At 63.9% G+C, this 111,830-nt stretch carries 119 protein-coding genes (2 of these 119 cut by a window edge); 64 read left to right on the top strand and 55 right to left on the bottom strand.

The annotated features are described in order from the left end of the window. The 5 genes from RR_RS15830 to RR_RS15815 all read left to right on the top strand — a co-directional run. On the top strand, positions 1-534 hold the 3' portion of the coding sequence (locus tag RR_RS15830; protein ID WP_049919138.1) for a rhomboid family intramembrane serine protease. 99 nt of this gene lie to the left of the window's left edge; 534 of the gene's 633 nt are visible here — the last part of the coding sequence; the start codon falls outside the window, past its left edge; the stop codon is at positions 532-534. Positions 535-632: 98 nt separating this feature from the next. Beyond that, positions 633-2,069, top strand: a complete 1,437-nt coding sequence (locus tag RR_RS15825; RefSeq protein WP_011224347.1) for a lamin tail domain-containing protein — start codon at positions 633-635, stop codon at positions 2,067-2,069. Further along, positions 2,069-2,353 carry a DUF3006 domain-containing protein gene (locus tag RR_RS15820; protein ID WP_007189536.1) on the top strand — a complete coding sequence of 95 codons (285 nt, stop codon included), beginning with the start codon at positions 2,069-2,071 and terminating at the stop codon, positions 2,351-2,353. The genes RR_RS15825 and RR_RS15820 overlap by 1 nt, the downstream gene beginning before the upstream one ends. A 60-nt stretch (positions 2,354-2,413) precedes the next feature. Then, the gene (locus RR_RS22510; protein ID WP_004959785.1) at positions 2,414-2,581 is read left to right on the top strand and encodes a hypothetical protein; all 168 of its coding nucleotides are present in this window, start codon (positions 2,414-2,416) and stop codon (positions 2,579-2,581) included. Positions 2,582-2,726: 145 nt separating this feature from the next. Beyond that, positions 2,727-3,032, top strand: a complete 306-nt coding sequence (locus RR_RS15815) for a hypothetical protein (RefSeq protein ID WP_079890998.1) — start codon at positions 2,727-2,729, stop codon at positions 3,030-3,032. A gap of 96 nt (positions 3,033-3,128) precedes the next feature. Here the strand turns inward: RR_RS15815 and RR_RS15810 are convergent, their stop codons facing one another. Then, the gene (locus RR_RS15810) at positions 3,129-3,866 is read right to left on the bottom strand and encodes a ribonuclease H-like domain-containing protein (protein WP_007189534.1); all 738 of its coding nucleotides are present in this window, start codon (positions 3,864-3,866) and stop codon (positions 3,129-3,131) included. An 85-nt stretch (positions 3,867-3,951) separates the two neighbouring features. Continuing rightward, positions 3,952-4,122, bottom strand: a complete 171-nt coding sequence (locus RR_RS22505) for a hypothetical protein (RefSeq protein ID WP_171814234.1) — start codon at positions 4,120-4,122, stop codon at positions 3,952-3,954. 141 nt (positions 4,123-4,263) lie between these two features. Here RR_RS22505 and RR_RS15805 point away from each other — a divergent pair, with 141 nt between their 5' ends. Beyond that, positions 4,264-4,638 carry a universal stress protein gene (locus RR_RS15805; protein WP_049939031.1) on the top strand — a complete coding sequence of 125 codons (375 nt, stop codon included), beginning with the start codon at positions 4,264-4,266 and terminating at the stop codon, positions 4,636-4,638. Here the strand turns inward: RR_RS15805 and RR_RS15800 are convergent. From RR_RS15800 to RR_RS15790, 3 genes are read right to left on the bottom strand one after another with little or no spacing between them, the layout of a single operon-like run. Further along, a complete protein-coding gene (locus RR_RS15800) occupies positions 4,635-5,363 on the bottom strand; it encodes a ParA family protein (protein WP_004959778.1) in 729 nt (242 codons plus the stop codon). The two genes, RR_RS15805 and RR_RS15800, sit on opposite strands and share 4 nt — an antisense overlap. Positions 5,364-5,405: 42 nt before the next feature. Next, entirely contained in the window at positions 5,406-5,834 is a 429-nt protein-coding gene (locus RR_RS15795) for an HIT family protein (protein WP_004959776.1), read from the bottom strand. A gap of 34 nt (positions 5,835-5,868) precedes the next feature. After that, positions 5,869-6,492: a uracil-DNA glycosylase gene (locus tag RR_RS15790; protein ID WP_049939030.1), complete on the bottom strand. Its 624-nt coding sequence runs from the start codon at positions 6,490-6,492 to the stop codon at positions 5,869-5,871. Between the two features lie 100 nt (positions 6,493-6,592). Between RR_RS15790 and RR_RS15785 the strand changes: the two genes are divergently transcribed. The 3 genes from RR_RS15785 (at position 6,593) to RR_RS15775 (ending at position 11,729) form a co-directional block, all read left to right on the top strand. Beyond that, entirely contained in the window at positions 6,593-6,784 is a 192-nt protein-coding gene (locus RR_RS15785; RefSeq protein WP_049919134.1) for a hypothetical protein, read from the top strand. 52 nt (positions 6,785-6,836) lie between these two features. Continuing rightward, entirely contained in the window at positions 6,837-10,061 is a 3,225-nt protein-coding gene (ileS, locus tag RR_RS15780) for an isoleucine--tRNA ligase (RefSeq protein WP_011224343.1), read from the top strand. 312 nt (positions 10,062-10,373) lie between these two features. Continuing rightward, on the top strand, positions 10,374-11,729 hold the full coding sequence (locus tag RR_RS15775) for a methyl-accepting chemotaxis protein (protein WP_049939029.1): 1,356 nt from the start codon (positions 10,374-10,376) through the stop codon (positions 11,727-11,729). 45 nt (positions 11,730-11,774) lie between these two features. On the opposite strand, the gene RR_RS15770 is transcribed toward RR_RS15775, so the two are convergent. From RR_RS15770 to RR_RS15750, 5 genes are all read right to left on the bottom strand, one after another. Continuing rightward, positions 11,775-13,184 carry an SLC13 family permease gene (locus RR_RS15770; RefSeq protein ID WP_004959766.1) on the bottom strand — a complete coding sequence of 470 codons (1,410 nt, stop codon included), beginning with the start codon at positions 13,182-13,184 and terminating at the stop codon, positions 11,775-11,777. Positions 13,185-13,320: 136 nt separating this feature from the next. After that, positions 13,321-14,820: an aldehyde dehydrogenase family protein gene (locus RR_RS15765; RefSeq protein WP_011224341.1), complete on the bottom strand. Its 1,500-nt coding sequence runs from the start codon at positions 14,818-14,820 to the stop codon at positions 13,321-13,323. 172 nt (positions 14,821-14,992) lie between these two features. Further along, positions 14,993-15,850 carry a ribose-phosphate diphosphokinase gene (gene prs, locus RR_RS15760; protein ID WP_049939028.1) on the bottom strand — a complete coding sequence of 286 codons (858 nt, stop codon included), beginning with the start codon at positions 15,848-15,850 and terminating at the stop codon, positions 14,993-14,995. Between the two features lie 109 nt (positions 15,851-15,959). Then, on the bottom strand, positions 15,960-16,763 hold the full coding sequence (locus RR_RS15755) for an HVO_0234 family beta-propeller protein (RefSeq protein ID WP_049939027.1): 804 nt from the start codon (positions 16,761-16,763) through the stop codon (positions 15,960-15,962). 1 nt (position 16,764) lies between these two features. Next, a complete protein-coding gene (locus RR_RS15750) occupies positions 16,765-18,102 on the bottom strand; it encodes a glutamate-1-semialdehyde 2,1-aminomutase (RefSeq protein ID WP_007189527.1) in 1,338 nt (445 codons plus the stop codon). 177 nt (positions 18,103-18,279) lie between these two features. Here RR_RS15750 and nasA point away from each other — a divergent pair, with 177 nt between their 5' ends. From nasA to RR_RS15735, 3 genes are all read left to right on the top strand, one after another. Continuing rightward, complete coding sequence (gene nasA / locus RR_RS15745) at positions 18,280-20,385, top strand: assimilatory nitrate reductase NasA (protein WP_011224338.1); 2,106 nt, start codon at positions 18,280-18,282, stop codon at positions 20,383-20,385. 391 nt (positions 20,386-20,776) lie between these two features. After that, positions 20,777-22,099, top strand: a complete 1,323-nt coding sequence (locus RR_RS15740; RefSeq protein ID WP_011224337.1) for an MFS transporter — start codon at positions 20,777-20,779, stop codon at positions 22,097-22,099. Positions 22,100-22,527: 428 nt separating this feature from the next. Continuing rightward, a complete protein-coding gene (locus RR_RS15735) occupies positions 22,528-24,294 on the top strand; it encodes a nitrite/sulfite reductase (RefSeq protein WP_011224336.1) in 1,767 nt (588 codons plus the stop codon). Between the two features lie 262 nt (positions 24,295-24,556). Here the strand turns inward: RR_RS15735 and RR_RS15730 are convergent, their stop codons facing one another. From RR_RS15730 to RR_RS15710, 5 genes are all read right to left on the bottom strand, one after another. Continuing rightward, the gene (locus tag RR_RS15730; RefSeq protein ID WP_011224335.1) at positions 24,557-25,912 is read right to left on the bottom strand and encodes a substrate-binding protein; all 1,356 of its coding nucleotides are present in this window, start codon (positions 25,910-25,912) and stop codon (positions 24,557-24,559) included. 171 nt (positions 25,913-26,083) lie between these two features. After that, positions 26,084-26,728: a chemotaxis protein CheC gene (locus RR_RS15725; protein ID WP_007189522.1), complete on the bottom strand. Its 645-nt coding sequence runs from the start codon at positions 26,726-26,728 to the stop codon at positions 26,084-26,086. Between the two features lie 208 nt (positions 26,729-26,936). Further along, positions 26,937-27,395 carry an HTH-type transcriptional regulator Lrp gene (gene lrp / locus RR_RS15720; RefSeq protein WP_004959742.1) on the bottom strand — a complete coding sequence of 153 codons (459 nt, stop codon included), beginning with the start codon at positions 27,393-27,395 and terminating at the stop codon, positions 26,937-26,939. 9 nt (positions 27,396-27,404) lie between these two features. Then, entirely contained in the window at positions 27,405-27,770 is a 366-nt protein-coding gene (locus RR_RS15715) for a P-II family nitrogen regulator (RefSeq protein WP_004517663.1), read from the bottom strand. Beyond that, positions 27,763-29,091, bottom strand: coding sequence for an ammonium transporter (locus tag RR_RS15710; RefSeq protein WP_004959739.1), 1,329 nt, complete (start codon positions 29,089-29,091; stop codon positions 27,763-27,765). Before RR_RS15710 ends, RR_RS15715 begins: the two co-directional genes overlap by 8 nt. Positions 29,092-29,555: 464 nt before the next feature. Here RR_RS15710 and RR_RS15705 point away from each other — a divergent pair, with 464 nt between their 5' ends. After that, the gene (locus RR_RS15705) at positions 29,556-31,166 is read left to right on the top strand and encodes a methyl-accepting chemotaxis protein (protein WP_011224334.1); all 1,611 of its coding nucleotides are present in this window, start codon (positions 29,556-29,558) and stop codon (positions 31,164-31,166) included. Next, positions 31,166-32,509, top strand: coding sequence for an ATP-binding protein (locus tag RR_RS15700; RefSeq protein ID WP_011224333.1), 1,344 nt, complete (start codon positions 31,166-31,168; stop codon positions 32,507-32,509). Before RR_RS15705 ends, RR_RS15700 begins: the two co-directional genes overlap by 1 nt. Positions 32,510-32,579: 70 nt before the next feature. On the opposite strand, the gene RR_RS15695 is transcribed toward RR_RS15700, so the two are convergent. The 6 genes from RR_RS15695 to RR_RS15670 form a co-directional block, all read right to left on the bottom strand. After that, positions 32,580-33,062 (bottom strand): DUF7519 family protein, encoded by a 483-nt coding sequence (locus RR_RS15695; protein WP_011224332.1) that lies wholly within the window; start codon positions 33,060-33,062, stop codon positions 32,580-32,582. Continuing rightward, complete coding sequence (locus RR_RS15690; RefSeq protein ID WP_049939026.1) at positions 33,059-34,315, bottom strand: DUF58 domain-containing protein; 1,257 nt, start codon at positions 34,313-34,315, stop codon at positions 33,059-33,061. The genes RR_RS15695 and RR_RS15690 overlap by 4 nt, the downstream gene beginning before the upstream one ends. Further along, positions 34,312-34,839: a DUF7269 family protein gene (locus RR_RS15685; protein WP_049939025.1), complete on the bottom strand. Its 528-nt coding sequence runs from the start codon at positions 34,837-34,839 to the stop codon at positions 34,312-34,314. The genes RR_RS15690 and RR_RS15685 overlap by 4 nt, the downstream gene beginning before the upstream one ends. Continuing rightward, positions 34,836-35,549, bottom strand: coding sequence for a DUF4129 domain-containing protein (locus RR_RS15680; RefSeq protein WP_049939024.1), 714 nt, complete (start codon positions 35,547-35,549; stop codon positions 34,836-34,838). Before RR_RS15680 ends, RR_RS15685 begins: the two co-directional genes overlap by 4 nt. A 103-nt stretch (positions 35,550-35,652) precedes the next feature. Next, positions 35,653-36,633: a porphobilinogen synthase gene (gene hemB / locus RR_RS15675; RefSeq protein WP_011224329.1), complete on the bottom strand. Its 981-nt coding sequence runs from the start codon at positions 36,631-36,633 to the stop codon at positions 35,653-35,655. A 46-nt stretch (positions 36,634-36,679) separates the two neighbouring features. Further along, entirely contained in the window at positions 36,680-37,408 is a 729-nt protein-coding gene (locus RR_RS15670; RefSeq protein WP_011224328.1) for a competence/damage-inducible protein A, read from the bottom strand. A gap of 179 nt (positions 37,409-37,587) precedes the next feature. On the opposite strand from RR_RS15670, the gene RR_RS22500 reads away from it, so the two are divergent. Continuing rightward, entirely contained in the window at positions 37,588-37,725 is a 138-nt protein-coding gene (locus tag RR_RS22500) for a hypothetical protein (RefSeq protein ID WP_007189516.1), read from the top strand. A gap of 72 nt (positions 37,726-37,797) precedes the next feature. Further along, positions 37,798-38,547: a potassium channel family protein gene (locus RR_RS15665; RefSeq protein ID WP_004959708.1), complete on the top strand. Its 750-nt coding sequence runs from the start codon at positions 37,798-37,800 to the stop codon at positions 38,545-38,547. A gap of 1 nt (position 38,548) precedes the next feature. Here RR_RS15665 and RR_RS15660 read toward each other — a convergent pair whose 3' ends face one another. Continuing rightward, positions 38,549-40,630, bottom strand: coding sequence for a (Fe-S)-binding protein (locus RR_RS15660; protein WP_011224327.1), 2,082 nt, complete (start codon positions 40,628-40,630; stop codon positions 38,549-38,551). Between the two features lie 144 nt (positions 40,631-40,774). Here RR_RS15660 and RR_RS15655 point away from each other — a divergent pair, with 144 nt between their 5' ends. Further along, positions 40,775-41,395 carry a hypothetical protein gene (locus tag RR_RS15655; protein ID WP_011224326.1) on the top strand — a complete coding sequence of 207 codons (621 nt, stop codon included), beginning with the start codon at positions 40,775-40,777 and terminating at the stop codon, positions 41,393-41,395. 116 nt (positions 41,396-41,511) lie between these two features. Continuing rightward, entirely contained in the window at positions 41,512-42,174 is a 663-nt protein-coding gene (locus RR_RS15650) for a CRISPR-associated protein Cas4 (protein WP_011224325.1), read from the top strand. A 34-nt stretch (positions 42,175-42,208) separates the two neighbouring features. Here the strand turns inward: RR_RS15650 and RR_RS15645 are convergent, their stop codons facing one another. Genes RR_RS15645 through RR_RS15635 form a run of 3 tightly spaced genes read right to left on the bottom strand, consistent with a single transcriptional unit; the run spans position 42,209 to position 43,583 of the window. Continuing rightward, the gene (locus RR_RS15645) at positions 42,209-42,793 is read right to left on the bottom strand and encodes an L-threonylcarbamoyladenylate synthase (protein WP_049939023.1); all 585 of its coding nucleotides are present in this window, start codon (positions 42,791-42,793) and stop codon (positions 42,209-42,211) included. A gap of 2 nt (positions 42,794-42,795) precedes the next feature. Continuing rightward, positions 42,796-43,305 carry a redoxin domain-containing protein gene (locus RR_RS15640; protein WP_007189511.1) on the bottom strand — a complete coding sequence of 170 codons (510 nt, stop codon included), beginning with the start codon at positions 43,303-43,305 and terminating at the stop codon, positions 42,796-42,798. Then, positions 43,305-43,583 (bottom strand): glutaredoxin family protein, encoded by a 279-nt coding sequence (locus RR_RS15635; protein WP_004959692.1) that lies wholly within the window; start codon positions 43,581-43,583, stop codon positions 43,305-43,307. The genes RR_RS15640 and RR_RS15635 overlap by 1 nt, the downstream gene beginning before the upstream one ends. Positions 43,584-43,682: 99 nt before the next feature. Here RR_RS15635 and RR_RS15630 point away from each other — a divergent pair, with 99 nt between their 5' ends. Both RR_RS15630 and RR_RS15625 read left to right on the top strand, forming a co-directional pair. After that, a complete protein-coding gene (locus tag RR_RS15630; protein ID WP_049939022.1) occupies positions 43,683-45,068 on the top strand; it encodes a hemolysin family protein in 1,386 nt (461 codons plus the stop codon). Positions 45,069-45,118: 50 nt separating this feature from the next. Further along, entirely contained in the window at positions 45,119-45,490 is a 372-nt protein-coding gene (locus tag RR_RS15625) for a cupin domain-containing protein (RefSeq protein WP_011224322.1), read from the top strand. A gap of 54 nt (positions 45,491-45,544) precedes the next feature. On the opposite strand, the gene RR_RS15620 is transcribed toward RR_RS15625, so the two are convergent. Continuing rightward, positions 45,545-45,757 carry a hypothetical protein gene (locus RR_RS15620; protein ID WP_004959683.1) on the bottom strand — a complete coding sequence of 71 codons (213 nt, stop codon included), beginning with the start codon at positions 45,755-45,757 and terminating at the stop codon, positions 45,545-45,547. A gap of 115 nt (positions 45,758-45,872) precedes the next feature. Here RR_RS15620 and RR_RS15615 point away from each other — a divergent pair, with 115 nt between their 5' ends. The 3 genes from RR_RS15615 (at position 45,873) to RR_RS15605 (ending at position 46,938) form a co-directional block, all read left to right on the top strand. Then, positions 45,873-46,187: a hypothetical protein gene (locus RR_RS15615; protein ID WP_004959681.1), complete on the top strand. Its 315-nt coding sequence runs from the start codon at positions 45,873-45,875 to the stop codon at positions 46,185-46,187. A gap of 30 nt (positions 46,188-46,217) precedes the next feature. Beyond that, positions 46,218-46,631, top strand: coding sequence for a hypothetical protein (locus RR_RS15610; protein WP_004959678.1), 414 nt, complete (start codon positions 46,218-46,220; stop codon positions 46,629-46,631). Between the two features lie 100 nt (positions 46,632-46,731). Then, positions 46,732-46,938, top strand: coding sequence for a hypothetical protein (locus RR_RS15605; protein WP_004959675.1), 207 nt, complete (start codon positions 46,732-46,734; stop codon positions 46,936-46,938). On the opposite strand, the gene RR_RS15600 is transcribed toward RR_RS15605, so the two are convergent. Beyond that, entirely contained in the window at positions 46,935-48,236 is a 1,302-nt protein-coding gene (locus RR_RS15600) for a CobW family GTP-binding protein (protein WP_011224319.1), read from the bottom strand. The genes RR_RS15605 and RR_RS15600 overlap by 4 nt on opposite strands. Positions 48,237-48,381: 145 nt before the next feature. On the opposite strand from RR_RS15600, the gene RR_RS15595 reads away from it, so the two are divergent. From RR_RS15595 to RR_RS15585, 3 genes are all read left to right on the top strand, one after another. Then, positions 48,382-48,678: a hypothetical protein gene (locus tag RR_RS15595; RefSeq protein ID WP_004959670.1), complete on the top strand. Its 297-nt coding sequence runs from the start codon at positions 48,382-48,384 to the stop codon at positions 48,676-48,678. Further along, entirely contained in the window at positions 48,678-49,652 is a 975-nt protein-coding gene (locus RR_RS15590) for an ArsA family ATPase (protein WP_049939021.1), read from the top strand. The genes RR_RS15595 and RR_RS15590 overlap by 1 nt, the downstream gene beginning before the upstream one ends. A 173-nt stretch (positions 49,653-49,825) precedes the next feature. Next, entirely contained in the window at positions 49,826-51,721 is a 1,896-nt protein-coding gene (locus tag RR_RS15585; RefSeq protein WP_011224317.1) for a carbon starvation CstA family protein, read from the top strand. 42 nt (positions 51,722-51,763) lie between these two features. Here RR_RS15585 and RR_RS15580 read toward each other — a convergent pair whose 3' ends face one another. Continuing rightward, entirely contained in the window at positions 51,764-52,363 is a 600-nt protein-coding gene (locus RR_RS15580; protein WP_011224316.1) for a DUF6517 family protein, read from the bottom strand. Further along, positions 52,360-53,043: a hypothetical protein gene (locus RR_RS15575; protein WP_011224315.1), complete on the bottom strand. Its 684-nt coding sequence runs from the start codon at positions 53,041-53,043 to the stop codon at positions 52,360-52,362. Before RR_RS15575 ends, RR_RS15580 begins: the two co-directional genes overlap by 4 nt. 176 nt (positions 53,044-53,219) lie before the next feature. Here RR_RS15575 and RR_RS15570 point away from each other — a divergent pair, with 176 nt between their 5' ends. After that, complete coding sequence (locus tag RR_RS15570) at positions 53,220-53,435, top strand: hypothetical protein (RefSeq protein WP_007189501.1); 216 nt, start codon at positions 53,220-53,222, stop codon at positions 53,433-53,435. A 5-nt stretch (positions 53,436-53,440) separates the two neighbouring features. Here RR_RS15570 and RR_RS15565 read toward each other — a convergent pair whose 3' ends face one another. Further along, entirely contained in the window at positions 53,441-54,640 is a 1,200-nt protein-coding gene (locus RR_RS15565; RefSeq protein ID WP_004959653.1) for an inorganic phosphate transporter, read from the bottom strand. 126 nt (positions 54,641-54,766) lie between these two features. Here RR_RS15565 and RR_RS15560 point away from each other — a divergent pair, with 126 nt between their 5' ends. Next, complete coding sequence (locus tag RR_RS15560; protein WP_004959649.1) at positions 54,767-55,048, top strand: hypothetical protein; 282 nt, start codon at positions 54,767-54,769, stop codon at positions 55,046-55,048. An 82-nt stretch (positions 55,049-55,130) separates the two neighbouring features. On the opposite strand, the gene RR_RS15555 is transcribed toward RR_RS15560, so the two are convergent. Next, complete coding sequence (locus RR_RS15555) at positions 55,131-55,829, bottom strand: DUF5828 family protein (RefSeq protein WP_007189499.1); 699 nt, start codon at positions 55,827-55,829, stop codon at positions 55,131-55,133. Between the two features lie 258 nt (positions 55,830-56,087). Here RR_RS15555 and RR_RS15550 point away from each other — a divergent pair, with 258 nt between their 5' ends. The 7 genes from RR_RS15550 (at position 56,088) to RR_RS15520 (ending at position 63,310) form a co-directional block, all read left to right on the top strand. After that, positions 56,088-56,780: a type 1 glutamine amidotransferase domain-containing protein gene (locus RR_RS15550; protein WP_011224312.1), complete on the top strand. Its 693-nt coding sequence runs from the start codon at positions 56,088-56,090 to the stop codon at positions 56,778-56,780. Between the two features lie 201 nt (positions 56,781-56,981). Further along, entirely contained in the window at positions 56,982-58,019 is a 1,038-nt protein-coding gene (locus RR_RS15545; protein WP_011224311.1) for a TAXI family TRAP transporter solute-binding subunit, read from the top strand. A gap of 61 nt (positions 58,020-58,080) precedes the next feature. Continuing rightward, entirely contained in the window at positions 58,081-58,569 is a 489-nt protein-coding gene (locus RR_RS15540; RefSeq protein WP_011224310.1) for a DUF1850 domain-containing protein, read from the top strand. Next, the gene (locus RR_RS15535; RefSeq protein WP_011224309.1) at positions 58,566-61,259 is read left to right on the top strand and encodes a TRAP transporter permease; all 2,694 of its coding nucleotides are present in this window, start codon (positions 58,566-58,568) and stop codon (positions 61,257-61,259) included. Before RR_RS15540 ends, RR_RS15535 begins: the two co-directional genes overlap by 4 nt. Before the next feature lie 40 nt (positions 61,260-61,299). Next, positions 61,300-61,977: a uracil phosphoribosyltransferase gene (upp, locus tag RR_RS15530; RefSeq protein WP_011224308.1), complete on the top strand. Its 678-nt coding sequence runs from the start codon at positions 61,300-61,302 to the stop codon at positions 61,975-61,977. 264 nt (positions 61,978-62,241) lie between these two features. Further along, on the top strand, positions 62,242-62,679 hold the full coding sequence (locus RR_RS15525; RefSeq protein ID WP_007189495.1) for a DUF2391 family protein: 438 nt from the start codon (positions 62,242-62,244) through the stop codon (positions 62,677-62,679). 46 nt (positions 62,680-62,725) lie between these two features. Then, positions 62,726-63,310 (top strand): DUF7090 family protein, encoded by a 585-nt coding sequence (locus RR_RS15520; protein ID WP_011224307.1) that lies wholly within the window; start codon positions 62,726-62,728, stop codon positions 63,308-63,310. A gap of 472 nt (positions 63,311-63,782) precedes the next feature. On the opposite strand, the gene glmM (RR_RS15515) is transcribed toward RR_RS15520, so the two are convergent. After that, complete coding sequence (gene glmM, locus RR_RS15515; RefSeq protein WP_049939020.1) at positions 63,783-65,099, bottom strand: phosphoglucosamine mutase; 1,317 nt, start codon at positions 65,097-65,099, stop codon at positions 63,783-63,785. 118 nt (positions 65,100-65,217) lie between these two features. Next, positions 65,218-65,394, bottom strand: a complete 177-nt coding sequence (locus RR_RS15510; RefSeq protein ID WP_394297569.1) for a hypothetical protein — start codon at positions 65,392-65,394, stop codon at positions 65,218-65,220. A gap of 58 nt (positions 65,395-65,452) precedes the next feature. On the opposite strand from RR_RS15510, the gene rpiA reads away from it, so the two are divergent. Next, entirely contained in the window at positions 65,453-66,139 is a 687-nt protein-coding gene (gene rpiA, locus RR_RS15505; protein ID WP_011224305.1) for a ribose-5-phosphate isomerase RpiA, read from the top strand. Positions 66,140-66,187: 48 nt separating this feature from the next. Here the strand turns inward: rpiA and RR_RS15500 are convergent, their stop codons facing one another. Continuing rightward, on the bottom strand, positions 66,188-66,355 hold the full coding sequence (locus tag RR_RS15500; RefSeq protein ID WP_004517708.1) for a hypothetical protein: 168 nt from the start codon (positions 66,353-66,355) through the stop codon (positions 66,188-66,190). Between the two features lie 289 nt (positions 66,356-66,644). On the opposite strand from RR_RS15500, the gene larB reads away from it, so the two are divergent. From larB to RR_RS15480, 4 genes are all read left to right on the top strand, one after another. Continuing rightward, positions 66,645-67,409 carry a nickel pincer cofactor biosynthesis protein LarB gene (larB, locus tag RR_RS15495; RefSeq protein WP_007189491.1) on the top strand — a complete coding sequence of 255 codons (765 nt, stop codon included), beginning with the start codon at positions 66,645-66,647 and terminating at the stop codon, positions 67,407-67,409. A 279-nt stretch (positions 67,410-67,688) separates the two neighbouring features. Further along, complete coding sequence (locus RR_RS15490) at positions 67,689-67,973, top strand: GIY-YIG nuclease family protein (RefSeq protein ID WP_011224303.1); 285 nt, start codon at positions 67,689-67,691, stop codon at positions 67,971-67,973. A 92-nt stretch (positions 67,974-68,065) separates the two neighbouring features. Beyond that, on the top strand, positions 68,066-69,463 hold the full coding sequence (locus tag RR_RS15485) for a phosphoglucomutase/phosphomannomutase family protein (protein ID WP_049939019.1): 1,398 nt from the start codon (positions 68,066-68,068) through the stop codon (positions 69,461-69,463). Between the two features lie 24 nt (positions 69,464-69,487). Next, on the top strand, positions 69,488-69,940 hold the full coding sequence (locus tag RR_RS15480; RefSeq protein ID WP_011224301.1) for a pyridoxamine 5'-phosphate oxidase family protein: 453 nt from the start codon (positions 69,488-69,490) through the stop codon (positions 69,938-69,940). 14 nt (positions 69,941-69,954) lie between these two features. Here the strand turns inward: RR_RS15480 and RR_RS15475 are convergent, their stop codons facing one another. Then, positions 69,955-70,353, bottom strand: coding sequence for a GNAT family N-acetyltransferase (locus RR_RS15475; RefSeq protein ID WP_004959596.1), 399 nt, complete (start codon positions 70,351-70,353; stop codon positions 69,955-69,957). 7 nt (positions 70,354-70,360) lie between these two features. After that, positions 70,361-70,561 carry a ubiquitin-like small modifier protein SAMP2 gene (locus RR_RS15470; protein WP_004959591.1) on the bottom strand — a complete coding sequence of 67 codons (201 nt, stop codon included), beginning with the start codon at positions 70,559-70,561 and terminating at the stop codon, positions 70,361-70,363. 79 nt (positions 70,562-70,640) lie between these two features. Between RR_RS15470 and RR_RS15465 the strand changes: the two genes are divergently transcribed. The 3 genes from RR_RS15465 (at position 70,641) to RR_RS15455 (ending at position 75,054) form a co-directional block, all read left to right on the top strand. Next, positions 70,641-71,618: a replication factor C small subunit gene (locus RR_RS15465; RefSeq protein ID WP_049939018.1), complete on the top strand. Its 978-nt coding sequence runs from the start codon at positions 70,641-70,643 to the stop codon at positions 71,616-71,618. 111 nt (positions 71,619-71,729) lie between these two features. Further along, positions 71,730-74,513, top strand: coding sequence for an alanine--tRNA ligase (alaS, locus tag RR_RS15460; protein ID WP_011224298.1), 2,784 nt, complete (start codon positions 71,730-71,732; stop codon positions 74,511-74,513). A 349-nt stretch (positions 74,514-74,862) separates the two neighbouring features. Beyond that, complete coding sequence (locus RR_RS15455) at positions 74,863-75,054, top strand: DUF7511 domain-containing protein (protein ID WP_007189487.1); 192 nt, start codon at positions 74,863-74,865, stop codon at positions 75,052-75,054. Positions 75,055-75,072: 18 nt separating this feature from the next. Here the strand turns inward: RR_RS15455 and RR_RS15450 are convergent, their stop codons facing one another. Further along, positions 75,073-76,935 (bottom strand): cation:proton antiporter, encoded by a 1,863-nt coding sequence (locus tag RR_RS15450; RefSeq protein ID WP_049939017.1) that lies wholly within the window; start codon positions 76,933-76,935, stop codon positions 75,073-75,075. Positions 76,936-77,017: 82 nt separating this feature from the next. Between RR_RS15450 and RR_RS15445 the strand changes: the two genes are divergently transcribed. The 5 genes from RR_RS15445 to RR_RS15425 all read left to right on the top strand — a co-directional run bounded on the left by RR_RS15445 (position 77,018) and on the right by RR_RS15425 (position 80,005). Next, a complete protein-coding gene (locus tag RR_RS15445; RefSeq protein ID WP_011224296.1) occupies positions 77,018-77,779 on the top strand; it encodes an alpha/beta fold hydrolase in 762 nt (253 codons plus the stop codon). A 58-nt stretch (positions 77,780-77,837) separates the two neighbouring features. Next, positions 77,838-78,425, top strand: a complete 588-nt coding sequence (gene hisB, locus RR_RS15440; protein ID WP_004959567.1) for an imidazoleglycerol-phosphate dehydratase HisB — start codon at positions 77,838-77,840, stop codon at positions 78,423-78,425. 75 nt (positions 78,426-78,500) lie between these two features. Further along, on the top strand, positions 78,501-79,004 hold the full coding sequence (locus RR_RS15435; RefSeq protein ID WP_004959564.1) for an ACT domain-containing protein: 504 nt from the start codon (positions 78,501-78,503) through the stop codon (positions 79,002-79,004). Further along, positions 79,004-79,339: a 2Fe-2S iron-sulfur cluster binding domain-containing protein gene (locus RR_RS15430; RefSeq protein ID WP_004959561.1), complete on the top strand. Its 336-nt coding sequence runs from the start codon at positions 79,004-79,006 to the stop codon at positions 79,337-79,339. The genes RR_RS15435 and RR_RS15430 overlap by 1 nt, the downstream gene beginning before the upstream one ends. 63 nt (positions 79,340-79,402) lie before the next feature. Next, positions 79,403-80,005 carry an IMPACT family protein gene (locus RR_RS15425; protein WP_004959559.1) on the top strand — a complete coding sequence of 201 codons (603 nt, stop codon included), beginning with the start codon at positions 79,403-79,405 and terminating at the stop codon, positions 80,003-80,005. 6 nt (positions 80,006-80,011) lie between these two features. Here RR_RS15425 and RR_RS15420 read toward each other — a convergent pair whose 3' ends face one another. From RR_RS15420 to mutL, 3 genes are all read right to left on the bottom strand, one after another. Beyond that, entirely contained in the window at positions 80,012-81,097 is a 1,086-nt protein-coding gene (locus RR_RS15420; RefSeq protein ID WP_011224295.1) for an aminomethyltransferase family protein, read from the bottom strand. A gap of 220 nt (positions 81,098-81,317) precedes the next feature. Next, the gene (locus RR_RS15415) at positions 81,318-82,262 is read right to left on the bottom strand and encodes a PfkB family carbohydrate kinase (RefSeq protein WP_011224294.1); all 945 of its coding nucleotides are present in this window, start codon (positions 82,260-82,262) and stop codon (positions 81,318-81,320) included. Positions 82,263-82,342: 80 nt separating this feature from the next. Further along, positions 82,343-84,496 (bottom strand): DNA mismatch repair endonuclease MutL, encoded by a 2,154-nt coding sequence (gene mutL / locus RR_RS15410; RefSeq protein WP_049939016.1) that lies wholly within the window; start codon positions 84,494-84,496, stop codon positions 82,343-82,345. Between the two features lie 135 nt (positions 84,497-84,631). Between mutL and RR_RS22495 the strand changes: the two genes are divergently transcribed. Next, positions 84,632-84,775 carry a hypothetical protein gene (locus RR_RS22495; RefSeq protein ID WP_004590504.1) on the top strand — a complete coding sequence of 48 codons (144 nt, stop codon included), beginning with the start codon at positions 84,632-84,634 and terminating at the stop codon, positions 84,773-84,775. Between the two features lie 109 nt (positions 84,776-84,884). Further along, the gene (locus RR_RS15405) at positions 84,885-86,153 is read left to right on the top strand and encodes an HAD family hydrolase (RefSeq protein WP_079890997.1); all 1,269 of its coding nucleotides are present in this window, start codon (positions 84,885-84,887) and stop codon (positions 86,151-86,153) included. A 9-nt stretch (positions 86,154-86,162) separates the two neighbouring features. On the opposite strand, the gene RR_RS15400 is transcribed toward RR_RS15405, so the two are convergent. Further along, positions 86,163-87,020: a hypothetical protein gene (locus RR_RS15400; RefSeq protein ID WP_004959547.1), complete on the bottom strand. Its 858-nt coding sequence runs from the start codon at positions 87,018-87,020 to the stop codon at positions 86,163-86,165. A 214-nt stretch (positions 87,021-87,234) separates the two neighbouring features. Between RR_RS15400 and RR_RS15395 the strand changes: the two genes are divergently transcribed. Both RR_RS15395 and RR_RS15390 read left to right on the top strand, forming a co-directional pair. Then, complete coding sequence (locus RR_RS15395; RefSeq protein ID WP_004959544.1) at positions 87,235-87,741, top strand: hypothetical protein; 507 nt, start codon at positions 87,235-87,237, stop codon at positions 87,739-87,741. A gap of 62 nt (positions 87,742-87,803) precedes the next feature. Beyond that, positions 87,804-88,004: a hypothetical protein gene (locus RR_RS15390; RefSeq protein ID WP_004959541.1), complete on the top strand. Its 201-nt coding sequence runs from the start codon at positions 87,804-87,806 to the stop codon at positions 88,002-88,004. Here RR_RS15390 and RR_RS15385 read toward each other — a convergent pair whose 3' ends face one another. From RR_RS15385 to mutS, 9 genes are all read right to left on the bottom strand, one after another. Next, positions 88,005-88,454 carry a hypothetical protein gene (locus RR_RS15385; RefSeq protein WP_011224291.1) on the bottom strand — a complete coding sequence of 150 codons (450 nt, stop codon included), beginning with the start codon at positions 88,452-88,454 and terminating at the stop codon, positions 88,005-88,007. A 78-nt stretch (positions 88,455-88,532) separates the two neighbouring features. Continuing rightward, positions 88,533-88,844: a DUF7521 family protein gene (locus RR_RS15380; protein ID WP_004959533.1), complete on the bottom strand. Its 312-nt coding sequence runs from the start codon at positions 88,842-88,844 to the stop codon at positions 88,533-88,535. 1 nt (position 88,845) lies between these two features. Beyond that, the gene (locus RR_RS15375) at positions 88,846-89,217 is read right to left on the bottom strand and encodes an ArsR/SmtB family transcription factor (RefSeq protein ID WP_049919129.1); all 372 of its coding nucleotides are present in this window, start codon (positions 89,215-89,217) and stop codon (positions 88,846-88,848) included. Positions 89,218-89,579: 362 nt separating this feature from the next. Further along, the gene (locus RR_RS15370) at positions 89,580-90,764 is read right to left on the bottom strand and encodes a LolA family protein (RefSeq protein WP_011224289.1); all 1,185 of its coding nucleotides are present in this window, start codon (positions 90,762-90,764) and stop codon (positions 89,580-89,582) included. Positions 90,765-90,825: 61 nt separating this feature from the next. Continuing rightward, positions 90,826-91,665 carry a LolA family protein gene (locus tag RR_RS15365; RefSeq protein WP_011224288.1) on the bottom strand — a complete coding sequence of 280 codons (840 nt, stop codon included), beginning with the start codon at positions 91,663-91,665 and terminating at the stop codon, positions 90,826-90,828. A 107-nt stretch (positions 91,666-91,772) separates the two neighbouring features. Further along, positions 91,773-92,618, bottom strand: coding sequence for an ABC transporter permease (locus RR_RS15360; protein WP_011224287.1), 846 nt, complete (start codon positions 92,616-92,618; stop codon positions 91,773-91,775). Positions 92,619-92,637: 19 nt separating this feature from the next. Beyond that, a complete protein-coding gene (locus RR_RS15355) occupies positions 92,638-93,654 on the bottom strand; it encodes an ABC transporter ATP-binding protein (RefSeq protein ID WP_004959515.1) in 1,017 nt (338 codons plus the stop codon). Positions 93,655-93,748: 94 nt separating this feature from the next. Continuing rightward, on the bottom strand, positions 93,749-95,689 hold the full coding sequence (locus RR_RS15350; RefSeq protein WP_011224286.1) for an ATP-binding protein: 1,941 nt from the start codon (positions 95,687-95,689) through the stop codon (positions 93,749-93,751). Between the two features lie 74 nt (positions 95,690-95,763). Then, complete coding sequence (gene mutS / locus RR_RS15345) at positions 95,764-98,529, bottom strand: DNA mismatch repair protein MutS (protein ID WP_049939015.1); 2,766 nt, start codon at positions 98,527-98,529, stop codon at positions 95,764-95,766. 105 nt (positions 98,530-98,634) lie between these two features. On the opposite strand from mutS, the gene RR_RS15340 reads away from it, so the two are divergent. Further along, on the top strand, positions 98,635-99,027 hold the full coding sequence (locus RR_RS15340; RefSeq protein ID WP_049939014.1) for a nuclear transport factor 2 family protein: 393 nt from the start codon (positions 98,635-98,637) through the stop codon (positions 99,025-99,027). Between the two features lie 7 nt (positions 99,028-99,034). On the opposite strand, the gene RR_RS15335 is transcribed toward RR_RS15340, so the two are convergent. Together RR_RS15335 and hisA are read right to left on the bottom strand one after the other, a co-directional pair. Next, positions 99,035-99,637 (bottom strand): class I SAM-dependent methyltransferase, encoded by a 603-nt coding sequence (locus RR_RS15335; RefSeq protein ID WP_011224284.1) that lies wholly within the window; start codon positions 99,635-99,637, stop codon positions 99,035-99,037. A 46-nt stretch (positions 99,638-99,683) separates the two neighbouring features. Further along, positions 99,684-100,424 carry a 1-(5-phosphoribosyl)-5-[(5-phosphoribosylamino)methylideneamino]imidazole-4-carboxamide isomerase gene (hisA, locus tag RR_RS15330; protein ID WP_011224283.1) on the bottom strand — a complete coding sequence of 247 codons (741 nt, stop codon included), beginning with the start codon at positions 100,422-100,424 and terminating at the stop codon, positions 99,684-99,686. A gap of 109 nt (positions 100,425-100,533) precedes the next feature. On the opposite strand from hisA, the gene RR_RS15325 reads away from it, so the two are divergent. From RR_RS15325 to RR_RS15300, 6 genes are all read left to right on the top strand, one after another. Beyond that, positions 100,534-101,454 carry a hypothetical protein gene (locus RR_RS15325; protein ID WP_011224282.1) on the top strand — a complete coding sequence of 307 codons (921 nt, stop codon included), beginning with the start codon at positions 100,534-100,536 and terminating at the stop codon, positions 101,452-101,454. 69 nt (positions 101,455-101,523) lie between these two features. Next, positions 101,524-102,732 (top strand): inorganic phosphate transporter, encoded by a 1,209-nt coding sequence (locus RR_RS15320; RefSeq protein ID WP_011224281.1) that lies wholly within the window; start codon positions 101,524-101,526, stop codon positions 102,730-102,732. A gap of 124 nt (positions 102,733-102,856) precedes the next feature. Continuing rightward, positions 102,857-103,246, top strand: coding sequence for a ferredoxin Fer1 (fer1, locus tag RR_RS15315; RefSeq protein ID WP_004959486.1), 390 nt, complete (start codon positions 102,857-102,859; stop codon positions 103,244-103,246). Positions 103,247-103,348: 102 nt separating this feature from the next. Further along, complete coding sequence (locus RR_RS15310) at positions 103,349-104,374, top strand: A24 family peptidase (RefSeq protein ID WP_049939013.1); 1,026 nt, start codon at positions 103,349-103,351, stop codon at positions 104,372-104,374. A gap of 47 nt (positions 104,375-104,421) precedes the next feature. Continuing rightward, entirely contained in the window at positions 104,422-104,784 is a 363-nt protein-coding gene (gene hisI / locus RR_RS15305; RefSeq protein WP_011224278.1) for a phosphoribosyl-AMP cyclohydrolase, read from the top strand. Continuing rightward, a complete protein-coding gene (locus RR_RS15300) occupies positions 104,784-105,935 on the top strand; it encodes a DUF7118 family protein (protein WP_011224277.1) in 1,152 nt (383 codons plus the stop codon). The genes hisI and RR_RS15300 overlap by 1 nt, the downstream gene beginning before the upstream one ends. On the opposite strand, the gene glmM (RR_RS15295) is transcribed toward RR_RS15300, so the two are convergent. Beyond that, positions 105,920-107,299 (bottom strand): phosphoglucosamine mutase, encoded by a 1,380-nt coding sequence (gene glmM, locus RR_RS15295; protein WP_011224276.1) that lies wholly within the window; start codon positions 107,297-107,299, stop codon positions 105,920-105,922. The genes RR_RS15300 and glmM (RR_RS15295) overlap by 16 nt on opposite strands. Positions 107,300-107,385: 86 nt before the next feature. Here glmM (RR_RS15295) and pyrE point away from each other — a divergent pair, with 86 nt between their 5' ends. Then, positions 107,386-107,937 carry an orotate phosphoribosyltransferase gene (gene pyrE, locus RR_RS15290; RefSeq protein WP_011224275.1) on the top strand — a complete coding sequence of 184 codons (552 nt, stop codon included), beginning with the start codon at positions 107,386-107,388 and terminating at the stop codon, positions 107,935-107,937. An 85-nt stretch (positions 107,938-108,022) separates the two neighbouring features. Then, positions 108,023-108,271 carry a glutathione S-transferase N-terminal domain-containing protein gene (locus tag RR_RS15285; RefSeq protein WP_011224274.1) on the top strand — a complete coding sequence of 83 codons (249 nt, stop codon included), beginning with the start codon at positions 108,023-108,025 and terminating at the stop codon, positions 108,269-108,271. 58 nt (positions 108,272-108,329) lie between these two features. On the opposite strand, the gene RR_RS15280 is transcribed toward RR_RS15285, so the two are convergent. Beyond that, positions 108,330-109,298 (bottom strand): transcriptional regulator, encoded by a 969-nt coding sequence (locus RR_RS15280; protein WP_011224273.1) that lies wholly within the window; start codon positions 109,296-109,298, stop codon positions 108,330-108,332. Between the two features lie 128 nt (positions 109,299-109,426). On the opposite strand from RR_RS15280, the gene RR_RS15275 reads away from it, so the two are divergent. From RR_RS15275 to RR_RS15265, 3 genes are all read left to right on the top strand, one after another. After that, on the top strand, positions 109,427-110,692 hold the full coding sequence (locus RR_RS15275; RefSeq protein ID WP_049939012.1) for a tRNA(Ile)(2)-agmatinylcytidine synthase: 1,266 nt from the start codon (positions 109,427-109,429) through the stop codon (positions 110,690-110,692). Positions 110,693-110,951: 259 nt separating this feature from the next. Further along, positions 110,952-111,158 carry a hypothetical protein gene (locus RR_RS15270; protein WP_004959459.1) on the top strand — a complete coding sequence of 69 codons (207 nt, stop codon included), beginning with the start codon at positions 110,952-110,954 and terminating at the stop codon, positions 111,156-111,158. Between the two features lie 56 nt (positions 111,159-111,214). Further along, positions 111,215-111,418, top strand: coding sequence for a hypothetical protein (locus RR_RS15265; protein WP_004959455.1), 204 nt, complete (start codon positions 111,215-111,217; stop codon positions 111,416-111,418). Here the strand turns inward: RR_RS15265 and RR_RS15260 are convergent. Beyond that, positions 111,415-111,830: the final stretch of a pyridoxal-phosphate dependent enzyme gene (locus RR_RS15260; protein ID WP_011224271.1), read on the bottom strand. The gene runs 655 nt beyond the window's last position; only the last 416 of its 1,071 coding nucleotides appear in the window; its start codon lies off the right edge, out of view; it ends in the stop codon at positions 111,415-111,417. The genes RR_RS15265 and RR_RS15260 overlap by 4 nt on opposite strands.

Genomic DNA, 111,830 nt, shown 5'->3' with positions numbered 1-111,830 from the left:
AGCCTGTTCGCCCTCTCGCCCCCGCTGTTCAGTCGTCCCTGGACACTCGTCACCAGCGTGTACGCACATGCTGGCCTGTCGCATCTCATCGCAAACGCCGTCGGAGTGGCGCTCGCCGGTGTCGTCCTCGAACGCCGGACGTCGCCGCTCCGATTCCACGCCTTCTTCCTCTCGACCGGCGCACTCGCCGGCGTCTCGCAGGTCTCGATTGCCAGCCTTGTCGGCCCGCTCGTTCCTGGGATGGTCAGCCACGTCTCCGTCCTCGGGGCCAGCGGCGCGGTGTTTGCGCTCTTTGGCTATCTGCTTGCCGCAAACCGCCTGACTGACACTGTCATCGGTGGGTTCGAACTCGCGCCGCGCGTCCAGTTGGCGCTGGCCGGCGGCGTCGCCGCGGCGATCACGCTCGCGACCGCGAACCCCGGCGTCGCGCTCATCGCACACTTCACCGGCCTTTTGTTGGGGTTCCTCGCCGGGCGCGTCCACCTGTTGCGACCGACGGACTCGCCACAGACGCCCGAGACCGCGAACTACTGACCGGCGTGCCGTCGTTCTGAGCTAGCGACGATATGCCCTGTCCCGTGGCACGTAGTTGGTAAGTGGTACCAAATAACTCGGCCACGTAGACAGACGGAATGGTACGGAGTCCCCGTGTCGAGTCCTTGGCAGTCGCGGCGCTACTGGTGCTTGCCGGCTGTGGCGGGTTCGTGGCAAACGGGGTAGACAGCAGCGCGGATCAGTCGACCGCGACCGAGACGACGACGCCGGACGCACCCTCACCGGCCGCGGCGAACGGGACGTTAGAGGTCCACTTCATCAACGTCGGCCAGTCGGTGGCGACCCTGCTGGTCAGCCCAGACAACGAGACGATGCTCATCGACTCCGGGGACTTCACCGACGACGGCGAGTACGTCCTCCAGTACCTCGACCGGCAGGGCATCGACCGCATAGACCACTTCGTCGTCTCGCACAACGACGCCGACCACATTGGTGGTAATGCGGCCGTCATCAGGCACTACGAGACCGAGAAAAGCGGCGTCGGTGCGGTGTACGACCCCGGTATCGCCGCGAGCACGCAGACCTACGAGCGGTACCTCGACGCCGTCGAAGCCCACAACGTGACGCTGTACGAAACGCGCGAGGGCGACCGGATTCCGTTTTCCGGCGTCGAGACGACCGTGCTCGGCCCGCCGGAGCCGTATCTGGAAAACGCGGCGCGAAACGAGAACAACATCGTCCTCCGAATCGAGCACGGTGAGACGAGCTTTCTCTTTACCGGCGATGCGGAGGACGACCAGGAGGCGTATCTCGTCGATACCTACGGAGCGGCGCTCAGGGCCACCGTACTGAAAGCCGGCCACCACGGCAGCGCGTTAAGCACGAGCGGGCCGCTACTCGACGCCGTCGACCCCCGGACCGTGGTGGTCTCGAGCGCCTACGATTCGCAGTACGGCCATCCGAACAACGAGACGCTCCAGCGCCTTACGGCGCGTTCGGTTCCGGCATACTGGACCGCAACCCACGGGGACACCGTCTTGACTAGCAACGGGACCGCTGTGACCGTCAGCACGCAGCGGGCAGCGCCGACCGACCCGCTGTCACTCCGCACTGGGGACCCGATTGCGCCGGGTGCGACCGAATCGGTTACGCCGCGAGCGACCTACCTGCCCCGCTCGTCCCCGCGGACTGATACACCGGGCCCAACCGCAACTGACGGGGGAACGCCCGCCGAGAACACAAGTGGCGACCTGATTATCGACCGGGTGCGCGCCGATGCGGCGGGCGACGACCGGGACAACCTCAACGACGAGTACGTCGTGTTCCGGAACGCGGGCGCGGAGCCGCTGGAAATGGGCGGCTGGACGGTCAGCGATGACGCCGGCCACAGCTACACCGTCCCCGACGGATTCACTCTCGGCCCGGACGAAACCGTGACGCTGCACACCGGCAGCGGCACCGACACGGACACCGACCTTTACTGGGGGTCGGGGCGTCCGATATGGAACAACGGCGGCGACACAGTCACTGTGACCGACGCCGACAACGAGACCATACTGAAACGGAGCTACTAATGCTACCTGACGGAACCTACACCGCCGTCGTCGACCGGATCGAAGACGGGATCGCCACGCTGGAAGTGGACACCGAGGACGGACTGTCTGCCCTCGATATTGCGGCGACCGAACTGCCGACCGAGGCGCGGACGGCCGACGTGGTTCTGGAAATCACTGTTGCAGACGCGGCGCTTGTGGATGTAATCCATGAGCCCGACGAAACCGATAACCGGGCGAGCGAGACACAGCGTCGGTTCGACCGATTATCCGAGCGGCCGCCACAGGACAGCGACGACACGTAAACGTGCCGCACACTCCGTAGGAGCCTGATAACAATATGTATTGAGTGCGTAGCTCGATGCATGTGGGACAGTGACACAGAAACGGTTGACCCACCGCTCGGGCAGTGTCCTGCCTGTGACGTGACGATTCCCGCAGCGAATCTCGTCATCGCGTACGACAGGGCCGGCGACTGGCCGCGGATGCTCGCCGCGTGCCCGGATTGTGGGGACGCCGTGAATCCAGTGTAATTCCTGTCACAAAATGACAGTACCTGTGGACGTGAATACACATAGACGCGCTGGCGCGGTCGTCTATCTGTGTAGTGACCATCGATTAGGTGCGGTATACTGTTGATTCGATTAATGATACCGAGGCCAGACAGGGGGAGTGAGGGTGGGGTCATCAAGCGGTGATAGCCCTCCGCTCCCGCACCGGAGCGACGCCGACAGACTGCGACTGACAGACCTCGGTCAATACCTCGATACGCTCGTGTTTGCGGCTCGCGGGGTCTGGACCGTGACACTCGTCGGTGTCCGACCGTTTGCGTTCTGGGGTGCGGTATTGCTGCCGCTGCTGTATCTCCCGTCGCTCTACGGCATCGGTACGGGGCAGAATACGGCGCTGTTCCTCGACCTCGTTGTCTGGCACGTGGCTTCTATCATCCTCGGCCACGGCCACACGCCGTTTTGGAGTCGATAGCTCGGTAATACTCCCGCTAACACTCCACGGCTGCCAGCCACCGCCTCCGCTCCACCTGAAACAATGGGGGTGTGGTGACGATTCTCGTCCCTAGAGTCAGCCAACAAAAATCTGCTCATCAAGCCGCTCGGTGGCGGTTTCGGCCAGCGTCTTGAGATTCACCGTATCCTCACGGTTGTATGACACCAGTGTTTCGAGTGCACCGTCGCGGCCCTGCTCGTGTTCCCGCCAGAGTCGCACCGCGTCTTGGCCCGAGATGTCCGGCCGGTCCCGCTCGATACCGATGTCCTGCTCGACCTGTTTGAGCCCGCCGGAGAGTCCGATTTTCTTGCAGGTGTACATCAGGTCTAGATGCGGGCGGTCAAGGTCGACATCGAAGTTCGCTTCGAGGAAGGGCACGTCGAAGCGCTTGCCGTTGAACGTCACCAGTAAGTCCGCACCGTCGAACGCGGCCCGGAGGTTCCCGGCGGTCAGGTCGTCACCGGCGATGAGCGTCTGTGTGTCCCCGTCCTGATGGAGGCTCACCGTCGTCACCTGGTTGCGGTCCTGGTCGAGTCCGGTCGTCTCGATGTCGAAGAAGCAGGCCCGTTCACGGAAGGTCTCGTACAGCCGCCAGCGCTCGCTGCTGGGAAACGCGTGGTCAAAATAGGTAACGTCGGTCTCGGCCACCCGGTCCCGTCCCTCGTCGATGAACTGCTGGATGCGGTCGCCGCGCTGGCCGCCGACGACGGACGGTTCGAACTCGTCCCAGTGGGTGACGCCCTGCTCCCAGATGGACCGCTCGGTCTTCTCCCCGACGCCGTCGGTTCCGATGAAACTGTTCTCGACGCGCACGCTCTCGGGTACAGGTTGGGCTGTATGTAAGCCCGTCGGTGCGACTGGAGTCGTGAAGGGCCTGCAACGCGTTCGACTGGCCGGCCTACGTCCCGCACATCGAGAGGATATCGCGATACACGAACTGGTTTTCCAGCGGGACGACGACGGTGCTATCGCAGTTTGCACACGTCGATTGCGGCTGGTCGAACGTCTGCTCGCAAAACGGACAGACGAACACCGACACACCGGTTGGATGGGCGTTGGACATATTCATCGGTGGGGTGCCGTGAACGAGTGTTCGCTCGCTATACGCATGCGGTGGCTACGAGCCCCTGACTATGTGTATAACACTCCCCGCTGTGCGCAGCTACTGACGAGCGAAAGCACGAAGCCGAATGGAACCCATGGACACACAATGACGACGTTCCTGCTCGCCACCAGCTCTGTCCACGTCACCGCAGCCGCCGCTGACTACCTCCAGCACCGCCTCGACTCGGCAGCCGATCACGATATCGTCGTGGTCGCGGTCCACGACCCCGATGCACCGTCGCGCGACGCTGGTGACGCCGTCAACGTCGCCCGCTCGCGGCTCGCAGCCTTCATGCCCGCGACGGAGACGCGAGACGGAGCGCCCGTAACGGAGATACTGGCGGCGGTTGACGAGCACGACCCGGACGAACTCCTCATCGGCCCCCACCGTGGGACCGACGACAGCGACGGCGTCGGGTCGATGGCTCGGGACCTCCTGACCAACGTCGACCGCCCCGTTATCGTCCTCCCATTGCCCTAGCGGGAGAACAGGCCGTCGTCCTCGAAAGTCAGACCGAGGTCGACATCGAGCAGGTCCTCGGCCATCGCGGCGACAGTTGGAGCGACATCCGACTCGGGGTCCGTCGCAAGCGGTCTGGGTGCGCCCGGTCCGATGTGTGGAACGGTGTGTGCCGCGTCTTCGACGGATTCACCGCCATCGCCGTGCACGCGGGTGGCGACAATGGCCGATGCCGGTGCGCCGATGTCACGGAGTCGGCCTCGTTGCCTCGGAAACAGGTCGCTGCCGCGCTGGCTGGCCGGCACTACAAGCGCCCGCCGCTGTGCGGTCGTGGCAGCGGCGACGGCCTGATTCGATGCGATCGGCGGCACATCGAGCAGGACGTGGTCGAACCGGCCGGCTACCTCTTCGATAGCCTGTTCGAGCGCCTGTGCGCTTTCGGCTGACTTCGCTCGCGCGAGGCGCTCAAACGGCGCGTGGGCCGGACAGAGCGCGACCCGCCCGTCGGCGTCGATATCCCACTCGAACAGTGCCTCATCGACTGACGCGTCGCCGACGGCTACCGCGGTCACGTCGGCATCGAGCCGCCCGTCGACGTACGTCGCCAGCCCCTGTGTGCCGAAGGCTGCGTCGACGACAGCGACGGACCGCCCACCCCGGGCCAGTGTCGCCGCTGTCTCGACTGTCAGCCTTGTTGTTCCAGCCCCACCAGTACACCCGACGAACGCAAGCGTCGAAACCCCCATGCGTTGCTGTTGGCGTATCTTTCGGTAAAAAGATGCGGAATTTTACGCTTGCTCAGCGACGATGTCGTTCTCGATGTCGTCCAGTTCGTCGTCAGAAATGTCGGGACGGTCGTTGACCAGCACGTGAATCGGGCGGCCGCCGTCGTCCTCGAACCGCGGGATAATGTGGCCGTGGACGTGGGGGACCTCCTGACCGGCCACCTCACCGTTGTTGAACGCAACCGTGCTGGCGGGGGCGTCGACGGCCGACTCGACGGCGGGGACGAGTTCGTGCAACGTCGACATGACTGCACTCGCCACATCGGCGGGCGTGTCGTTCAGCCGCTCGTGGTGGGCCTTCGGAATGACGAGCGTGTGGCCTGGCGAGAGCGGATTGGCGTCCAGAAACGCCAGCACGGTGTCGTCCTCGTAGACGGTGCGGCCGGGGATGTCGCCGGCAACGATCTGACAGAAGATGCAGTCCTCGCTCATGGTCGTCCCTGCGTCCGGCGGTCACAAGAAGGTTCTAGGTGTCGGCGACACCGGCGACCGCGTCCGTGAGAGCGTCGACATACGTCTCGCGGTCGTAGCCCAGCCGCGAGAGCCAGACTTCCTGATACGACGGGTGGAGCAGCGGAACCACGGGCACGCCCAGCGCCTCGCTTCGGCGGGGGTCGAGCACGCTGTCGAGGAAGCCGTCAAGCGACTCGCCGTCCAGCGCCAGTACTGTCTTCGTCGCGTGTTTCCCGGTCGCCACGACCGCAGTCGGCTCGATCGCCTCGACTTCTTCGACGAGGTAGGGCCGGCAGTTCGCCAGTTCCGCATCGGTCGGGTCGCGGTTCCCCGGCGGGTGGCACTTCACGGCGTTGGTGTAGTAGCAGTCGTCGTGACTGAACCCGGCGTCGGTGAGCAGGTCGCGGACCTTCCGGCCGGAACGCCGTGACGTGTAGGCCATCCCGGTCAGATTGCCGCCCTGCCAGTGCTCGGCCTCGGAGTCGCCCTCGGCTGGGGCCTCGCCGACTACCACGAGGTCGGCGTCCAGCGGACCGTTGCCCCACGAGATGCAGGTCCGGCTCTCGGCGAGTTCAGGGCAACGCCGACAGTCCGCTGTGAGGGTGTTTCGCTCCGCTCCGTCCGGAAACGTTGGCACATCTGTGGTAAGGGCTGTGCGTGGCAAGTCGGTGGCGGTACCGACGTACTGTCTGGGCCACCACAAGACGTTTATCGCCGGTGGCCGCTCCAGCATCTGTATGCCCTCCTACGAGTACCGCACTATCGAGGTTGACAGTGATGTCATGATCGCCGGACTCGGCGGCGAGGTCACGCCGCCGATCGAGCAACTGAACGAACTCGGAGCCGAGGGGTGGCATGTCGCCGCTCCGCTCACGGACAAGACCGGCGAGACGGTCAGCTTGCTCCTTCAGCGTGAGCGCGAGCGCTGAACGGTACACATACAACCGATTGTCCTTTATTGGAGGCGGCGAATGTGGCGGTATGGAACGTTTCGCCGCTGTCGATGACCAGTACGACCCCGACGCCGTCGAGGACGGCGTCTTCGAGTACTGGGACGACGTCGACGCCTACGAGCAGACGAAGGCCCACCGGGCCGACGGCGAGGACTACTTCTTCGTTGATGGACCGCCCTACACCTCCGGCGCGGCCCACATGGGCACGACGTGGAACAAGACCCTGAAGGACTGTTACATCCGCTACCTGCGGATGCAGGGCTACAACGTCACTGACCGGCCGGGCTATGACATGCACGGCCTCCCCATCGAGACGAAAGTCGAGGAGCGCCTCGACTTCGAGAACAAGAAAGACATCGAGCAGTTCGGTGAGGAGAACTTCATCGAGGAGTGCAAAGACTTCGCCGAGGAGCAACTCGAAGGCCTCCAGACGGACTTTCAGGACTTCGGCGTCTGGATGGACTGGGACGACCCGTACAAGACGGTCAACCCGGAGTATATGGAGGCCGCCTGGTGGGGCTTCCAGCAGGCTCACGAGCGCGACCTCGTCGAACAGGGCCAGCGCTCCATCAACCAGTGCCCGCGCTGTGAGACCGGCATCGCCAACAACGAGGTCGAGTACCACGACGTGGGCAAGCCGTCGATTTACGTGAAGTTCCCGCTGGCGGAACAGGATGGCAGTCTGGTCATCTGGACGACGACGCCCTGGACAATCGTCGCCAACACCTTCGTCGCCGCCGACGGTGACCTCGAATACGTGGGCGTCGACGCCGAGAAAGACGGCGACACCGAACGCCTCTATCTCGCCGAGGCCTGTGTCGAGGATGTACTGAAGGCCGGCCGGTACGACGACTACGAGGTCGTCGAGGAACTGTCCGGCGAGGAGATGGTCGGCTGGGCGTACGAGCACCCGCTGGCCGAGGAAGTGCCGGACCACGCCCAAGGCGAGGGCTCTGGGCAGGTGTACACCGCCGACTACGTCGAGGCCGACCGCACGGGCCTCGTCCACTCCGCGCCCGGCCACGGTGAGGAGGACTTCGAGCGCGGACAGGAACTCGACCTCGAAATCTTCTGTCCGGTCGGGAGCGACGGCGTTTACACCGACGACGCGGGCAAGTACGCCGGGACGTTCGTCCGCGACGCCAACGACGAGGTCATCGACGACCTCGACGAGAACGGCGTCCTGCTCTCCAGTGAACCTGGCCACACCGTCCGCGAAGGGCAGTGCTGGCGCTGTGACACCGACATCGTCCGTATCGTTACCGACCAGTGGTTCATCACGGTGACCGACATCAAGGACGAACTGCTTGCGAACATCGAGGACAGCGAGTGGTACCCGCAGTGGGCCCGCGATAACCGCTTCCGGGACTTCGTTGAGGACGCGCCGGACTGGAACGTCTCGCGGCAGCGCTACTGGGGCATCCCGATCCCCATCTGGCTCCCTGAAGACTGGTCCGGTGACATGGACGACGCCATCGTCGTCGGCGACCGCGAGGAACTCGCCGAGCGGGTCGACCAGGACATCGACCCCGAAAATGTCGACCTCCACAAGGGCACGGTCGACGACCTCACCATCACCGAGGACAGCACGACCTACACCCGTGTCGGCGACGTGTTCGACGTGTGGCTCGACTCTTCCGTCGCGACATGGGGGACCGTCAACTACCCCGAGCAGACGGAGGACTTCGAGGAGCTGTGGCCCGCCGACCTCATCATGGAGGCCCACGACCAGACCCGCGGCTGGTTCTGGTCTCAGCTGGGCATGAGCACCGCCGCGACCGGCGAAATACCGTACAAGCAGGTGCTGATGCACGGTTACGCCAACATGCCCGACGGCCGTGGGATGTCCAAGTCCAAAGGCGTCCTCATCGACCCCCACGAAGTCATCGAGAAGCACGGCCGCGACCCGATGCGGCTGTTCCTGCTATCGGTGACTGCTCAGGGCGAGGACATGAACTTCTCCTGGGAGGAAACCGCCGAGATGCAACGGCGGCTGAACATCCTCTGGAACGTCGCCCGGTTCCCGCTGCCGTACATGCGGGCCGACGACTTCGACCCCGAGGAAACGACGGTCGAGGACCTCCGCGACGACCTCGAACTCGTCGACGAGTGGGTGCTCTCCCGGCTCCAGAGCGTCACCGAGGCGATGACCGACTCGATGGACGACTTCGAGAACGACAAGGCGGTCGACGAACTGCTCGAATTCGTCGTCGAAGACGTCTCTCGCTTCTACATTCAGGTCGTCCGCGAGCGGATGTGGGAGGAGGAAGACAGCGCCTCGAAGCAGGCGGCCTACGCCACCCTCTATCGCGTGCTCGAATCCGTGGCCGCGCTGTTTGCTCCGTTCACGCCGTTCGTCGCCGAGCAGGTGTACGGCGCACTCACCGGCGACGCCGGCCACCCGACGGTCCACATGTGCGACTGGCCCGAGGTCGACGCCGACCTGCACGACCCCGCACTCGAACGCGAAATCGAGGTCGTCCGCGAGGTCGAGGAGGCGGGCTCGAATGCCCGCCAGCAGGCCGAACGCAAGCTCCGCTGGCCCGTCACCCGCGTCGTCGTCGACGTGGACAGCGACGACGTGGCCGATGCGGTCCGCGCACAGGAAGCCATCATCGCCGACCGGCTCAACGCCCGCGCCGTCGAGGTTGTCGGCGCTGACGACGAGTGGGGCGAACTCCAGTACTCCGCCGAGGCCGACATGAGCGAACTCGGCCCGGCCTTCGGCGACGACGCCGGCCGCGTGATGAACGCGCTCAACGAGGCCCGCGTCACCGAGCAATCACTCGATACCCTCGAAGGTACAGTACGCGAGGCGCTCGGTGAGGACGTCGACCTCACCGAGGAAATGGTCGAATTCCGCCGCGAGACGCCCGAGGGCGTCACCGGAACGGAGTTCACCGCGCTGGACGGCGGCGGCGTCGTCTATGTCGACACCGCGCTCACCGAGGACATCGAGAGCGAGGGGTACGCCCGCGAGGTCATCCGCCGAATCCAGGAGATGCGCAAAGACCTCGAACTGGACATCGAGGAACGCATCGCCGTGGACCTGACAATCGACGACGAGCGCGTGGATTCGCTGGTCCGCGAGCACGAGGCCCTCATCAAAGAGGAGGTTCGCGCTGACGAGCTAGACGGCGTCGAAGATGGCCATCGCAAGACCTGGGAGGTCGAAGGAACTGATATGGAGATTGCGATTGCGCCGTGCGAGGCCGACCAGCGGGAGGCCTCGGAACAGGCGAGCGGCGACTAAGAGGAGCCGCGAGCCGTGGCGGCTGCGGAAGCGTCGGACTGACGGCCGGTAGCTGCCACTTTCGGCGAGCGATCACGCAGTATCGGTTGTGCTGTACAGCGGAGCGATCCGAATAGTTCTTGATTCAGGTCTGTACCTACACTTGCTTGTACAGAACGCTATACTTACTGAGAATTGGGGACACCGTCGAAGCGAAAACTGTCTACAGTAACCTGAAGCAACGGCCAGCGGGTTTTTTGAGGTTCTCATAAAATATCGTTTGTTGAAATCCCACGCCGTAATTTATGTAAATGAGTACACTATGGACAGACAGTGCAGAGTAATACGTCAGACTCAGGCGATTACACGCTTGGACCGTCAATTTCTGAAGCTGTCACGGAAGAAGAGCGGTTACGCGCGGAACGCGACCACTGGAAACACCTGTTCGATCAGCTTGTCGAACAGTTCCCGGAGCCGGCTCTCGCTGTCGATAATGACGGGCTGCTGACTCACTGGAATGACGTCCAAGCTGAATTTCACGGCGTTGATTCCGAGGTAGCGAAAGGAGAAGTCGCACACGAGATTATCGGAACCGACGACGTGACTGAAACGCTTGCTGAGGAAGTCACACGAACCGGCGAACCGGTACGGGAAACAGATGTTCGGTCCGGGACCCATGACGACGGAACGAACTGGCACGTCAGGGCAACCGCTGTCCCGCTTGTTTCACCGACCGGCGACGTCGTCGGTGCCTTCGAGTATGTAAGCCGTGTGACGGATCTCGTCGAGCAGCGGAAATCGATGCGGACGGTACAGAAGCAGGTTCAGGGCGAACTCGAAACGACGGTGACGGACCTGGAGTCGGCGGCTGAACAGGTCACGACGAACGCAGAGGAGATCGCAGACATTGCCGACGAAGAAGCAGCGCACATCGACGATGTCGATGACGAAATACAGACGCTCAGTGCGACGACTGAAGAAGTGGCCTCTAGCGTCGAAACGATCAGCACACAGGGCGAGGAAGCGGAGACGCTCGCCGAAGAGTCGGAGGATGCGACCGAAGAACTTCTAGAGACACTGAACACAGTCACCGCAGCCAGCGAGCAGATGGCGGCGGACGCGGATAGCCTCGCGTCCCGTGTCGATGAAATCGATGCGGTCGTCACGACGATCAACGACTTGGCTGAGCAGACAAATATGCTGGCGCTAAACGCGTCAATAGAGGCCGCTAGGGCGGGTGAAGAGGGCGATGGGTTTGCGGTCGTTGCAGATGAGGTAAAAACGCTTGCCACAGAATCGCAGGCCGAAGCAGAACGTATTGATGAGCTGGTTTCTGATATCGCGGAGATCGCGTCGCAAACCGTCGACAGTGTTCAGCAAACCACGGGGCGTATTGCTGAAATAGAACGGCAGACGCGAAACGTCTCCGAGAACCAGCAACGCATACAGTCGTCGATCTCTGACATTGCTGGCCAACTGAACCAAATCGCTGATGCGACGGACGACCAGGCCGCAAGCGCCGAGGAAATCGCCGCGGTACTGGACACGACTGTCGACGGTGTCCAACAGGTAGCCACTGAAGTTGCGGAGCTTGCAAAAGCGAACAAGCGACAGACTACACAGGTCACACAGATCCGGGAAAGCGTCGCATCTCTAGAGGAAAATCTTAGTACTGTTGTCGACGACTAGCGAGACTGTTTCTTTCGCTGTCGTTGTGACAGCGTCAGAGACCGCTCACATCAGGAGTGTGAACACGGCCACCTGTATCGGAACGAGGATCCCAAGCGTTGCGATCGAACAAATACTCGCCATTCGTGTGAGTTCCACAGAATTGACCATCCCACTGCCAAGGATAGCGACAAGGACTGCCGACTGGTACGGGAAAAAGTAGGTGTTGAGTGCGACCGCTTCCATCATTGCGATGGGAACAAGCGGAAGTCCGGCGTTTCCGGCGAACGTAACTAATACTGGCGTCAGGACGCTGGCGACCGCGAGCCCCTCCATAAGCAGGGTGAGCGCGAGCGCAGACACGACGACCGCGGCGAGCACCAGCGGGAGCGACGGGTCGGATGGAAGCACGGATAACAAGGTGGTCGCTGCGGCGTCGGTGAATCCGGTCTGCCGGAGCCCCTCGGCGATAGCGAAGATCGCACCGAGGAAAAACATGATCGAGAAATCGGCGTCGCCGACACTCTCCGGGGCGGCAACACCGATTCGCGGCATAAACGCCAGTAACACCACGACAACTGCACCGAACAGCGGATGCAAGCCGTGGACGAAGTCCGTCGCCCAGATCACGGCTCCGACTGCGAGAAAGACGAGCATACGCCGCTCGCGTGCGCTGACGGATAGCCCGTCCGCTTGTTCGGGTGTCTCAACGCGCTGCTGACTTGTTGGCCGATACAGAACGTATGCGATGCCAATAACGAGAATCGTTCGCCCGAGACTCATCGATGGCCCGAGCCACAGCAGCCACTCTCCCCACGCGATAGTTGGGCCGCCGCTGGACTCGATCAGTCCAGTGATAATGATGTTCGCTAGCGAGCCTGTGAGTATCCCTGACGCCCCGTAAAACGTGACAAACAGCGGCCCGAGAAAAATACCGACCTTCGCCCGTCGTTCGCTGAAGAGGTCGCCGAGTGACGCGAGGATCGGCGCGAGGATGAGCACGCGAACCAGCGCCGATGGAATGAGCACTGCAAGCAACAGGCTCCCGAGCGAAAGCGTGACAAGCAGGTATCGATACACCACCACAGCATCCTCTACTGCAGTTGTCGGGAGCAGATAGAGCGCCGCTCGCTCAACGAGGTCGGCGAGGCCGCTTTTCCGGGCCGCCTCGCCAATAAGAATGCCAGCGACAACTAACCACGTCGCGGGGGACTGGAACCCGGTCAGGGCCAACTCCGTGGAAAAGCTGCCACCGATGAGTCCAATACACAGCAATGCAGTAAACCACGGCTCGACAGGCGACCCGACCCACAGTGCGACACAGAACAGTGTAATCGCTAACATCCGGGTTGCGTCGGCTGAGAGCGGTGCCACCTGAAGTACGACTCCCGCGGCTATCAGTCCAACTGGCACCACCAACCATGACGCATCGATATCGCTGAACGGCAGCGATGTACCGACACTCCTCTCCGACATCGTGATCAGTTACCTCCGAGGTGTGTGCGCGTTTTAGCTTATCGATATCCCGGGTATCGGATGAGATCGGTGATAGATATCCCGGGGCAACACTGCCAAGCCGGCTTTTGAGGAATAAATCCCGCGACCAGGGCAGTCAGAAGGGGAACTCGCGTGCCTCGTGTTGCAGCGATATCCACTTCTTTTCGGTGACCTCTGCGAGGAAGTCATCGCTGTTGTACCCGCCGACGCCTGACGCGCCGGTCCCACTGAACGGGACGTGTGCCTCGTCGTTAATCGGCTGGTCGTTGACGTGGACCATTCCGGTCTCCATCCGCTGTGCGATGCGCTTGCCTGCACCAACGTCACCGGCGTGGACTGACCCGGAGAGCCCGAGTGGCGTATCGTTTGCGAGCGCGACAGCCTCGTCGACATCCGCCGCTTGAATGATCGGAACGACCGGCCCGAAGTGTTCGTTGCAGGCGGCAGCCATCTCGTTTGTCACGTCTGAAAGCACCGTCGGTGCCACCACCAGCGAGTCATCGACGCCATTGAGCTCGACAACGTCGCCACCTGTTTCGAGCGTGGCACCCGCCTCGATGGTCTGCTGTATATACGTCAGTATCTCGTCACGCTGTGACTCGTCGATAATCGGCCCGACAACGACCTCGTCGTGTGCGCTCCCCGCGGGCAGGTCCGCAACGCGCGCCGTCAGCTTCTCGACGTACTCGTCGTACACGTCCGCTTCCACGATATGGCGATTGATCGAGATACACACCTGGCCCTGGTGAGTGAAGGAACCGAACAACCCGGCATCGACAGCCGCGTCGATGTCTGCGTCGGCTGTCACGATATGAGCGTTGTTGCCGCCCAGTTCCATGGCAGCCTCCGAAAGGTTCTCACCGGCTGTCGCGGCGACCCGACGACCGACTTCGCTCGACCCGGTGAACGCCACTACGTCGCTGTGCTCGTGGCCCGCCACAGCATCACCGATTTCGGAGCCCCGCCCGGTCACAATGTTCAAGACGCCGTCCGGGAACCCGACGTCTTCGAACAGACGAGCAAACAGGAGGCCGCCAGTGATCGGCGTGTTCGTCGCGGGTTTCAGTACAACCGTGTTCCCGGCGGCAATAGCCGGTGCCAGCGCCCGGACAGAGAGGTTCAGTGGGAAGTTCCACGGTGAGATTACTGTCACCACGCCCTGCGGTTCACGCTCGACGATGTGCTCCTTACCGGGGATGTTCGAGACGGCGTGTTCGCCCTTCATCCGCCGAGGCATGGTCGCGGCCTCGGCGACTTGGTCGGTTGTGAGGTCGACTGACGTGTGCCCCACTGGCGGGACCTGTCCGGCCTCGGCTGCAAGGAGCGAGACAATCTCCTCTCGGCGCTGTTCAATCGCCTGGAGCAGGTCCTGTGTCAGCTCCTCGCGGTGCGCGGGCGGCGTCTGCCTCCATTCCTCCTGAGCGCGTTCGGCCGCTTCATAGGCTGCGTCGACGTCTGCTTCGTTCCCGCGGGGAACCTGTGCAACCGTCTCCCGCGTCGATGGGTTCTCAACGGCGAGACTGTCGCCCGAGTCGGGCTCACACCAGTCTCCGTTGATATAGAGCTCCTCCCAGTTCCCCTCAATACCGTAGCGCGGTCTGCTGTCCTGTGCCATGTTCCTGCACAACGCTTGCCTAGAAATCAACCTTGCGACACGTTATCAGAATTGGTACTGAGGGCTGTCTGCGACAGACACGGCTCTGCGCTCCGTGTTCACTATCGGATTGCCCGCCGCGTGATTCGACTGCTGGCTGCCAGCCGTACAAACGGACAGCGCTGTGCTCCAATCATTCCAGCCTCTCCGAGAGGACCGGCGCGGCGCTGACCTCGCTGACGGCGCGTTCGAGCGTGTCCGTCCCGTAGACGGCTTCGACGCCGGCACTGTTGAGCTTCGTCAGGGCATTGCTGGCGAGCATGGGGTGGACGCAACTGACGAACACACGCTGGGCGTCGCGGTCGTCAAGGACGCTGACGGACTCGCTCATCGTCGACCCGGTGGCGATGATGTCGTCGACAAGCACCACATCCCGGCCCTCGACCGGTGCGTCGCTGGGGCTGATTTCGATGTCGCCGGTGTTGTAGTCCCGGTCCTTCTCGAAGAAGTCCGTCTCGCCCTCACCGTATGCGTCCCGGACCGTTGTCGCGAGAGCGATTGCGCCTTCGTCGGGCGAGAGAAAGAGCGGGTCCTGCAGGTCCGCAGGCAGTGGGTCGGCGAGAACACTCGCCGCGTCAACGTTGGTAGCTGGCACGTCGAAAAAGTCACAGACGGCCGGCTCGTGTGGATTTACCGTCAGCACGCGGTCGGTTCCCGTTGAAATAGCGCGGGCCATTGCCCGCGAGGAGACCGGCTCGCCGGGCTTGAACGCCTCGTCCTGACGGGCGTAGCCCATGTATGGAATGACGGTGATAACCTCACTTGCACCGCTTTCGCGGGCCGCGTCCTGCAACTGGAGCAACTGGAGGTGTGCGTCGCTGTCGACGGTTGAGGCGACGACGACGGCACGCTCGCCGGAGACTGCTTTTGGGACCTGAACGACGTGTTCTCCGTCGGGGAACCGTTCGTACTCGACCCGTCCCAGCCGCTCGCCGGTCGCCTCGGCGAGGGTCGCCGCGAACGCCTGTGTGTCCGCCCCGGGGATAATCATATCCGGTGGGTGGCTGCCCGGGCTAAACCCTGTTTCGGTTCCGTAAGCGGATGTGGCGCGTGAGACAGGCACGCGACTGATTGGTGCTGCCGGGGTGGGCCGTGTTCGGTCAGGCGACGGCGACGCCGACGACATCGGGGACGCCCAGTGAGCGCTGTCGCCAGCCGCCCTGTCCGTCGGCTGTCGCCTCGGCCGCAGTCGCAACGAGGAAGGTCCCGTTCTCGGTGATAGCGTAGGTGTCGTCGCCGTGGGTCACGTCGACCACGCGCTCGTCGACGGGGAGCGTACACGGCTCCCACGACCCGTCGGTTAGCTCGTACAGCCCGTCCGCCGCGGCAGCGTGCACCTGCTCGCCGTCGCTTGCGACCGCCACGTGCCGGCCAGACCGCACCTCGGTCCACTCGCCGTTCTCGCCTCCGTAGCGGTACAGCCCGCTCTCGGTCGCGGCGTAGTCGCCGGACACGTCGGCCACGTCCACGAGCCCGAGTCGGTCGAGCGACGGAAGCGCGTACACGCCCTCGGCCGCAGCGAGGCGGTCGCCGTCGATGGCCTGGACGTCCGCGACCTCGCCGATACCTTGCCACTCCCCGGTGTACCGAGCGACGCGGCTGTCGCCGGCTGCGAGCAGTCCGTCGCCGTCGTAGCCGACGGCGGTGGCCGGCCCGAACCCGGTCGGGACGAAGCCGTCGTCGGTCAACACGAGCACGTCCTCGTCGGTGGCGACCGCGACTTCGCCGCTCGCCCCGGCCACATCACGGGCATTGCACCGCTCGCTCAGACTGAACCGCCCGATCTGGCCACCGGCCGTCTCGACACGGGTGACGCCCAGTCCTGACGCGACGTACGCGTGGGTCTCCGGGCGCTTCGCCCCGTACATCCGCTTCTCCGAAAGTGCGATGTCGTCGTCGCTCACCTCATATCGCCTCTTTGTATGCTTCGAGCGCATTCTCAATGTCTTCACCTGTGTGGGCATCACAGATGAACTGTGACTCGAACTGGTTCGCCGTGAGGAACACGCCCTGGTCTTTCATCGCGGGCCAGAACAGCCGCTCCCACCGCTCGGTCTCGGCCTGTGTCACATCGTGGCCGGTCTTCGGACAGTACTCGAAGCGCGGACAGGACTCCTGTTGCTGGCAGCCAGCCTCACATTGCCCCTCGAGCGAATCCGGACCATCACGGGTGAAGATGACCTTGAACATCGAATCCCGGCCGACGACGGTATACTCGGGAGCTTGGTCTTCGAGGATGTCCTGCAAGCCTGCTCGGAGTCGTTCACCGAGGTCGTTGACGTGGCCGTATACGTCGTGTTCAGCCGCATACCGCAACGTCTCCAGGCCGGCCGCCATCGTCACGGGGTGGCCGGAGAAGGTCCCGGACTGGAACACGTCGCCGGCAGGGGTGAACTGCTCGATGATCTCGCTTTTGCCGCCGATTGCCCCGACCGGGAAGCCGCCACCGACGATCTTCCCAAAGGTGGTGATGTCGGGGTCGATGTCGAACGCGCCCTGGGCACACTGGAGACCGCCGACGCGGAAGCCGGTAATGACCTCGTCGAAGATGAGCAGGGAGCCGTGGTCGTCACACAACTGCCGGAGCGTGTCGTGATAGCCCTCGACCGGGTGGACGATGCCGTAGTTCCCGAGGATGGGTTCGGTGAGGACAGCCGCGATGTCGTCGCCGTGTTCCTCGAACACCTCGTGGGCGGCTTCCTCGTCGTTGAACGGCACGGTCAGGGTGTGCTCGGCGAAGCTCTCGGGGATACCGGGGCTGGACGGGGCCGTGTGGTCGCCCTCGCCCTCGACCAGCGTGGACTCCTGTGCGCCGTGGTAGCCGCTCTGCATCACGACGATTTTGTCCCGCCCCGTGTAGCCACGAGCCAGTCGGACCGCCGAGACCGTCGCTTCGGTCCCGCTGTTGACGAACCGGAGCATCTCGACGCTTGGGACGTGTCGGGTGACGAACTCGGCCAGTTCGACCTCGACTTCGGTGGGCGCGCCGTACATCGGCCCCTCAGCGGCGTGTTGCTGGATGGCCGACTGGACCTGTTCGGGCAGGCTGTGGCCCAACAGGAGCGGGCCATAGCCCATGACGAAGTCGATGTAGCGGTTGCCGTCGGCGTCGATGACGTGCCCGCCGTCCCCCTTCTCGACGAAGAACGGATAGGGCCGCGTCGCTCGCACGGAGGAGTTGACGCCGCCCGACAGCACCGACAGGGCGCGGTCGTACAGCGCTCGTGACTGCTCGTGGTTCATACGCTGCCGTTTGACCGCTGTCAGAAAGAAACTGTTGTTACTTCGCGGTGCCTCCAATCTAGTGGACGGATGTCACACGCTTGCCGTTGAAATAAGTATTTCGTAAAGAGTCACTGTTATACAGTGTGTGTTCATCTATGGAAATACGATAATGGCATCCGAACGTACTGTAATATCATGCCAAACTGGACAAATGGGCGTCGAGACGGCGCGTGGGCGGCTGTGAGCGACTGGGTGCCGACGACGTGTATGCGGTGTGCCGTTGGCTGTGGCCACATGCATCAGGGCGCTGACGAGGGGTATGGTATCGACGCTGTTCGCGGCGACGCCGCGCATCCAGTCAGCCAGGGTCTCGCCTGTGCACGCGGCCTCCGAGAGAGCAAAGACCCCGACGGGGAGTGGCTCACCCGGCCGATGGTCCGCAGTGACGGCGAACTCCGCCAGACCCAGTGGGACGTGGCGCTGGCTCGCGCCGTCGAGGGCCTTCAGGCCGTCCACCAGCAGGACCCCGACGCTGTCGCCGTCCTCGGCAGCGGCCAGCAGACCAACGAGGCCGCTTACGCGCTGGGGAAGGTCGCCCGCGGCGGCTTCGGCACGACGAACTACGACGCCAACACGACGCTGTGTATGGCCAGTGCCGTCACCGCCTACTACCAGTCCTTCGGTAGCGACGCGCCGCCGTGTACCTACGCCGACATCAGCGACGCCGACCGCCACGTCGTCTGGGGGGCGAACCCGGCGGTCGCCCACCCCGTGCTGTTCCGCTGGGTTCAGCAGTCCGCTGACGAAGACGGCGTCGAAATCATCGTCGTCGACCCTGTCCGCTCCGAGACTGCAGAGAACGCCGAACATCACGTCGCACCTGACCCGGGGAAGGACCTCGCACTGGCTCGCGCCGTCCTTGCCCGTATCGTCGAAACAGGGCGGGTCGACCGCGAGTTCGTCGATGAAGCGACCGACGGGTTCGAGGACCTGCTTGCGACGCTGCCCGATGCCGATGACGCGGCCGACGAGGCCGGCATCGAGATGGCCGAGGTGGACCTGCTTGCCGACGCGATGGACCAGCAGGCGCTCATCTACTGGGGCATGGGCATCAATCAGCACGTTCAGGGGACCGAGACCGCACGGGCGCTCATCGACCTGACGCTGGCGACGGGGAACCTTCGACCCGGCGGCGGCCCGTTCTCGCTGACCGGCCAGGCCAACTCCATGGGGACCCGCATCTGCTCCTCGAAAGGAACTTGGCCTGGCCAGCGGGCCTTCGAGGACCCGGACCACCGCCGCCTCGTCGCCGACCACTGGGACGTGCCGGTGGACCGCCTCCCCGACGACACCGGTCCCGGCCCGGTCGGGATGCTCGAAGGCGAACCCGAGGCCGTCTGGGCTGTCGCCACCAATCCCGTTGCCGGGATGCCCGAGTCCGAGAGCGTCCGCGAGACACTGGAAGACGCCTTCGTCGTCGTACAGGACGCCTTCCACACCGAAACGACGGAGATTGCCGACGTGGTCTTGCCGGCCGCGACGTGGGGCGAAAGCGACGGCACGACAACGAACATGGAGCGGACCATCTCCCGCGTCCGGTCGGCGACCGACGTGCCAAGCGGTGTCAGATCGGACCTTGACATCATCGCTACCATCGGTTCGCGGCTGTTTCCCGGGCTGTTCGAGTCCACGTCGCCGAACCCGTCGGCTGTGTTCGATGAGTTCACCGCCCTCACAGAGGGGACGGTCGCTGATTGCTCGGGCATCACCTACGAGCGCCTCGACGACAGCCACGCCGTGCGGTGGCCCGCGCCCGACGACGACAGCGCCGGCGGCTACCGCTACTACGACGACGAGTCGTGGTCGTTCCCGACCTCCTCGGGCCGCGCGCAGTTCTCGACCGGCCGCCAGGGGACGCTTCCGGAGCCGACCGACGACGACTACCCGCTGACGCTGACCACCGCCCGCGAGGCCGACGGATACAACACCGGTGTCCGCTCCCGCGGCGGCGAGGCCGGGGCCCTGGTGGCCCGCATCCACCCCGAGACGGTTGCGGAACACAGCGAACTCGTCACCGACGAGACACTGACCGTCGAGACCCGTCGCGGCTCTGCGACAGTCGACATCGACCGCGATGCGGGCGTTCCCCGCGGGATGGTCTGGCTGCCGATCCACCATCCGGCGACGAACCGGCTGACGCTTTCAGACCGGGACCCCCAGTCCGACGAGCCGAACTTCAAACAGTGTGCTGCCCGCCTCGTTGCAGCCGAGGCGGAACTGTCGCCGGCGACGGCTGACTGATACTGTTGGCTGTAGCTGAGACCTGATACTCGCGGTGGCGAAAGTCCCGAAAGCCGTACAGCTGACAGGCGTCCAGCTACCACGCAGCCCAGTTAGTTCGTCTGCATGATGACATCTCACTCAGTGTGAAATAACCCAATGTATGTCCAACTATACACTCGTGTGGTGGGCGTTCAATGGCCTTAAACAGGTGATATCCGATGATATATTTGCTACCTTTCCACTCAGGCGCTTTAGAATAGCCGTTATGTAAAGGGGTACTGTTATTAAATGACGAGTCTTTTGCCTATCATGTACTGATGTGGTCACACATCCAAAATATAATAGAATTGGTGGACAAAAAACCGGTAATAATCGTAAATGGCGTGCAGTCCGTAACTGAGGTGTCGGCATGGGACTGATCAAGATGACGAAGTACCGGACGCTGCTGCTGGCGACCATCGGCTTCAATTTCTCGTTCCTTATTTGGTTCTCGTTCGCGCCGTTTACTGGCCCGATGGCCGAGGAGTTCGGACTGTCGACGGCGGAGATCGGGATTCTGGCGAGTTCGGCCATCTGGATGGCTCCGTTTGGCCGAATGCTCACCGGCTGGCTCTCGGATAAGTTCGGTGCACCGGCCATCTTTGCCATCGTGCTGGCCTACGTTGGTGTGTTCTCGATCGGGAGCGCCTTCGCACAGGACTACTCCGTGTTCTTCGTGCTCCGACTCATCGTGGCGACGGCCGGCATCACGTTCGTCATCGGCATCCAGCACGTCGCCGAGTGGTTCGAGGAGGAGAACCTCGGTCTGGCGGAGGGCATCTACGCCGGTGTCGGGAACGCCGGCGCCGCCGGCGGCGCGCTGATTCTCCCTCGCGTGTTCGGGTCCGGGTGGAACGGGCCGCTGTTCTCGACCAACTGGCGAGCCGCGTTCTTCTACACCGGCATCGTCTCCATCCTCCTCGCAATCGCCTACTACACACTCGGCGAGGCCGCCAAGACCGAGGCGAAACGCCAGGCGACCAAAGAGAACACCAACTTCAAAGGCTGGCTGCACACGGCCACGCGGTACGGCACTGTCGTCCTTGCCGCCGCGTACATCATGTCTTTTGGCCTCGAACTGTCGATGAACGGGTGGCTCGCCACCTACTACCGCGAGGCGTTCAACCAGGACAACCTCGTCATCGCGAGCACCTTCGCTGCGACGTTCTCGATTGCTGCGGGACTGCTCCGGCCCTTTGGCGGCTACGGCAGTGACCTGCTGGCCCGCAAGGAGAAGAACCTCCTGCCGTTCTTCAAGGGCCAGTACCGCGAGCAGTGGACGTTCCTCGGGCTCTGCTTTATTGTGGTGATGATGTTCGCCATGACGCTGGCCGGCCTCTCCGGGGTCCTGCTGAACGCGGTCGTCATCGGCTTCCTCGTGGGCACGGGCTGTGCCTGGGCTGAGGGCGCTATCTTCGCGCAGGTGCCTGCGATGTTCCCCAACGACTCTGGCTCGGTCGCCGGTGTCGTCGGCGGCGTCGGCACTGTCGGTGGGATTGTCTACCCGCTGTTTTACTCCGCGCCGTGGTTGGCGAACCTCCACCTGGGGTATTCCGTGGCCGCCGTTACCATGATTCCGATTGTGTTGCTGTCTGCATGGGTGTTCCAGCCGGAAATCGCGAAAGTCGCTAACACGGCTGGGTTCGTCGGAAGCACGCAGGAAGGCACCACCGTCGCCTCCGGCGACGACTGACGCTCATCGCTCTCGAACGAGCCGTTCTTTCTCTTTTCCGCACGCGTGACGCACTGAACAGGCCGGTGTGTCGCGTCCCTCGTCGGTTCGGCTCGCGCGCGACCGACACCTCAGTTCTACGGGGTCGCGCCCCGGTCGGGCGAATCACGCCCGCGGAGCGTCCCCGACGCACAGTCCCGAACTCGACCGGACAACCGATTGCCGTCCTGCGGTTTCACCTCTGTCGCCGGGGCAGTGTATAACCTCTTTAAACACCTCTCAGACGGTATAATTCTGGACGGCCGTTTCCTAACGATCTCTTACTCTTTATTTCTTTAACGAATAGCGTTATAAGGAATCAAACTCAGTACTTAGACGTGAATTAGCGGACATTCAGATACCTATGGGAGATAAAAAACCACATCTATCAAGAGCGAGGGTGCGCGAAGATGGCACATAAAAAAGAGGAGTACAAGGCGGAGCTGTACGGTGATGAGGTACGGGAGAAACTAGAGGAGTTCGCCGAGAAAGGCTGGGACTCGATTCCCGAGGACGAACGCGAGAAGTGGTTCTCGCGGTTCAAGTTCTGGGGTGTCTTCCACCACCGCGGCGGACAAGAGTCGTATTTCATGATGCGGCTGACAAATTGCGGCGGCGTTCTGGAGCCCGACCAGCTCCGGGCTATCGGCGAAGTCGCCCGCGACTACGCGAAGGGGCCAGCGGAGAACCCTGAGTTCGGAAACGGCTGGATTGATTTCACGACACGACAGTCCATCCAACTGCACTGGCTCAAACTCGAAGACATCCCGGAAATCTGGGAGAAACTCGAAGCCGTCGGCGTTTCCTCGCGCTCTGCGGGCGGGGACACGATGCGGAACATCTCCGGTTGTCCGGTCGCCGGCAAGGCCGAGGAGTACGTCGCGTCTCGCCCGATTCTCGACGAGATTCAGGAGACCATCCGCGACGACAACGACCTCTCCAATATGCCCCGGAAGTTCAACATCTCGGTGACGGGGTGCAAGCAGGGGTGTGCCCAGGACAGCATCAACGACATCGGGCTGGAGCCGGCCCACAAGTTCATTGACGGCGAGGAAATCGAGGGGTTCAACGTCCGCGTCGGCGGCGGCCTCGGTGGTCGCGAACCCCGCGAGGCCCGTCCGCTGGACCTGTTCATCCGGCCCGAACACGCCGTCGAGACGGTCCGTGCTTTTGTCGAGTACTACCACGAGGCGGGCAACCGTCAGAACCGCTCGAAGAACCGCGCCCGGTTTTTCGTCGACGAACATGGGACCGACGCCATCCGCGAGGAACTTGACGAGCGGCTGGATTTCGAGTTTGAAACCGCTGGCACTGACTTCCGCGGGGAGTATACGTACAACGCCGGCAAGTCTGCTGAACACGGTGCCCACGACCACGTCGGCGTCTACGACCAGCAAGACGGGAAGAACTACGTCGGGCTCTCGGTGCCCGTGGGCCGACTCTCCGCAGAGGACACCATCGAACTCGCGGACCTCGCCGACGCCTACGGCTCCGGCGAAGTGCGCCTGACCCGCCGACAGAACCCAGTCATCATGGACGTCCCCGACGGGAACATTTCGAATCTCCTCAACGAGCCGCTACTGGACAAACACTCGCCCGAGCCGAACCCGTTTGTTCAGGGGGCGATGGCCTGTACCGGAACGGAGTTCTGTTCACTCGCGCTCACCGAGACAAAGGCGCGGATGGCTCGCCTGCTCCGCTGGCTCGGTGACAACGTCGATGTGCCCGATGATGTTGACCGCATCAAAATGCACTTCTCGGGCTGTACGGCTGACTGCGGTCAAGCGATGACAGCCGACATCGGCTTACAGGGGATGCGCGCCCGCAAGGACGGCCAGATGGTCGAAGCCGTCGATATCGGTGTCGGCGGCGGTATCGGCGCGGAGCCGACGTTCATCGAGTGGGTCCGCCAGCGCGTCCCTGCTGACGAGGTGCCGGGCATGATTGCCAACATCGTTGAGGCATACGCCGCGCTTCGCTCGGAGGGGCAGACCTTCCGGGAGTGGGTCGACGCCACCGGCCACGAAACAATCGTCGAGCTGGCCGAACCGGAGGAAGTCGAGGGGTACACCGACCCATGTCTGGCCGACGGCAAGCAATCGTGGTATCCCTTCGACGACGGCGAAAGCCCGGCCCCGACCGACGCCGAGGGCCAGCCGATTTCGGCGGACGACTGACCATGGCTGAGACAGACTGCCCGACCGACAACGACGGTGACGACCCGTCGGAATCCGCGGTCAAGGGGGTGGCATACGACGCGGCACCGGAGCTACTGGAGTAACGCGGCCCCGGCTCCGAACAGCCGGATGTGCCGACGTGACGTGTCCGTTTCAGGGCGCGTCCGTCTGCCTCTGACAGTTGGGGACTGCTTGTGTCCAGTCCCCGCTCGGTTCTCCGTTTCCGTATTTTCCGTTTCGCAGTAGTCGCTGTGCGCTGGCTCTAGTCCCCGTAGTCTCCGAGTTCGCACTCGGCGGCCGGGCCGCCGTCACAGTCGTACCCGACCGCTTTCGTAACCCTGAGCAGGTCGTAGAACCGACCGAGGGACTGCTCGGACTCGGGAAGCCCTTCGACCACTGGCACGCCACGCTGGGCCTGATGGTCACAGCGCCGCATCGTCTGGCTGCCCAGCCCGACCGAGTATTCCTGGTCTTCTAGCTCTCGGATAACCGCCGGCGGATAGAACGTACCGGCCTGCTCGACGGCCGCGGCGTACTGGAGCGTCTGTGCGTAGGCCAGATGGGCCACGCCGGAGGGTCGCTGTGCGTTCCCGTGCTCCGCGGTGAAGGCGTTCTTGAACGCATTGGAAAGGTCAGACGAGACGCTGGTGTCCCACGCGACCGTCCCGACGACACCGCCGAGCGCCGTCGAGGCGTTCTGTGCCACGATGCGGTTGTACAGCGGCACCACAATCCCCACCTCGTCAGGGAGAATTTCCTGGGCCGTTGTCAGCGAGTTCGCGGCGTCGAGTCCGTAGTGGTCGAGGAAGACGACCTCCGCACCGGCGTCCCGGGCCTGTTTGAGCGGTTCCTCGTAGTTCGTCGTCCCGAGGCGCGTCGGGATGCTCGTGAGTTCGACCCAGCCACTCGAGGTGAAGAAATCACGGATCGACGACTCCATCGTTTGCCCCCAGTTGTAGTCCGCGTAGATCTGGACGTACTGGGCCTCCCGGCCGAACCGTTCCTTGAGTACCGGAAGCAGCGCCTGTGCGGTCATGTACGCGTTGAACATCTCCCGAAAGCTGTAGCGGACACAGTCCGTCCCCGTCGTGTCGTTCGAGTGGGTCAGACAGCACATGTACGGGACTTTCTCGGCCTGTGCGACCTCCTGTTGGGCGATGGCGACGGAACTGGACGAGCCACCGGAAAACATGATGACGTCGTCCTGCTCGACCATCTCCGTGGCGTTGGCTGTCGCAACATCCGGCTTCGTTTCCGTGTCTGCAGTGACGTACTCGACGGTCTTTCCGAGCACGCCGTCGCCGCTGAGTACGTCAAAGGAGCGCTGTCCAACCCAGCCGCCACCCTCGTTGAGGTGTGTGACAGCGAGCTCATATCCCCGGAGTTCGTCGCGCCCTTCGGCGGCGTACGTCCCTGACTGTGGCACGTTGAAGCCGAGTGTGACCGCATCGCCGTCGATCGGATAGTTCCCGAGCGGTGGGTGCTCCGGTGTGTTTTCGGCTCTCGACCCCCCGCCCTGGCACCCTGCCAGCCCGGCGAGCCCCGCGCTGCCGACCCCACCGGCAATCTGTAGTACGGACCGCCTGTCAACTGCCGCTCCCCCGTTTTCCAATCCCATACCAGCTGTTTTGATGATAAATATATATAATACTTATTTCAATAGAAATGGGTGAACAATTAGCATAGTCGGAGCTGGTGTCGGGTATTGAGGGACCGCAGGCTGTTTTCTCGGCGATTAGACTTACTCTGGCCACGCGGTGGACAGGGGTGCAGAAATAGCGTGCCGCTGTCAGTCAAGAATGTCGCTGGCTTCGGTGTCTTTCGCCACGTCAGTGTCGAGGTCGATATCCTGAATCAGTGCGACGAGGTCCTCCAGTTCGGGGAACGTGTACACGGTCATCCCGAGGTCGCCGTCGTCGACGGTGATACGCGAGTCGACGACGAACACCAGATCGGAGTCCGGCCAGCCGCCCATCTCGTCGATGATGCCGTCAGCCGGCCCGAACACGAAGTTCGGGGTCCCCATATCGATGGTCGTCTCCAACACGTTGGCCCACCCGTCGATGAACGCGGAGGTCATGATGTTGCCGATCTCCTGCATCGCCGACCGTTCCATGTCGGAGAACCCTTCACCCTCGCTCGGTTCGCCCATCCCGCCCATCATCGCGCTGGCCATCTGCTTGCTGTCGGCCGGTTCGAGCAGAAATAGGACGTAACCGTAGGGCGGTTCGTTCAGTTCGACGTAGATGCCGACGCCCTTGTCGTCGCCGATGTGTGTCTTGACATCCTCGATGTCGAGAAAATTGATCTGTGAGGTCCGAACTGTCGCGTCAAGCCCGGTCAACTGACCGAGGTTCTCCGCGACTGTCCCGGACCCCTCTTTTGCCATCTGATTGAAAAGGTCCAGCTTCCGCACGTCGACTTTCAAGCCCATATCTTCTGGAACGTCGCAAGCGGCTTAACGCCACCGCTGGGAGCCACACTCACCAGCGGATAGGGTCTGGTAGCCGTCTGTCGCCGGTTCCATCGGACATGAGGGAGGACATTCAGTCACCACGTACTCACTACAAACACGTCCCGGTGCACCTCATAGCGTGTCTCACCGTTCCAAACTGACAGCGAAAACAGGACTGCAGGCGTCTTCAGGCGTCAGTTCCGTCGACCGGGAACTGCTCGTGTTCGCACACCGTGTTCAGCACGACTGATGTCGAGGCAGACCGGATGTCCTCGTCGGTCAGCAGCGTCTTTATCCGCTCGTTCATCGACTGCGTGTCGGTGAACTTCCCGACGGCCACGATGTCGTGGTCGCCGGTCACTTCGTAGACCGCGACCATTTCGCGTCGATCACGTAACTGGTCCACCACCCGTCCAAGCCCGTCGCCCTCGACAGAGAGCTGGAATACGGCGGTCACGTCGTAGCCCAGCGCCCCGTAATCGATGTCGACGGTGTATTCGTCGATCACACCGGTCGACTCCAGGTCGTCCATTCGGCGCGACACCGTGGTCGCCGCGATACCGGTTGCGGCGGCGATGTCACGGGCGCTCGCACGGCCGTCCTGGAGCAGTGCGTTCACTACCTCTCTGTCGGTATCATCGACCATTTCGTCCGCTCAGACTGCCTCTGGACCTTCTTTACCGGTTCGGACCTGATAGGCGTTGTCCACGGGAAGGACGAATATCTTGCCGTCACCTTTCTCGCCGGTGTGGGCACCGTCGGCGATAGCGTCGACGACATCCTCTGCGGGGATGTCTGCGACCACTGTCTCGACTTTGACTTTCTGGTGCAGGTCGACGACGTACTCCTCGCCGCGCCACTGCCCCTTCTTTGCGGGCTGTGAGCCGCGGCCGGAGACGTTCGTCACTGTCAGCGACGGCGCGCCGACTTCCGCCAGCGCCTTCTTCACGTCGCCGAGCTTGTCCGGTCGAACCATTGCGACCACCATCTTGATTTCAGAGTCGTCGGTTTCGTCAGTCATCTTTGGAACCTCCGTCAGTACGCACGTTCGTGTTCACTTTACCACCATCGGCGACAACGCCTTCGCCGCCACCGAACTCGGGGTAGGTCTCGACGCCGTGCTCGCTGACGTCCAGCCCTTCCTGCTCGTGTTCGGGCGTGACCCGTGCCTGTCCGGCTGCCTTGAGGCCGTACCAGATGAGGCCGGTGGTCACAATCGTCCAGCCGGCGATAACGGCGACGCCAACAACCTGCACGGCGAGGGCGCTGCCGATAGAGCCGACGGTACCGGAGGTTGCGACGAGTGGGTACATGATGGTGCCTAGCACACCGGCACTGCCGTGGACCGGGAACACAGCGCACACGTCGTCAATTTTCATACGGTTCTCCATGAAGCTGAACACAATCGGAAGCTGACCGCCAGCCAGGAGGCCGACGATGAGTGCACCCCACCAGGTCGTGGTGTCGGGGATCGCCGTGATACCGACTAGCCCGGCGAGCAGTCCGTTTGCGACGTACAGCGTGTCGACCTTGCCGGTCTTCAGCCACGCAACCAGTGCGGCACCGATTGCGCCCATCGCCATCGCAACGGTCGTCGTCATCGCGACGCGGCCAACCGTTGCGAAGGCACCGAGCGCGAGTGCACCGTCTTCGACGACGAAGACACTCGCTGCGGTCCCGACATTGAACCCGTACCAGCCGAAGGCGAGGATAAGCGTCCCCAGCACGGCGAAGGTCATCGAGTGACCCGGAATAACGTTCGCGGAGCCATCCTCGTTGTACCGGCCCATGCGCGGACCGAGCACGTAGGCGGCCGTGAGACCGGCGATACCGCCCATACCGTGGACAATCATCCCACCGGCGAAGTCCTTGAACACGACACCGCCGAGGCTGATGTGGGCACCGGCCCACGTGAGCCCGGTCACAACGGGGTAGATGACTGCGGCCAGCAGGAACGTGTACGTGATGTACGCACGGAGCTTGGCCCGGCCGGCCACCGCCCCGGAGACGATGGTCGCTGCCGTCATCGCGAAGACGGCACCGAACAGCCACCCGACGTAGTCGTTCGCGGCCTCAGCGCCAAACGCCGGCGCAAAGGATCCGGTCCCGACGAGTGACGAGATGCCAGACCCGATGAGGAAGAACACGACGACTCCGACCGACCAGGTCAGGAGGTTCTTCGTTAGCTGGTTCGCGACGTTCTTCGAGCGCACCTGGCCCGCCTCGAGCATGGCGAAGCCCGCGTGCATGAAGAAGATCAGGAACGATACTGTAAGCACCCACAGGAGGTTGACACCTTCTGCGAGCACGTTCGGATCAACTTGTAGTGCAGTGTAGCTCATTTCTAGTTCACCTGTTTCGTTTTGTTATCGGCTGCCGTCTGCATGTCCAACTTTCCCCCACTCTGGCTCAACTTCTTCAACTCTTTCACGAGAAAGGCTCTGGTAACAACACTACATAAGGTTTGCCTTTATGAATGCGGAAATTAGAGGGGATGTGATAGACGACCGTTCAGATTATGGTATGATATTATGGATATAAGGTTGTTCTCCGTAAAGAAAGTCCGTATATGTATACTGGAATTTTGGACGTTTGTCGACCCCAGTTCCGGCTACAGGAGGCCAAATAGGCCGTTTTTGCTTGCGCGCGCTCTCGGCTGGCGGGTGTTGCCAGCGACAACAGGGTTATGCCTCGTGACCACAGATTCAGATTTAGCATAAATGTCCGGAAAACAGTGGATAGTCGTGGCACAAAGCCTCGATAAACTATACACGACGGTTAGACCCCAGAGGGTATCTAGCTGATTATGGCTTCGGACCACTACCCATCCGTTCCGGACCAGTCGACGGCTGTGACAGAGGAACGGGCCGTCGCGAACGCACAGGGTGCACTGGATGTCGTTCAGGCGGCGTCGGTGACCGTCGGCGAGCAGCTCGCGGCGATCGACGACCGCGCGACGGCACAGGCGACCGACGCACAGTGGATCGCCGACGAGGTCTCATCGCTTTCGGCCACAATCGAAGAGATCGCTGCGACCGCGACCGAGGTCAGCGAGCAGAGCCAGCGGGCAACGGACGCGGCAAACGACGGACGGGAGGCCGCAGCCGACGCTATCGAGTCGATGGACGAGGTCCGTGAACTGGGTCAGGCGGTCGCCACAGAGGTGGCCGCCCTGCAGGACCGGGTCGACAGTATCGCCGATGCGCTGGCCGGCATCGACCGCATCGCCGACCAGACGAATATGCTCGCGCTGAACGCCTCGATAGAGGCGGCGCGGGCGGGCGATACCACCGACACAGACGGGTTCGCCGTCGTCGCCGACGAAATCAAGGGGCTCGCTGAGGAATCACAGCAGCAGGCCGAAGAAATCGATACGACCCTGACGGCGGTTCGAGAAGCGACAGACGACACCGTTGCCCAACTCGATGACGCTATCGACGGCATCGACACCGGGGCCGAGCAGGTCACCACGGCGATGGCACGCCTCGACGACGTAGCCGACACTGTTGCGGAAACGGCCGACGGCATTGCCTCCGTCTCGGCGGCGACCGACGAACAGGCGACGACAAGCGAAGCGGTCGCCCAGCGGTGTGAAACGGTGTCTGACCGCGCCGCTGCTATCGAAGACGACCTCTCTGAGATACGTGCCGCCCGCTCCGAGCAGACTGCGATGCTCGACGAGATTGACGACGTACTCGCCGCTGCAGAGGCCGACCGGCAGGACCGGCTGGCGGATGCGCCGACAGTCCCGACCGGTATCGACGGCCTCGACGACCTCTGTGGCGGCGGCCTCGTCATGGGTGGTCAGGCAGTGATCCGGTCCACCGACGAGACGCAGGTCGACGGCGCTGTTGCCCAACTGTGTGCGACGGCCGTCGCCGCCGGCCGGGCGGTCTCGCTGACGCCACCACCGTCCCTCGACCGGTCGACGCTTGCCGCTGCGTTCGCAGCAACCGACCACTCGCTCGAAGACGCGCTTGATGACGACGCCCTGTTCGTCCTCGATATGTTCGGACACTGGGACGCGCGGTACAACGTGTTCGACCTCGACCGGACTTCGCTCGGTGCTGCCAACGAGACGACGGCTGCCAGACGGGACGCCCCGCTGGTTATCGTCGGGAACATTCAGGGAGAAATACAGCAGATGGGTGAACAGGCCGCCAGAGAAGCCCGGTACGAAAACGACGACGGCGTCTTCGAACCCCACGACACAGTGGTCAACGTCATCGACGACGACGCGGTCCCGGCCACGCTCGCGGCGTTCTACTCGGGCGCTGCCGATCAGGAACTCGCGCTAACACAGACTGATGGTCGCGAGTATCTGACGCTTACCGCCTCGCCGCGTGGCACCGTGGGCGAGAAACAGCCAGTATCACAGCTTTCGGGCCCACCCTTCCTCCGAATCAGAGACAACTGATGTTCGGTCTCGATGACACTGGTCGGCTCACGTTTGCGACGAACGAGTTCGCTGCACTGCTCGACCGAACGCCTGACGAACTCGTCGGCACACCCGTCGAAGCGCTGGTCACAGCTGAGGACCGCGAGACACTGACGGCGACCAGACAGGCCGTCAGCAGTGCCTCGGACCGGATGACACGGACCTGCCAGGTCACACTCCCGCAAAGCGGCCGTTCTCGTCCGGTTACGCTCGAACTCGCGGCCACAGACGACGGCTCCGTCGTCGGCTCGCTCTGCCGAACGGCCGAGACGACCGACCCGTTCCAGTACCTGTTTGACCTCATCCAGGACGCGGTCGTCGGCTTCGAAATCGTCAATTTCGTTCCGATTGTCCGCACGGTCAACCCCGCGTTCGTCGACACCTTCGGCTACGACCGCGAGGAAATCGTCGGCGAACCGCTCAACGAGTACATCGTTCCCGGCGACCGCGTCGAAGAGGCGGTTAACTACGACCAGCGGACGGCCTCGGGCGAAATCAACTACGCCGTCGTCTCCCGGAAAACAGCCGACGGCTGCCGCGAGTTCATCTATCGTGGCGTTCCGTACGACACAGCTGATGGCCGTCGCTGCGGGTTCGCCATGTACACGGACGTCACAGACAGCCGGCGGCAAAAGCGCCGGCTCCGCGTTCTTCATCGCGTCCTGCGGCACAATCTCCGCAACGAACTCTCCGTCGTGTTCGGGATGTCCGAATACGCCCGCGCCAACGCAGCCGAGTCGGCTGTCTCGCTGGCTGCGTCTCGCGCCCTCGACGCGGCTGACCGCCTCGCCGCGGTCAGTGAAAAGGCCCGGTGCGTCGAAACCGCGCTTAATGGAGATTCAGACCAGCCGGTTGACGCGGCGGCACTGGCCCGGTCTGTCGCCGACAGTTACCGTCCTGACGCACCGGTCGAAACGGCACTCCCGAGCACACTCCCTGTCACTGGCGGGACAGCCGTCTACGACGCCGTTGACAACCTCGTCGAGAACGCGGTCGAACACACACCGCCGGACACAGCCGTCCGAATCACAGCCGAACAGGCCAACGGTGACGCGTTCGTCCGTGTGCTCGACGATGGCCCCGGTATTCCCGCCATCGAGCGGGCCGTCGTGTTCGATGACGAGGATATCACTAACCTCCAGCACGGGAGCGGACTCGGTATCTGGCTCGCTCGGTGGGTCGCCGAGGCGGCCGGCGGCGGCATCGAGTACGACCGAACCGACGGGTGGACGACCGTCTCACTTCGGCTTCCGCTGTCCGATGCCGATGACGTGCTGACGCTGGTTGATGCCCCGGAATCAGCGTCTGAACCAACGCGGTAGTCGCTGCGACGTTCTCAGAAGGACCCTGCTCAGTAGCCACAGCCGGCCGTGACCGAAACAGCCTCGGCCGCTATCGCCTGAGCGCCGCGGTCAGTGCAATCGCGCCCAGCACGACGCTTGCCAGCGCCAGCGGCGACAACGGCGGCACATCGAGCTGAAAGAGCAGCGTCGTCACCACGACGCTGCCCCCGACCAGCCCTGTCGTTCCTGCGACGTGGGTGAGTTCGACGGGCGTCCCGGGTGCCGTTCCGAGGTCCGCATAGAGGTCGATAGCCGCATGGGCAAACGTCCAGGCCAGCACCGTCGCACCGCCGGCGACCAGCACCGTCGTCGTCGTTGCCCCCTGAAGCGCGGCGACCAGCAGCGCCAGAAACAACAACGCGCTGGCGAGGTCGACCAGCCGCCCGGACTGAATCAGTTGCCCGCCGGCGAGCAGCACGACGCCGACGAGGGCGGCGGCAGTCGAGACGGCGCTGATGCCGGCGACGAACAGCGTCACGACGCTCGCCGCCAGCGCCGCACTCCCACAAACGACCCCAGTCCGGGTGCTCATTGGCCACCCCGCCGGACCCGTTCAGTGATTCGTTCCAGCGGCTCCGCCGCAGGCCAGTCGTGGACGGCGATGTCGGCGGCTCGCAGCCGACGGAGGCGTTCGCGGCGTTCGAGCCGCGCCAGCCGGTGGCCCGCCGTGTCCGTCGCGGTCGGGTCGGGACTCAGAACCGTCACCGGGTGGCCGGTGGCGGCGAGTCGGCGGACCAGCGCCTCGCTGTCATCGTCACACAGCGGGCCGAGGAAGACGATGTTCGCCGCCGTCGGCAGTTGTGCGATGAGCTTCGTCGTATCCGGTGTTCGGGTGACCGATGTCGCGGCGAACGCACGGTCGGTCCTGAGCAGGTCGCGGGCCTGTTGCTGGTGGGCGGCGCTCGTGCCCGGTGCGAGCCACGCGTCATGTGGCGAGTACGCCGCGACGCCGACCTCGTGGCCGTCCTCCGGGAGCCCCTCGACGAGCGCGACGGCGGCCATCGTCGACCGCTCGATTGCCGTCTCGGCGTCCGGACGCGGCGCGAGCGCGGCGGCTGCTCGGGCGTCGACGACCACGACCACCGTCGCCGACTGTTCGCGGCGGAACTCGACGGTCCGCAGGTCGCCGGTCCGGGCGTACTGGTTCCAGTCGACGCGCGAGAGCGGGTCGTTCGACCGGTGTTCCCTGACTGCATAGAAGGAGAGGCCCTCGCCGCCCTCGTCGACGGGGACGGTTCCGGGCCGGCGGGCCACCGCCGGAACCAGCGGGAGTAGGGCCGAACTGGCCGGCTGTTCCCAGGTGACCGTATCGGGTTCGGCCGTGACGCGCGTCCGACGGGCGACGACGCCGACCACGTCCCTGACGACGACCGTCGCCGGGTCGAACACGCAGCGGTCGGTTCCCCCGGTAATTTCGTAGGTGATTGTCGTCGACGCGCCGGGGCGTAGTGCCGCCCCAAGCGACGCCGACCCCTCGACTACACGCACGGAGTTGGGCACGCCGTCAGCGAGCCGGAGGTCCGGAATCGTCCGTGACCCGTTGTTGTGGACGGTGAGCGCGACAGTCACCCGCTCACCTAGCGCCGGCTCGGTCGGTGTGATGGACCGCTGTATAGATATGTCCGCTGCCGGCGGGACGGCGACGCGGTCGTACGCGCTCAGCGTGACGCCGAGCCCGCCCAGCAACACGAGCGCAGGGACCTGGCCCACCAGCCCGACGCCGACGGCGACCAGAGCGGCCCCGGCCAGCCCGAACCAACGGCCGGTGCGGTGGACCTCGCTCATCGCTCCTCGTCGCGCTGCCGGAGTTCGGCCGTCGCGTGGGCGACACGCCGCTGGAACGGATGAAAACCGGAGAGCCACCCGGACAGCCGCGCCCTGAGCGATATCGGTGTGCCGTCGAACAGCTTCCGGGCCTGTTCCCTGTCTGTCCATGTGCCCGAGCGTAGCGCCGTCTTCGCCGCCTCGGGCGAGAGGCCGTCACGCTGGAGGACGGTGACTGCGACCCCTTCGACGCGTTGCCGGATTGCCTCTTGTCCGGCCCCAGCACCAAGCGCCTCGTCAACATCGTCGCCGGGGACCGTGACGTACTGGCTGTCAGTGTCCGGGAGCGCCACGCCCCGGTCGCTGTCGAGGGAGCGAACGAGGAGCGCCAGCAGTGCGACACCGCCAGCGAAGACGGCGACCGCGAGTATCGGGAGGTCCGAGACAGCGCCCGAGGGCAACAGCGGCGCGCCGAGCGCGGCGAGGCCGAGGCCGATGGCTGTCGCGACGAGGCCGAGCGCCAGCGGAACCCGGCGCAGTGTCACGTGTTGGCCTCCCCTGCGGACTCGTTTGCGTCTTTGTTCTCAGAAGCCACGTCGTCGGGATTCGCCACGATGTCGTCCGTGTCGTCGGTCGCTCGTTCCAGCGCCTCGCGGGCCTGCGATTCCAGATCTGCGTCCGGCTGGTCTCGGCCGTAGCGAACCCGCTCGAACACCGACCTGAGCGAGGCGACAGCGTCGGGGTCGGCACCGGCAGCCGTCGCGTCCGCCTCGATGTCCTGTGGCGTCGAGGAACGGCGCTCCGGGGCCACTGCGTGTTCGAGGGCAGCCCACGCGCGGTACACGTCGTTTGTGAGCGGAATATCGATCTCGGCAGCGCTATGCGACGGCTGCCGCGCGGATTCCGCCGTTGCGACGGCCGGCGTCTCGCCGCCCGTTTCGTCGATTGTCCGGCTCTGGCCGGCCAGTCGCCAGAGTACTGCGAGCCCGACTGCGAGGCCGACGGCGAGCGCACCGACCGCCGGCGCGGGGACACTCGGCAGCAGCGCGCGAGCGCCGTTTTCGCTTTCGGGCGGGTCGATGCTACCCGGCGGGTCGCTGAGGCCCTGTCCGTCGGGGTCGTCGATCTCGCTGTCGTCACGGGTCATCTCCGCCTGGTCGGACCCGGTTGCAGCGTCGAGACTCGCAGCGCCGACGCTGAACGACAGCAGCGCAATCGCGGCGACAACCGCCACGAGGAGGGACTGTCGCTGCATACGCCCACTCCGCCCCTGGCACATGAATAGGTTAGGGACCTGTCGCTCGCCGGAACGCTCCACCAGCGCGGTTCAAACGGGGACACACGGGAAATAGCCCCGCTCAGAGTTCGTCGGCGAGGTCCTCTGCGAAGTAGGTCAGAATCAGGTCTGCACCGGCCCGCTTGATGGACAGCAGCGACTCATAGGCGACCGCTTCGAGGTCGAGCCAGCCCTTCTCGGCGGCGGCGTGTAACATGGCGTATTCACCGGAGACGTTATAGGCGGCAACGGGGTGGTCGTAGGACTCCCGGACCTCCTTGACGATATCCAGATACGGCAGAGCGGGCTTGACCATCAGCACGTCTGCGCCCTGCTCGACGTCGAGGTCGACCTCGCGGCTGGCCTCGCGTGCGTTTGCGGGGTCCATCTGGTAGTGCCGCCGGTCGCCGAAGGCCGGCGCGCCGTCCGCGGCGTCCCGGAACGGGCCGTAGAAAGCCGACTCGTACTTCGCGGCGTAGCTCATGATAGCCACGTCGTCAAAGCCATCGGCATCGAGAGCCGTCCGAATCGCGCCGACCATACCGTCTATCATGCCCGAGGGCGCGACCATGTCGGCTCCGGCCGCGGCGTGGCTCGCGGCGATTTTCCCCAGCAGGTCGAGTGTCTCGTCGTTGCGAACCGTCAGCCGCGGGTTCTCGGCAGCGCCATCTTCGAGAACGCCACAGTGGCCGTGGTCGGTGTACTCACAGAGGCACACGTCGGTGATGACGTAGGCGTCGGTTTCACCGGAAATCCGGCGGGTCGCCTCCTGCACGACACCGTCCTCAGCCCAGGCACGGCTCCCGCGTTCGTCCTTCGACTCCGGGATACCGAACAGCATCACCGCTTCGACGCCGGTTTCGAGGACCTCCTCGACGCGATCGACCGCCTCCTCGATAGGGACGCGCTCGTGGCCCGGCATCGTCTCGATGGGGACGCGCTCGTCGGTCGTCGCGTCGACGAACACCGGCGCGATGAGGTCCGACGCTGTAAGCTCCGTTTCACGCACCAGCGGTCGCACGCCGTCGGTTCGCAGTCGGCGCGGGCGCTGTGTCAGGTTCATACTGCCAGTTCAGTCCGTGGCCGGCATGAACCCACCGCTTACCGACCTACTCCGTCTCGATTCGATCGCGGAGCCAGGCCGCCGCGTCGGCGACGGTCGCCGGGTCGTCGCCGGTAATCTTCACCCGTCCCGGCGCGTCGTCCTTGCGCGGATAGCTTCCGACAGCTACCTCGAACTGCTCGCGGGCCGCCGTGATGTGGGTCACCAGCGCCCCTTCAGGTGCAGGCGTGTGAATCGTCTCTGTCGTCCGGTCGCCGTCGAACTCGTCGGCGATGGTCTCGTACATCGCTTTCAGCTCTTCAGGGATGCCCGGCAGGACGTACACGCGGTCGATGACACAGCCGGCGGCGAAGCTCTCGTCGGTCAGCAGTGCCTGCCCACCTTCGGGAACCGACGCCCACGCGTCAAGGTCAAGGTCCATGTCGTAGCGGTCCACCATCTTGGGGTTATCGTCGGCAAAGCGCTCGGCCTTTGCTTCGAGATGTGCCCGTACGTCGTCGGGCACGACGAGGTCGCGGCCGAACGCCCGCGCCACGGCGGCCTTCGTGATGTCGTCGGGGGTCCCGCCGATGCCCCCAGTGACGATGACCGCGTCGAAGGCGTCGTGATACCGCGCCACGGCGTCGGCGATAACCGCCTCGTCGTCAGGAATCGTCAGAACCCGGGTGACGCTTGCACCGGCAGCGGTAAGCTGGCGGCCCAGCCACGACGCGTTCGTGTTCTCCGTGTCGCCAGCGAGCAGTTCGTCACCGACCGTGAGCAGTGCGACCTCCATTATCTCGCTGTGAGAGTCTGGTGGCGTTAAGCGTTTGGCTGGCTTGCAGTGACAGGTTGGGTATCCGATGCGACCACCAGTCTCGCACCTGGATACATATTGATGGTATATTATGCCATTATATTTGGTCTAGCCATATTCCGGCAACATACATATGGCAGCTCCGCTGACTGTTTAACATGGTACTTGTCACCAATTGTGCTGACTGCGTCAAACGGGTCTACCCGAACCGGAACCACGTGCCGAACACGGACCGCGGCGATGTCGCGTCCGCCGCGGAGCCACACACAACTCCCGCCGAGACGCTGACAGACTGACCTCGGCGGCGAACCACGCCAGCGTCGGTTTCGGCGGCGCTGTGCCGCGACCTTCGGTAGACAGCTACAGCAATGGAACGCAGCGACAGCAGTGCAGACACGGACCGGTCGTTGCTCCGGCAACTCTTGAAACCGGTTCTCGCGTTCGTCGGGCTGGTCGTCGCCGGCGTGGCCGGTTTTGTCACGTTTGGCGGGGTCGGCGTCGTCAACGCGCTGTTCTGGCTGCTCGACCCCACGAGCATCGAACTCCACTTTCAGAGCCACGACGGGCCCGCGAGGCTGGTCAAGGGCTACGCCATCGTAGTGCTTACTGGTCTCGTCGTCGCCGGGCTGTGGACCGGCGAAACAGCGCTGTCGGCGGCCTTCGGCGGCCAGATTCAGACGGAACTCACACGCATGCAAATCGCACAGCGAATCAAGGAACTGGACGACCACGTCGTCGTCTGTGGCTACGGGACGTTCGGACAGACCGTCGCGGAGCAGATAGACGACACGGATACCCGAGTGGTCGTCATCGAACAGCAGATGGAACAGTACGAACGGGCGCTTGACGACGGCCACCTCGCGCTGGAGGCCGACGCGAGCCGCGAGGACGCGCTGACAGATGCGGGTGTCAAGCGAGCCGATACGGTTATCGGCGCAATAGATGATACGAACGCGAATATCCAGATAGCGGTGCTGGCGAGCCAGCTCGCGCCCACGGTCCACCTCATCGTTCGAGCCGGCGACCGGCAGGACGAGACCGTGGCCCGTCGCGTCGGGGCCGACGAGGTCATAATCCCCGAGGTTGTGAGCGGGAAACAGGTCTGTGAACGGCTGTAACTCAGCTCTCGCTGACGGCCTCAGCCAGCAGTTCTGTGACGCCGACGATTTCGAGGTCCTCCTCGTAGCCGCCGGTTTTGCGCCCGTCCTCGTACATCGTCATGCACATCGGGCAGGCGACGACGAACTTCTCGACGGCCGCGCCCGCTTCGGTGTCTTCGAGGGCCTCGCGCAGGCGTTCCTCGCTGGGTTTCGTCTCTTCTTCGAGGTCCATCCAGAGACCGCCGCCGCCACCGCCACAACAGAAGGAGTCGTCCCTGTTCCGGGGCATCTCGTGGAGGTCAGCGCCGGTGGCGCGGATGAGGTCCCGCGGGGCCTCGAACTCGCCGTTGTACCGCCCGAGGTGGCAGGGGTCGTGGTAGGTGACGGTGTAGTCGAGTTCGGTCCCGGCGAGGCCGAGCGCGCCGGCACTGGCGAGGTCGGCGACGACCTGCGTGTAGTGGAACACGTCGTCTTCGCCCCACTCGCAGGCCTCGAACTCGGGGTACTCGTTCATGAACGTGTTGTAGGCGTGGGGGTCCGTCGTGACGATGGACTCGAACTCACAGTCCAGAATCGCCTCGGCGTTGTCCTCGACGAGCATCTCGTAGAGGCCCTCCTCGCCGACGCGGCGCACGTCGTTGCCGTCGGTCTGTTCGGCCTCGTAGAGGATGCCATAATCAACGTCGGCGGCCTCGAAGACGCGAGCCAGCGCCTGCGCGATTTTCTGGTTTCGCTCATCGTAGCTGGGGTAGTCGCCGACGTACCAGATGTATTCGACCGGTTCGTCGCGAGCGTCCGGCACCTCGAAGTCGAGGTCCTCAGTCCAGTCCGGCCGGGCGCGCTCGGGGTCGCCGAAGGTGTTGCCGTGCTGGAACACGTTCATCATCGCGTCCTGCACGTGTTCATCCATCTCGCCGGCCTCGGTGAGCCGACGGTTCATCTCGGTGAACTGCGTGACGTGTTCGATGTCGACCGGACAGGCGTCCATACAGGCCATACAGGACATGCAGGACTCCATCGTGTGAGCATCGATGACCGAAGTCCCGCCGTCGGCGATGATCGGCACGTCCTCGCCGCCGGCGTCACGCTCTTCGCGGTAGCGTTTCAGGTCCAGAATGACGTTTCGCGGGTCCAGCGGCCGCCCGGAGGCTTTCGCCGGACAGACCGACGAACACCGGCCACACTTGGTGCAGGCGTCGTGGTCGAGCAACTGTTTCCAGGAGAAGTCGTCGATGTCGCTGGGGCCAATCTCCTCGGGACTCGCGTCGCTTGGCACGCCGGGCAGTCGCACCCCGGCCTTCTCATCGCGGGCGACAAGGTTGGCAAAGGACGAGAGCATGTGGAACGGCTTCGCGTAGGGTATCCAGGCGACGAACCACAGCGCAACGAGCGAGTGGCTCCACCAGACAAAGGGGTACGCACCCGCTGCCATCTCCGGTGTCATCCCGGCCATGACGAGCACTTCTTTGACTGACCAGCCGACGAAGCTCACCGTCTCGAAGGAGACATCTCGGACCGTCGAGGTCCCGAGAATCCGAACGCCTTCAGTGAGGTAGCCGCCGACACCCAGCACGAACAACGAGCCGAGAAACAGGTCATCCTCGCGGGACGTGTGGCGGTCGTGGAGGCGGTCTAGCTTGCGGCCGTAGCGTCGCCACAGCGCGACACCGACGCCGACGACGAACAGCAGCCCCATCGCGTCCATGACAAACGAATAGGAGAGGTAGAACCGGCCGACGAAGAAGGACTCACCGGTCAGCGGCCGATAGAAGTCGATATCGATACCCAGAATCGTCGTTCCGATGAGCAGCGTCAGAAAGCCCCAGACGATGAACGCGTGCATCACGCCAGCGACGGTGTCGCGGTCCAACTGCTTCCGATTTGACAGCGCTAACTGCGCCGCCGCAACCGTCCGCTGGGGCAGTTCGTCCAGTCGCTCAAATGGGTCCTCGCTGCCCTTGGCATAGCGGGTGACGCGGTTGTACACACCGTACAGAAAGACGATGACAGCAAGCGCTGCCAGATAGTAAAACAGCGCCTTCCCCACGTCGCCGATACGCCAGAACGTCGGGCGCGTGGTCGTCTGGAGTATAGATGACATACGCTAACACGTGCTTCGTGTCCGCTTAAATCTTGCCACGCCCCGGTGCGGTCCTGCGGGAATTAGGAAACTGTTGAAAGTTTTCGCTGCGTCACGTTGTCCATCCGACAGATATATCCCTCCCGAGAAGTAGTTTCATGTTCGATGGACGAGAAGACCGAAGAACTCCGTGACATCTTCATGGACGTCTCCGGCGAGGAAGCTGTGACGGAGTCTCAGGAGGCGTCAAGAGGGTCTCTAGCCGATACTGACGAGGCCAGTGTCACGGACCGACTCGGTGATGTCGTCGCGCGGATGCGTGAGCGGTATGAGTTCCAGACCGAACTCGCTGATGAGGATCTGGTGACAGTGGTCCGACTGTTCTATGAGGGGAGCGACGAGGAGACTATCGCGGCCGAAATCGGCACGGACGAGTCTGCTGTGGTCGAGGGCCGACTTGACTTGCATCTCCTCCGTGACGAGGACACAGAGGCACCGTTTGACCTGCCCGAGTTCCGCCGTCGTGTCGCCGACGACGACCCGTCCGTCACCGAACTTGCAGCCGAGTTCGATATCGACGAGTCCCGGGCCGCCCACTACCGGCGCGTCGTTGCCGCACAGGACGCCGCCCGCCGTGTCTCCCACCGGTTTCAGAGCCAGTTCGAGGACGTACTCACCGACGCTGGCCTATCAACACAGCACGCCGCTGGCCTCCGTGATGACGGCCTCGACGAGGCCACTGAAGACATCGATTCGCTTGACTCCGGCGCTGACGTGTCGATGTGACCCTCGGATACCTTTTGTAGTCGTTTCCAGTCGTGGCAGGGGTAGCCAACTGCGCAGTTGTTTCAACGGCGGCGGCCGCCGAACCTTCTTGTGGGAGAACACGACCACGTAGGCTCATGTCGACCCACACGTTCAGGGAACTGGAAACGGCTGCCTACTGCCCGCGGAAGCTCTACTACCGCCGCCGCGACGGCGCAAGCGAGATTCCCGACGAAATCGAGTCGGTTCGCCGACTCGCCCGAGAGTACGAGCGGTTGCTGACCGACGACGCCGCCCTGCTGGAAGCCCCCATCGAAGTGGGACCCGACGAGTACCGCGACCGACTCAGAGGGCTTCGAGAGCGGCTGGTTAACTGGGACGGGCTGGTCGCCCCGACAGCGACCGACGCGTATCTCGAAGGGAAGGACGCCCGCGGTATCGCACACAAGGTCGTCGCCGGGCAGGACGGTCCGGCGCCGTCGCTCGTGTTCGCCGGTCGGCCGCCCGAGGACGGTGTCTGGGAGCCCCAGACCGTGCGGTTGGTCGCCGCCGCGAAGGCGCTCTCCTGGGAGCGCGAGCGTGATATCGACATCGCCTACGCGGAGTATCCGGCGTACGGCGTAATCCGACGTATCGACGTGAACGCACGGCGGACCGGCGTCTACCGTCGCGCGGTCAGAACCGCCGACAGCATCGACGGGCCGCCGGGGCGGGTGCGAAACGACGCCAAGTGCAAGCCCTGTGAGTTCAGCGATGACTGCGGGGTGAAAACGCGGTCGCTACGGTCAATGCTACGCTAAGGCGGACAGCCACCCGGACAGTTCCGGGCGGATATCAGCTCCGGTCGTTGAGCCACGACTTGACGGCGTCGGCGCGTGCGCCGCGGCGATGAATCGTCCCGCTGTCGACGTTCACGACCGTCGAACCGGTCCCGCCGTCGGTCTCGCCGGCGTCAAGTACGACAGCAGCGCGCTCGCGGATCGCGTCGAGGTCGTCGACGGTGCGAACGCTTGGATTCCCGGATATGTTAGCGCTCGTTGCCGTGAGCGGCCCGGTTTCAGCGAGTAGTTCCAGCGCGAGGTCGTGGTCGGGGACCCGGACCCCGACGCGGTCCTGGCCAGCGACCAGTACGTCCGGGACGACGTCGCGGCGCTCCACGACGACGGTGACCGGGCCGGGGAGGAACTCCCGCATGAACGCCAGTTCACGGTCGCTCAGGCGCGTGTACTCGCGTGCGGATTCGATATCGGGGACGGCCAGCGACACCGGCTTGTCGCGCTCGCGGCCCTTCGCGTCGAACACCCGTTCGACAGCGGCAGCGTCGAGTGCGTCCGCACCGAGACCGTACACTGTCTCCGTGGGATAGACGACCAGCTTTCTGTCACGGACCGCTGCCGCGGCGTCGTCGACTGTCGCCATCGTTAGAGCTGGGCTTCGACGTCGTCGTAGTCCGGGAAGTCGGGCCATTCCTGGGCCACCCACGCGTACTCAATGGTCCGGTCGCTATCGAGGACGAACACCGACGGGCGCGGCTCCTCGATACCGGCCATCCCGTCGAGGGCCATGTCGATGCTGTACTGCTGTGCGACACCGTTGGCGGGGTCCGAGAACAGCCGGTAGTCTCCCTCTATTTCTCGCTCTTTGAGCAACTGCTTGTGCTCGTATGGTGTCGAGATGGAGATGCCGACGACGGTGGCCTGCTCGTGCCACGCGCGGTCACGGATCTCGTTCCAGATGTACGTCGCCGGGAACGCGCCGTCCATCGCGTGGAACACGAGGACGACCCGGTCGCTGTCGGCACACACCGACGCGAGCGATTCGTCCTCCCAGAACTCGTCGTTGACGAGTGGGCGTGTGAAATCCGGCGCGGTGTCGCCTTCCTCGGGGTGGTCGACCGGGTCGAGGTCGACGATATCGAAATCAAGGTCCATCAGGCCGCACCCCCTGCCGTCTCCTCGCCTTCGCCGTACGTCCGCTCCAGATACGCGACGATGTTCGCGCTCTCGGACATCGTGACGCCAGTGCTCTCGTCGACGATGGCTGGGACGGTCCGCTTGCCGGACAGCCGCTTGACCACGTCGCGGTCGGCGTGCATCGGCTCGACGAACCGCGACTGGTAATCGAGACCGTATTCGTTCAGCTTCCGGACGACGCGCTCGCAGAAGGGACACGCCTGCAGCCGGTACAGCGTGATGTCGGACTCGCTCATACTCTGCGCGGCGATACGCGCGAAAGCCGGGTAAGGGCTTCGCTGGCGCCCCCCGCCATGACAAGTCTTAATCCCCGCCCATTACAACTTCGACCGTTGATGGCCCTGGATCCACCTGCGCCGTTTGAGCTGTCTACAGCGACGTTGCAGGCTATCGAATACGCCGGCGTCACGATCCCCGAAACCGTGGTGCTGGCCGGTGGTACTGCCGTTATCGTCTTCCTCATCGTCCTGTCGGCGTTCTTCTCGTCCTCGGAGATTGCCATGTTCTCGTTGCCGGCACACCGGACAGAAGCCCTCGTCGAGGATGGCGTTCCGGGCGCGAAGACGCTCAAGCAACTCAAGGCGGACCCGCACCGCCTGCTCGTGACGATTCTCGTCGGGAACAACCTCGTCAACATTGCGATGTCCTCTATCGCGACCGGGCTGCTGGCCCTCTATCTCTCCCAGGGGCAAGCCGTCGCGGTCGCGACGTTCGGCATTACCGCCATCGTGCTCCTGTTTGGCGAAAGCGCGCCAAAGAGCTACGCGGTTGAGAACACCGAATCCTGGGCGCTGCGCATCTCTAAGCCGCTCAAGGCCGCCGAGAAGGTGCTGCTTCCGCTTATCCTCCTGTTCGACTACCTCACTCGCGTCGTCAACAAGATAACCGGGGGCCGCTCCGCCATCGAGACCTCCTACGTCACCCGCGAGGAGATACAGGACATCATCGAGACCGGCGAGCGCGAGGGCGTCCTCGACGAGGACGAGCGCGAAATGCTCCAGCGTACCCTCCGATTTAACGACACCATCGTCAAGGAAGTAATGACCCCGCGGCTGGACATGACCGCCGTCGCTAAGGACAACACCGTCGAGGAGGCCCTGGAGACGTGTATCCAGAGCGGCCATGCCCGTATCCCCGTTTACGAGGGCAGTCTGGACAACGTCATCGGCGTCATCCACATCCGCGACCTCGTTCGGGACCTCAATTACGGCGAGGCGCTGGCCCGCGACATGGATCTTGAAGACCTCATCGAGCCGACGCTGCACGTCCCCGAGTCGAAGAACGTCGACGACCTGCTGACCGAGATGCGGGCCGAACGCCTGCACATGGTCATCGTCATCGACGAGTTCGGGACCACTGAGGGGCTGGTGACGATGGAGGACCTGACCGAGGAGATTGTCGGCGAGATACTCGAAGGCGAGGAGGAAGAGCCGATCGAGTACGTCGACGACGACACGGTCACGGTCAAAGGCGAGGTCAACATCGAGGAGGTCAACGAAGCGCTGGATCTAGACCTACCTGAAGGCGAGGAGTTTGAGACCATCGCCGGCTTTATTTTCAACCGGGCGGGGCGACTGGTCGAGGAAGGCGAGACTATCACCTACGACGGCGTCGAGATCCGCGTCGAACAGGTCGAGAACACGCGCATCATGAAGGCTCGCGTCGTCCGCCTCCAAACCGACGAGACAGAGCCGGTCGACGCCGAAGAAGCCTCGGACTGAGCACTTGCGGGAGCAGTCGTTTTACGTCGGTCGCTGTTGACAGGGATGACATGGGTTATCACCACCTCGCGGTCGACGACATCGAACCGACACCGGACCGACCGAGCATCCAGCGGTCGATAAGTGATGCAGCTGATCTGGAAAATGCGGCCGTGAATCTTTATAAGGTCGCCCCCGGCGAGAACATTCCGCTCGCGTACCACTACCATGACAATCAGGAAGAACTGTTCTACGTCCTTTCCGGAACGCTGGCTGTCGAGACGCCCGAGAAGACCTACGAAGTTGATGAAGACGAGGCGTTCGTCGTCGAACCGGACAGCCCCCAGCGGGCGCACAACCCTGAGTCGGCGACCGAGCCAGTACGGACGCTCGTCGTCGGCGCACCTGCGGTAGACGACGTGCACCCGTACGACCCCGAGTAAGCCGAGTGTCGCGGTCGTACTGCAGAACCGCTACTGGAGCGTGGCGCAGGCCCGCTACTGAAGTGTGATGGCGTAGGTCAGCGCGAACAGCAGTATCGCGCCGGTCGCGACGTTGATAGCCGTGAGCTCTGCCGCACCGATGACGCTCAGCCCCCAGACGAGAGTGGCCGAAAACACCGTCGAGAGCACGACGTTCATCGCGATAAGTACCCGCGGGTCGCCCTGTGACCCGCTTGCCCCCTCCTCGAACCCGTTCGCGTCGCTCATGCCCACGAACACGGACGGGACGCCCCTTAGCTCTTTGGCAGTCCCCGGTGCTTCGTTCTCTGGCCGGGCGCGGCCAAGTCGCGCAACTAAACACATTCGAAGCCTAACACGACGCATGAACGTTCGAAATCGCCATGGGGACCCGGTCGACCCGGTCCCATTTCTCGTCTGCACCGCAACGGCGGTGATGCTACTGTTTTCTGTCGGTCCGCTGTACGGCCTCGCCTACGGGCTTCCCGTCTGGGCCGGTCTGACCGTTTCGACAGCCGGGACCGTCGCCGTGGCCGCCGTCGCGTACCACCGCTTGGTGTGGACGGCCCCGCCGCCATCGGTACGGATAGCGCCGGAGCTTCGTTTTCAACGCCTCATCTACATTGGCGTCGGCTTCGCCGTTCTGCTGGTGGCTGTCTCGGCCCCGCTGGCCCTGTGATTTACCACCCCGGTACGCATGTGGACTGGTATGCGCGAGGTCGAACGCTCTCGGTTCGTGATGGCACGGCCGCCGGCTGTCCACCGCACGCTCTCGCCGGAGGCGGTCGTGGCGGCGGAGGGGACGTTCACAGTGACGGCTGTCGAGGAAACGGAGACGGGAACGCTCGTCACCGCCGCTGGCCCGGGGATGTCAGTCCCCCTGCGCTTCGAGTCGCACGACGACGGGCTCCGGTACACCGCTGAGGGCGAGGTCGGCCCGTTCGACCATCTGGAGACCCGGATTACCGTCGTGCCGGAGGAAAACGGCTCTCGGGTCACGATGCGGTCGACCGTTTCGCTGAATCTGCCACTCCCCTTTGCCGACCGCATCGCCGCCTGGAAGCGCGGCAACGAAATAGAGCGAGCTATCGAGGAACTGGCGGCGGATGTGCCCGGAGGCTGAATCGGCCGATACCGCTACTGTCCGGCCGGGTTGTCGATGCCCGTGAGACGACCGCGCACAACCACGGCACGTTTAGTAGCCTCAATGTACATATACAACCATGAGCATCCTCGACAGCGTCAAGGAGGCACTCACGTCACAGCCGGACGCGAAGTCCCGCCCTGACGATGGGTCGAAGGGGGCGTACTGGTGTGACGACTGCGGCGTTCGCATCAGAGATGTCGACTTAGACGGCGAGCCGGTCTGTCCGGACTGTGGCGAGGAGATGCGCTTTGAGCGCTCGGCAGGCCGTGACTGCGCCTGCTAGGGGCTCCGAATCACCGCCTCCTCGCCCTGCTCCGCCGGGAACGGTCCAGTGAGTGACTCACTCTCCGTCCATTCTTCGTCTGTCACCAGCGCGTCGTCCAGTGCCGTCCGAAGGGCGCTTTCGTCGTAGTCCGTCCCGATGAACACCAGCTCCGTCCGGCGATCGCCATGCTCGTCGTGCCAGTCAAGCTCTGGTCGGTTCGAGCGGTACATATCCTGCTCGACTTCGGGGAGACTCGCAATCCATGGTCCCTGTGCTTCCGCCCGTATCGAAGGACCGGCCTGGCCGATGACGACCCGTCGCTCGCTGCCCGCCAGCCAGACGGTCCCCTTCGAACGGACGACGCCCGACGGCAGGTCCTGCAGTACCTCGGCGAGCCGGTCGGGGTGGAACGGCCGGCGGCGGCGGTAGGTGAAGGACGTGACCCCGTACACCTCCTCGGGATGGTGGTGGTCGTCGTGTCCGTGGCCAGTGTCGCCTTCGTGGGCATCGGTTTCGTGGCTGTCGCCGCCGTGGTCGTGACTGCCTTCACCGTGACCGTGCCCGCTTTCGGCCAGCGCTCGCTTCCAGCCCGGCAGGTCGCTGATTTCGGTCTGGTCGAACAGTGCGCGGTCGAACAGCCGGTCGGGGTCAACCTGTGAGAAGGTCGTTCGGATGGTCTCGGCGTCGGGCTGGAGCGCCCGCACCAGTTCCTCGGCTTCGTCCATTTCCTCGTCCGTACAGAGGTCCGTTTTGTTCAGCACGACGAGGTTCGAGAGTTCGACCTGTTCGACCATGAGGTCCGAAAGCGGGCGGTCGGCTCCGTCGGCTTCTGTGTCGTCGCCGTCTCCATCGGCACTCGCTTCGCCGCTTCCGCGGCGTTCCGGCGTCTCGCCGGCGAACGAGTCGAGAAACAGCCGGGTGTCGAGTACCGTCACGAGCGTGTCGACGCGATAGAGCGCCGCCACGCGCGATTCGGTTGTGAACAGCCGCGCGACGGGCGCTGGCTCGGAGATGCCAGAGGACTCGACGACCAGCGCGTCGAAGTCACGGTCGTCCGCCAGCCGGACGACTGCGGTTTCGAGGTCGTCCTGCAGTTCACAGCAGATACAGCCGTTCGACAGCTCCGCGACCCCGTCGTCGACGTCGAGTTCGGACCCCTCGGCGATGAGTTCCGCGTCGACGTTTACCGTCCCCATGTCGTTGACGAGGACGGCGATGTCGCGGTCACCGGCCTCAGTCAGCAGATGGTTCAGTAGCGTCGTCTTCCCGGCCCCGAGGCTTCCGGAGAGAATCGTGACGGGAATTGTGTCGCGCATACCTCCCGTTGTGGGCCGCCTCCCTTCAAATCGCGCCTCGTTTCCGGGAGCCGAACACGACCGCTGTCCCGCCAGAGCGCGTGGGCACTATCGACGGGTAACTGCGACAGCTTTTACTCCGTGCCTCTCGCACACATGACCCACGATGGAACTGGCCGACCGAATCGAGCGCTTTCGCCGGACGCTACGGGAATGGGCCCGCGGACTGTACCACGGCATGATAACGCACCCGGCCTACGAGAAAATCGAGAAAGAGGCCGAGGACATCGAGGACGCGTTCATGCTGGCCTGTTTCCCCGACGCCTTCGGCATCCCGTCGCCGGTGTCGTACTACACCGCCGAACTGCTGCCGTACCTCGAAGACACCTTCGAGGCCTGGGAGCGGCGGCTGTGGGACAGAGGCTCGTACATCGAACGCAAAGGCCAGCAGTACCACTTCTGATGGAGCCGTTCGTCTTCTTCGGCGGGAAGGGCGGGGTCGGCAAGACCACCGTCTCCTGTGCCTACGGCGTCAAATCCGCACGGTCGGGCCTCGACACGCTCGTCGTCTCAACGGACCCGGCCCACTCCGTCTCGGACGTGTTTGACCAGCAGTTTGGCGACGAGCCGGCTGCCGTCGAAGGTATCGACGGCCTTGACGCGATGGAGATCGACCCCGAAACCGAGACTCAGCGCCACCTCGACGGCATCCGCAACGACCTCTCCGAGCAGGTGTCGGCAGCGATGGTCAACGAAATCAACCAGCAGCTAGAGATGGCCCACCAGACGCCGGGGGCCTACGAGTCGGCGCTGTTCGACCGCTTCGTCGACGTGATGCGCAACGCCGACCCGTACGACCGGGTCGTCTTCGACACCTCGCCGACTGGCAGCACCCTTCGACTGCTCGGCCTGCCGGAGTTCCTCGAAGGATGGATCGACCGGCTGATGCACAAACGCGAAAAGAGCATCGACCTCTTCGAGAAGGCCGCCATCGGCAACAACGAGCCCCGGCGCGTGATGGACGGCGACCCGGTGCTCGCCCGCCTGCAGGACCGAAAGGAGTTCTTCGAGTTCGCCAGCGGCGCGCTGGAGGCCGACGCCGCCTTCTTCCTCGTGCTCAACCCCGACCAGCTCTCGGTCAACGAGACGCGGCGCGCCATCGCCGAGATGCGGGAGCGTGACCTCTCGGTTCGTGGCCTCGTCGCCAACAAACTCACGCCCGAGCCGGACCCCGACGAGGACGGCCGCGGGGCCCGGTATCTCCGAGACCGCGTCGCGACTGAGAACGAACGGCTACAGGAGGTCCGAGAGACGCTCGACCCGCCGCTGGTCGCGGAAATCACAACCCGCACGGCGGAGGTGAAAGGCGACCTGCTCGACGACGTCGCCGCCGAACTCGACGTCGAGACGGATGCCGAGATGCCGACGTTCGTCTGAAACACCGACCGCCGCTTATGTGCGGGCCGCGCATAACCGATAAGTAATCGGATATTAGATTTTCGCTGACAGTCGAAGCTGTGTGACCGAGCGGATTCTGACGGACTTGAGAAGTATAAGAAATATATAATAACTATTAATAGCTTGATGTTGGTTACCATTCATGCACACACATGACACAGGTAATCTGGATCGTCCTGGCAGTACTGGTGACGTTCAGCGTGGGGTATCTGGGGTATTCGAAGTACCTCGCGCGGTTCCTCGAACTCGACGACGACAACGAGACACCGGCGCACAAGTACGAAGACGGGCAAGAATACGTCCCGTCGAAGAAACCGGTGTTGCTGGGTCACCACTACTCCAGTATCGCGGGTGGGGCACCGATTGTCGGACCGATTACGGCGGGCGCTGTGTGGGGGTGGGTTCCCGCACTCCTGTGGATTGCCATCGGTAACCCGCTGATGGGGAGCGTCCACGACTTCGTCTCGCTGTCGGGGTCGCTCAGACACGAGGGGAAGTCAATCGGCTACATTATTGGTGAGTACATCGGGGAAGGGGGCAAGAACATGCTGCTGTGGTTCGCGTTCCTGACCATCATCCTCGTCGTCGCGGTGTTCGCGCTGGTGGTCGCCATCGTGTTCGACGCGTTCCCACAGGTGACGACCGCGAGCTTCGTTTACATCGTACTGGCGCTGGTGTTTGGCGTGTATCTCTACCAGTTGAACGGACCGTTCCTCCCGGGAACAGTTCTGTTCGTCGCTGGTGTGTTCGCCGGCGTGTACGTGGGAATTCTGAACCCCGTTGCGCTGTTCCCGGCCGTCGGCGAGACGAGCTACCCCGCAGGCACGCTCGTGCTCGCGGACGTGCTGAACCTCGGCACTGGACAGTGGATTCCCGGGTCGTCTGCGACGGCGATGAACCCCAACCGTGCGGCGTGGGTGCCGATAATCATGGTGTACGCGGGCATTGCGAGCGCGCTCCCGGTGTGGGTGCTGCTCCAGCCGCGTGACTACCTCTCGTCGTTCCTGCTGTACGCCGGCGTCGGCGGTTCGCTGGTGGCTGTCATCGTCGGCACGATTTTCGGCACGGCTGCCACCGAGACCGGCTCGCTGGTCATCGCGGACTCGATGGGTGCATTCAACGGCTTCTGGGGTGTCGAGGGCGCGGGCCTCGCACCGCTGTTCCCGCTGCTGTTCATTACCATCGCCTGCGGGACGATCAGTGGCTTCCACTCGCTGGTGTCCTCTGGGACGACAGCCAAGCAGCTGAACAAGGAGACCGACGCCCGCCTCATCGGGTACGGTGGGATGCTCGGCGAGGGACTGCTGGCCGCCGTCGCACTGTCGACGCTCGCCGTGGCCGGCTTCGCTGATCCCGCCGGCGGTATCGGTGCTGCGTTGCCGAACTTCGCGACGGGTGGCGGCATCATCTTCACCAGTCTCGGCATCCCCCAGACCTTCGGCGCACCGTTCATGGCGCTCGTATTGGTGAGTTTCCTGCTGACCTCCACGGACACGGCCGTCCGACTCGGCCGGTACATGATGGAGGAGATCGTCGGGCTCCGGGCGGGCGAAACGGCTTCCGGATTCAACGTCGGCGGCGGCATCCGTTCGACCCTCGGCGAAATCGGGCGCGGCCGCTACACGAACCCGCTCGTGCAGGCCATCCCGGCCTATCTGATGGTTATCTCCGGCGAGTGGCTCACGCTCTGGGCCCTGTTCGGCGGTGCGAACCAGCTGCTCGCGGCGCTGGCGCTGCTGACCGCGACTGTCTGGCTCGCGAACTGGGACGACAACAAGCAGCTGTACTCCACGGGCGTGCCGATGGCCATCATGACGACTATCACTATTCTGGGGCTGTCTTGGCTGGCGTTCTACAGCAACCTCTACCAGAACCTCATTCAGGGCGGTGCCGAGGGGACTGCGGCCATCGCGTCCTCGACCGTCCAGATGGTACTGGCGCTGGTCCTCATCGGCCTCGCGCTGGCCCTCGTGAAGAAAGGGTACGACAACATCAGCACGGTCCGTGACCGTGGGCCCGCCAGCGCGGTCGAACCAGGCGACGACTGAACCGCGACTCCGTTTCCGTTTTTTTACTGTCGACAGCGACAGTTACGCGTCCCGCGTGACCGCGCCGAACGGCGGCGCGGCGTCATCCGAGATAGTCGCTATCGCCGTCACTGAATCCTCGCCGGCACGGACGCGAATTCGCGCGAGCTTTCGCTCGGTCCCGTTGAGCGTTGCCGTCGCTGTCGTCCGCGTCGTTTCGGTCCCGAGAAGCGTCTCTGAGCCGCGTTTGCGCCACTCCGAAACAGTGTCCACGTCGGTATCCATCGCAAGCGAAACGACCCGGGTGCTGTCCACCGCCGTCAGCGGGTCACGGACGACTTCGGGCTGGTCGACGACTCGCACGGCTGGGGCCGTCAGGAGCCCGAACTGCTCCCCGTTTGCGGACTGGTACACGCGCTGGAACACCGTCGCGATCACGTCTTGCCGCGACGTTAGTTCCACGTCCCCAGAAAAGTCGACGGTCACCGTCGTCTCGATGGTGCGGTTATCTTCGGCAACGAGCGAGTAGCCGCTGGACTCGGGGAGCACTGCCGGCGCGGCCGCGCTGGCTTCGATGGGCTCGCGCTCCTCCGGCAGGACGCCACAGCCGGCCAGCGTCGCCGCACAGCCGACGACGAAGCCACGCCGGGTCGGGAGCGTCATTTCCAGAACCGCTTGGCGAGCCGCGACAGCACTCCTTCCTCGGGCTGGGTCACGTCCTCCCAGAGAACGAACGCCTCGACCACGTCGGCGGCTTCGCCGGCGACGGCAACCTGTTCGTCCGGCACCACGACGCCCAGATTGACCTCGTAGTGGCCGTAGTAGCCGTACTTCAACAGCGTCCGCTCGCGCTGACCCTCGACGAACGACCGAACCTCGTCGGGTATCTCGTCGGCGACGAGGACGAACGTGAAGTCCGTTCGGTAGTGCTCCTCGTTGCCCGACACACGCTCGTCAGCAAGGTCGTGACCCAGTTCGACCAGTCGCTTCAGTTCGCCGACTGTCGGCCGGTCGACGCGACGGGCGTAGAGGTACTCCTCGGATTCGTGGTCACCGTAGGACAGCGCCGGGTGGAAGAACTGTTTCTGATTGAGAACCCGCATCTCGCCGTAGAGGTCCCAGCGCTCGCCCCGGAGCCGGTGGTCCCGCTCCAGCGTGTAATTGTACATCAGGCGGTCGCCCACCCGGTCGAAGTAGGGGTCATCTGTCCAGTGTGGGACTTTCTCGACGATTTCGTCGGGAAGCTCCGATTTTGGGACTGCACCAGTCATGGGGTCTTCCCAGCTCTCCGCGCCATAGTCAGTCGGGTCCTCACCCGACATGGACTCGGATTCCTCGCTCATCGTCGTGAGTCACGTAGGTGTTCAGTTCGTACTGGTCCCCCGCCGCGGTAGGTCATACCATGGCGATGCCGTGTCGGGGTCTTAAGGGCGTCGGTCAGCCGACGGTCGTCCACGGGCCGTACACGACCGCCGCGGCAGGTTTTTGACGCTGGCCTCCAAATTAATCACTAACAATCATGGCGAAAGACACTGAGGCCTGTGGCCGGTGTTCGATGAGTGTCGTCGTCGACGCCGTCGACGAGAACGAGGGCGAAAAACCCCACGACCCCTTCGGCGACGACCGAATCGAGGTCGACCAGCAGGACATTGAGCGCGTCTCGCCTGAGGTCTGGATGGGCCGGCTCTCGACCCGCATTGACGAGGCCGTCAGTCGCTACGTCTGGGGTCGCTGACCGGGTCAGAGTGCCGCGTCGATAATCCAGAAGAGCCCGTAGCTTAGCGCAAACGCCAGCGCCAGCGACCCGATCCAGGCAAGCACCGTTTTCCCCATCTTCTCCCGACTGACTTCGCCACCGCCGGCGGCTGCGCCAGAGCCGACGATAGCCGAGACGATAATCTCGTTGAACGACACCGGAATGCCGAAGAAAACGGCCGCCTGCGCGATGATGAAGCTCGGAATCAACGCGCCGATGGAGCGCCGCGGCCCGAGCGAGGAGTAGTCCTGTGCCAGCGCTTTGATCATCCGCGGCGCGCCCGTCCAGGACCCGACGAGGAGGCCGAGGCCGCCGAACAACAGAACGCCGGTGATGGGGATGGCCGCCGTCGGCCCCTCGCCGAGCAGGGGCACCAGCGGTCCCAGCGCCAGGCCGACCTGGCTCCCGCCAGCGGAGAAGGCCACGAGCCCGCCCATCACCAGCAGGAAGTGCCGCTGCCCGGCGGCCGCGTCCGCTCTGATATCTAGATACAGCAGTCCCCCCGCGAGCACCCCGATAAGGAGCGTCACGACGACCATCGACGGGAAGATCGGTGTCCCGGCCGCTCTTGCGACGGCGCGGGCCACAGAGGCCTGCTCGCTACCCGGTGCCAGCAGCACGAACTCGATGTTCGCCAAGATCACACCGACCAGCCCGCCCAGCAGCGGCACGAGCCGTTCCTCGGTCGTGGCCTCGTGCCGGAGCGACCACGCCGTCCCGAAGGCGATACCCCCGCCGACGAAGGGCGTGAGGACCCACAGCGAGACAATTTCGATGTACTTTGCTGTCGCCGGCTGGCCGCCCATCGCCAGCCCGACGCCGACCACTGCGCCGGTGACGGTAAACGCTGTCGCGATGGGGTAGCCGGTGAAAATACCGACGGCGACCAGCACCGCCGCAGTGAGGAGGGCGACGATAGCGGCAATAGCCGACAGGCCGCCGCCGCTCGGGAACAGCACGAGCTCGCTCCCGACGGCTTCTGTGACGTTGGCTCCCTGCAGGATCGCGCCGGCCAGCCCGAGGATGCCGACAAAGAACCCGGCCCGCATCACCGAGATCGCGTTCGCCCCGACGGCCGGCGCGAACGGTGTGGACCCGGACGACCCAGCACCGATGGCCCAGGCCATAAACAGACTCGCGGCTGACGCGATAACAAGCGTCGCAATCGTACTCGTCGCGACCATCTGTCACGGCGTTTGCCCCGCCCTGCAATGAGCCTACCGTTCGCGCGCCCTTGTGAGGCCGACTGCCGACACTGACGCGGCCCTCACGGGCAAACGTTCAGGTGGCAGCGCGTGGTTCGCTCCCGTATGTCCGCCACTGAAGAGACTGTCCGCGTCTGGCTGGTCGAACGAACCTACTCCGACGACGAGCAGAACCTCATCATCCTCACGTACGCGACGCCCGACGGCGAACAGTACTTCCGCAAGGAGCGCGCCCTGACCTCGTTTTCCGACGTGCGAGAGACCACGGCCGCTGTCGACGCGGACCCGGACAACCTCGGGTCCGTCGACGACGAAGACCTGCAGGCGCAGTACGCTGCCGAAGCGACGCGGATGGCGGAAAAACACGACCCTGACGACGCTATCTAACCGTCTGTGCGGCCATGCTCGTGCTTAGTTCGTTTTCACGTCGACGATGCTGGAAGCCGATGCCGCTCGCCCAGCGGCGAGCTTAGTTCGTCTTCGCATCGGTCTCATCCCCTGTCTCGACCGCATCAACACCCTCAGCGGCCTCGACAGCCTCGGTGACTTTCTCGGTGTCGACGTGCCAGCGGTCGACGGCCTGCTCGAAGTCCGCGAGCTTGTTCGAGACGCGCATCTTCAGGTCGTCGTCGTTGACGTTGACCTCGAAGACGTACTCGGGGCGTTCCTCGTCGCCGACGCGACGGAGGTTCGCGCTGATGAGGTCGTTGTCGAAGTAATAGGGCGCGATCTGGGTCATCACGTTGCGGTAGACGGTGTCCTCGACCTTTCGCAGGGCTTTCCGGCTGGCGGAGTCAGCCGCGCGCGCCACGTAGTCGACGGACTCGCTCCAGCGCTCCATCGCCTCGTCCGGCTCGTCGAGGTTCTCGTAGGACTCGCTGAGTTTCTCGCCGGCGGTCTGGAGGTCCTCGTCCGGCCCCTTGCCGGCCTGTTCGCCTTTGCCCTCGTCGACGCTTGCTTGGTCAGCGGTTTTCTCGTTGACGTCCTCGTCCAGTCGCTCGTGGCTCTTGGGTCGCCATTCGTCGAACTCACTGAGGGCGTCCTCGTCGACAGTCTCGCCCGAAGCGATGTCTTTCAGCGCCTGCGTGATGCGCTCGCCGTGCTCGACGACGTCGACCCAGCCGCCTTTCGTCTTGAATCCTGAAACGCTCTCTTCGATGTCTGCCATGGTATAATAGATCGGTCTATGACAGCCGCGGGACCTGCTGCAGTGGGCTGTCCATCTGTACACACCGGATTGCTGCTCAGTGGGGTTAAACGTTTCCGCTGTGGCGGCAGCCGTGATACTCTCCCGCGAGCCCCCTCCCCAGCCCTTGATATCGGAGTATAAATGACGCATTCTTACTGTATAGCGGTCTTCCCGCTCGCCCCGCTTCGCTCAACACCGAACGGCTGCTTATAAGGATTGCACGCGAATGGTAGTTTGATGTCATCCGCACTATTCGTCGTAAGCGAACACGGGTACTGGGGCGAAGAATGTATTGAGCCGCTGACAACTCTTACAGACGCCGGTCTGGATATTACGGTGGCGACACCGACCGGCGAGCCGCCGGTGCTTGACGAACGTTCCGTCGACCCCGAAGAAGTCGGCGAAGACCTCTCGGAACACGTTCGGGAAGTCCACGAGACCGACGAGCGCCTGAACAACCCGATTCCGCTGGCACAGGCTGACGCCGCGGACTACGACACCGTCGTGTTCCCCGGCGGCCACGGCGCGGAGTGGGACGTCACGCAGGATGTCCACGCCCGTGAACTGCTGCGCGAGAGCGTCGCCGGCGACGACGGCAAGGCACTCGTCGTCTGTCACACGGTCGGGATTCTGGCCTTCACCCGCAATAGCGACGGCGAGTTCCTCGCCGACGGCCGCTCGGTCACCGGCTTCCCGAACGCCTGGGAGGAAGGCATTGTCGACGAGAACGACCTGCTCCCCGACGGCCGGAAGCTCCCGTACTGGGTCGAAGACGAAGTGAAGGCTGTCGGTGCGGACTGGGACGCCGAACTCGATGCCGACACCAGCGTCACGGTCGATGGTGACCTCATCACGGCTCGTGGCCCACCGTCCTCGGCTGCAGCTGCCCGCACGCTTCTCGACGAGCTTGGTATCGAGACGTCCGCGTAACGGGTCCTGACGTGGCGGTTGTTTGCTGAAATATAACTAGGGCTGAAATTCTCGAAAAATAGAACACTTTGCCTGTCCGTCTTTTCTCATCTCTATTCCGTCCGGTGAAATACTCTGTCACACGCTATCGCACAATATAGTCAAATAGCGACTGTATACTAGCTAACATTCTTGAATACCCCGTGTGACGTAGACATACGTATGACTAACAACTCCACACGTAGGCGGTTCCTCAAGACAGCAGGCGTTGCAGGTGTCGCAGCTCTCGCCGGCTGTGGCGGTGGCGGCGACGGCGGCGACGGTGGCGACGGCGAAACGACCGAGGGCGGCGACATGACCGAGGGTGGCGACATGACCGAGGGCGAAATGACCGAAGGCGACACCGAGACCCGCCTCTCGTGGCACGCCGGCGGCACCGGTGGCACCTACTTCCCGCTCTCGAACGAGTTCAAGACGGTCGTAGAGGACAACACAGACTTCACGCTGAACGTCCAGTCGACCGGTGCGAGCGTCGAAAACGTCGGCAGCCTCGCCAGCGGCGACGCCGACTTCGCGCTCATCCAGAACGATATCGCCTCGTTCGCAAAGAACGGCACTGGCATCGATGCGTTCCAGGACAACGCCGTCGAGAACCTCCAGGGCGTTGCGACCCTGTACCCGGAAACGATCACGGTCGTCACCCTCGCGGACACGGGCATCACGCAACTCTCCGACCTCGAAGGGGCGACGATCAACACTGGCGACCTCGGGAGCGGGACCCAGGTCAACGCGAACCAGATTCTGGAGTCAGTCGGCATCTCCGATTACACCGAGCAGAACGCCTCGTTCTCTCAGGCTGCCGACCAGCTCCGGAACGGCGACATCGACGCCGCGTTCGTCGTCGGTGGCTGGCCGGTCGGCGCAATCGAGGACCTCGCAAACACCAACGACCTCGTCATCGTCCCAATCTCCGGCGACAACCGTGCCGCAGCGAAGGAGGACGCCTCCTGGTTCGCTGACGACACCATCCCCGCCGACACCTACACCGGCGTCGACGAGGCTGTCGAAACAATCGCTGTGCAGGCGATGATTGCGACGAACGCCGAACAGCCCGAAGAGACGGTCGAGTCGGTCACCGCGGCCATCTTCGACAACGTCGACGACCTCTCTATCAAGACGGACTTCATCAGCGCGGACTCCGCTCAGGACGGGATGTCCATCGAACTCCACCCCGGCGCAGCGGCCTACTTCGACGCGTAACGCCGCTGACTGACGCTATCCGTATCGTTAACTAACGACCTTCTATTACTCACCAACTGGAATGAGACGACGATACGTCGCTATCGCGGTGCTCGGTGCCCTCCTCCTCATCGGGACTGTAGCAGCGCTCCCCGGCGGACATGCACTGGTCGTCGAAGACGCCGAGACCGGTGAGCAGTATCTAACGGTCTCGGTTGAGGACGGCACGACCGTGGCGCTGGAATATATGCACAGTGTCGAAAAAACGCGTGTCTACGACGAGTACACAGTCCGTGGCGACCATCTTGAGATGACCCGTATGGAGTTCGAATCGTTCGGCTGGGGGCTCCCGAGTGGAGCCAACGTCACTCGTGAGGATGGGATGTATGTCTTCGACCCCCCAGGCAACTACACGCGCGTGACAGTCTCTCCCGGTGATGTTGCAGGACATAAACTTCACGTCGGAGCCGAAACCTACGACTTGGTAGCCCGCACCAACGGCCGCTCGGTCCACCTCTATGTGACCCAGCGCTCGTCGTTCGGTGCTGCGACAGACCAGCTCAACACATGACTGAAAACACACGATCTGACGACGACGGGGAGGCCGTATCGGACGAGGAAGTTGACGAAGTACTGCAGGAGATAGAGCGGAAACGCTCCCTTACAGGGTGGGCGGTTGTCCTCGTCGCGCTCATCGGCATCTCGTTTTCGGTGTTTCAGATGTGGCTCGCGGCGAAAGGCTTCGTCCTCTCGATCTCGCTTCCCGGCGTCGGTGATGTCGTGTTCGCGTCACTGCAACTGCTCCAGATCAACGCTGTCCACGTCTCTTTTGGCCTCATTCTGACGTTCTTGCTGTATCCCGGCAGCACCGGCGACGGCCCGCTTTCCCGGCGCTGTATCGCGCTCGGGTCACTGGTCGACGAGAAACTCGGCGCGGAGCATCCGGTGTCTCGTGTCGTTCACGCTATCGGGAGCGCCCTCGCTTGGGCGTTCCTCGACGCCGAGATGGACCGCGTGACACCCTCGGATTTCGTTTTTATCGTCCTGTCGGTGCTGTCGGCCGCGTACTTCGTTACTGACTTCAACGAGATCCAGCGGATGCGTGCGCTGGGACTTGAACGCGGCCGACCGATTCAGGAAGTGTTCACCTTCCTAGAGCCGATAGCGGGGCTTCTCGGGCCGCTCGCCGATACCTCCTACGCGTTCGTGCTCGGCGCGGTCGGCGTCCTGCTCGTCCTCGAAGCGACCCGTCGGGCGATCAGCCTCTGGTTGATGGTTATCGTCGCGGCGTTCGTCGTCTACGCCCGTTTCGGTGTCCTCATCCCACAGGACGCCGCCTACATTGGCGTCCTCTCGATTCCGGAGCTGTCTTGGCCCTCTATCATCCAGAACCTCTGGTACAACACCGAAAACGGGGTGTTCGGAATTCCGGTTACCGTCTCCGTGCAGTTCATCTATATCTTCATCCTCTTTGGCGCGTTCCTCGAGATGTCCGGCGCGGGGCAGTGGTTCATCGACCTTGCGTACGGTGCGACAGGGACGCGGAAGGGTGGCCCGGCGAAGGCGTCCATCCTCGCCAGCGGCTTCATGGGGACCATCTCCGGGTCCTCCATTGCGAACACGGTGACGACCGGCGCGTTCACGATTCCGCTGATGAAGCGGTCGGGCTACTCGCCGGAGTTCTCCGGCGGCGTCGAGGCGTCTGCCTCCTCGGGTGGCCAGATTCTCCCGCCGGTGATGGGGGCCGCCGCATTCCTTATCGTCCAGTACACAGCGACGCCGTTCGCTGATGTCATCGTCGTCGCGACGATTCCCGCTATCGTCTTCTTCTTCGGCGTCTGGGTGATGGTCCACTTCGAGGCGGTCAAGGAGGACATCGGCGGTCTCGACTCTTCAGAACTGGTCAACCTCCGGAGCCACTTCAAAAGCGGGTGGTTCTACCTCGTCCCGCTTGGGCTGCTGTTGTACTACCTCATCATCGAGCGACTGTCTGTCTCCCGCTCGGCGTGGTTTACGCTCATCGCAATCGGAGCGCTCATCGCACTTGTGGCGGCTTACGGCGACGAAACGCGTGCCCGCCTCGGAGCGATTCTCGGCGTGCTGTTCGGCGCATCGCTGCTTTCACAGTTCCTGTTCGGCGCTGGCGTTCTGGGCGCACTGGCCGGCGACGGGACGGGGTCCCAATCTCTCATAGACGCGTTCTCGGCCACCGTCGGTAACATCGGCACGCTGATTATCCTCAGCGGTGTTCTCACGCTGATCACCCGGCCCCGACTCGACTCACCACTGCTGTCGTTCGACGGTGCTGTCGACGACACCGCCGAAACGACTGCTGACGCTGTCGGTCGCCCAGATCTGGCCTCGAATGGGCTGTACAAGCTCGGCGTCTTCGTCGGGAAGTCGATGGAGAGCGGGGCTAGAACCGCGGTCCCGGTTGTCATCGCTGTCGCCGCCGCCGGCATCATCCCCGGTGTCATCAGCGTCTCCGGCCTCGGCCCGAACCTCGTCTCGCTCATCACGGCCGTCGCCGGCGGCTCGCTGGTCTTGCTGTTGCTCGTCACCGCATTCTCCTCGATTATCCTCGGGATGGGGATGCCGACGACGGTGACCTACATCATCCTCGTCTCCCTGCTCGCGCCGGCGCTGACCGAGTTCGGTGTCCCGCTGCTCGCGGCGCACCTGTTCATCCTCTATTTCGGCGTCATCGCCGACATCACGCCGCCGGTCGCAGTGGCTGCCTACGCCGCTTCCGGTGTCGCAAAGTCCGATGCCTTCGAGACCGGCATCGAGGCGTTTTCGCTCTCGCTCAACAAGGCAATTGTGCCGTTCGCGTTCATTGTCACGCCGGGCATCATCCTGATCCGGCGTGCCCCGACGGACTCCGGATACCGAATCGTCGGGACCGCCGACCTGCTGGACCTCGGCTACTCCATCCCCGAGATACTGATACCCGTTATCGGCGTCTTCCTCGGCGTCGTCGCGCTGGCCGCGACGGTTATCGGGTTCGCGTACGCACCGGTCTCCCGTGGCGAGCGGGCGGCGTTCGCGTTCAGTTCGCTGCTCCTGATGGCCCCCGGCCTCGCAGTGTCCGGCGTGTACGACATCCTCGGCCTCATCGGCATCGCCGGTGGCGAGATGACGGTGTTGCTTGACATCGTACTCCGCGGCGTCGGCCTCGCGCTGTTCCTCTTCCTCATGGCCAAGAACCGTCAGCGCGGCGGTGACCCTGCGGTACGGTCAGGCACGGCTGAGCCGGCCTGAGTGAGAACCGTTTAAGCCATCGGGTGTCAACGGGCACGATATGCCAATCGAACAGCGCGGCGACGCCTCTGTCGTCACGCACGCGCTGGCGCGAGATGAACTGACTCGGATACGAAACGTCGAGACCGAACAGGTCGCTTTCCGGAAGGGACTGGTCCGCCTCGGCCGTATCTGTGGCTACGAAATCATTGACGGGCGGATGGAAACCGAATACACGGAAGTCCAGACGCCACTAACCACGACGATGGGTGAGCGGGTCAAAGGACTCGAAGACGTGGTCATCGTCAACGTCCTCCGCGCCGCGACGCCGTTTGTCGAAGGACTGCTCAAAGCGTTCCCCCGCGCCAGACAGGGCGTCATCTCCGCCAGCCGTGATGAGGAAGCCGGAATGAACGACGACGGCGAGTTCCCTATCTCCGTCGAATACGTCAAACTGCCCGAAATCACCGAGGACGACACCGTCATCATCGCGGACCCGATGCTCGCCACCGGGTCGACGATGGCCACGGTGCTTGATTACATCACCTCGGAGAAGACAGAGCCGGAGAACCTGCTTGTTCTGGCCGCAGTCTCCGCGCCAGAGGGTATCGTCCGTGTTTCGGAGGCGCAGCCGGACGCTGACATCATCAGCGTCGCTATCGACGACGAACTCGACGAGGACGGGTTCATCGTTCCGGGGCTCGGCGACGCCGGTGACCGGGCCTTCCGGACGACGTAAACCGTCCCGGCCCGCTCGACCTGTCGGCAGAGGGACGAAACGCTTTTATTCACGGCCCGAATCAGCCGATGATGTCGCGATTTTCAGTCCCTTCACAGCCGCTGTACCCCCTTTCTTCACTTGGAAACCGAGGGACAACGGCACATTTTCGGTCCAGTTGAAACGAGAAGGGAAGCTGTGAACCGCTCCGTAGCGACTGGACATTGGTCCTGTCGGACAGTGACAGACCGGGAGACTTTCGTGCTGACGGGACAGCAACCCGGTATGGGTCGACGCCGATACCGGGTCGCGGACACTGCCCAGCAACTCGTTGGGGGGTTCCTGCTCGCGGGGCCGTTCGTCGTGACAGAGGAGGTGTGGGTCCTTGCTGAGAATATGTCCTGGTATCACGCAGTGCTTGTCGTCGGTATCGTGTTCGCTATCGGCTACGGGGCGCTGTACAAAGCTGACGCCGACCGCGACGTGGACACTGAGGCGGAGGTGGCCGGTATTCCGGTCCGATTCGTCTCGCTGATGTGCGTGGCGTTTGGCTCGGTCGCCATTCTCGCGGTGGCGTTTACGGCCCCGGACACGTTCCTCGTCAACGGGGGGATTCTGCTGGACCCGACGCCGATGGCGGTCACCCTGACGACCCTGAAAGCCATCACTGTCGGTGCAATTTTCAGCGTCGTTGGAGCTGCGACGGCGGACAGCGTGTTCTAACCGGGACCCGCACACTTAATTGGGTTCCACTCTCCTTGATGTGCATATGGAATATACGCTGGCTATCGACAACGCACCGGAAACCGTTCCGGGTGGCACGGGGGTACTACTCCTGCATCCGAGTACCGGCGAGACGGACCGACTGGACACGGATTTCCTTGCGACCGACACCGACTCGATGCTCGTCATCTCGACCCGGACCACCGCCCGGGAGGTCAAACAGAAACTGGAGTACTACGAGGTCGACGAGTCCAAAGCGACCATCCTCGACACGCTGTCGGTCGAGCGCGGCTACACCCGTCGCCAGTCCGAAAGCGTCCGATACGTCTCCGCGCCGGACGACCTCTCCGGGATTGTCTCGGAGGCCGAGACCTTTCTGCAAGAACACGACGGGAAGCTCCGCGTGACCTTCGACTCGCTGACGGAACTCATCTACTACGCCGACGAGGACGGCGCGCTCTCGGCCGTCGAAGACATCCTCGACCTGCTAGACGAGTACGACGCTGTCGGGATGTTCCACCTCGCCGACGAGGTCCACGACGAGGAGACGGTCGCGGCGTTCCGGGAACTCTTCGACGGTGTCATCGAACTGTCCGAGGACGGAACCATTACCAGTACCTTCGAGGCGTAACCGGACACGCTCCGTCCCGAATCTGGCGCTCCTTCGATGAGTTTGTGGCAACTGACAGACACTCCACTGGCCGGTGTGTCCGTCGGTGGCGTTTCCTTCTTTCGAACGAAATGGCGTTTTCACCCGGTAGCGCCGCCAACACCTCGTATGCGAACACTTACCAGACCAATAACAATTAAGAGGGTATAACCCACATACAGGGTTGTATGCCGGAATGCCAGAACTGCGGTAATTTTGTAACGGCTGACTACGCGCGTGTGTTCACGCCGAACGGGGTCGAAAAGCCCAGGGTCTGTCCGCAGTGCGAGGACAAGATTCGCGACGGGGCAGACGTCCGTGAGGCCCGGTCCACACGTCGCGGATAGAACCGATCAGGAACTGCCGCCCTGTGACCTGACGGTTGCGGGGACGTTTTCCTCGCCGGCTGCACTCGCTACCAACCGTTGTTTTGCCGGGACTCCTGTTTCAGGCTCTAGACTACTGCGTCTGTCAGGCGCGCCCGTGCCTCCTCGAACACCGCGTCAGCACGGTCTGGGTCGCGGGCCTCGGCGGTGATCCGAACGAGCGGCTGGGTTCCGCTGGCCCGCAAGAGGAACCACGCGTCGCCGAGGTCGACCCGGACCCCGTCGAGCGTCGTCACGTCGTCGTAGGCGTCGGTCACTGTCTCTCGAACGCGGTCCATCACAGTCTCCTTCTGGTCGGTTTCGACGCTATCCCGGCGAATGGGGTACTCCGGCACGTCGGCGGCCCGGTCGCCCAGCGAGCGCTCGCTGTCCAGTGCCGCGGCGGTACAGGCCGCCAGCGGCCCGTCCGGGCACAGCGTCCGCTCGGGCCAGATCCACGCACCGCTTGGCTCGCCGCCGAAGGCGACACCATCGGCACTCGCCGCCTCGGCGACGTATACGTCCCCAACAGGGGTGTACTCGACAGAGACGTCGCTGTCGTCGAGGTGGTCCTCAACGGCGAGGCTTGTATCGACCGGGACGGCGACCCGCTCGCCCGGTGACGCCGCGGCACGGGCGAACACGGCCAGCAACACGTCGCCGGAGAGGAAGGTCCCGTCGGCCGCAACCGCCCGCATCCGGTCGGCGTCGCCGTCGTGGGCGATGCCGAGGTCTGCGTCGGACTCGGCCACCAGCGTCGAAAGCGACTCGCAGTGCTCGGCTTTCGGCTCCGAGGGGCGACCGGGGAACGCACCGTCGGGCTGGCCGTTGAGCGTCTCGACGGAGCAGCCCAGCGCCGAAAGCGCGTCGACGCTGACTCGACCCGCGCCGTTGCCCAGATCGACGACGACATGGCTATCGAGGTTTCGCTCACCGATTTCCGTGACCAGCGCGTCGACGTGGCGTTGGCTGGCATCCCGAGACACCAGACCCCCGCTCTCGTCCCACGCCGCTGGCTGGAACGCATCCTCGTCCAGTCGCTGTTCGATCGTTGCTCGCAGGTCCGCATCGAAGGCCTGGCCGCTGGGTTGCCAGAGCTTGATACCGTTGTCTTCTGGCGGATTGTGACTCGCTGTCACTGCGACGCCGGCGTCGGCGTCCTGCCACGCCACCGCCCGTCCGATAGTCGGCGTCGCCGCCCCGCCGAGGTCTATCACGTCGACGCCGCTCTCCCGAAGCCCGGCCACCAGCGCCGTCTGGAGGTACTCGCCGCTCGCTCGCGGGTCCCGGCCCACGACCACCCGCTCGCAGTCGATGCCAAGCGCTCGCCCCACCGAGAGCGCCAACTCGGCTGTGACCGTCTCGCCGACGGGACCCCGAATCCCGCTCGTTCCGAACTGTGTCATTACTGCTCTCTGGGTCGGGCCGCCCCTAAAATCCATCCGGCATCGGACAGGTACTGTGGACCGATGGTGCTGACGCTCGCTCCGTCGCTGTGTCGGTGACTACCCACAGACCGCGCCGCTACTGCGTCGGTGACCACTCACAGGTCGTGCCGGTCGTCAGGGCTGCCTCGTCGATGTGAGCAGACAGGCAGCCGTAGTTGCAAAACTGCGTCGTCGACTTCCCGTCGGGCGTCTCGCTGACGTAGACGGGGTCGTGGTTCTCGACGGGACAGCCACAGTACGTGCAGTCGACCATTCGAACGCTTGCGGCCGGGAGAACAAACGTTTTGTCCACGTCTGTCGACCCACCGCACATGAAACAGGGCGGCTCCGACGCGGCGAAACAGGCAGCGGGGGAATCAGCGGCTGAAGCGGTCGAGGACGCCACGGTCGTTGGCCTCGGCACGGGGTCAACGGCAGCCTACGCTATCCGCGCTATCGGACAGGCGGTCGACGCCGGCCTCGATGTCGTCGGCGTCCCCACGTCGTTTCAGTCCCGCCAGCTGGCCCGTGACTGTGGCATCCCGCTGGCGGACCTCGACGACGTGTCGGTCGACCTCGCCATCGACGGGGCCGACGAGGTGGCCAGCGGCAACCTGATCAAAGGCGGTGGCGCGGCGCACGCCCGGGAGAAGATAGTCGACGCGAGCGCCGACCGCTTCCTCGTCGTCGCTGATCCGACGAAAGAGGCGGCCGTACTCTCATATCCTGTCCCCGTCGAGGTACTCCCGATGGCCCGCTCGACAGTCGTCACGGCAGTCGAAGAATTGGGTGGTGACCCAACACTCCGCCGTGCAGAACGTAAGGACGGCCCCGTCGTCACCGACAACGGAAATCTCGTGCTCGACTGCGACTTCAATTCCATCCACGACCCCGCCGCACTCGCCAGCGACCTCGCCGCGCTGCCCGGTGTTGTCGAGCACGGGCTGTTCGTCGGTATGGCTGACGAGATTCACGTCGGCACTGCTGATGGCGTCACCGTCCGAACGCTTTCGAAATAGCTGTCGCTGGTCGGCTTGCGTCAAAAAAATACGCTGCTTGAAACGACCTTACAGGTCGCGCGGCTGGACCGTCTTCCGGTCGTTCTCGTCGGCTCGTCGGGCTGCGTCCTGAAGCAGCTCCTCGACTTCCTCGTCGAGTGCGTCGTAGAAGTCGGACGCTACGTTCATGTCGTTGAGCTCTTCCTTAACGGCGGCTTTGACGATTAGGTCTGCCATACAGACGAGGTATCGACGGGGGTTACTTATATACTTTCTCCAATTAGTTCGCTCTCGACCCTATTACCGGCAGTTTGAGGCATTATACGACACATAACCCGTTATAAATCCGGGATTGTGTCCGCGAGAATCCATCAGAATCCGGCTTTTTGTCTGCCCCAGACGGCTATTGTCGCGTTACTCCGGCCGAGCGTCGCTCACGCGCGCTCCCACGGATCCAACCCTGATGTGAGCAACACGCCTGTTTCGGACCGACGGATAGGAGTGGCCGTACCACTGAATGGGTTCTATGCGCGATATACTCGATTCGGTTGCGGCGGGTGACCTCTCCCCAACGGAAGCCGAGGCGGCGCTCTCCGGCTACGCGACCAGCGGGGCCGGTCGGTTCGACGCCGCCCGGGAGGACCGTGCCGGCGTTCCTGAAGCCGTCCTCGCGGACGGGAAGACACCGGGAGAAGTGGCGGATCTGGCAGCAACAGCTATTGAGACGACGGACCGGGCTATCGTGACACGACTCGATACGTCCACTGCAACGGCCGTCCGGGAGCGGCTGGACGAAGCCGCCTCCGATGCGACAGTTCGCTGGGACGACCGCTCGAACTGGCTGGTCGCGACGACCCCCGCGTTCGAGCGCCCGTCGCTGGACGCGTCAGTGGGTATCGTCACCGCCGGGACATCCGACGCCGTTCCGGCCGGTGAGGCCGCGCTTATCGCCGAGGAGATGGGTGCCACCGTGACCCGTATCGACGATGTCGGGGTTGCGAGCCTTGCCCGGACGATAGATGCGGTCGACGGCTTCCGGGACCAGGATGTGCTCATCGTCGCGGCGGGCCGCGAAGGTGCGCTCCCGACGGTTGTCGCCGGTCTCGTCGACGTACCGGTCATCGGCCTGCCCGTCTCGACCGGCTACGGCCACGGCGGCGAGGGTGAGGCCGCTCTCTCGGGACTGCTCCAGTCCTGCACTGCACTCTCTGTCGTGAACATCGACGCCGGCTTCACCGCCGGGACACAGGCCGGCCTAATCGCCAGACAGCTCGACAATGCGCGGGAATAACCACCCTCGCCGGCCACGGGTACACCCAAGTATTTGGGTAAAGAGCTATGCGAACAACGCGCGTACGCGTGTACGTCGGCGGTGGTGTCGCCGACGAACACGATGCCTGAATGTGATCATTGCGGCGCGCACGTCTCAGACCAGTTCGCCCGAGTGTTCGCGGATGAACGTGGACACATCCGGGCGTGTCCCAACTGCTCGGCAAACGCTGGCATTGCCGAGGTATCGAGAGAGCGCGCCCAACAAGTGTGAGGCCCACTGGGCCACCAGCATCGTGCGATGACTACCGCGCGGAGCCCTTACCACGTGTACGTCCTCCGTTGTAGCGACAACACGTTTTACACCGGTTACACGACCGATGTGGAACGCCGCGTCCGAGAGCACGACGCCGGCGATGGCGCGAAGTACACGCGCGGCAGAACCCCGGTCGAACTGATTCACGTCGAATCATTTGACTCACAGTCCGACGCGATGAGCCGTGAGTACGAGATTAAGCAGTACTCCAGAGCGGAGAAGGAACGACTCGTCGAATCCAGCGACGCCGAAGTAGTGTTCGATATCTGACCCGCCGCTCACTTCTCGCTGTCAATAACAGGAAAAGTGACAGCTCACCGATGAGGCGTGACTTTTTGTCTGGGGGCCGAGAACCGCGGGATATGGACAACGACGCGGATGTCGACGCAGGCGCAATCGCTTTCGGGACGGACGGCTGGCGGGCGACGCTGGACGTGTTCACGAAACCGCGAGTCCGGATGGTTGGTCAGGCTGTCGCCACGACGCTCGCCGAGCGCGGGGCGAGCGGGACCGTCGCTATCGGGTACGACGCCCGCGAGACCTCGCCCGGGTTTGCCGACGAGCTCGCACACGTCCTGCGTGCGAACGGCTTCGACGTGCTCTTGCCGGACCGGGACACGCCGACGCCGATCCTCGCCTGGACGGTGAAAGACCGCGGTCTGGCCGGGGCGCTCCAGATCACGGCCAGCCACAATCCGCCGGAGTACAACGGCGTGAAGTTCATCCCTGGTGACGGGTCGCCGGCGCTCCCCGACTGGACGGCCGCCTTTGAGGAAAACCTCGCCGTCCTCGACCCGCTCCCCGAAGACGAGTGGGGCGAGCGAACGGAAGAAGACCTTATTGGCCCGTTCCACGACCACGCGCTGGACTTCGTCGACACTGACCTCGATGACCTGTCAGTCGCCTACGACGCGCTATACGGCAGTGGCCGCGGCGTCACCGACGCCCTGCTCGAAGCGGCCGGGGCCGATGTGACTCGTCTCAACTGCGAACAGGACCCGGAGTTCGGCGGCGGGTCGCCCGAGCCGTCGGCGGAGAACGCTGAGGGCCTCGTCGGCGAAGTCAGCGAGGGTGACGCCGCGCTGGGGATTATCAACGACGGCGACGCCGACCGCATCGGCGTCGTTACGCCCGACCGCGGCTATCTGGACCCCAACCTGTTTTTCGCCGCGATGTACGACTTTCTGCTTGAGGACGGGACGGGCGATGTCGTTCGGACGGTCTCGACGTCCAGCATCGTCGACCGCGTCGCCGAGGCCCACGGCCAGAACGTCCACGAGGTCGCCGTCGGCTTCAAGTGGGTCGCCGAGGCGATGGCCGAGCACGACGCGCTGTTCGGCGGCGAGGAGTCCGGCGGTTTCGGCCTGCCGGACCACCTGCGGAACAAGGACGGCGTGCTGGTGGCGCTGGCCGCCGCCGCCGCCGAGCGCGAGGAACCGCTTGATGCTCGTGTCGACAGACTGCTGGACGAACACGGCGAAATCCATCAGGACCGGATCAGCGTCGACTGCTCGGACGACCGCAAGGAGCCAGTTCTCGAAGACCTCGAAACCGCACTGCCCGAGACGCTGGCGGGAGTCGCTGTCGACGGCATCAACACCGTCGACGGGTTCAAAATCCGACTCGAAGACGGGACGTGGGTGCTCGTCCGCCCGTCCGGGACGGAACCGAAGCTCCGCGTCTACGCCGAGGCCGGCAGCGATGCCCGGGTCGGCGAACTGCTCGATGCTGGTCAGGAACTGGTCGAACCCCTCGTTTAAGCCCGCGGCACGCGTCGTCGACGCATGGACTCCGACATCGCGTTCGCCTACACAGAGGGGATGCCTGACGACATCGTCCGCGACCGCCTTGGCGAGAGTGAGAGCGGCGTGCTCGCGCTGGCTGACGGCGACGACGCGTATGCTTTCCCGGTGTTTCACCACTACGAGGACGGGTCGCTGTACTTCCGCCTTGGCGAGACAAGCGGGAGCGAGAAGTCGGCGTACCTCGTCGCCACCGAGACGGCGACGTATGTCGTCACGGAGACGGAGCAGACGCCGGACGCGGAGGCGTGGACCGGCTGGAGCATCGTCGCCAGGGGACCGATAGCGGCTGTCCCCGACGGTGACCCGGCCTACGAAGCCGTCGAAATAAACGAGCGCTACGCGCCCATTCGGGTGTTCGACGAGCCGACCGATGAGATGGATATAACGCTGTATGAACTGTCCATCGAGGAACTGACGGGTCGTCAGAACTGACTCCGACGGGACGACTACTTGCGAATCCCGCGAAAGCGGCCGTCCTCGTCGTCGAGAAGCTCCACGTCGAACCCGAGTTGCTCGTAGAACGGCCGCACGTCCGCGTCAAACTCGGCCGTGAGTCGGTCCCGCCGGTCGAGTGCGGCCTCGACGAGCGCCGTCCCGATGCCCTGTCCCCGGCGACGGCGACGGACAGCGACGGCGTCGATGTGAGTGTCATCGAGCACGAGTGCGCCGAGTATTCGGTCGCTTTCGGGCGTTGCGTCTGCCCCGGAACCACCCGAAACCGAGATGAGCGTTCCGTCGCCGGCGATTCCTGTACGGACCGTTGGCACACCGATTTCGAGCGCCGCGCCGTCGAGAACGTTCATCACTGCCGGCAGGTCGGCCTCGGTCGCTTCGCGGACACGCATCGGCGACTCACCCGCCTTTGATGAGCCTGACAACCCGAACGTGGTCGTGCTCGACGGGCTGGTCCGTCGGCACGTGCTCGCCGTCGACGAGGACTGACACCTCGTGGGGGCTCAGGTCGACCGGTGCGAGCAGGTCGCCATACGTCGCGTCCGCGTCCACCTCCAGTTCGTGGGTGTCTTCGCCGGCGATTTCGACGGTGACGTGCATACCCGGCCGTACTCCGCCGATGCACCTGAGACTGTCGACTCTCGCGGGGTTTAAGACCGGCCCACGCTTCCAATCGTCCATGAGTGAGGCCGAGTCCGAGTCGCGGGCGGGACGCGAGGAGGTCTGGATCGAGAAGTACCGCCCGCAGACGCTCGACGACGTGATGGGGCACGAGAATATCGTCGGGCGGCTCAAGAGCTACGTCTCGCGCAACGACCTGAGCCACATGCTGTTTTCCGGGCCGGCAGGGACGGGGAAGACGACGTGCGCGACGGCTATCGCCCGTGAACTGTACGGCGACGACTGGCGCGAGCACTTCCTCGAACTGAACGCCTCCGACGAGCGTGGTATCGACGTGGTCCGGGACCGTATCAAGAACTTCGCCCGGACGAGCTTCGGGGGCGTCGAGTACCGTATCATCTTCCTCGACGAGGCCGACGCGCTGACCAGCGACGCCCAGTCGGCGCTGCGCCGGACGATGGAGCAGTTCTCGAATAACGTCCGCTTTATTCTCTCGTGTAACTACTCCAGCCAGATCATCGACCCGATCCAATCGCGCTGTGCGGTCTTCCGGTTCTCGCCGCTTGCAGACGACGCCGTTGCCGAGGAAATCCGAACCATCGCTGCCGAAGAAGACATTGAACTGACCGAAGACGGACTCGACGCACTCGTCTACGCCGCCGACGGGGATATGCGGAAAGCCATCAACGGCCTGCAAGCTGCATCGGTCAGCGGCGACACGGTCGACGAGTCGGCAGTGTACGCTATCACTTCGACGGCCCGCCCGGAAGAGATCCGGACGATGGTCCAGTCGGCGCTGGACGGCGACTTCACCGCGTCCCGGGCGACCCTCGATAGACTGCTGACCGAGGAAGGCATCGCTGGCGGTGACATCATCGACCAACTGCATCGCTCCATCTGGGAGTTCGATATTGACGACGACGCAGCCGTCCGAGTGCTCGAACGCATCGGCGAAACCGATTATCGGATTACCCGTGGTGCGAACGAGCGTGTGCAACTCGAAGCGATGCTGGCCTCGCTTGCACAGGGCGAGTAAGGGCGCCTTTCGGTTGTAGTCCGACTGCATCTACCTGACAACAGTGACTCCCGGCTCAATACTCGGCCCCTTCGGAACAGTTTTAGGCGAACGTGGGCCAACTGAACACCAATGAGCGACCTCGACGAGGCCTACCAACTCGACTACTTCGAAGAGGAAGGCTTCCACAGACAGGAGTGTGTCTCCTGTGGCGACATGTTCTGGTCCCGTGTCAAGCGCGAGACCTGCGGCGAACCGCCGTGTGCGGAGTACGACTTCATCGACAACCCCGGGTTCGACGAGTCCCACTCGCTGACGGAGATGCGCGAGGCGTTCCTCTCTTTCTTCGAGGACCGTGACCATGAGCGCATCGACCCGTACCCGGTGGCAGCCAACCGCTGGCGCGACGATGTCCTCCTCACGCAGGCGTCGATTTACGACTTCCAGCCGCTGGTCACCTCGGGGACGACGCCGCCGCCGGCGAACCCGCTGTGTATCAGCCAGCCCTGCATCCGGATGCAGGACATCGACAACGTCGGGAAGACCGGTCGGCACACGATGGCCTTCGAGATGATGGCCCACCACGCGTTCAACGCCCGCGAGGACATCGAAGACCCCGAGCAGTACGCCTACGAGGGCGAGGTGTACTGGAAGAACGAAACCGTCCAGTACTGTGACGAACTGTTCGAGGAGATGGGGGCGAATCTGGACGAAATCGTCTACATCGAGGACCCGTGGGTCGGTGGCGGCAACGCCGGTCCGGCTATCGAGGTTATCTACCGCGGGGCCGAACTCGCCACGCTCGTCTTCATGTCCATGGAGCAGGACTCCGATGGCGAGTACGAGATGAAGGACGGCAACCGGTACTCGCCGATGGACACCTACATCGTCGACACCGGCTATGGGCTCGAACGCTGGACCTGGATGAGCCAGGGGACGCCGACGGTGTACGAGGCCGTCTACCCCGACATGATCGCCTTCCTCAAGGACAACGCCGGCATCGAGCTCACCGACGAGGAAGAGCGAATCGTCCACGAGGCCGCGAAGCTCGCGGGCCGGATGGACATCGACGAGGCCGAAGACATCGAAGCCGAACGCGACACCATCGCCGCCGAGGTCGGCGTCGAGGTCGAGGAGATGCGGGACCTGATGGCTCCGCTTGAGGACATCTATGCCATCGCCGACCACTGCCGGACGCTCGCGTACATGCTCGGGGACGGTATCGTTCCGTCGAACGTCGGGACAGGCTATCTGGCACGGATGGTCCTGCGCCGAACGAAGCGACTGGTCGACGGCGTCGGCGTCGACGCGCCGCTTGACGAACTCGTCGACATGCAGGCCGAGCGCCTCGACTACGAGAACCGCGACACCATCCGCGATATCGTCCGCACTGAAGTAGAGAAGTACCGCGAGACGCTTGACCGCGGTGGCCGGCGCGTCCGCCAGTTGGCCGACGAATACGCCGAGAAGGGCGAGCCGATTCCGACGTCGGAACTGGTCGAACTGTACGATTCCCACGGGATTCAGCCGGACATGGTCGAGGAGATCGCCGCCGAAAAAGGCGTCGCGGTCGACGTGCCCGACGACTTCTACGCGGTCGTCGCCCAGCGCCACGGCGGCGACGATACCGCCACCGAGGAGTCACAGACGCCCTACGAGGACCGACTCGAAGAACTGCCCGAGACCGACCGGCTCTACTACGAGGACCAGCAGCGGACTGAGTTCGAGGCCGTCGTGCTGGAGGTGTTCGACCGCGATGAGGACACCTACGACGTGGTGCTCGACCAGACGATGTTTTACCCGGAGGGCGGTGGCCAGCCCCCGGACAAGGGGACGCTGTCGACCGACGACGTCTCCGCCGAGGTGACCGACGTCCAGCAGTACGGCGATGTCATCGTCCACACCTGCGACGACGACCCCGGCAAGGGTGAGTTCGTCCGTGGGCAGGTCGACGCCACCCGTCGCCAGCGCCTGATGCAACACCACACGGCGACCCACATCGTCATCCACAGCGCCCGGCAGGTACTCGGCGAGCACGTCAGGCAGGCCGGGGCCCAGAAGGGCACCGACTCAGCCCGCATCGACATCCGCCACTACGAGTCGGTGAGCCGCGAGAAAGTCAAAGAGATTGAACGCCTCGCAAACGACATCATTCAGGACAACATCACCGTCTCACAGGAGTGGCCCGACCGCAACGATGCCGAGGAACGGTACGGCTTCGACCTCTATCAGGGCGGGATTCCGGCCGGCGAGCAGATCCGCCTCATCACTGTCGGCGACGACGTGCAGGCCTGTGGTGGCACCCACGTCGCCCGAACCGGCGACATCGGGGCTGTCAAGCTCCTGAACACCGAGCGGATTCAGGACGGGGTCATCCGCCTGACGTTTGCGGCGGGCAACGCGGCCATTGAGGCCACCCAGCGCACCGAAGACGCGCTCACCGAAGCCGCGGATATCCTTGACGTTGCGCCCGATGCCGTCCCGGAGACTGCCGAGCGGTTCTTCGACGAGTGGAAGGCCCGTGGCAAAGAAATCGAACAGCTCAAAGAGCAACTCGCTGAGGCCCGCGCGAGCGGCGGTGGCGACAATGAAGAAGTCGGGGTCGGCGATGCGACCGCTGTTGTCGGGCGCATCGACGCCGACATGGACGAACTCCGCGCGCAGGCGAACGCTATCGTCGAGCAAGGCAACATCGCGGTGCTTGGCTCGGGACTCGACGGCGCGCAGTTCGTCGTCTCAGTGCCCGACGGCGTCGATGTCGACGCCGGTGAAGTCGTCGGCGAACTCGCCGGTCGCGTCGGCGGCGGCGGTGGCGGCCCGCCGGACTTTGCACAGGGCGGCGGTCCCGATGCGGACGCGCTTGACGACGCGCTTGACGACGCGCCGGAGATCCTGCGAACTGTCGCAAACGCCTGAACCGTCTCTGGTTTTCTCGCCGTTAGTGCTGCTTTCCGCTCCGTTGCTTCGGACAGTTGTCCGATTGTGGAGGAATATTCTGCTCGAACGATTCGAATACATCCAAGGGATACAATTACATTTACTTGTATTAGGTATATCTGGATGAGTTTCCAAAAGTATTTTTAGTAACTGCCCATCTATAGCAGATATGAGCGGAGAACGTGACATCGCACACATTCGGACTCACACCGAGTACGTTCGGTCACAACGGACGTGTCGGCGCTGTGGGACCAGTGTGCCCGCTGCCAGCGGCCGTGCTCCCGACGAACTGTGTACAAACTGCAGTGCTACCCACGCTACCTGAACGATGAGTGCTACCACGACGCCCCCGTCGGACACCGATCTGAACGAAGCGCCGGAGTTCGAACTGGATTACCTGTACGACGACCCCGAGAACCCTTCGGAGCTGACTATCTTCCCCTCGGATCGCCAGCAGTCCGTGACAGAGTGGGTTACCGCGGACCGTTCGGCGACCGTCTCGCTCGACGAACTGCGCTGAGCGGTACGTGCTGTCCGGCTAGCCGCCCTGACACAGTCTTCTGGCGTCCTGCATCGCTTCGTTGGTCTCGCAGACGAGCGTCAGGTGATCGCCGCTGGCGAGGCGGAAATCGCTGTCGGGGACTCTGTCTGTGCCGTTGCGACTCACCATTGCGACCAGATAGCCGTTCGGAAGCTTCTCCGCGGTTTCCTCTATGGTCCGGTCGACCAGTGAGTCGTTGCTGAGTTCGACTTCCAGTACGTCCCCTGTTCGGCCGGAGTCCGACAGCCAGTGGGCCAGCGCTGGTCGCTCGACCGCGTCGTCGATTGCGTCGGCGACGGCGAAGCCGGCGGATATCGTCTCGACGTCAAGGTCCTCGAAGGCCTCGACGTTGTCCGGCTGGTTCGCTCTGGCGACCACGGTGTCGACGTCGAACCGGGTCGTCGCCAGCTGTGCCACGAGCAAATTCACGTCGTCGTCTGCGGTCGCAGCGACGACGACGGATGCCCGATTCGCCCCTGCTTCTTCGAGGACGGTCGCGTTCGTCGCGTCCCCGTGAACGACGCGGTGGCCGTCGGCCCGGGTCCGTTCGACGGTGTCCTCGTCGCTGTCGATGAGGACGACCTCTTCGCCGCGTGATTCATACCGTACTGCCAGCTCCCGGCCGACACGACCGCCACCGACGATGAGTGTTTGCATAGGAAGGATGTCAAGCGCTTGCGCGAAGTGACGGGCCAGCCCGCCTTGAAACATGACGGTCGCGAAGATGACGAGAAAGACGGTCCCGACGAGAACCGTCGCGGCTTCGGGGTTCTCGGGACGCAGTTCGATGGCAAACAGCGTGGCGACGCTGGCCGGGACGATACCGCGCGGCCCCATCCCGCCGACGAACATCCGCTCTCGAACTGTCAGTCGGCCACCTAGCGTCGAGAGGAACACGCCAAGCGGGCGGACGAGCGCAGCGACGACGATGACGACGACGAGCCCGCCGACCCCGAGCGCACGCAGGTCGCCGAGTGAGAGCTGTGCCGCCAGCACGATGAACACGAACGAGAGCACAAACAGCGTAATACCGCCCTTGAACCCGGCAACCTCCTCTTTGTGGGGGATCTCGGCGTTCCCCAGTACGATACCGGCAATGGCGGCGGCTGCGATACCGGCTTCAGAGAGCCACATACTCCCGAGCGCGTACGCCAGCAGTGCCGCGGTCAGGACCACGACCCGGGCGTTCTGAAGGGCATTGTCCGCCGACAGGTGCCACCGCTTGAGCAGTAGTGCGGTGCCGCCACCGACGGCGATGCCGACGACGTGGCCGACGGCCAATCGGGCGACGAACGCCTCGATGACGACCACCGGCGAGGACTGGCTCGCGATGACGAACTCGAAGGTCGCCACCGCGAGGATAGCGGCGGTCACGTCGTTGATGATACCTTCAGTCTCCAGCGCCGCGGCGACCCGGTCCCGCACTGGAACCACCTGCATGATCGGCGTGATGACCGTCGGCCCGGTGGCGATAAGCAGGCTTCCGACGAGGACGGCGACCGGCCATGTCGTCCCGAACACGACCTTGACGGCGACGGCGGTTCCGACAAGCGAGACGAACGCGCCGATTGTCACCAGTCCAAGCGCCTCCCTGGACGCTTCACGGACTCGCTCGACGGTAAGGTGGAACGCCCCCTCGAAGACGATGATACCGACGCTGAGGCCGACGATAGCCTGCAGCCCGGCCTGTCCGAATATCGCGGGGTCGACGAGGTCGAGGGCCTGCGGGCCGACGAAGACGCCGGCGACCAGCAGGAACGCGACGCTCGGGATCTGGAGCCAGTCGGCAACCAGTTGCGCGGCGACACCTAGGCTCACGACCAACACGACGGCGCCGATAAGTGATTCTGCACCGGACACAGGACTGGCGGTCCTTCGATAGCCAGTGTGAAAGAGCTACCTACCGAAAGAGACACACCGCCGGCGCGGGAATCGACGGCCAATGCCGACCGCACGCAACCGCGACGTGTCCCTTTACTACGAAGCCGACGGCGATGGCCCCACCGTCGTGTTCATCAACGACGTGGGGTACGGCGCGTGGCTCTGGGGCTGGCACTACGACGCCGTCGCCGGCCCCTACGAGACGGTAGTGTGGGACCTCCGCGGGACCGGCCGGTCGGACGCGCCCGCGGGACCGTACGATGTGGGAACGCTGGCGGCCGACCTCGAAGCCGTGCTGGCCGACCACGGCGTCGGGAGCGCCCACCTCGTTGGAGCCGGGCTTGGTGGGATGGTCGCGCTCCAGTATGCCCACCAGTACAGCCGCGCCCGCTCGCTGACGCTGTACTGTACGGCGGGGTCTGGCGATGCGATTGACCGGGACGCACTCGACGCGCTTGCGCTCAATGCCCCGTCGTCGCTCGACGGCGCGTTCTCGCCGGCGTTCCGCGAACACGACCCTGACCTCATGAAGCAGATCGCAGGCTGGCGCGCCGAGGAGGACGCGACCGGCGCGGCTCGTGACGCGCAGGCCAACGCAATGACGGCCTTCGATGCACCACCGCTGTACGAAATCACCCAGCCTGCCGAGGTGTACTACGGGCTGGACGACCCCGTTGTGTCACCGGAGGCCGCACAGTCGCTTTCAGCCGACCTCCCCCGCGGCACTGGGGAGGCTGTCGAAGGTCGCCACTGCTGTTTCATCGAACATGCGCCGGCGGTGACCGACCGATTGCTGGCGCTGCTTGACGAGCAGACAGAGTAACTATTGGACCGGGTGGCCGGACGCAATCCACAAATACACGGCCTGATACGTGATACGTATGACTGACCGGACAGCAGCCGTCACCCGGACCACGGCCGAGACGGATATCGAGGTCACGCTCGACGTCGACGGCGACGGCGACAGCACCATCGACACCGGCATCGGCTTCTTCGACCACATGCTCGACTCCTTTTCCACCCACGGGCTGTTCGACCTGACCGTGCAGTGTGACGGCGATCTGGACATCGACGACCACCACACCGTCGAGGATGTCGCTATCACGCTTGGCGAGGCGTTCACCGAGGCGCTGGACGACAAGCGCGGCATCCGCCGCTTCGCCGACCGCAAGGTCCCGCTTGACGAGGCCGTTGCGAGCGTCGTCGTCGATATCTCCGGCCGGCCGTACTTCGAGTTCGACGGCGAGTTCTCACAGGCCTCGGTCGGTGGGATGACCAGCCACATGGCCAAGCACTTCTGTCGCTCGCTGTCGATGAACGCCGGACTGACACTGCACTGTGGCGTCGACGGCGAGAACGCCCACCACGAGATCGAGGCGCTGTTCAAGAGCTTGGCCCGGTCGCTCGATGACGCGACCCGGATTGACGAGCGCCGGTCCGACGTGGCGAGTACGAAAGGCGAGCTATAGCCGACTCCAGCGCGCGACCGCGCCTGTTTCAACTGCTGCCGGCACCGATTAGTGGCCCCACGTCCACCACTCCGTATGTTCGACGAGATTATGCAGAAATTCGAGGACTCTCCCGGCCAGCAGGACGTCATCCGCTTGCTGCTGGAACGGGGGTTCTCGGTCAACGAGGACGGCCGCGTCGTCTCCGGCGGTATCGAGATTCCGAACACGGGTATCGCCCGCGAGGCCAACGTCGACCGCCGGGTGGTCAACGCAACGACGGACGCGATTCTCGACGATGACGACCTGCGGCGCATCTTCCGCAACATCTCTTCTGTGCCGAGCCTGCTCGACCTCGCCCCAGTGCTCGACCTGCACGCAGTGACTGTCACCGTCCGGGCCGCCGACGAGTCCGGCATCGTCTCGACGGTCACGTCGGCTATCGCCGACCACGGTATCTCCATCCGGCAGGTCCTGAGCGAAGACCCCGAGTTCACCGACGAACCGAAACTGTACGTCATCACCGACGAGGAACTCCCCGGCGACCTCATCAACGAAATCCGCCGGCTGGCGTTCGTTCGGACTATCGAACTGGCGTAATGCCGGCAACGCTCACCGTCGAGACGCCAGCTGGCGAGACCCACGAACTCACCGCCGAACCGGGGGCTGTCCTCCGGGACGTGCTGCTCGATGCCGACCTCTCGCCACACGGCCGCTACGCCACGCGAGTCAACTGCGGCGGCCGCGGCATCTGTGCCACCTGCGGCGTCCGCCTTGCCGAACCGCCCGACCCCGACCACTGGCACGACGACCTTGCCGACCGGTTTGGCTATCCCCGACTCTCCTGTCAGTTGCAGGTTCGGGACGGAATGCAGGTCAAGCTGCTGGACAAGCGGGTCTGGGGGTCGCGACAGGCCGGCGACGAGACGGACTGACTTGATGCCACACGCAGGGAGCGAACGACAAACGCTATTCCGCCGCCGGGCGTACCCCAGCCCGTGACGGACAGCTATCGGACCGTTCCGGGCCGCGGCGAGGCGCGCTTCGAGGTGCGGGGTTCGGAGTTCATCGGCCACGTCGCCCCAGCGACAACCGTCGAAGACGCCGAGGCGTTCGTCGACGCCGTCGGAGAGGAGTACGCCGACGCGACCCACAACGTCCCCGCCTACCGCGTCCGATCCGATCCCTTTCGGGAGTATTCCAGTGACGATGGCGAACCAAGCGGCAGCGCCGGCGACCCCGCGCTGAACGTCCTCCAGCAGCGTGACATTGAGAACATTGTCGCCGTCGTCACGCGGTACTACGGCGGGACGAACCTCGGCGTCGGCGGCCTCGCCAGTGCGTACTCCCGAGCGGTGAAGGACGGCGTTGACGACGCCGGCGTCGTCGAGGAAGTACCCCACGAGCAGTTCACCGTGACCGTCGCCTACGACGACTCGGGCAGTGTTCGGAGCCTGCTCGAATCGGCGGGCGTGGAGTTTGAGGCCGACTACGAAGCCGAAGTCGTCTTCGACGTTCGAGTCCCTACTGTCGAGGCTAGTGAACTGCGAGACCGGGTCCGGAGTGCGACCAGCGGGCGGGCCGTTATTGAACTAGAGTGACCGACGCTACTCGTAGGTCGGCAACCGTGCCGACTGTGCCGAGCCATCAATAAAGGGCAGGTCGACCTGTTGGGCGCTGACCGGTTCACCGTCGATGCGGATTTTCAACGCTTCTTCGGGCCGTTCCCAGCTGAGGTTTGCCAGCGCGATAGGGGCTTCCCGCATCGGACTCTGTGCGGCGCGGGTCACGTCGCCGACGTGCTCGTCGCCGGCGAACACCGCAGCGCCGGGGTCCGGGCACGCCTCGACGGCGAGGCCGACCAGCCGTTGTGTTGGGTGGCCGCGGTTCTCGATACGCGAGACGACCTCCTGTCCGACGTAGCAGCCCTTCTCGAAGTCTAGGGCGTTCCGCAGGCCAAGGTCGTTCGGGAGCGCGCCCTCGATTTCGGTGTCGAACAGCGGTGTCCCGGCCTCAAGCGTCAGCGTCTCCCAGGTCTGGTAGCCGAAGGGGACGGCGTTGAGCCCGCGGTTGACCAGCGTGTCGAAGACGGTCTCGGCGTCGTCGGCGCTACAGACCACGTCGTAGCTCTCCTCCCCAGCGAGGTCGTCTGTCCGGATGACGGAGACGCCGGCGTCACCGAGTTCGCCCCGCTCGAAGGTCAGCGGCGCTGGTGGGGTACCGGTCTGGTGGAGGACGCTGGCGATTTTCTCTGTCGCTTTCGGCCCGTGGACGCCGAAGACGGCGAAGTCGTCAGTCGCTTCCTCGAACTCGACGTCCTGAATGAACGTTTTATCCGCCCACTCCGCGGCCAGTTCCTCGGCCTTCTGGGGCGGCGTGAACACGAGCAGGCGCTCGCCGGCGTTGTACACATACATGTCCGTGTCGACGCGGCCGTCGGGGTCGAGCAAGAGCGCGTAACAGCCCGCGCCGTCCTCGTCCGGGACGCGATTCGAGACGGCGTTGTCGACGTAGTCGACGCGGTCCTCGCCGGTGACGACGATGACGCCGTAGCCGTACTCCATCGCGCCGACGACGTTCCGAACCGCGCGGTGGGTCCGCTCCGGTCGCCCGTAGTTGTCGACGACCTGCCGACCACCGACCTCCCTGAACGTCGCTCCGTGGGCCTCGTGAACGGACTCGAGAACAGTCATTGTACGGGTATGCGGCCCTCGTGGGGAAAAACGTCCCGTTAGCGCCGTCGGTGTGTGCGGGAAGGGGCTACAAGCCGTGCGGCCATCGTCACGGCGGCGGTGACGCGCTGACCGCTGCCGTCTGTCGCGTCCACGGTCTAATTGTCACCGCGTCACGGCGGACGTCCCTGGCTAATAGCGGAGTAAACAGAGATCGGTACGGCCGGCCGGTACGTGCCACCTACGGCCGTCTGGACTGCTGTGAATCGACGAGACGCTCAACCTCGGACGGTTCGAGCGGCGTCAGCGGCCCGGACAGTGTTCGAGACAGCGCTGCTGCCGCGACACCATGGAGCAGCACTTCGTCCGTGTCAGCACCGGCGGCAAGTTGCTGGAGCGTTGCGCCGATGAAAGCCTCGTGTTGTCCTGCTTCGTCTACTGCGGACGTTTCGATGGCATCTTGCTCGTGAATGACGCCGTCGTGGTAGGCAACCGCACCGTACTCGCTCCGTGTGAGAATCACGCGGGTGAGGTCGTACTCCGTTGCGAGCGTGTGCACGACCTCGCGCGGACTCCCTGTCGTATCAAACACCGCGGAAACCTGCTCTTCGGCGGCAAAGAGGGTATCGACGGCTGGTAGCAGGTCTGCAAGGGCGTCGAGAGCATCTTCGGCGTCCCACAATCCGGGGTGGAAACCGAGGTCGAACGCCCGCATTCCTGCGGCCGCTCTGAGCAATGCCCCCGTCGTGTCGGCGGCTGTCTCAGAGAGCGAGAGAGTTGCGCCCGAAGTAAACACCACGTCCGCGTTCTGTATCTCGCCCATCGGCAACTCGCCGGGCGTCAGCGTCGCCATCGCGGTGTCGCCGCGGTCCTGCAGTAGCCGTTCGGCACGGGGTGGGTCGGCGTCTTCGTGGAACGTGAGTCCCTGGCGGCCGGTGTCTGGGTCGGCCCAGACAACCTCTGTCTCCAGACCGAACTCATGGAGCTCCGCGACGACACGCCGCCCGAGCGGCGTGTCCGGGACCTTCGAGAGCCACTGTGCGTCAGCCCCGAGTCGACCGGCTGTCGCCGCAACGCTGCTCGCGGTCCCGTCGACGCGAATTGACGCTTCGCGGGCCGTCTCGAATCGCTGTACGTCTGGGGGTGAAAATCTGAGAGCGGTCTCGCCGAACGTTACAAGTGACATACCGCGTGCATCGGGAGACGAAGGTTTAGTTTAATCGGCTGTATCGACTGCTGTGCCGGGGGACGGGCCGTCTTCCTTCGCTATCGCCGGCGACCGCCGTGCCCGGGGTAATCACGCTCGAACCTGTCTTCGAGTTCCTGCCGGTCGATGTGAATGACCGTCGGTCGCCCATGGGGACACGCGTAGGGGTTCTCACAGTCGTCCAGTGCGGCGAGTAGCTCCCGGACGGAGCCCTCGGTCAGCGACGTGTTCCCGGTCACCGAGGGGTAACACGCCAGGTCGCCGAGCAGTTCGTCGGCCGCCGCTTCGACCGTTGCCGCCGCTTCGTCGTCGCCGGCGACGAACGCACCGAGTACGTCCCTGACGATGTCCGGCCCGGCCGCGTCGGCGATGACGCCCGGGAGGGTCCGGACTTCGACGCTGCGCTCACCTGTGCGCGCCGTGTGGAACCCCAGACTCGCCAGCGCGTCGCTACGTCGGTCGAATACCTCGGCTTCGCGCGCAGTCAGTCCGAGTTCGACCGGGTTAGCAAGTGCCTGCGTCGTCGTTTCGCCTTCGAACTTGGCCTTGAGCCGCTCGTAGTTGACCCGCTCATCGGCCGCGTGCTGGTCGACCAGCACGAGGCCGTCATCTGTCTCCGCGACCACGTAGGTGTCGGCTAACTGTCCGAGAATCCGCATCGAAGGCAGCGATTCGTGGGTCGCCTCCGGGTCGTCGCCGAGACGTGCCTGCTCCTGACCGCCGGTAAACTTCCGTTCCCCGCGCTCCGCCGCTGTCTGGCCCGTCGCGGACGCGCCGGGGCGTTCACTGTCACTATCTCCACCCGAAACGCTACCCCCTGTCTGACCAGTCCCGGATTCGCCCGACGTACCGTCCGTCCTCCCGGTTTCAGAGGACGGCTTCGTGTCGGCTGATTGAATTGATGGGGCTGTGTCGGATGACTCGCAGTTCCCTGTCTCCGTCTGGGTACCGTCCGGTCGGGCTGTGGGCGCAGTATCTGGCTCCTGTGCTGGTGCCTCAGCACTGTTTTCCGTTGCGGTGGTGTCCGTCTGTCCCGACGTTGTTGCGTCGTCTATGGCATCCCGGCCGTTCGGGGCTGCCCGCTCGCCTCCGCTATCGGTCGCTCCGTCCGATTCCGGCGTTATCTCTGTCTGCTCCGGTGCTGACCGGCCACGCGGTGCTGTCGAGCGTAGTAGCCCCTCACGCAACAGCGCGTCCTCGACTGCAGTCCGGACCTGTTCGCGAACGCCTTCGTCGTCAGCGAAGCGGACCTCCATTTTCCGAGGATGGACATTCACGTCCACGTCGCCCGCGGGAACGTCCAGAAAGAGGACGGCGAAGGGGTAGCGGTCCGGCGCGATCTGGGTACCGTAGGCGTCGATAACGGCGTCCCGGACGGTTCCGGCCCTGACGTAGCGACCGTTGACGTACGTCGAGAGGTACTCGCGGCCAGCGCGGTTCGTCTCGGGGTGGGAGACGAGGCCGTGGACGCCGTCGAGCGGTCCATCTGGGAAACTGTCCATCTCGTCGCCGCTCCCTGTTGCCTCCGAGCCTGCACCGACCGAAATCATCGACTCGGCGACTTCCCGGCCGTAGACCGACATCACTGTCTCGCGCAAATCGCCCTGGCCGGTCGTCGAGAACGTCTCGCGGTCGCCGTGGGTCAGCGAGACGGCCACGTCCGGGTTAGCCAGCGCGTAGCTGGCGACGACGGTGTTGACGTGTGCGAACTCCGTCGACTCTTGTTTGAGGTACTTCCGGCGGGCTGGGACGTTATAGAAGAGGTCTTCTACCGCCATCGTTGTCCCCTCCGGACAGCCGGCGGGGCTGACTGACGTGACGTCACCGCCTTCGAGCACCAGTTCGGTTCCCACGTCGCCGCCGCGGGGTCTGGTCCGGATCGTCAGCCGTGAGACCGCCCCGATCGCGTGCAGCGCCTCGCCGCGGAACCCGAGTGTGCCCACGCCACCCTCCAGATCTGCAATGTCGCGGATTTTCGACGTGGTGTGTTCCTCGACGGCCGTTTTGACGGCTTCTCGGTCCATCCCGATGCCGTCGTCCGTGACGCGAATCCCGTCGGTTCCGCCAGCTTCCACAACCACGTCGACCCGGCTCGCGTCGGCGTCGATGGCGTTCTCGACCAGTTCCTTGACGACGGAGGCCGGCCGCTCGACCACCTCACCGGCCGCGATGCGTTCGACGGTCTGGTCGTCGAGTCGCTGGATGTCGGTCATACGTGCCTCCGCATATGATTGCGACCAGCTAACGGGCGGAGCGACTTGATACTGTCTGCCCTCGCCTGCGTGTATCAGCCAGCTCATGAAAATAGTTAACACAACACAGTCCTGAGCCTCGCATGGTGACGACCCATGTGCCACCACAGAGAACGCTCCTGGACCGAAGCGACGGCGGACGACGAGGCAACTGACGAGGACGAGGAGGAGCTGCCATCCTTCCTCAACGAGGAGGCGACCGAAACCGAGGTGCTGACGGACGGCGGCGACGAGGCGTAGCAGCAGCGCACCCTCAGTAGCGGTGTTGGCAAACCAGCCGTTTTTTGTCGTGTGTGAGGACCACAAACCCGATAGCTAAAGTACGCTCGCCGTCAGTCGCCACTATCCTGTGGACCTCGACATGGAACAATACGACCAACTTTACCGTCTCTACAAGAGCGTAGACACGACGACGCTGCGTGGCTATCAGGAGTTCGTCGACCTGTTTCCTCCGCTCAGCTCGACTGTCGCCCTGGAACAGTGGGAAACCGCCAGTGACCGCCTCGACGCCCTCAAAGCCGATATTACCGACGAGTTTCCCGGAACCGGCGAGACCTACGCGGAAATCGCGGCCCGGCTGACTCGCGACGAGGCTTTCACCGCACTCGACCTCTACTCGAAGTACGACCGGTCGGTGAACGTGCTCGTGCTGGATGTCGATGAGACGCTCCGGTCGGCTGGCGACACCGACAACGAAATCCCCCGCGATACGCTGTATCTCCTGACGCAGTTTCACGAAGCAGGAATCCCTATCGTCGTCTGTACCGGCCAGACCTTGGAGAACGTCAAGGGGTTCATGATTCAGGGGCTGGGCAACGACCTCGTCTCCTCCGGGCAGATGAGCATCGTTTACGAGTCTGGTAACGGCGTGTTCACACCCAAACACGGCGAGGACACGAAGCGACTCCTGTACGAACGCCTCGACGGCGCGGTCGTGGATGTGTTCGAAACGGTCCGTCGGCGGGTCCTCTCGGAGGCCCCTGACGCCGTTGGCAAGCGCTGTCATCTTCAGGGCAACGAGTTCAACGTCACGCTGAAACCAAACGCCGAGGTCGGTAGCGACAACGCCGTCGAAATCATCGACGAATCGCTGTGCTACCTCTGTGGCCTCGTCGGCGACGCCATCGCCGCACAGGTTGACGCCGAGGTTGACGACCCTGCAGGCTACGCACGGGCCTACTTCAGCCGCGACCCGGAGATTCTCGATGTGCTGGAGGCCGGCGGTCTGCCGACTCACGCCGACATCGAGGACGCGCCCGAGGCGTTCCGCGACATCCTCGAACGCGTCGACCTGGGCTACTACGAGGGCGATGCGGCCGAACTCGTCAGCCTCGAACTGGACAAGTCAGCCGGCGTTGAGGAGGCCTTCGACGTGCTGGGCATCGACGACCCGTTCGCGCTCGTGATGGGCGACAGCAAGAGCGACCTGCGGGTGATGCGCTGGGTGGACGAGAACGACGCCGGTATCGCCGCCGCCCCCGCCCATTCCTCGCCCGACGTGCTCGACCACGTCAGTTCGAGAGACGATCTGGTGTACGAGGCCGGCGACGCTAGCACGGTGTTGCGGACTATCTACGGTATTAGCCTCGTCGAGCAACTGGACGAGCAGGGCGAGTGAGCCACCTCCCTACGTATTGACCACACTGTCGCCGCTGCGGTGCTGCTCGGGCCACTCGCCGGCAGTGGGGCACTGCGGGTCGATGTCAGCGACGAACCGCATCGTCGTGATATTGAGTACGAGCCCTAGAAACCCGCCGCCCACGATTCCGATGAGGAGGCCGACCGCAGAGACGTTGACGACAACGGCGGTCGCCACCGCTGAGACGAGCAAAACGAGTCCCAGATAGCCGACTGTGTAGGAGAGATACGGCCCGCCGTCGACAGCCAGTTGGTACGAGCCTCTGGCCGCTGCCACAAACCCAGTCCGGCGCAGGACAACCAGATACGGCGTGGCCCAGAACAGATACCCGGCAGCTACGAACGCTGGAATCAAAAGGAACACAGCGCCGACTATCGCGCCCCCCTCACCGAGGCTCCCGAAGCCAAGCAGCCCCAGTGCCAGTGGGACGAGAATAACATATGGGAGGGCAGTTATCACCAGAAACGGGACAAAGTATGCTAGCACGCTCATCGCGAAGCCCTCGTGGCGACCGAGGAGTTCTGCCGCGATAGTTCCGAAGTAACCCGCACTCAGACCGGCACGTAGCACTAGTACTCCCGGTATGACAACCACCGCAAACGGGGCCGACAGTGGGAGGCCAACATTTGCCGTGACACCGCTACCGGGCAGACTCACAAACTGCCAGATGGTCACAACGGACGCAGGGACGCCGAACTTAATGCCGATGTGCGCCCCGTCGTAGGTGAGTACTTGCCGGATACTATCCGTCTGCATGACCGCCAGCAGTATCGGGACCAGGATTAGCGATATGTGGTCGCCCGCTTTCTTCCAGCCATCGGCAAGTCGAGCGGTGAACGTCGGCATCAGTTGCGTTCCCCCGCTAGCGTCGGGTGTTCGCTTGGCACTGACCGTGACACATGACGTGCCACCGATTCGAGGCGTCGCTGTGCGGTTGTCGTGCGATTGGTGGAGGGCATCGGCTCAGATGTCTGTACACGATATAATATGCGTTCTGGTGGGGCCGCTCTGGCGTCTCGCGCCACCCAACAGTTAGGCCGCCGCCGACCGAACTGCCCCCATGAGTCTCGATACCGTGTTCGGGCAGGTGCCGGACCCGCAGTCGTACTCCTTCCCGGATTACGCGCTCCCGCAGGGCGACCCCGTCAAACCCATCGCGCTGACCGACGACGAACTGACGGCGCTGCTTGACCTGTACGACGCGTTCAGCGCCGTGGACCCGACGGGCATGGACTCGAACCCGTTCCTGCGGGCGACCAGCGAGTTCCTCCAGCAGGCCCTCGGTGCGCCGCTCACCCGGCCGGACGAGCAACTGAACGACGACATCGCGGCCCTGCTCAACGACTTTTCCGGCGATCTGGGCGAGCAATCGATGGGCGTCGTCGACGCGACGCCGGCCCACCACCGGACGCTGTACTTCTTCCTGACCAGCTGCAAGGCGTACCACATGGCCCCGCATCTGCAGTTCGACCCCGACCCGGCCGCCGTCGAGACGCTGTATGCGGTGTACGAACGCGTCACCGAGCAGGCGTTCTATCTCAAACGGCCGAAAAGCGTCCTCGAATAACTGCCAGCGTGTCGACTCGGGACTCCGGTCCGTTTATCGGGGAGCGAGCTAAACTGCCGCCAATGACAACCGACCAGCCCGAAATCCCGGTCGTGTGTGAGGCCTGTGGGACGCGGACATCGGTCGCGTTCGAGGATGTCGAGGACGCCGTCGCGCGCCACAACGAGCAACTTCACGACGGTGATCCGGTCGCTGAGGTCGACCCCGACGTACTGGAAGAACTTGCTGACCGCCTCGCGAAGGATATCGGCTTGCTGGAATAATCAGTCGTCCAGCGGGAGTCGCTCGTAGGCCTCTCGATCAGCGCTGGCAGCAAGCGTCCGCGGCTGCAGTCGGCAGACGTTCTTCACGGTTCGCGGGCCGAGCACGCGGGGCGAGACGAACCGCGGTCGCCCCGGTGCAGTTCCGGGGCCGTCGCCCAGTGCGAGTACTGCGCCGTTGAGGTCAGCGAGCGGGATACACGCCAGGTCGCCGTTCACTGATTCAAACTGGACGTGGGTCGTGTCGCCGGGCATCGCCGCCGCCTCCAGTAGGTCGAACACAGCGACGCCGGTGTACTCCCGTTCGATCCGGTCGCCGGAGGCACACTCGAACGCGACTGGGCCGCGGACGACCTCGAACGAGAGCCGTTCGGCTGCCACGTCCCAGGGGAGCAGCAGTGGGTCAGCCCCGTCGATACGGACCGTCGGCCGCCCCTCCGGCGTTTGCGACATAGTTATGCCTTCCAACCGGATGGACTTGAGATATTCGGCGTTAGATTGCGTGGCACACCAAGCGGCCCAGCGGGGCACTCACTCCCGGGAGTGGAGCGAGTACGCGATAAAGAGGACGCCGACGAACTGGAAGGCGCGCGTGACGAGTGTCAGCGGTTGCTGGAACTGACTGGAGAGCAGGCCTTGGCGAAGGAGGACTGAGCCGGTGAACGCGACGACGAAGGCTACCGCCGTGAGACAGAACAGCCCGACCGAGAGGTACTGCATCGTGCGGCTGTTGTGCCGGCGATACCCCCGATAGGCTTGGTAGCCGACGTACCCACCCAGTACAGTCGAGCCAAACGCCAGGGCAGTGATGAGCCAGTTCATGAGCGTCTCTATGGCGACCATGTCAGAGATTCTCCCACATTTTTGTGAATCGGTCCGCGGTGTCCTGTTCGTCCTGTCCCGGGAACGCCGGCGGTTCGGTCCGCTCGATTTCGGTTTCGAAGTCACCCTCAGCAAGCGCCAGCGAGAACTCCGAGAGCGTGGCAGCGAACACGCTGTAGTCGTTGCCGCCCGTCTCTATCTGGGTCTGCTCCTCGATGAGGCCGTACTCCTGAAGCCACTCGACCCGTCTGTACACGGTCGGTTGTGACATCTCACACTGGTCGGCGAGCTGTTTCGCGGACATGGGTTTGACACTCGCTGCTGCGAGGATATCCCGGGCGTACTCGTCACTGAGCAGGTCGAGGATGTCGCCCACGGCCGGGTCCTCACTCACGTACTTGACCAACGTCCCGTCCCCGAATAAAAGGTCCTGTCAGTTTCCGAGTCAGAAGTCAGTCGCGGTAGAGAAGGGCGCAGTGTCAGCGGGGACCGGCGCAATCAGGGCATTCCTTCGGGCGAAGGTGGGGCGAGGAGGGGGACCAGTTTGCAGGCGGCCCGGCCCACATTCCTTCCCGGGGTGGCAGCCCGGGGAACCATAGGGCGGTGTGGCGGACAGACAGCGGCCGTCGCCGGAGGGCGCTGGTGGCACGGTGTTGTCAGGGCCGCTGCACTCGAAGTAAGGAGGGGTTCCATCATATAACGTGCAGTCGAACTTCTGACCCAGAAAACGGCGGCTTGATATGCCAGCGTGGCTGTTCACTCGCCGCTGGGACAGCCGACTGACTGACCGATTGTGATGAGTCGGTCCGCGGACACGCCCTCACCGCGAATCGTGTACCGGTAGCGTTCGCAACTCCACGACACTGATGTTGTCAGCCCGTAGCTGACCTGTGCTGGCTGTCCGTCGATTGTTACCCCTTCGCTGGCGTTGTCCCCGACACCCGGCCGGTCGTACTTGGCAACAGTGATCAGACTGGTCCGGTTCATGTAGCGGAGGCCGACGCTGTGGACCCGTCCCCGTGTCTGGGTCGCATAGGTCAGTTCGTATCCCGGCGGAATGTCGGGCTCCGGAACCTGGACCTCGGTGTCGGCTTTGAGCGCACCGACCGACTCGTAGGTCTGTCGTTCCGGCGTCTCCGGGACCTCGACAGTCGTATTGTCCGGGAAGCTGGGGGTAAACACGTCTTCAGGCACACCGGTATCGTAGGTGACGTCCGTGTACGTCGTTGTCACGACTGTGCGCTCACCGTCGGCTGTCCACGCAGTGCGCTTTTTGACCGGGAAAAACTGTTCCGTGTCTACCCATATGGTCTGCTCGTAGGTCGCTGTGTCGTCTTTCGGTGCCACGTGGATGACGTACACTTCACGCCCATCGAGTGATTCAGTACCGCGGTAGCTGACGGTCATTGACCTGGCAGATTCGGTCGGCCGTTGCTCGCCGCGGGGAACGACGGGTAGCGGCTCAACTGACTGTGAGTCGGTCGCCGCGTCGGCCGCCGTGGCCATGTTGAGGCTCGCAAACAGGCGCTGGAGCCGCTTCCCTCGGTCTGACCCGGGGCTGCTGAGAGAGATACGTGTCGCCTTCGCGCGGCGCTGGTCGTACAGCCACAGTGCCGACCCGTTCGACACCCGGAGGTCGTATCGTTCAACGGTGCTGTTGACGACTGCCAGCCGTTTCTTTTCGGTCCCCGGCTGGAGCACGGTGTCGTAGGTCGTCCGACTTGCGACCGTCCCATTCCGGGTAATAGTCGTCGTCTGTGTCGCGTTGATGCCATCTATCGACTCGTAGCGTTGCTGCACGTCCGCATCGATCTGCGGCTGATCGGCGGTCCCGGTACTCGCGAATGCGAGCGACCAGATCGCAACAGCCAGTACACCAACGACGACGACCGTCGCGATGGTGAGCACCAGTCGTTCCGATGTGAGGTGTCGAGTGACCATATCTCGGGTTACCAGGCGCAGGGGACTGTTCGGCGGCGTTCAATCTGTCTGAGCGACAATATTATGTAGCACATAACTGGCAGCGCAAGTAAAACCTCCTATCTGTTGGTTCTGGAACGCTGACAGTTGTGTCGTCCGGGGCGTCGGGGGAAAACACGTCACTGGACACACCAGTGTCGTACGTGACGTTCGCGTACCTTGTTGTCACAACTGTGTACTTTCCATCTGCTGTCCAGACAGTCCGCTTTTTTGTCGGGAAGAACCGCTGTGTTTCGACCCAGACTGTTTGCTCGTATGCTTTTGTCTCATTTCTCGGCGTCACATGAATGACATACGCCTCACGTCCGTCAACTGGTTCCGTGCCCCGGTAGCTGACGGTCATCTCCTCGGTTGAGTTGACCGGCCGCTGTTCGCCTCGGGGGACAACAGGCAGTGGTTCAACCGGCCGCGGGTCTGTTGTCGCCCCGTCAAGTTTCGTGAACAGACGCTGTAGCCGCTCACCTCTGACAGACTCAGGCTCGGAGAGAGGAACTCGTGTCGCACTCTCACGACTGTCGTTATACAGCCATAGCGTTGACCCGTCCGATATCCGTACGGTACCCGCCTGTGACGTACTATTGACAGGGACGAGCCGTTTTTTCTGCGTGCCCGGTTGGAGCGTAGCGTGGTAGGTCGTCCGACTCGCGACCGTCCCGTTCTGTGAGACGATCGTCGTCTGTGTCGCGTTGACGCCATCTATGCTCTCGTAGCGTTGCTGCACGTTCGCATCGATCTGGAGTTGGTCGGCGGTACCGCCGCTCGTGAGCACAAGCGACCACGCCGAAATAGTTAGGACACCAATAACGAGGGCTGTCGCGATGGCAGGGACAAGTTGCTCCGTTGAGAAGTGTCGAGTGACCATAGCTGGAGTACGAGGCAGGGACTTTCTGGCGCTGTATGTGCAGTCTGAGCGACAGTGTTACGTATCAAATTAGTGGCAACATAAGTAAAACCACCTGTCTCCTTCAGTCAGTAGTCACCGAGTACGCCGAGCTGTCTGGCCCGTCGAGTCGTGTACTGAAACACGACATACCCCAGCAGTACATAGCCGGCCGGGACACCGATGAGGAGGCCTAGATCGGTAGCGGAGAACTGCCAGATCCGGGTCCCGTCGACCATCGCTCGCTGGAGGAGCGCGCTCCCGTGGGCCAGCGGCAGGACCCGCGTCCAGCCGAGTTCGAACACGGGCGCGGAGATGAGAATAATGAATCCGAACTGGAGCAGATTGAGCCAGTTCCCGATGCGCTTGTACAGCACCGCGACGCCGCCGGCAGCGAACCCCAGACCCAGTACCGACGCGATGGTCAGCGACGCGACGACGACCACAGTCAGGACGTTCAACTGGAGTGTCGTCCCGGTAATCGCAAGCATCACCGCCAGCACCACGGTCGAGGTAATGAACGTCCGTACGACTTTCGCGACGCCCTTGCAGAACGCAACCGGCGCGAAGCCAAACGGCGTCATGACGTGCCGTTCGAGCGTTCCCCACTGGGCCTCGCTCCCGATGTCGTTCGAGATTGACTGGTACGCGCCGACGGAAAGCGACCACAGGAAGTAGCCGACGATGATGCCCTCGATAGAATCCGTTACCGCCTGCCCGGCAAGCATCCGACCGCCGTAGAACAGCAGACCGAAAAAGAACACCGAGATGACGATGCCGCCGACGGCGTTAGCCGGATAGCGGACGAAGATGAGGTACTCGCGGTACAGCACCGCTCGCGCGAGGTCAAGATAGCCCGCCTGCATGGCGGCACTGATAGTCTGGGCACTGGCACCATCACTGTCGTCCGCGTGCGTGCCGGCGCTTGCAGTCATCGTCCTGACCCCGCCTCCCTCATCGTCCTTGACCCGTGATTTCGACGAACACGTCTTCTAGGTCCGGTTCAACCGTGCCGACGGCTGAGAGCGTCACGTCGTGGTTCCGGCACAGGGCCAGCAGGCGATAGAACCCGTCGCTGTCGGTCGCTACTTCGACGCGCCGGCCCCGCTCGGTGCTCGTCACCTCGACCACCTCGAAGCGCTCCCGGATGATCGCAAGCAGACCATCGGTGATGTCGGGACTGGTGACGGCGAACGCGTTCGCGGTGAACTGGTCGAGCACGGCCGGCACGCTGTCGTCGGCGATAATCTCTCCTTCGTTCATGATGATGACCCGGTCACAGACGTCTTCGATGACATCCATGTCGTGGCTGCTAACGACAGCCGTGAGGTCGCGCTCGTCGACAATTCGGCGCAGTTCCCGTCGCAGCGTCAGCGAGCTTTCGACGTCGAGTCCCAGCGTCGGTTCGTCGAGAAACACCAGGTCGGACTCGCTGGCCAGCACACTTGCCAGCGACACCTTCTGTTTCATCCCGCGGGAGAGGTCTCGAACCGGCACGTCGGCTTTTTCGAGGAGGTCGAGTTTCGCCAGCAGTCGCTCGTGCCGGTCGGCGACGGCATCCGGCTTGACGCCCTTGATGGTCGAAAAATAGCGCAGGTTCTCCCGGACAGTCAGCCGCCAGTAGTCGTTTCGCGCCCCTTCGAGCATCCCGTCGACGTGGCGGTAGGCTGCCCGCGGGCTCTCGCTCATGTCGATACCCTGCACTCGAATCCTCCCAGAATCAGGCAACACCAGCCCGAGAATCGATTTTATCGTCGTCGTCTTGCCCGCACCGTTGGGGCCCAGCAGGCCGACGACCGTCCCCTGCTCGATGCGAAACGACACGTCGTTGACGGCCGTCACCGCGTCCGCACCGCTACCGAACTGCTTTGACAACCCCTCGACGGCGAGTGCGGGCGTCGCTCCGTCCTTCGCTGTGGACGGTTGCTCGGCGGCCCGCGAGCCCTGCCGCGGAGGGCGCTGGGATGACATAACCCATACTGAGGGCTTCAGAACCAAAAGGCCAGCCACGCCCCGCGGTGGTCTGTCGATGTCGCTGTCCCGTACCGGTGTCTTTCTGGCCTGTTCAGGCAGGTTCGAGGCCTGTCACCTCAAACCGCGCGCCGCCGGCCTCGCTCTCGGTGGCTGTGACCGTCCACCCGTGGACCTCGGCGAGCCGCTGAACGATTTTGAGTCCGAACCCGGTCCCGTTCTCGCCGGTCGAGTAGCCCTCTTCGAACACCTGCTCGCGGTCGTCCTCCGGGATGCCCGGTCCGTCGTCGGCGACGTAGAACCCGTTTCGGTCCGTGTCTTTGATGACACCGACTCGCACAGTTGCGCTCCCGTCACTGTGGTCGGTGTCGTTGTCAGCCGGCGCCTGAGCGCCCGTGGACCCATGTTCAACACTGTTCCGAAGGAGGTTCGCTAACAGCCGCCGGAGTTTTGCCGTATCTGCCTGAACCTGACGGTCGCCTTCGACGACGAGCGTCGCCTGATCACTCTCGACGCTTTGCCAGCACTCTTCAACGATGCCGGTAAGCGCAACGGATTCGAGGTCAGTCGCCGTTTCGCCGGCGCGTGCAAACGCCAAGAGGTCGTCTATCAGCGCTCGCATTCGCTCATGGGCACGCGACACCTTGTCGAGTGCGTCGCTGTCGTATTCTGCTCTGGCCAGTTCCAGATTCCCCTCCGCGACAGTCAGTGGGTTTCGGAGGTCGTGGCTGACGATGCTTGTGAACTCGTCGAGGCGCTCGTTCTGGCGTTCCAACTGCTGTTCGTACGCCTTGCGCTGGGAGATATCCCGGCCGATACCCACGGTCCCGACAGGCGCCCCATCAGCATCAGTCAGCTGTGTTCCGGCAAACTCGTACGGAATCCGCTCTCCATCGGCAGTCAGAATCTCCGCTTCGACAGTTACCCGGCCGCTGGCCCGCGTTTTCTCTACCGCCGCGGCGACCGTCTCGTGCTCGTCGGCGGGGAAGAACTCAGAGACGGACATCTCGTCGATCTCGTCGTCGCTGTATCCTGTGACTTCGGGGATGCGCTCGTTCCATCGCTGAAGACTGCCGTCCGTGCCGATGACATAGAACAGGTCATACAGGGTATTCAGCGCCTGATCGATGAAATCGCGCTCCTCGCGAAGCTGACGGTCACGGTCGAGACGGTTAAGCGCCGCCGTCGCGTGGACTGAGAGCGTCCGCGCGAGCGTGACATCTGTGTCATCGAATGCACCTATCTCGCATGATCCGATGAGGAGGACACCATGGTCACCGAGCGGAAGGATGAGTTCGCTCTGGATGTCCGTGTCCGGATTATACCGGTCCGGACTTGACGCGACATCGTTGTGAACCCGCGTTTCGCCGGTTTCGAAGGCCTGCCATGCGAGGCCATCTCCGGGCTCGAAGACCGGCGGCATCCCGATGAGCTCTTCTACCTGATTGGTCCATGCGGCCGGATACAGACCGTCGCCGTCGGCGAAGTGAACCGCGTTGGCCGGCATATTGAGGATCGTCCGAGCCGCGTCCACGGTGACTTGCGCAACCGCATCAGCAGTCGTGGCTCGCATGAACGCCCTGGCGGTGGAGTGTAGCTCCTCGATAGCACGCTCTCGGCGTGTACTCTGTGTGGGTTCGATATCGTCGGCTGTCCGTTCGACGGCGTTGACGACGGTGTGTGCGAGTCGTGCGTACGGTTCCGCGCCGCCGTCAGCCCGGAGGTACTCGGTGACACCGGCGGAAATCGCGTCACTGGCGGCTGCTTCATTTCCCTCGGTGGTGAACAGAACGAACGGCATGTCCGGCGATTGCTTGCGGACCGCATCGAGGAACTCGACGCCGGTCTGTCCCGGCAGGTCGTAGCCGGCGATGACACAGTCGAACGTACCCTCATCGAGTCGCTTGAGGCCGTCGGCAACGTTCGTCTCCGTCTCGACCGTGATACCACAGTGCGCCTGTTTCAGCGCACCTGTGGCCGCTTCGACGACAGCCGGGTCGTCGTCGACGTGGAGAACGTAAATCCGGTCGCTCATTGCCTTCTAGCAGTGACAACTCCCGTATACACCTTCCGCCGTGAATATCTTCGCTGAAAATCGGGCGCTGTCTGCTACTCGTCGTCCAGTTCGGCCTGCCACTCCTGTACTTTCGCCATCAGTTCGACCGGCGGCGTCTCGTTGACATCCAGTTCTGTTAGTTCCGAGAGGACGGCCTCGGTCTCAGAATCGAGCGACGCTGCCCTCTCGTCGCCTTTGGGGCCTTCAGCCGCGGCCTCGCCGGGCGCGTGTTCGGGGTCGCCGTCGGTCGCAACCGGCTCAGCCGTGGAACCGGCTGCTGCGCCCCCGGACTGGGCCGCGCCGTCCCTGAACTGCCCCGAATCCAGGTCGAAGACGGCCTGTGTCGTTCCGCCGTCATTCTGCTCGCTGCCGCGAATCTCGATAGCCTTGTCGTCGCGCAGTCGGTCGAGCACCGCCTGTGAGCGGTCGACGACTGGCTCGGGGACGCCGGCGAGGTCGGCGACGTGGACGCCGTAGGAGCGGTCGGTCGGGCCGTCCCGGACCGTTCGGAGGAACGTCACGTCGCCGTCGCTGCCCGCAGACCGGGGCTCGCCGTCGACCGCGACGTGGACGTTTTCGACAGTCGGCAGTTCCTCGCCCAGCGCCGTCAGCTCGTGGTAGTGAGTCGCAAACAGCGTCTTCGACTGAATGGAGTTAACGATGTACTCCGTCGCCGCCCAGGCGATTGAAATACCGTCGAAGGTAGCGGTCCCGCGGCCGACCTCGTCCAGAATCACGAGTGATTCTTCGGTGGCCGAGTGGAGGATGTTCGATAGCTCCTGCATCTCGACCATGAACGTCGAGCGGCCCTGTGCAAGTTCGTCAAGCGCGCCGACACGGGTGAAGATGCCGTCCACCAGTCCAACCGTCGCCGACCGCGCCGGTACGAAACTGCCCACCTGCGCGAGCAGCGTGATGAGCGCAGCCTGGCGCATGTACGTCGACTTCCCGCTCATGTTCGGCCCGGTGACGATGAGGAACTGCCGGTCGTCGTCCATGTAGAGGTCGTTCGGCACGAACTCGGTGGTCTGCTCGACGACCGGGTGGCGGCCGGCCTCGATGGACAGTTCGTTGCCGTCGACGACCGCTGGTCGGGCCCAGTCGTTCTCGACGGCGTGGACCGCCAGTGACGCGAACGCGTCCAGTTCCGCCAGCGTCCGGCCCACGTCCTGCAGTAGCGTCGCGTGCTCAGCCACGCGCGCCCGGAGCCGCTGGAAGTGCTCGTATTCCATGTCGTGGCGGCGCTCCTCCAAGCGTAACACGTCCCGTTCTTTCTCGTCGAGTTCGGGCGTCGTGTAGCGTTTGGAGTTTTTCAGCGTCTTGATGTGCTGGTACTTCTCGGGAACGGCGTCGGTCTCGCTCTTCCCAACCTGAATGTAGTAGCCGTCGGTCTTGTTCCGGTCGACAGAGAGATGGGTGATGCCGGTCCGCTCCTTCTCGCGGTCCGGCAGCGTTTCCAGCCACTCCAGCGCGGCCTCGTGCTCGTCGATGATTTCGTCGAGGTCGTCGTCGTGTCCTCGCTTGAACAGGCCGCCTTGGCGGACTGTCCCCGGCGGGTCCGCGACCAGTGCGCTGTCCAACTCGGCGGCTAGCGAATCGGCAGCCTCGCGGTCAGCTCCGTCGAGCGCGTCGGCAAGCGGCGACTCGGCCAGCCGCTCGGTCTCGGTCACGGCGTCGGCGACCTGCCCCAACAGTGCCAGCGTTTCCTGAACTGCTCGCAGGTCCCGCGCGTCGGCGCTCCCCGACGTGGCCCGTGCGGCCAGCCGTTCGAGGTCGTAGGCGTCCGACAGCGTCTCTCGAATCCGCTCGCGGGCCATCGCCGCCTCCGACAGCGCCGCCACGCAGGACTGCCGGCGCTGGAGTTCGGCCCGGTTTCGCCGTGGTCGCTGGAGCCACTGCTGGAGCAGCCGCCCGCCGGCGGCCGTGACCGTGTGGTCGATTGTGTCGAACAGCGACCCAGAGCTATCGCCCTGCATGGTCTCTGTGAGTTCGAGGTTGCGCTGGGTCGTCGCGTCGAGGTCGACGTGGTCGCGCTCGCCGTACGCTTGCAGGCGCGTGACCGCCGCCAGCGTCCCGACGCCGGTGTCCTCGACGTAGGACAGCACTGCGCCGGCGGCCCGGACTGCTACGTTCTGGTCACCGATGCCGACGCTGTCGACCGTCTCGCTCCCGAACTGCTCGCGGACAGTGTGGCTCGCCCGCCCCGGCTCGAACGATGCTGAATCGTGGAGCGTCAGCGCCGCGTCCGTCCGCTCGCGCAGGCGGTCAAGAAATTCGTCGTCGTTCCGGAGCTCCGGGCCGGGGAGAATCTCGGCCGGCCCGAACGTGTACAGCTCTGTCAGCGCCTCGCCCGCGTCGGCGTCGTCCAGTTGCGTGACCTGAAACTGGCCCGTGGTCACGTCCGTCGCGGCGATACCGTAGGTATCACCGCTGTCTCGGCTGGCCTCCCGAACCACCGCGGCGAGGTACTGCGCCGACTCGTCGCCGGTCTCCAGATGCGTTCCGGGCGTAACGACCCGCGTTATTTCGCGAGCGTGGCCGTTCTCGGTCTCGTGCTGGTCGGCGATGGCGACCCGGTAGCCCCGCTCGACCAGCGCGGAGACGTACGGCGTCAGGTCGTCGACTGGAACCCCCGCCATCGGGTACGACGAGCCATGCGAGGATTTCTGGCTCACCTTCAGGTCGAGTTCGTCGGCGACGATCTCGGCGTCTTCGGCGAAAAACTCGTAGAAGTCGCCACACTGCATCGCCAGCAGGTCCGCGTCGGTCCCCTCCTTGAGCGTGAGGAACTCCCCGACGATTCCCGTCGCCTCTGTCATACACGTCCGTGTGGCCGTCCGCGGCGTAAGGATTGCGGGTCGGGAGAGCGTGGTCGCGGCCGCCGGGCGTGGCCAGTGAAGGGGCCACAGGCCGTAGGGCCGAGTATGAACGCAGCAGAGACTATCGCGGCCTACTACGCCGCGCTCCGGGCCGGCGAGCCGCTCGGCCCCTTTTTCGCCGATGACGCAGACCGCTCGGTGGTCAAGTTCGGAATCTCCGAACAATTGGTCGGGACCGACGCCATTAGAACGGGACTGCAGGACCAGACCGAGACGACGGCCGACTGGACTGTCGAGAGCCATGCGCTCCGGGTGACAGAACGCGAGGGCTACGCGTGGTTCAGCGACGACGTGACACTGTGCTGGACCGGCACCGAGGGCGCGGTCCGTCACGAGTACGACACTCGCTGGAGCGGGGCCCTGGAAGCCACAGGCGGGGAACGCGAGTGGCAGTTCGTCGGGATGCACGTCAGCACCGCAGACGAGTTGGGGGAGTAGTGAGTTGCTATGCGTCGGCGAGCGTGGCGAAGACGAACTCGCTATCGCTCCCGAGGGGGTCCGTCGCGGTGACCGTCTCCGTCTCGGTGAAACCAGCGTCGGCCAACTGGTCGAGCGTCGCCCGCCGACCCGGCGCTGAGAAGAACATCGACCCGCCCATCCAGCCGCGACGGACGGTCTCGAACTGGCCGCTCGGCAGTGTCATCAACACGGTACCGCCCGGTCGGAGCACGCGGGCGAACTCCCGGTAGACTTCCGGGTGCTGGTCTCGCTGGACGTGAAAGACGGCGTGGTATGCCGTAATCGCGTCCACGCTGTCGGTTGTGACCGGGAGCGACCCCATATCTCCCTGCACAAGCCGGCTGTCCGGTACCGTCTCTGCCGCGAGGTCCAGTCCCGCTCTGGAGAAATCAAGCCCTACACTTCTAGGGGGGAGGTTCGCAAGCGTCCGCGCGCCGTCACCACAGCCTACGTCGAGAACTGTCGGCGCTTCGGGGAGCCGTTCGAGCAAGTCCTCAAGCAGGGCTGCGTCCGACCCGGTCGGGTCGCGCCGCTCGGCGTAGGTCTCGGAGACACTGTCCCACGCGTGGCGCACCTCGTTGCGGTCCATACGTCTTGTGAGGGCGCCACACGGTTATGCGTTCAGCCGGCCCGGGTTATTCCGATGACTCGCCGAGCGCGTCAATCGCCGCATCGAGCGTGAACTGTCCCTCGTAGAGGGCGCTGCCGACGACGACGGCGGCGGCCCCCGCTGACCGGAGCGCCAGCACGTCATTGATGGTCGCGACGCCGCCGCTGGCGATGACGGGGATGTCGACGCTATCGACCAGACGACGAACTGGGTCCGTTCGCACCCCGTCGAGCTGTCCCTCCACGTCCACGTCGGTAAACAGGATGCCACCTGCCCCGAGGTCGGCGTACCGCCCGGCGGCGTCGGCGGGGTCCAGACCGGTCCCCTCGGTCCAGCCCGACACCACGACCTCGCCGTCCTTCGCGTCGAGACTCACGAGGACACTGCCGGGGTGTTCGTCGCTGATTTCGCCGACGATTTCCGGCGTCTCGACGGCCGCTGTACCGAGGATGACGCGGTCCAGCCCGCGGTCAAGCAGCGACACGGCGTCCTCGGCGGTCCGGATACCGCCACCGAGTTGCACGTCCACGTCGGCTCCCACCGCGTCGAGGACGGCGTCGATGGCTGCCGCGTTCTGTCGCTCGCCCTCGAACGCGCCGTCGAGGTCGACGAGATGGAGCGTCCGCGCCCCGGCGTCCACCCACCGCTGTGCGGCCTCGACCGGGTCGCCGTAGGTTTTCTCGGTGCCGCGTTCGCCGCCGACCAACTGGACCACCTGTCCGTCCTGCATGTCGACCGCGGGAACGACCTCGAACTCGGGGTACATGGCCGGTGGTCCGGTGGCAGCCGTCGAAAGCGTGTCGGTCCGAGACGTACGGCGGCTGTCTGACCCAGTGTACCCCCATGCTTTTACGCTGTGATAGGAAAGGTCAGCTATGGTTATGGCAACATTCGTCCTCACACCGCTCGCCCGTCGGCTCGAAGCAGTCATGTTCGGGCGATACGAGCGCGAGTACCGACTGTTTGAACAGGCCGTGCTGGTCGTCGCTGTCGGGCTGGCGCTGGCCTGGGGACTGGCCGCGTTCGGTGTTCTACCGCTCGGTGCCGGGACGGAATCAATGCTTGCGACCGCTGCGAGCATCGCCATTTCGGCGTTCGTCGTTGTTGGTCTGCTACAGTTCCTCGTCCTTGCAAACGTCCTCGAGCGGACAAACGAGGATGTCGCTACCAAGGCCGCTGAACTCGAAGAGGCAGCCGAGCAACTGGAGACGACCGCCGAAGAACTGGAAACGACCGCTGACGAGGTCGAAAACGCCGCTGAAACGGTCGACGAGGCAGCCGAAGACGTCGAGCAGACAGCGGACGAAGTCGAGCAGACGGCCGACGAGGTGGAACAGACTGCGGGCGAAGTGGAAGAAACCGTCGACGAAGTCGAACAGACAGCCGAAGAGGTCGAGCAGACGGCCGACGAAGTCGAACAGACTGCGACCGAGACCGGCGATGATGACGCTGCCGAGAAGGTGACCGAAGTCAAGGACAAGACGACCGAGGTCAAGGACAAGACAACGGAAGTCAAAGACAAGACGACTGAAGTCAAGGACAAAGCGACGGACGCGAAAGACAAGACCACTGAAGTGAAAAACAAAACGACCGAGGTCAAGGACAAGACCAGCGACGCGAAACAGACCGCTGAATCCGTCACCGACGAAGTCGAAGCGGCCAAGGAAACGGCAAACGAGGTCGAGGAGACCGCGGCGGAGGTCGAGGAGACCGTCCCGGCTGACGACGACCTTCTCGCTGACGAGGGTGGCGAGTCCGACACCGACGACGGTGGCTCGGCCGAGCAGTCGCCGTAGCGGCTGCCGTCGCCGCTCGTCCGAGTACCTGTTCGGTACGTTTTAACCCAGTGAGGGACTGGCACCTGTATGGTCGAAGTTCTCTTTGCCCTCGGTGTTCTGGTAGCTATCTTCGTCGGCTTCAATATCGGGGGGTCGTCCACGGGTGTCGCGTTCGGGCCCGCGGTCGGGTCGAACACGCTTTCGAAGCTTTCGGCGGCAGCCCTGATGACGATATTCGCGATGGCTGGCGGCCTCATCGTCGGGCCGGCCGTCGTCGAGAGCCTTGGCAGTGACCTCGTCGCCACGCAGTTCTCGCCGCTGATCAGCATCGTTGTCCTGTTTTTCATCGGCGTCGCGCTGTTCCTCTCGAACGTGGTCGGGGTTCCGGCGTCGACATCGATGACGGCCGTTGGCGCTATCGCCGGGCTAGGCCTCGCCCGCGGGACATTGAACGCCGCCCTGATGCTCGAAATCGTCTCGTGGTGGCTTGTCTCGCCGATTATCGCCTTCTGGGTCAGCGGCGTCATCGGGCGGTACTTCTACCCGACACTCGTCGAGTGGTTCGCCGTCTCACAGAGCGAAGGAGCGCTGCTGGATTTCGATCGGTCCGGTTCGATTCCGCGGCCGGGGCTCGGCGAGAATACGACACAACGTGAGTTCGTCGGGACCGTCGTCGTCATCGGTATCGGCTGTTACATGGGCTTCTCGGCGGGGGCGTCGAACGTCGCCAACGCTGTTGCGCCCCTCGTCGGCAACGGCTCACTGGAGTTGTACCCGGCTATTCTGCTCGGCGGCGGCGCTATCGGCCTCGGTGCGTTCACCATCGCTCGCCGGACGATGGACACGGTCGGCAACGACCTGACCGACCTCCCGCTGGTCGCTGCCATCGTCGTCGCGGCAGTCGCATCGACCATCGTCACCTTCCTCTCCGCGCTGGGTATCCCAGCGAGCTTCGTCATCATCGCCACGATGAGCATCGTCGGGCTCGGGTGGGGCCGTGCGACGCGAACGACGAGCCTCTCTGACACTGTGCAGGGCGAGGCACCCGTCGCGTCTGTCGGTGCGCTGACCACCGACGCGGACGCCGCGGATGCGCCGACTGTCGGCGGCAAGAAAGGGACGCCGAAGCCGGCAGAGACCGAGCCCATCGGCGAGGAATCGCGCGAGGACATCCCGTCGGCGTCGGACCTGTTCGAGCCCGGCACGACTGCCAGAGTGATATTCCTCCAGAACGTCGTCCCCTCGATTGCGACGCTCGCGGCGTATCTGGTGTTCCGCTTTTTGCCCATCGCCTGAGGGGTAATCGGCCCCGAACAGCCGTCGTAAATTCTCGATGAATCCCCGCGCCGTCCCTCATTATTTTGCACGGCCTAAAACGGAAGGGCAAAGTCTAACAGGGCGGGGTTCAAACAATCAGGTGATGCCCACGGTAGAGTACCTTAACTACGAAGTAGTGGACGATAACGGCTGGGACATGTACGACGACGACGTCTTCGGAGAGGCGTCGGATATGGACCTCGACGACGAGGACTACGGGTCCCTCGAGGTGAACGAAGGCGAGTACATCCTGGAAGCCGCCGAGGCACAGGGCTACGACTGGCCCTTCTCGTGCCGCGCCGGTGCCTGTGCGAACTGTGCCGCCATCGTTCTCGAAGGCGACATCGACATGGACATGCAGCAGATCCTCAGCGACGAGGAAGTCGAAGACAAGAACGTTCGCCTGACCTGTATCGGCAGCCCGGACGCCGATGAGGTCAAGATCGTCTACAACGCCAAGCATCTCGACTACCTGCAGAACCGCGTCATCTAACGCGGCTCCTGTAGCGCACTACGCTTTCTTCTCCCGGTAGCAACTGCTCAGGAGAACCGTCGTATCGGAACCATTAGGGGCACCCCTGTACTGCGTATAGCCGTGCTCGGGTCGATACCGGACCTGCTTCGACTGGTCGCCGTCCCGGTGTTTGGGTGGGCGGCCTACCGCGACGTGAAAACTCGCCGGGTGCCCAACCGGACCTGGACCCCACTTGCCGCGCTGGCGGTCGTCCTCCTGCTGTGGGACGCCTACACCGTCTGGACCGGCCCGACAGCGGTCGGCCAGCGGCTGTTTCTTATCAGGGTTGCAATCAGTCTCGGCTTCGTTATTCCGCTGTCGTACGGCTTCTGGCTCATCGGCGGCTTCGGCGGGGCCGATGCGAAGGCGTTCATGCTCATCGCCGTCCTCTTTCCCATCTATCCGGTGTACTACCTGCCCATGCCAAGCGTCGCGCTCCCGCTTCAGCAGACTGCTATCGGCGTCTTTTCGCTGACGGTACTTTCGAACACCGTGCTTGCCGGCGTCGTCTACCCGCTGGCTGTCGCCGCCGGAAACCTCGCCCGGGGGCGATTTTCGCTGGCGATGTTCATCGGGCGGCCCGTCGCCGTCCCCGATGTCACCGAAGAGTACGGCCGACTGCTCGAATCGCCCGACGGGTTCGACCGTGGCGGCCTCGACCTCGACGCGCTCCGGATGTACCTCCAGTGGCGCGGCTGCTCGCTCGCTGATATCCGTGCCGACCCAGCGCAGCGTCGGCTTCCGACCTCCCTTCCGGCAGTCCCGAACGACCCCGGTGACGGGTCTCTGGCGACCGATGGCGGCGACTCGGCGTCCGGCGATGTGGCCGAACCGTCAGCGAACGACATCGGGGCCGATGGGATGGACCACCCCGACCAAATCGACGACCCATGGGGTGCCGAGCGGTTCCTTGACGATATCGACCACTCGGCCTACGGCACGTCACCCCAGCAGCTCCGTGATGGGCTGGACGTGCTGGTCGAACAGGACGAGGTGTGGATTTCGCCCGGGATTCCGTTCCTCGTCCCGATGTTCGCGGGGCTGGTCGTTTCACTCACCTACGGCGACGTGCTGTTCTCGCTGTTGCAGGCAGTCGGGCTGGCCTGACCGCTGACAGCAGAAGACCTATTTTGCGGACACACCTCGGCCCGAGTATGACCGACGTCGACCTCGCGTTCGACGAGCAGGAGTACATCCCGGCAGTCGCGCAGGACGCAGACTCCGGTGACGTGCTCATGCTTGCCTACGTCACCGAGGAAGCGCTCCGGAAGACCCGCGAGACGGGGGAGGCCCACTACTACTCGCGGAGCCGGGACGAACTCTGGCACAAGGGCGGGACGAGCGGCCACACGCAGGCCGTCAAAGAGGTGCGGGTCGACTGCGACGGGGACGCGCTGCTGTACATTGTCGACCAGACCGGCGGGGCCTGCCACACCGGTTACGAGTCCTGCTTCCACCGGACTGTCGACGGCGAGACGGTCGGTGAGCAAGTGTTCGACCCCGACGACGTGTACTGATGGCGCGATCCGATACTGAGATCGAAAGCGGTGCGGGACCCCCCGGCGCCGTGGAACGCCTCGAACAGGCCGCCGACGCGTACGCCCGGGCACACGAACGCGTTGATTCGGTTGGCGCAGACGCGCTCCGTGACTGCCGTGACATCTACCGCGAACTGTGGAACCTGCTCGAAAGCTACGACGGCCGGGCAACCGGCGGTGGCGACTTCGAGGCGTTCATGGAGTTTCAGGGCCGGGTCGGGACGCTGACTGACGACCTCTCCGAAGACCTGCCCGAACGGGATACCTTCGAAGAAATCGACGACTTCCTCCAGCAGCGGCGGCTCACCGAAAGCGACTTCGAGCAGGCCCGAGAGATGCTGTCTCCCATCGGCGACCTCGTCGGGCGACTTGACGAACTTGACGACGCACGCGAGCAGTACAAAAAAGCCCGAACGGACGCCGGCCGTCGACGCGACGAACTGAGCGACCGTATCGACGAGCTGGAACGCCTCCAGCGGCTCGGCGATGCCGACCTTGACGCGCCGGTCGAGCACCTTCGTGAGCCAATCGAGCGCTACAACGACGCCGTTACCGAGGCATTCACCGATTTTCGGCGCAACACGCCCGCTAGAGACGCGCTGGCGGTTATCGAGCGAGCGGACGCGTACCCGCTGGTCGAGTTCCGGTCCCCACCCGCGGAACTGCTGACGTACGTTCGCGAGCACGACGCCGGGACCGAACCGATTCCGAAACTGCTGGAGTACGCCGACTACTCCGCCTCGAAACTGGACCACTACGTCGACGACGCCGCAGCGCTCCGCAGTGCTGTCGCCACCCGGCAGACGTATCTCCGGCGGCTTGACGCCGAGCCGGTGCGGGTCGACTGGCCGCCGCCATCGGCGACCGCTCTGCCATGGCTCTGCCGAGCGTACCGCTCGGTTGTTGCCCGCTTCGCGGATGAGTCGGTCGTCGCGGCGCTCCGGGAGGTGCGTGGACTCGCGGAGCGAGACGACTACGAGCGGCTCCGGGAGAGCGCTCTCGCTCGCTCGGAACTCACAGAAGCTGAGCGCGAACGGCTGGCAAGCGGTGCTGTCGAACAAGAACTGTCAGTTGCCCGCGAGGCCAGAGCGGCTATCGACGACGCGCTGGACACCTATTCGCCGCTGTAAGTATTCGTTTGCTGGGTCGCGCGGCTGACCATCGTTTCGGCGAGTTCCTCGGCGCGGTCAAGTGTGCGCGCTTCGGCGTAGACCCGGACGACGGGCTCCGTGCCAGACGGTCGAGCAAGTACCCAGCCGTCGCCGTAGTCGAGGCGGTAGCCGTCTGTCGTATCGAGGTCGGCCGTCGCCTCGTTCGCATGGGCCTCGATACCTTCGAGCATTGATTCGCGCTCTTCCTCGGTCTCGTATTCGAGGTTCCGACGGACGTTGTAGTAGTCGTCGTAGTCCGCGGCGACCTCGCTTGCAGGCCGGTCAGCGACGAGTTCGAGGAACTTCGCGGCGGTGAACGCGCCGTCTCTGGCGATGCGGTAGTCGGGAAAGAGAATGCCGCCGTTGCCTTCGCCGGCAATCGCGACGTGGGTCCCCTCGTTTTGCAGTTTGCGGATGCGACTGACGATGTACGTCGAGCCGATAGGAGTCAGTGAGAGGGTCGCGCCGGCGTCCTCGACCACGTCGACCAGGCGCTGAGAGGCGTTGACCGCCGAGACGACGCCGTCGCCGGACTCGATTTTCGCCGCCGCGAGCGCGGCCAGCGCGGCGTCACCTTCGATGTGTGTTCCGGTCTCGTCGACGAACATCCCGCGGTCGGCGTCGCCGTCGTGGGCAAAACCGAGGTCGGCGTCGGTCGCGCGGACGAACGCCCGCAGGTCTTCGAGGTTCTCGGCGACGGGTTCGGGGTCACGGCCGGGGAAGTGGCCGTCGGGCTGGGTGTTGACGGTGTGGACTTCACAGCCGAGTTCGCGGAACAGGTCGGGGCTTGTAAGAGAGCCAGCTCCGTGGCCGGAGTCGACGACGATAGTGAGGTCGGCGTCGGCGATTCGGTCGCGGTCGACGGCAGCAAGCACCTGCTCGCGGTATCGGCGGCGGGCGCTCTCGATGGCGGTGTCCGACCCAACTGTCTCCCAGTCTGCGTAGTTTGGAGTGTCGTCCCGGAGCGACTGCTCGACGCGGTCGAGCGTGCTCCGTGTCAGTTCAACCCCGTCGGCGCCGATGAGCTTCACGCCGTTGTACGCGGCCGGATTGTGGCTCGCAGTAATCATTACGCCCGGGACCGCCTCACGCTCGCAGTAGGCCTGCAGTCCCGGCGTCGGCACGACGCCGAGGCGGTCGACATCGAACCCGACGGCCGTCAGCCCGCTTGTCGCGGCGTTGATGAACGTCCGCCCGGTCGTCCGCGTGTCCCGGGCGATCGCCACGCGGTCGTGGTCGTCACGCCAGACGTCCCCGGCGGCCTGTGCAACCCGAAGGACGTACCGCGGTGTCAGCTCATCGCCCGCGACACCTCGGACGCCGCTCGACCCGAACACTTGCATTCGAGCGAGTGTCTGAGGCGGAAGGGCTTAGGAATGTCGCTGTCTGAATCCAACAGTCATTAGCCCCGTGACCGTTCAGTGAGCGTATGGCAAACGACGAACTCATCGCGGCGCTGCGAGACGCTGACGCCGTCAAATTCGGAGAGTTCGAGCTCTCCCACGGCGGCACGTCGAACTACTACGTCGACAAGTACGTCTTCGAGACAAATCCCGACTGTCTGGACCTCATCGCCGGGGCCTTCGCCGAGCGTATCGCCGAGTGGGACATGGACGCCACGCTCGCCGGCGTCGCCCTCGGCGCGGTCCCGCTGGTCGCGGTCACCAGTGTCGAAACCGACATTCCATACGTCATCGCCCGCAAGCAGGCCAAGGAGTACGGGACGGGCAACCGAATCGAGGGCGACCTGACCGACGGCGAGGAGGTCATCATCCTCGAAGACATCGCCACGACCGGCCAGAGCGCGGTCGATGCCGCCGAGGCGCTCCGCGAGGCCGGTGCTGTCGTCAACCGCGTGCTCGTCGTCGTCGACCGCGAGGAAGGAGCCAGCGAGAACCTCGCCGACCACGACCTCGAACTCTCCTCGCTCGTGACCGCCTCTGACCTGCTTGCCGACGCGCCCGACGACATCGACGTGTAGCGCTGGCCGGAACGCTTTCGCCCCTGCACAGCCGGGACACACCACCGATGTGTTCTTGACGCTGGCTCGCCTACACGTGGGTGCAATGGCCAATCTCGAACTCTACGAACTCGAAGGCTGTCCGTACTGCGCGAAGGTAACGAAGAAACTCGACGAACTCGGGCTCGACTACGAATCCCACATGGTCCCACGGCCCCACGGCGAGCGGACCGAAGTGAAGGAGGTCTCTGGCCAGACCGGTGTTCCGGTACTCATTGACGAGGACAACGGCGTCGACGGGATGCCTGAATCCGACGACATCGTCGAATATCTCGAAAAGACGTACGGACAGTAGACCCGGCGCTTGCGGTGGTTCTCGTTTTTACTTGGCAGCAACGACGGTAAGCGACCGCTCAGGCGACTTCCTCGCGGTCCTCGCCGCGCTCCATAATGAGGTCGCGCAGGTCGATGGCGTCCTCGATGTTCTCCATCTCTTCCTTTTCGATGAGCGCGGTCCCCTCGACGGACTCCCGTCGGAGCTCGTCGACGACGTACACCGACCGGGTCCGGGTCACTTCACCGACAGAGGACATGATTCGGGCCCGTTTCTCGGCCGTTTCGGTAAACGCCGAGTGGCCGGCAAGGACCTGCCCGTGCTCGTCGTCGCTCTCGTTGACGCTCTTGAACGGCGCGCGGTCCGTCGGGTGGACCTCGAAGCCGATGCGGGTGAACACCGTCACAATCGGCTCGTCCTCCGGTGCGACATCGGGGTCGTCTGGTGTCGGCTCGTCGTCCCGAACTTCTTCAGCGCCGTCAAGGACGCTCACTGGCGAGGTCAGCGGCGCGTCGAATAGGTCTTCGAGTTCGGCGGCTACCTCGACGGAGGCGTCCATTCCGTCCTCGTATTTTGAGACCGTCCGCCGGGAGACGCCCAGTTCCTTCGCCAAGCGGCCCAGCGACCAGTCGCGGTCCTCGCGCACGTCGGCGAGAATTTCGGAGTCGATGTTGACGTAGAGTCCGCCCGGGGCGGCGTAGATGAGTGGCGGGACCTCCTCGACGAACAGGTCCATCGCGGTGTCGGGTGACAGCACGGGAACGCCGTGCCGGAAGTAGACGACACCGGGTTTCAGTTCCTCGTCGCGCGTTCGGAGGCCGATCACGATCGGGGTGGCATTCAGATATGTGCCCAGTCGCCGCATCTCGCCCCCGGTCTGTGCATCGAAGGCGTCGATGTTGCCCAGTATCTTCAGGAGCAACACGTCCTCACCGCGACGGGCAGCGATGTCGAAACTCTTCGGACGAATCGCACAGCGGTCGCTGACGAGGAAGCCAGCGTCTTCGAGCATCGCCATGACGTTTTCCACCAGCGCCGACCGTGACATAGTACTCTGTACCTCTACTGAGTCTAGCCCGCTCACCCATTATATGTATTGCGCCGTTCGTTGAGGTTTCAGGCCCGAAACTGGGACGTGACGAAAGGGGTTTGACTGTTTCGGGGCTACAGGCGCCTGTGACTGTCGTCGGCCTCGATGATACGGACTCGCGCGAACGGGGAATGTGTACGACCTACGCCGCCGCCACGCTCGCCGAGTCGATCCGGAACGCCGGAGGGACCGTCGAGCGACTGCTCCTCGTCCGGCTGAACCCCGCTGTCGAACACAAGACCCGCGGGAACGCGGCGCTGGCGGTGCATACGGACCTCGATGCCGATACAGCGCTTGGACTGGCCGAGGACGTGCTCGACATGGCTGAAACCGATGACCCACGGACCAATCCCGGCGCTATCGTCGCTGACTGCGACCCTGAAGATGTCCCGCCGCAGGTCGCAACGTTCGCCCGCGAGACCATCCGGTCGATACAGGACCCGATGGCCGCGACGACGCTAGCTGACGTGGTCGGGTTCGCTCGCTGCCAGCGGGGCAACGGCCGCGGACTCGTCGGTGCGCTCGCGGCGGTTGGTGCCTGGGCCGCGCTATCGGACTGGACGTACGAACATATCGCCTACCGGGAGCGAGACCGGTGGGGCACTGAGCGAGCGGTCGACAGCGAGAGCGTCCGCGCGGCGGCTGAGGAGTACTATCCCGAGGTGTGGGACACTGTGGACCGTGCATCGGGCTATCCGGTCTGCGTGCCGCGGACGCCGTGTCCGATTCTCTACGGGATTCGCGGCGACGACCCGACCGCCTGTCGCGCCGTCGCCGACGCAATCGACAGCGAACCCATCGCTCGCCGAGCGACGTTCGTGACGAATCAGGGAACCGACGTACATCTACAGGACGCGACTCTCGACGCGGTCACGGCCGACAGCGCCTACCGCGTCACCGGCACCGTGGTTGAGGCTTCTGAAACTCGAGCGGGGGGACACGTGTTTCTCACGCTCGAAGGCGACGGCGCGACCCTCGACTGTGCGGCCTTCGAGCCAACAAAGGGCTTTCGCAATCGGGTCCGCTCGCTCAAAGCCGGCGACCGAATCACTGCCTGTGGTGAAGTGACTGATGGCACACTCAAACTGGAGAAGTTCGCGGTCCGTGACCTCGTTCGGACGGAAGCCGTTACGCCGGACTGCCCGGACTGTGGCCGGTCGATGAAATCCGCCGGCCGGAATCAGGGCTATCGGTGTCGGGACTGCGGGACCAGTGCTGACGGCAAGACTGCGCAGTCCATCGAGCGGGGACTGGAACGCGGATGGTACGAAGTCCCGCCGGTCGCCCGCCGTCACATCGCGAAGCCGCTGGTCCGTGGCGGATTCGACGCGCCCACGCACCCGTCTCGCTGAGACAGAATGCTGTCTGGAAGTACCGATCTGAATCGACCCCGGGGTCGACACTATCCCGAGATAGGCTCCAACAATTCGCACGCGCCGTGACCTCGTCGTGTACACTTCTCACCCAGCGACCGAGCGCGGCTCTGTTTCTCTCTGCTATCTGGTTCGGACTGGCTACCGGTCAGTAAGCACCACGAATATTCCAGTAATAGGGGGATATATCCCGATTTAGACTACGGATAACAATATTGCAATACTGTTATCTGCGGCTATGTGCCCTGAGCGGTCAGATGCCCAGCAGCAAAATACGACGGATGGCGACGCCGCCGAGAAACTATTGACTGTCGAACACGAGCCGGCTGCGGGTGGCGGCCAGCGCTCAATCCTGTATCCGCCCAATAGCACGGGCTCCGAACTGGAAGCAAACTGGCTGGCCGTTTCGTCTGACCTTCTCGTTTCTCTCGACGACGTTCAGTAGCCCTTACACCCGATAACCGACAGGTAACAATAATAACACCTGTCGTGAATCGGAACATGGACTCCGATACCCGGTCGACGAGCGAGGTGACGGCGGCGACTGACGCTGACGATGGCACGCTGCCTGCCGTGGTACGCTCCCGTCCCGACGGCAGCGAGCGACTCATCTGCTACGCGCCAGATGTCGACACGACAGACGTAGAGAAGCAGTGGCTTTCTGTCGATGCCGACTTCGCGGTATCGACACTGCTGATGCGTTAATCGTTTCGCCCGGTCAACGCTACAACGACGTCGTCACCGTCCTGGAGTTCTCCCCGCTCTCTGAACTCGGGTAGCGCCGCTGTCGCCGTCGCACACGTCGGCTCGACGTGAAACCCTGCTGCACCGAGCCGGTCGCGTTCGCGCTCCGTTGCCGCCGCGGAGACGGCGACGGCGGCACCATCGGTCTCGTCGATAGCGTGCCGTATCTGCCGGCCGCGTGGTGGGTCCCGGATGTGGATCCCGTCGGCGAGGTCGTTGGCGGCAGCGTCGTCCGGCACAGTCCCGCCCTCGTCATCGTCGGCGATGGGACTGTACCCGACCGCTTGCGTTCCCAGTATGCGCGGGATAGCGTCTGTCCATCCAGCTTGCTCCAACGCCTGAAATCCACGGTAGAGACCGAGAAACAGCGTCC

The sequence above is a fragment of the Haloarcula marismortui ATCC 43049 genome, from assembly GCF_000011085.1.
Classification (GTDB): Archaea; Halobacteriota; Halobacteria; order Halobacteriales; family Haloarculaceae; genus Haloarcula; species Haloarcula marismortui.
Note: the sequence above shows the minus strand (reverse complement) of the source record. Positions and strands in the feature narration are given on the sequence as shown.

Bases quoted from the DNA above. Each gene is read 5' to 3' on its own strand.
- RR_RS15825 (WP_011224347.1), top strand. From the start codon at position 633: ATGGTACGGAGTCCCCGTGTCGAGTCCTTGGCAGTCGCGGCGCTACTG.
- RR_RS15820 (WP_007189536.1), top strand. From the start codon at position 2,069: ATGCTACCTGACGGAACCTACACCGCCGTCGTCGACCGGATCGAAGAC.
- RR_RS22510 (WP_004959785.1), top strand. From the start codon at position 2,414: ATGTGGGACAGTGACACAGAAACGGTTGACCCACCGCTCGGGCAGTGT.
- RR_RS22505 (WP_171814234.1), bottom strand. From the start codon at position 4,122: ATGAATATGTCCAACGCCCATCCAACCGGTGTGTCGGTGTTCGTCTGT.
- RR_RS15805 (WP_049939031.1), top strand. From the start codon at position 4,264: ATGACGACGTTCCTGCTCGCCACCAGCTCTGTCCACGTCACCGCAGCC.
- RR_RS15800 (WP_004959778.1), bottom strand. From the start codon at position 5,363: ATGGGGGTTTCGACGCTTGCGTTCGTCGGGTGTACTGGTGGGGCTGGA.
- RR_RS15795 (WP_004959776.1), bottom strand. From the start codon at position 5,834: ATGAGCGAGGACTGCATCTTCTGTCAGATCGTTGCCGGCGACATCCCC.
- RR_RS15785 (WP_049919134.1), top strand. From the start codon at position 6,593: ATGCCCTCCTACGAGTACCGCACTATCGAGGTTGACAGTGATGTCATG.
- ileS (WP_011224343.1), top strand. From the start codon at position 6,837: ATGGAACGTTTCGCCGCTGTCGATGACCAGTACGACCCCGACGCCGTC.
- RR_RS15770 (WP_004959766.1), bottom strand. From the start codon at position 13,184: ATGTCGGAGAGGAGTGTCGGTACATCGCTGCCGTTCAGCGATATCGAT.
- RR_RS15765 (WP_011224341.1), bottom strand. From the start codon at position 14,820: ATGGCACAGGACAGCAGACCGCGCTACGGTATTGAGGGGAACTGGGAG.
- prs (WP_049939028.1), bottom strand. From the start codon at position 15,850: ATGATTATCCCCGGGGCGGACACACAGGCGTTCGCGGCGACCCTCGCC.
- RR_RS15750 (WP_007189527.1), bottom strand. From the start codon at position 18,102: ATGAACCACGAGCAGTCACGAGCGCTGTACGACCGCGCCCTGTCGGTG.
- nasA (WP_011224338.1), top strand. From the start codon at position 18,280: ATGCCAAACTGGACAAATGGGCGTCGAGACGGCGCGTGGGCGGCTGTG.
- RR_RS15740 (WP_011224337.1), top strand. From the start codon at position 20,777: ATGGGACTGATCAAGATGACGAAGTACCGGACGCTGCTGCTGGCGACC.
- RR_RS15735 (WP_011224336.1), top strand. From the start codon at position 22,528: ATGGCACATAAAAAAGAGGAGTACAAGGCGGAGCTGTACGGTGATGAG.
- RR_RS15730 (WP_011224335.1), bottom strand. From the start codon at position 25,912: ATGGGATTGGAAAACGGGGGAGCGGCAGTTGACAGGCGGTCCGTACTA.
- RR_RS15725 (WP_007189522.1), bottom strand. From the start codon at position 26,728: ATGGGCTTGAAAGTCGACGTGCGGAAGCTGGACCTTTTCAATCAGATG.
- lrp (WP_004959742.1), bottom strand. From the start codon at position 27,395: ATGGTCGATGATACCGACAGAGAGGTAGTGAACGCACTGCTCCAGGAC.
- RR_RS15715 (WP_004517663.1), bottom strand. From the start codon at position 27,770: ATGACTGACGAAACCGACGACTCTGAAATCAAGATGGTGGTCGCAATG.
- RR_RS15710 (WP_004959739.1), bottom strand. From the start codon at position 29,091: ATGAGCTACACTGCACTACAAGTTGATCCGAACGTGCTCGCAGAAGGT.
- RR_RS15705 (WP_011224334.1), top strand. From the start codon at position 29,556: ATGGCTTCGGACCACTACCCATCCGTTCCGGACCAGTCGACGGCTGTG.
- RR_RS15700 (WP_011224333.1), top strand. From the start codon at position 31,166: ATGTTCGGTCTCGATGACACTGGTCGGCTCACGTTTGCGACGAACGAG.
- RR_RS15695 (WP_011224332.1), bottom strand. From the start codon at position 33,062: ATGAGCACCCGGACTGGGGTCGTTTGTGGGAGTGCGGCGCTGGCGGCG.
- RR_RS15690 (WP_049939026.1), bottom strand. From the start codon at position 34,315: ATGAGCGAGGTCCACCGCACCGGCCGTTGGTTCGGGCTGGCCGGGGCC.
- RR_RS15680 (WP_049939024.1), bottom strand. From the start codon at position 35,549: ATGCAGCGACAGTCCCTCCTCGTGGCGGTTGTCGCCGCGATTGCGCTG.
- hemB (WP_011224329.1), bottom strand. From the start codon at position 36,633: ATGAACCTGACACAGCGCCCGCGCCGACTGCGAACCGACGGCGTGCGA.
- RR_RS15670 (WP_011224328.1), bottom strand. From the start codon at position 37,408: ATGGAGGTCGCACTGCTCACGGTCGGTGACGAACTGCTCGCTGGCGAC.
- RR_RS22500 (WP_007189516.1), top strand. From the start codon at position 37,588: ATGGTACTTGTCACCAATTGTGCTGACTGCGTCAAACGGGTCTACCCG.
- RR_RS15665 (WP_004959708.1), top strand. From the start codon at position 37,798: ATGGAACGCAGCGACAGCAGTGCAGACACGGACCGGTCGTTGCTCCGG.
- RR_RS15660 (WP_011224327.1), bottom strand. From the start codon at position 40,630: ATGTCATCTATACTCCAGACGACCACGCGCCCGACGTTCTGGCGTATC.
- RR_RS15655 (WP_011224326.1), top strand. From the start codon at position 40,775: ATGGACGAGAAGACCGAAGAACTCCGTGACATCTTCATGGACGTCTCC.
- RR_RS15650 (WP_011224325.1), top strand. From the start codon at position 41,512: ATGTCGACCCACACGTTCAGGGAACTGGAAACGGCTGCCTACTGCCCG.
- RR_RS15645 (WP_049939023.1), bottom strand. From the start codon at position 42,793: ATGGCGACAGTCGACGACGCCGCGGCAGCGGTCCGTGACAGAAAGCTG.
- RR_RS15640 (WP_007189511.1), bottom strand. From the start codon at position 43,305: ATGGACCTTGATTTCGATATCGTCGACCTCGACCCGGTCGACCACCCC.
- RR_RS15635 (WP_004959692.1), bottom strand. From the start codon at position 43,583: ATGAGCGAGTCCGACATCACGCTGTACCGGCTGCAGGCGTGTCCCTTC.
- RR_RS15630 (WP_049939022.1), top strand. From the start codon at position 43,683: ATGGCCCTGGATCCACCTGCGCCGTTTGAGCTGTCTACAGCGACGTTG.
- RR_RS15625 (WP_011224322.1), top strand. From the start codon at position 45,119: ATGGGTTATCACCACCTCGCGGTCGACGACATCGAACCGACACCGGAC.
- RR_RS15620 (WP_004959683.1), bottom strand. From the start codon at position 45,757: ATGAGCGACGCGAACGGGTTCGAGGAGGGGGCAAGCGGGTCACAGGGC.
- RR_RS15615 (WP_004959681.1), top strand. From the start codon at position 45,873: ATGAACGTTCGAAATCGCCATGGGGACCCGGTCGACCCGGTCCCATTT.
- RR_RS15610 (WP_004959678.1), top strand. From the start codon at position 46,218: ATGCGCGAGGTCGAACGCTCTCGGTTCGTGATGGCACGGCCGCCGGCT.
- RR_RS15605 (WP_004959675.1), top strand. From the start codon at position 46,732: ATGAGCATCCTCGACAGCGTCAAGGAGGCACTCACGTCACAGCCGGAC.
- RR_RS15600 (WP_011224319.1), bottom strand. From the start codon at position 48,236: ATGCGCGACACAATTCCCGTCACGATTCTCTCCGGAAGCCTCGGGGCC.
- RR_RS15595 (WP_004959670.1), top strand. From the start codon at position 48,382: ATGGAACTGGCCGACCGAATCGAGCGCTTTCGCCGGACGCTACGGGAA.
- RR_RS15590 (WP_049939021.1), top strand. From the start codon at position 48,678: ATGGAGCCGTTCGTCTTCTTCGGCGGGAAGGGCGGGGTCGGCAAGACC.
- RR_RS15585 (WP_011224317.1), top strand. From the start codon at position 49,826: ATGACACAGGTAATCTGGATCGTCCTGGCAGTACTGGTGACGTTCAGC.
- RR_RS15580 (WP_011224316.1), bottom strand. From the start codon at position 52,363: ATGACGCTCCCGACCCGGCGTGGCTTCGTCGTCGGCTGTGCGGCGACG.
- RR_RS15575 (WP_011224315.1), bottom strand. From the start codon at position 53,043: ATGAGCGAGGAATCCGAGTCCATGTCGGGTGAGGACCCGACTGACTAT.
- RR_RS15570 (WP_007189501.1), top strand. From the start codon at position 53,220: ATGGCGAAAGACACTGAGGCCTGTGGCCGGTGTTCGATGAGTGTCGTC.
- RR_RS15565 (WP_004959653.1), bottom strand. From the start codon at position 54,640: ATGGTCGCGACGAGTACGATTGCGACGCTTGTTATCGCGTCAGCCGCG.
- RR_RS15560 (WP_004959649.1), top strand. From the start codon at position 54,767: ATGTCCGCCACTGAAGAGACTGTCCGCGTCTGGCTGGTCGAACGAACC.
- RR_RS15555 (WP_007189499.1), bottom strand. From the start codon at position 55,829: ATGGCAGACATCGAAGAGAGCGTTTCAGGATTCAAGACGAAAGGCGGC.
- RR_RS15550 (WP_011224312.1), top strand. From the start codon at position 56,088: ATGTCATCCGCACTATTCGTCGTAAGCGAACACGGGTACTGGGGCGAA.
- RR_RS15545 (WP_011224311.1), top strand. From the start codon at position 56,982: ATGACTAACAACTCCACACGTAGGCGGTTCCTCAAGACAGCAGGCGTT.
- RR_RS15540 (WP_011224310.1), top strand. From the start codon at position 58,081: ATGAGACGACGATACGTCGCTATCGCGGTGCTCGGTGCCCTCCTCCTC.
- RR_RS15535 (WP_011224309.1), top strand. From the start codon at position 58,566: ATGACTGAAAACACACGATCTGACGACGACGGGGAGGCCGTATCGGAC.
- upp (WP_011224308.1), top strand. From the start codon at position 61,300: ATGCCAATCGAACAGCGCGGCGACGCCTCTGTCGTCACGCACGCGCTG.
- RR_RS15525 (WP_007189495.1), top strand. From the start codon at position 62,242: ATGGGTCGACGCCGATACCGGGTCGCGGACACTGCCCAGCAACTCGTT.
- RR_RS15520 (WP_011224307.1), top strand. From the start codon at position 62,726: ATGGAATATACGCTGGCTATCGACAACGCACCGGAAACCGTTCCGGGT.
- glmM (WP_049939020.1), bottom strand. From the start codon at position 65,099: ATGACACAGTTCGGAACGAGCGGGATTCGGGGTCCCGTCGGCGAGACG.
- RR_RS15510 (WP_394297569.1), bottom strand. From the start codon at position 65,394: ATGGTCGACTGCACGTACTGTGGCTGTCCCGTCGAGAACCACGACCCC.
- rpiA (WP_011224305.1), top strand. From the start codon at position 65,453: ATGAAACAGGGCGGCTCCGACGCGGCGAAACAGGCAGCGGGGGAATCA.
- RR_RS15500 (WP_004517708.1), bottom strand. From the start codon at position 66,355: ATGGCAGACCTAATCGTCAAAGCCGCCGTTAAGGAAGAGCTCAACGAC.
- larB (WP_007189491.1), top strand. From the start codon at position 66,645: ATGCGCGATATACTCGATTCGGTTGCGGCGGGTGACCTCTCCCCAACG.
- RR_RS15490 (WP_011224303.1), top strand. From the start codon at position 67,689: ATGACTACCGCGCGGAGCCCTTACCACGTGTACGTCCTCCGTTGTAGC.
- RR_RS15485 (WP_049939019.1), top strand. From the start codon at position 68,066: ATGGACAACGACGCGGATGTCGACGCAGGCGCAATCGCTTTCGGGACG.
- RR_RS15480 (WP_011224301.1), top strand. From the start codon at position 69,488: ATGGACTCCGACATCGCGTTCGCCTACACAGAGGGGATGCCTGACGAC.
- RR_RS15475 (WP_004959596.1), bottom strand. From the start codon at position 70,353: ATGCGTGTCCGCGAAGCGACCGAGGCCGACCTGCCGGCAGTGATGAAC.
- RR_RS15470 (WP_004959591.1), bottom strand. From the start codon at position 70,561: ATGCACGTCACCGTCGAAATCGCCGGCGAAGACACCCACGAACTGGAG.
- RR_RS15465 (WP_049939018.1), top strand. From the start codon at position 70,641: ATGAGTGAGGCCGAGTCCGAGTCGCGGGCGGGACGCGAGGAGGTCTGG.
- alaS (WP_011224298.1), top strand. From the start codon at position 71,730: ATGAGCGACCTCGACGAGGCCTACCAACTCGACTACTTCGAAGAGGAA.
- RR_RS15455 (WP_007189487.1), top strand. From the start codon at position 74,863: ATGAGTGCTACCACGACGCCCCCGTCGGACACCGATCTGAACGAAGCG.
- RR_RS15445 (WP_011224296.1), top strand. From the start codon at position 77,018: ATGCCGACCGCACGCAACCGCGACGTGTCCCTTTACTACGAAGCCGAC.
- hisB (WP_004959567.1), top strand. From the start codon at position 77,838: ATGACTGACCGGACAGCAGCCGTCACCCGGACCACGGCCGAGACGGAT.
- RR_RS15435 (WP_004959564.1), top strand. From the start codon at position 78,501: ATGTTCGACGAGATTATGCAGAAATTCGAGGACTCTCCCGGCCAGCAG.
- RR_RS15430 (WP_004959561.1), top strand. From the start codon at position 79,004: ATGCCGGCAACGCTCACCGTCGAGACGCCAGCTGGCGAGACCCACGAA.
- RR_RS15420 (WP_011224295.1), bottom strand. From the start codon at position 81,097: ATGACTGTTCTCGAGTCCGTTCACGAGGCCCACGGAGCGACGTTCAGG.
- RR_RS15415 (WP_011224294.1), bottom strand. From the start codon at position 82,262: ATGTCACTTGTAACGTTCGGCGAGACCGCTCTCAGATTTTCACCCCCA.
- mutL (WP_049939016.1), bottom strand. From the start codon at position 84,496: ATGACCGACATCCAGCGACTCGACGACCAGACCGTCGAACGCATCGCG.
- RR_RS22495 (WP_004590504.1), top strand. From the start codon at position 84,632: ATGTGCCACCACAGAGAACGCTCCTGGACCGAAGCGACGGCGGACGAC.
- RR_RS15400 (WP_004959547.1), bottom strand. From the start codon at position 87,020: ATGCCGACGTTCACCGCTCGACTTGCCGATGGCTGGAAGAAAGCGGGC.
- RR_RS15395 (WP_004959544.1), top strand. From the start codon at position 87,235: ATGAGTCTCGATACCGTGTTCGGGCAGGTGCCGGACCCGCAGTCGTAC.
- RR_RS15390 (WP_004959541.1), top strand. From the start codon at position 87,804: ATGACAACCGACCAGCCCGAAATCCCGGTCGTGTGTGAGGCCTGTGGG.
- RR_RS15385 (WP_011224291.1), bottom strand. From the start codon at position 88,454: ATGTCGCAAACGCCGGAGGGGCGGCCGACGGTCCGTATCGACGGGGCT.
- RR_RS15380 (WP_004959533.1), bottom strand. From the start codon at position 88,844: ATGGTCGCCATAGAGACGCTCATGAACTGGCTCATCACTGCCCTGGCG.
- RR_RS15370 (WP_011224289.1), bottom strand. From the start codon at position 90,764: ATGGTCACTCGACACCTCACATCGGAACGACTGGTGCTCACCATCGCG.
- RR_RS15365 (WP_011224288.1), bottom strand. From the start codon at position 91,665: ATGGTCACTCGACACTTCTCAACGGAGCAACTTGTCCCTGCCATCGCG.
- RR_RS15360 (WP_011224287.1), bottom strand. From the start codon at position 92,618: ATGACTGCAAGCGCCGGCACGCACGCGGACGACAGTGATGGTGCCAGT.
- RR_RS15355 (WP_004959515.1), bottom strand. From the start codon at position 93,654: ATGTCATCCCAGCGCCCTCCGCGGCAGGGCTCGCGGGCCGCCGAGCAA.
- RR_RS15350 (WP_011224286.1), bottom strand. From the start codon at position 95,689: ATGAGCGACCGGATTTACGTTCTCCACGTCGACGACGACCCGGCTGTC.
- mutS (WP_049939015.1), bottom strand. From the start codon at position 98,529: ATGACAGAGGCGACGGGAATCGTCGGGGAGTTCCTCACGCTCAAGGAG.
- RR_RS15340 (WP_049939014.1), top strand. From the start codon at position 98,635: ATGAACGCAGCAGAGACTATCGCGGCCTACTACGCCGCGCTCCGGGCC.
- RR_RS15335 (WP_011224284.1), bottom strand. From the start codon at position 99,637: ATGGACCGCAACGAGGTGCGCCACGCGTGGGACAGTGTCTCCGAGACC.
- hisA (WP_011224283.1), bottom strand. From the start codon at position 100,424: ATGTACCCCGAGTTCGAGGTCGTTCCCGCGGTCGACATGCAGGACGGA.
- RR_RS15325 (WP_011224282.1), top strand. From the start codon at position 100,534: ATGGTTATGGCAACATTCGTCCTCACACCGCTCGCCCGTCGGCTCGAA.
- RR_RS15320 (WP_011224281.1), top strand. From the start codon at position 101,524: ATGGTCGAAGTTCTCTTTGCCCTCGGTGTTCTGGTAGCTATCTTCGTC.
- fer1 (WP_004959486.1), top strand. From the start codon at position 102,857: ATGCCCACGGTAGAGTACCTTAACTACGAAGTAGTGGACGATAACGGC.
- hisI (WP_011224278.1), top strand. From the start codon at position 104,422: ATGACCGACGTCGACCTCGCGTTCGACGAGCAGGAGTACATCCCGGCA.
- RR_RS15300 (WP_011224277.1), top strand. From the start codon at position 104,784: ATGGCGCGATCCGATACTGAGATCGAAAGCGGTGCGGGACCCCCCGGC.
- glmM (WP_011224276.1), bottom strand. From the start codon at position 107,299: ATGCAAGTGTTCGGGTCGAGCGGCGTCCGAGGTGTCGCGGGCGATGAG.
- pyrE (WP_011224275.1), top strand. From the start codon at position 107,386: ATGGCAAACGACGAACTCATCGCGGCGCTGCGAGACGCTGACGCCGTC.
- RR_RS15285 (WP_011224274.1), top strand. From the start codon at position 108,023: ATGGCCAATCTCGAACTCTACGAACTCGAAGGCTGTCCGTACTGCGCG.
- RR_RS15280 (WP_011224273.1), bottom strand. From the start codon at position 109,298: ATGTCACGGTCGGCGCTGGTGGAAAACGTCATGGCGATGCTCGAAGAC.
- RR_RS15270 (WP_004959459.1), top strand. From the start codon at position 110,952: ATGTGCCCTGAGCGGTCAGATGCCCAGCAGCAAAATACGACGGATGGC.
- RR_RS15265 (WP_004959455.1), top strand. From the start codon at position 111,215: ATGGACTCCGATACCCGGTCGACGAGCGAGGTGACGGCGGCGACTGAC.